Source organism: Synechocystis sp. FACHB-383, assembly GCF_014698605.1.
GTDB classification, from domain to species: Bacteria; Cyanobacteriota; Cyanobacteriia; order Cyanobacteriales; family Microcystaceae; genus Synechocystis; species Synechocystis salina.
Window position 1 is genome coordinate 1 of sequence record NZ_JACJTJ010000043.1, and the last position, 115,143, is coordinate 115,143.

Consider the following 115,143-nt stretch of genomic DNA (forward strand, 5'->3'; position numbering starts at 1 on the left):
GAATCTGTTGAAAAGTTAGCAGAAATTGGTGTTATGCTGAATTCTGCTACAACTAGACAGAACTATTTTACTCATTGTTGTTACTGTGCCAGCTAGATGCGGAATCCGCCGTATCCGGCACTAAGCCCTGTTCCTGCCAATCACTTAAATTTTTCTCGACAATTGCTTCTACCTTCTTTTCATTAGCTAAATCCCAAGCCGTTACCGCCGCAAAATAAGTTTCTTGAGTCGATTTTCCTAACGTTTCCTTCGTAATCCATTGAATACAATAGAGCCGTTCTTGAAAAATATCATCAGGACGGGGTTTAAAATCTGACTTTTCCCATTGCCTTAACTGATTACGGTTAACTTTATCCTGATCCTTATAATCTCCCCGTAGGGTTTTAATCGAAGTTTGATAGGGTTTTCCCTCTAATTCATAAACCAAATTTCCATCCTGTACTGTCCCCTTTGTCGCCTCTTCCATTTCTGCCTGACTTGCCCCCGTAATAATCTCAATCTCAAACCGTTTTTCTTGGGGATTAGGAATCAATTTAGCGTAAACATTGCGAGTCCTAGAAATCACCCAACTGGGAGCCAGGGGAACCATCCAACCCGTTTCAGGACAACGAGTTTCCAAACAATATAGATAAGCCTTAGCCCTGTCCCCCTGTTCATTGTGTTCAATGCCCAACGCCACAATTTCCCGATCCACCGCTTCGGCCACTTCCTTCTGCGCCTGTTCAATTTCCGCCCGCCGTTCAGCACTCGCCCCGATAATATTCAACGCTCCCCAGGTCAACATACAAGCCACAGGGTTCAAATCGGACGCATAAACATCACAGCCCAACCGCGCCGCCTCAAAGGGAATCGACCCCCCGCCACAAAACGTATACCCCACCTTCGGACGATGGCCAAACCGCAAAATCCCCAACTGTTCCACCAATTCCTCATGGGACTCTGCCTTAATGCCAAAGCGACCTAAATGGGCATTCACCCCGGGCCAAATCGGGCCATACAATTCTGTCGGATCAAGCTCCTCCGGTCTCTTACAGAGATTCACCTTTTCCTCATAGGTCATCCCCGCCAACGCCAAACCATAGATTTTTTGCTTCTCCGCTTCCGGCAACCCCCGCTTCCACCGCACCTTAAGCGGCATTTCTAGCGGAAAAGTTAAATTGGCGATCGTCTCCCCGTCCATCCCTTTTGGTAGGGTGTAATCAAAAAAATCCCAGGGATTCTCCAACCGAATCTGCCCTGCCAACTCCGTCACTTTTAACTTGGGTTCTCGGCGGGTAAAGGCCTCATCATTAATGGCCATCAACTGCTCAAAAATCCGTAAATCTGCTTCCAAATCTTCCGTCGCTGGCAACAAACAACCCAATACAATGGCCCGCACCATGATCAACGGCTTGCGACCCTTCCAGTAGGAACCCAACGCCGTTAAAGTTTGTCCCGCCCCTGCCTTCCGTTCCTTCTGGGCCTCCGCCGAAATCTTCTGAGCCGGAAAAATTCGCTCAATTAGGGCCGGGGAATCTTGGAGAGCAAAGGGAGTTAGATCGGGCATAAACACAGACAATTAAGCTAGCTTTAGTTCCCCCATTATCCGTCAGAATGAAAAGTACCCGATATTTTCAAGAATTTGCCCGTCAAAAGCACCCAGAAATCGAGGAGTCGTGGATCGAGAGAATCCTAGCAAACCCCTTAATAACCGAACACCAGGCCAATGGACGCATTGCCTATTGGGGTAACATCAAAGAAGCTGAAGGACGTGTGATTAGGGTGATCACGCTTGACGATGGAGAAACGGTACATAATGCCTTTTTTGATCGTAAATTCTACAAACGACAACAACGAGGAGAAGAACTCAAATGAAAATTCAATACTTCCCTGAAACAGATACTTTAGCCATTGAATTAACTCATAATCCAGTTTCCGCAACGGATGTTATCGCGGATGATTTAATTGTGGACTATGACGAGCAAGGTAAATTAGTGGCTATTACCATTGATAATTACTCTAAAAACGTTGATGAAATTGATCTAAAATCCTTCGCTTTGCCCCTAGCGGTCGCTTAAAAAATCATCATAGACTAGCTCATTACAAAAAAATGAACAATAAAGATAAGTTACTTCAGGTCATTGATCAATCCTCTGATCACTTCATCGAAGAACTCCTCAATTTTGCACTCTCATTAAGCGAACAATACGATTCAGAGGAATTAACAGAGGCAGAAAATAAAGATGATTATGGAAGCTGAGCAAGCCTATCAATCAGGAGACTATATCCCCTTGGAAGAGTACGAAGAAAGTCTTGTTATGAGGCTATTTCTCGATTTCCTTATGAAAACAGCGATTAACCAAACTGAGACCTTGGTGCCCTACAGCAAAACCATGAGCGCAGAAATAGATCAATTATTAGCAGGCGTGACAGTGGAATGAGTGCCATTATTGACAGAATTTTTGGGTTACATTAACAAAAATTAATCCGTGTTAAAATTGCAAAAATTAATTCACTGAAGAGAGACTATGAATTATCAAAATATCATCACGATTGAGCCTGGAAAACGTAGCGGTAAGCCCTGTATTCGGGGAATGAGAATCACTGTGTATGACATCTTAGAGTATTTAGCAGGTGGTATGACTGAGGTAGAAATACTGGAAGATTTTTCTGAACTGACTCAGGAAGATATCAAAGCTTGTCTTGCGTTTGCCGCTGATCGGGAGAAAAAGTTATTTTTGGCACCTCTGTGAAACTGCTTTTAGACGAAAATTTATCTGACCGGATTATTCAGAAAATCATCGATTTATTCCCAGATTCTGAACACGTTAAGACCTTGGGACTAATCAATACTGATGATTTAATTATTTGGGAATATGCAAAGGTTAATGGCTTTGTGATAGTTTCAAAAGATTCGGATTTTCATCAACGTAGTTTGCTTTATGGTCATCCGCCTAAATTTATTTATCTTCGAGTTGGTAACTGCCCAACATCAGCAATTACTCAGATTTTAAGAGACAATTTGGACACTATTATTCAGTTCGCAAGTAGCCAAACGGAAAGTGTTTTAATACTTTTATAGTTTGATGTTTGAGGAATAATAAAAAGAATACTTGGAAAGTGGAAGGTTCTGATACGGGGGAAATAAATTTAAGAGTCTTGATGAATTTGCCAAAAATGTTCACTCAGTAAGGGTTCTAACTCCGTCGAGAAAGTCCACTGGTCAGGAAAAGATACCGTTAAATACCCATCCCTCACATCGGCGATCGCCAATTCCCAGGCTTGAATAAATATCTTTGACCAAATCATTTTCAGACTGGGGGCATCTTTCAATAAAATGCGAATTTGCTTACGTTGTTCGCGGATAGTGCGTTCCCAGCCATTGTAATCATCGGGCAAATTAACATAAAGCTGTTTGAGCAAATGTTCTAGCAGAGTTGTCAGCCGACTTAATAGTTCTCTCCTTTGCGAAATCCCCAAAGACTCTACCTCTTCAATCAAATTTTCGAGATCCAAGTTAGCAAAATCTTGGGCCTTGAGTTTAGCGACCGTATCTTCGACCCAGAGTAGAATATCTTGATCGTAAAGTGATTTTGCCTCTGCAACCCTAGTCATTGGAAAAGCCCCCAGAACTATCAACACTGATATAGCTTAGCCAATGGAGCATCAAGATTGAAACAACGGCAAGGTTTCAAAAATATTTGTTTCCACCGGTTTCTTCGCCCGTCGTATCGGTAGCCGTCCTAATTGGGGCGTATCTCCCAACGCATAACGCAACGCCATACGCCAGCCCTTGCCCTGATCCTTGGCTAAACCCACCGTCGTTGCTGTCATCCCAAACAACCACCAGCGTTCTTCCGGGCGCAACGCCAACCAATTACCCACCGCGTTCCCGACCTTTTCCGGCGCTAGTCCCTCCACCGTCCAGGCCAGCACACAGAGTTCTTTCCCCAAGAGGCGATCGATTAAGTTATCCCCTATTTTCCATTGTCCGGCTTTGAGGTTGTGGCTTTTCAGGCGTTGATTGAAGTGCCGTTTGACAGGCCCAGAAATCTCTGTCCACAAAGGCCGGTCTAAAATAGCTCGCTCTAGGGGTTCCATGGTGTCCCCTTCAGACATCATCCCTAAATTTTCAATGATGTGGACAGGCTGATAGTTACCCCGAGGGATTTTCACCACAAAATGATGGGGGTCAAGGGTTGTCGGTACGCCAAAGCCAAGGGTGGGATGGGATGGAGCTTGGGAAGTGGAACGGGATTTAGACGACCGGGGCATGGGATTCTCAACGTGGTTGTTAACAGCCAAGGGGTTACTGTTCCACCTTATCGGGGGTGAGGTTGATCCCGGTGATTTCGGCAAATTGTTTTAAATCAAAGCCTTTGTCAAAGTCGGCCCCGTCTCGAATTTTGACGGTGATCAGGGCATCGGGTTCTTCCAAATTTTCCCGCAGGGATTTGATCACTTTCTCCAACATACTAGGGGTCACCGGGCGATCGTGAAATCGAACCTGAACCGCTCTTTCTCCTTCCCCCACTTCTAAAATGACCCCGTGAAAGGCAATTCCCTGCCGTTCCTTAAACTGCTCAATGACCTTAAAGACTTTGTAAGTAGAGTCAATGTTGGTTTTTTCCTGAACTAATTTGGCAGGCTTGTTTTCATCAATGACAACTCGTTTATCTCCCCTTGCCGGGATAGTAAAGGTTTCTAGACAAGTGGCTTCTCCAGCTTGAGCGTAAACCTGTAACGTGACTTTATCGTCGGCAATGGCAAAGGGTTCTGTATAAACTTGTCCCTCACGGGGATTGGTGCCATCCACCACATACCGCATGTTCGCAAGGGGAAAGACTGCTAAGGTCACTAAACGGGAATCTGGGTGATCATCAACTTGATAGCGAACCTTGAGTTTCGCCACCCAACGGGTCGGTTCTCCAGTGGCATGTTCCCCGGTGCTGTCCACTGCCAAGAAATAGAGGGTGGGGGCACTGGTGCGAAACGTATCTAAGTCCGTCACTAAGGAGTCAGTTTCGGATACAGCAACGGTGGGGGCGTAATGTACCCTCGGCTGTTGTCCAGCATTTTGAGGCGTTAAGGATAAAACAATTTCTCCGGTTTGGGGGTCTTTGCCTTGATCGATGATATTGATTGAGGTTTTTTCCTTGGGAAAGGGGCCTTTTTCCAAATAGCCGTCTGCGCCTTCTCGCCAACGACCTTGGTTAAGGGCCTGCACTTTCAAATTTTCTAGCCCCTTTAAGCCCGGTAGCCAGGGCCAAGCCGGATTACTTTTCGCCCGCATTAACACATCTCGCCAGGGAGTACGACGATTACCCTCGGGCCATAAATCCTCTTCCGCCATGGCGAAGTAAGGCGTTGGATCTGTTTCCGCATCCTTGGCTAATTTGTTATCACAATTCATCCCCGCCAATAAGTCGTCGATTTGGGCTTCGACAGTGGTTTCCAAACTTTCCCCAAACTTCAAGCCATTGGCGATCGTCACGGTTCGTAAGCCATCCTCACTAGGGAAGAAAAGGCGGTTATAGGTTCCCTGTAATGTTTGTAGAAAAGCTCGTTCTGCTTCTTCTTGAGCGTCTATGGCTTGGGTATGCAAATTATCCCCTGGCCTCAAGCTCTTTAAAATATTGGTAATGGCGTAAAGCTCCCGTAGGGACTCCTCTACTCGGCTAGCCATATAGGTATCATTACCCGAAAGCACCAATAAATGATTTTTCTCGGTCACAGAGCGATAAAACCGTTGAATTTCTTCCGGGGGAACACTGTTATCCGGCGCAACCACCACTAAGACCCGATGACTATTGAGGTTAATCTCATTAATTTCCGGCATTACTGAGACGGACTGATAGGCTTTTCGGGATTGGGGTTGCAACATTCCTGTCAGTCGATTCCGTAGGGCATTATCAATTTTGGCTTTGGGAACCCCTTGGGCTTCCCTCTGAATCCGTTTGGTCAAATTTTCCGTATCGGAGAAGTAAAAGAGTTCACCATTGGCGTGGAGGTACCAGGCTCGTTTACGGAGTAAATCAAAGGCTTGGGAAAATTCATCGGGTTTGCGGTTGGGGGCCACTAAATATTCAATAATTTCCTCCCGTCTTAGTCCCACATGACCTTTCACTGCCAAAGAGAGGGAAGCAGAGAGAATCATCGCCGCCACCTGACTGCCGGCATCACTATTTAAATTGGCATCTACTTCTTCCGCATGGGAATTGCCTGTATCCGCAACATCCTTGGTTACCGCTGGACGCAATGCCCGATTGATATCCGAGACTTCCTCCATCACCTGACTATCATTCAAGCTAAGATGCTGTGTTCCAATCAAATAGACATCATTTTGTTCTCGTCGCCATGCAGAACGGACAACGCGGGCAGAAAATTGCAGTAGTCCCCGTGTTTCTCGAAAATTAGGATTGTCTTTAAACAGCGCAATTAAATGCTTGAAAGATGGGTGAAACGGATAAGTTTCTCTAATTTCATCGGCGACTTGTTCTAAACTCCGGGCCGTCAGATAACCGCTATCTTCTGCTAATTTAATTTGCTCGGCGTAGGCTTCCGCAATTTCGTCGATCTCTTGTTCCGATGGCAAGGCTTGAAAGAGTCGTTTGCGGAGAATGGAATAAATCTCACTACCCTCCAAGAAAACAGGGGTAATTACCTTGGCTTGTCGGGATGCTTCGCGCTGTACGTCGGACACAATGCGACGCACTTCTTTAATTTGTTCTTGGTAACTATCGGCAAGATTTGCTAGTACTACACAACAGCGGGGTAATTCTAGAGCTGCGGCAAAAAGATTAGACAGCGCCCGCGTTAGAACATCTACCAGGGTTCCCTTGCCGACGGTCACAGTCTTCGCTTCTAAAAAATAGGGGGGTAACTCATCAAATAGGATAAGTGTCGGTTTGTCCCCAATCATGGCCTTCCAATGTTCTTTCCCTGGGGCTTTCGGCCCGTTCTGCCAAAATGATTTAAATTGCCCCTCTGCTCCCAACTGTGCAGCGATTGCCCCCCAAACATAATGCTCCGGACTTTCACGCCCATCAAACACCGCTACACGGGCGCTGATATTATCCAGACGATTAAATACCTCAGCCGGCAAAATTTGAGCCCGGAGAGATGGATTTTTCGCTAAAAATCCCAGGGCAGTCATTAGGTGAGTTTTGCCGCCCCCCATGGCCTGGGCTAACTCAAACAAGGCCTGATCAGTTTGTCCAGATAGTCTTAACAATCCCTCACAGAGCAACTCCTCCATCCCTCGTGTGAGATAACTCTTCTCAAAAAATTCTTGTCCCCCATTCTGACTGTTAAGTACCCGAGCAAGGCTTTCCACCCCGCTAGTCACTTGATAATTTAAGGTTGAGGAAAAAATTTCACAGGCGTCTTTAACCGTTCTGAGCATAGGGGTAGGGCCAACTTCTTAAGTAGTTGAAAGGTTCCAAAGTTTTCACAACTTGTTTGATTTTAGATCAAAATGTTTCAGCCGGGACATGGGGTATTCCAGTTGAATACTAATTTTTTGACAAAAGTTAATGGCAACCAAGTTTTTAGAATATCATAGTTTTTATGAACTTTATTTTCCAGGGTTTAGAAAGCGTGCTTAACAATCTGGGTTACCCTAAAAAACAATTAACCAATGACATTTCCTGATCGAAGTTCCGCAAATTTCCCCCACCCTATGCTTTATCGACGTTTTGGCCGCACTGCATTGTCCATGCCGGTTTTTTCCTGTGGAGGCATGCGCTATCAGTTCCAATGGCAGGATGCGCCCTTCGCTCAGGTTCCGCAGGATAACCAGCACAATTTGCAAGCCACCATTGACCGTTCCCTGGAGTTGGGCATTAACCACATTGAAACTGCTAGGGGTTATGGCACTTCGGAAATGCAGTTGGGAAAAATTTTGCCCCAATTACCCAGGGAAAAATTGATTGTGCAGACAAAGGTTAGTCCTAAGGATGACCCTAAGGACTTTCGCCGGGAGTTTGATAAATCTTTGGGTTACTTAAATCTGGAATACGTCGATCTGTTGGGCATCCACGGCATTAACAATCGGGAAACCCTGGAGCAAAGTTTACGTCCTGGCGGTTGTTTAGCCGTTTGTCGGCAATTACAACGGGAAGGCCTAGTAAGGTTTGTTGGTTTTTCTACCCATGGCCCCACCGCAATCATTACCGAATCGATTAATTCCGGGGAATTTGATTACGTCAACCTCCACTGGTACTACATTTTCCAAGACAATTGGCCGGCGATCGCCGCCGCCACGGCCCAGGATATGGGGGTCTTTATTATTAGCCCATCCGATAAGGGAGGACAACTTTATAACCCGCCCCAAAAGCTGGTGAATTTATGCCAACCCCTCAGCCCGATGGTATTTAACAATCTGTTTTGCTTATCCCATTCCCAAGTCCACACCCTCAGTATTGGTGCATCCCGGCCAACGGATTTTGATGAGCATATAAAAACCCTGCCCTATCTAGCATCGGAGCAGGAGACTGAAAAAGTTTTACAACCGATTTTGGCGAACCTCCATAGCGCCATGGTGGAAGCTTTAGGGGAAGATTGGGTCAATGGTTGGCGCATCGGTTTACCCAGCCCGGAAAATACCCCTGGGGAAATTAATATTCCCAAAATTCTCTGGCTTTATAATCTTTGCCAAAGCTTTGACTTGGTGGAATACAGCAAAATGCGCTACAACCTGTTGGGCAACGGCGGCCATTGGTTCCCCGGTCAACCGGCCAGCAACTTTGATGAGCAAAAACTCCGGCAATGTTTAGCCCAGAGTCCCCACCGACAGAGGGTGTTAGAAATTTTGCGGGAAACGGATCGGATGCTTAGAGGGGAAACGGTGCAAAGATTGTCCCGTCAGGAGGTGGCCAAAACTAGTTAATTATTCTGGGGAGAATTGCTAATGTTTTGCTGTGCTGACCCAGACAAAGTACGGCGATCGCCATGGCCTCCAGTTCGATTTGATAGGTTGACTCATTTTTGCCCTGCTACCCAACGACCACCATGAATACCCCTTCCCCGCCCCGTGAGTCCCCCCCACGTTTGCCCAGTTGGTTAAAACGCCCCATTGGTAGAGCTAGTGAGTTGTCCACAGTTCAACAAATTATTAAACAGCGCCAAATTCACACCATTTGCGAAGAGGGTCGTTGTCCTAATCGGGGGGAATGTTACGCCAACCAAACAGCTACTTTTTTATTAATGGGTCAAATTTGTACCAGAGCCTGCGGTTTTTGTCAGGTGGAAAAGGGCCAAGCTCCCATGACATTGGATCAGGATGAACCGAAAAAAGTAGCAGAAGCGGTGCAATTATTGGGGCTTAAATATGTGGTATTAACTTCCGTCGCTAGGGATGATTTGGCCGATGGTGGCGCTGGTTGGTTTGTGCACGTGATGGAGCGCATTCGTCAGGAAAATTTTGCTACCGACATAGAAGTTTTAACACCGGATTTTTGGGGTGGTATTGGTCGAGAAATCAGCCAAAAAGAGCGGGTGTTGACGGTGGCCAAGGCTAAACCTATTTGCTATAACCATAACCTAGAAACAGTGGCTAGATTGCAGGGCAAAGTACGACGGGGAGCAAAATATCAACGTTCTCTGAATGTGTTGCGCTGGGTGAAAGAATTTGATCCCAGCATTTTTACCAAGTCTGGGTTGATGTTGGGGCATGGAGAAACGGTGAATGAAATTGTCGAAACCCTCAAGGACTTGCGTTCCGTGGGTTGCGATCGCCTGACGTTAGGACAATATATGCAACCGTCTTTAGAGCATCTAACCGTGCAAAAATATTGGACTCCAGAGGAGTTTGAACAGTTGGGCCAAATTGCCAGGGAATTGGGCTTTAGCCATGTGCAATCGGGGCCCTTGGTGCGGAGTTCTTACCATGCTGGAGAAAATTGATAAAAACAAAAAAGCATGATTTATCCCCAAAAATTACCAGGGAATTGCGAGGAAATAAAGGGTGAAAATTAATGTTGACTATGCCATTGCCCAATATGCCCAAGGTCTGTTTTTAATGGCCGATGACCGCCATGGACTGGGTTGGTATTCCAGCGATCGCCATGCCTTAATTCCCTTAGACAATCAATTTCGTTATCCCAAATCTTTGCAACGGGTGCTCAATCAAAATCGTTTCCAAGTTAAAATTAATCAAGCTTTCACCGCTGTTTGTGAAGGATGTGCCGCCCGCCCTGAAACCTGGATTTCCCAAGAATTAATTGAGGTTTACCATACCTTTCACGTTGCCGGTTGGGCCCACAGCTTTGAAACTTGGTACGGCGATCGCCTAGCGGGGGGAATTTTGGGCATTGCTATCCGGGGGGCTTTCATTGGGGAATCGATGTTTTACAATGTCCCTGAAGCCTCTAAAGTTGCCATGGTTAAATTAGTGCAGCATTTGCGACAACGGGGCTACAAGTTATTCGATGCCCAGCTACAAAATCCGCATTTGGAAAGGTTTGGGGCCTACGAAGTGGAAGAAAAAGATTATAAAAAGCAGTTAGAGAAAGCCCTTAGTTATCGTTGCCAGTTTACTTCCGAGCCTGATTTTTATGATTATGTAATTAATTTAACTGATTGACCTTTTCTCTTTCATAAAGAGAAAATTATCCCTTCTGTTTATGACCGATTTAACACTAGTCCTAACCTGACGAATAAGAATTAATTGCTGAGATTTAAATCGATTACTTCTAGGTTTTATCCCTAGCAATTTTTCGTTCTGGACGATGGAGAAATTATTCCCATAACCAGTCAATTTCTAAAATAAAGTTCAGTAAAATGTTCTCCCCTAATAATTGATTTGATTTGACTAAAGCCTCTTTGGGTTGATTACTGCGATAAACTTCTACCTGTTGATTCTGGGGATCAATTAACCATCCTAGGCGTAATCCAGAAGCCAAATACTCTTCCATTTTCGTTTGGGTTGCAGTTAAGGTTTCACTAGGAGAAAGCAGTTCCAACACAAAATCTGGGCAAATGGGTGGAAATTTTGCTCTTTCTTCGGTAGATAAATCTAGCCAATGTTCTTTTTTGATCCAAGCTATATCAGGCGATCGCCGTCCCCCTTGGGGAAGCTGAAAACAAGTGGAAGAGTCAAAGACAAAACCCAATTTATGTTTGCGGTTCCAGATAATAAAATCAGCTATTAGTTCTGCATTCTTGCGGCCAGTCTCGCCACCAGTGGGAGACATAATTAGCAATTCTCCTTGGGCATTTTCTTCAATGATCAATTCGGGATTTTGTTGGCAGATTTGGAAAAATTTATCTGAATCAATGGCGATCGCTGGCTGTAGCTTAAGGGTAGTTGTCATATTCTCTCCTGAGCAAAAAGGTGACGATTATAATTGTTCCAGCTCCTCTTTTAAAAGTATATTGGCAATATTTCTTTCAGTTTGTCTCCTAAATCGACCTAGTAAGGCGATTGCAGTTCTGGAGGAATTTTCTCTAGTTTTTCCCAGGCATGGGGTACCAAGGGGGCTTTTAAAGTATTCTCTGGCTGGAGTGTCTTTACATCAAATGTAGCTTCCATTTTTTGAGGCATAGTTTCCTGACATCCCAGTTAAACTCTAGCCCATTGTCAGCAAACCACTTCTCCGAAAATGGTGAAAAATCAAAAATGTCCGTTACCATGCCCATAGGGTTTGTCCCTTACCTGGGCTAATGGCTCAGGAATTATGAATTTTTTGCATTAGATGGGATTTTTACCATGACCGCCGATCAACTGTTGATGTTAGTTGTCCTCCTCGTCCCTGGTATTTTGCTATCGGCCCTAGTGATGGGTAGTTTTGCTAAAGGGGGTTAACCAAACACAAAAAAGTTACCGGGGTGGAGATTGATCCCGGTAAATCTAGCTAGGCTAATTGGGACAACCTAACAAACATCAAACCTAAACCAGGCCGTCTTTGCTCGCCATGGTCAACATTAAATCAATGACTCGACAGGAATAGCCCCATTCGTTGTCGTACCAAGAAACCACTTTAAAAAAGTTGCTGTTCAAGCCAATGCCGGCCCCGGCGTCGAAAATACTGGAACGGGGATCGGTGCGAAAGTCCATGGACACCACATCATCCTCTGTGTAACCCAAAATGCCCTTGAGTTCCCCCTCGGAAGCGGTTTTCATGGCGACGCAAATTTCCTCGTAACTGGTGGCTTTTGCCGTTTTAAAGGTTAGATCCACCACCGATACGTTGGGGGTCGGTACCCGAAAGGCCATGCCGGTCAATTTACCCTTTAGCTGTGGTAGTACTAAAGCCGCTGCCTTGGCCGCTCCAGTGGATGAGGGAATAATATTTTGGGCGGCTCCTCTACCCCCCCGGAAATCCTTTTTGCTCGGGCCATCGACGGTGGGTTGGGTGGCGGTCATGGCGTGGACTGTGGTCATCAATCCTTCCACAATGCCGAAATTGTCGTCTAATACTTTGGCGATCGGGGCCAGGCAATTGGTGGTGCAACTGGCATTGGAAACAATCTTGTCGGTGTCAGCGTTGTAGTCGAGATGATTTACCCCCACCACAAAGGTAGGAATTTTTTCAGGATCCTTACTAGGTGCGGAAATAACCACCCGTTTAGCGCCGGCTTTGAGATGATTTTCAGCGGTGACATAGGTAGTAAATAGGCCCGTAGACTCCACTACATAATCTGCCCCTAGCTCTCCCCAGGGTAATTGGGCGGGGTCCCGCTGGGAAAAACAAGGAATAAATTGGTCGTCAATGACAATGCCATCTTCTTTGGCCACTACAGTGCCACCGTAGGAACCATGGGTGGAATCGTATTTAAACAGATAGGCTAAGTTGGACGCTGGTACAAGGTCGTTGATGCCCACTAGGGTAACTTGGGGGTTGGCCATGGCGATGCGGGCCACAAGACGGCCAATGCGGCCAAAGCCGTTGATGCCGATTTTTAACATTAAAAAACTCCTGGGGAATAAATAGCAAAAAGATGACCCGGTCACACCAGGACATCCGACTTGCCCTAACGTTAACCCAGCTCTTCGGCAGGGAGATTAGCAAGAATACGAAAAAATGCTTAAATCTTTGCTTGGCGATCGCCGTGGTTGCCTGGGGAATAATTGGCAACAATGGTCGGATTTGGGCACAATGGGTAAATAGGACCGAATAAGGCCGGGCAAAAAAATTCTGACCACTGGGTTATGGGCTGGTCTATGTCCAGATTCTTTGACTGTTCTTAATTTTTTTCGAGACTGCAGAGCTTTGCCCGCCGATGGATTGCCACTGTAAATCGTTAGGTTTTTGACTGAATATTTTGCCATGAACACCTCTTTGGCCTCCCCGAAAGCATTAGCTGGTTACACTACTCGCACCTATAATCGGGCCCAAAGGGCTTTCCAGTGTTGTCCCTTTTATCTGGACTTGTTTCGAGCCATGGCCCAGGCCAGTGTGCCCCTACCCACGATCGCCGGAGCCGGGGGAGTTAAGCAAGGTTTTTGTGGGCAAGCATTGACGGAAAATCGAGTGGAGCGGGAGTTGATGTGGCTCATTCAGGTGGGACTATTGCGACGGGAAGTGGACGGCCAAGGTATTACCGACAGTTTTCGCCTCACACCGTTGGCTAAGCAAATCTTGGATCAATATCCTGGAGAGCAAAGGCAATTTCCTACCCCTTCCCCGTGGAATCGTTTACAAAATCGGCTAGCCTGCTGGCTGGCTCCCCTGGACACCCTATTAGGTCGTGGGTAATTTGAGTTCGTTAATATTTATCTTGAGGCAAAATTAAACAGGCAAAGAGCATGGCCCCAACTTACCCGTTGCTAACGGCAATGGCGATCGGGTGGAGAGAAGATCTGGAGTTTTAAAATTGGGGAGCAGAGTCGTGCTCTGGAGTCGGTTCCTTGAGCCATTGGTCAATATCCATACCCACTTGGATAGTTAAATCCGATCCTAGGTCGCCAACGGAGGAAGCTTCCACTACGCCGCCCCCCAGAGTTTGCCGTAGATAATGGGCACCATCCAAGTCCCCCCTCTGAACCAAAATTTTCGTCTCTGCTAATAGTTCTGGCGATTCCGATGTTTCATAGAAATTGCGGAAGTCCTTGGCAAGTAAATATTCCTTCATCCGTTCCAAGGCCTGGGGATCGTCAGTGGCATTTTGCAGAGCAATGCGTAAACTTTCTGGCGATCGCCCGGGGGTCTCAGCCCAGGTGGGGACTTCTTCAATCACATCAAAATAGTTCCTGAGCACCTGCCGTTTGCCGGCATCAGACATCACCCAATAACTACGGCTATCAAATTCCGTGGGCTGGCTAAACCGCCCCGGTAACATCACCATTTGTACTTCCTGGCGATCGAGCTGACGCCCAAAATTGACCAAGGCCAAAATTTCCTCCATGGTCAAATTGGTGTCCACAGTTTTTTGCATAATACCGATCGCCTTAGGAATCCGGGTAATCATGCTGGGGTGGCTAAGGCGATTTTGTAGGGCTTTGAGCAGGGTTTCTTGGCGTTGCACCCGGCCAATATCCCCATTGGCGTCGTAGCGGAAACGAACAAATTGCTCTGCCTGGGCACCATTTAAGGTTTGCAGTCCAGCGGGCAAATCAATTAATAACTGCTGGGTTTTATCTTCGTAAAACATGGGGCGGGGCACAAACACTTCCACTCCCCCCACTAAATCCACCAATTCCTGTAACGCGTCGGTGGTGACCCGGACGTAACGGTCAATGGGCACTTCCCCCAAGTTGCGATTAATCACCCTCGCTGCCAACTGGGGGCCGCCATAGGCATTGGCATCATTGATTTTCGTATAGCCCACATCGGGGATGAAAACCCTGGTATCCCGGGGAATGGAGAGTAATTTCAAGCTATTTTCCCTGGGGTCGAACCGCACCAATAACATGGTGTCACTACGCCCACCAAACTCATCCACATTGGGTTCAGTTTCCGTCGGCTCCACCCGGTCAATGCCCATAACCAAAATATTGACGGGACGACTGATGTGGTAGGGAAATAAATCTCCCTGACCCGCTTCCACTCCGGTGGATTGACCCGGTATAACTTGCTGAACCAATCCCCTCGGCCCAGGAGTAAAAAAGCCGATACCCACTCCGGCGATCGCCGCTACGGTGGCGGTTAGGGTGACCAAACTCCCCCAAACTAAACCCTTACCTAGGGGGGGAAGGGCCCTTTTGGATCGCGGGACGCCCTGGTCAGATTCAGGGGCAGTATGGGGTCGGTAATGGGAACGAACTTTGACGGTGCTGGAGGACTGCAACGGAGCAGACTCGGTACTATTCGCCATACAACCTCAACACCACACTGATTTTGGTAAACAAGCGGAAACTTAACCTATACAGATAACACCAAAGAGTCGATTGTTCCACCGATCTGTGCCGGATGGCAACGACCCCAGGACATATTATTGAGTATTTTTGCTTAACGTAACAGTGGGGAAAGTTACCGTTTTTACCCATTCTTCTCCACTGGCGATCGCCTTGGTGCCCTGGTTTGACCTGGAGCCGGAGCATAGGGGCTAATCGAAACATTGTCACAAAAATTTGTGTTTTTTCACCGAAAAAGCAGTATAATGCCTTCGCTTGATAAAACCCTTTATAAAAAACAATTCCATGACCAAATCTGCCGTTCTTGCCAAACCCGCTGGCGATCGCCAAAAACAGGTTTACGAAACTCCCCAACAGGTGCAATACCTATACCTAGAAGCAGAAATAGACGTATTGCTGCGCCAACTCCAGACTTGCGGCCAAAAGGACAAATAAGGTCAACAGGGCCGGCAACGGGGGCAGATCAACGCAGACGGGAAGATTGCACCAACAAAGCGATGCCCGCAATCAACCCCAGTAAATTGGGAAACCAAGCAGCGGTGAAGGGATCCAGGGCGCCCCAAATGCCCATGGACTCGCTCAAAAAAGAAAGTAGGTAATAGAAGAAAATTAAGCCCACACAGATCCCAAAGCTAGTGGCTTTGTTGGTATTCTGCGGCCGTACTCCGATCGCCGCCCCGATGAGGCCAAACACAAAACAGACAAAGGGCAGGGCATACTTCTTCTGGATGCGGACTTCTAGTTTACGTACCTTTTTGTCGTCCCCACTTAACCGCAGTACTTCTAGATAGCGGCGGGACTGGGCAATGGTCATTTCACCATCCTTCCGTTCCTGGCTAGCTAAATCCAAGGGTGCCCGGGGCAATGCCAATTGTTGATGACGAAAGCGGACAATATTCCGGTAAGAACCGTCGGGGGCAATGAGGTACACCGTGCCATCGTAGAAATCCCAAGTATTTTCAGAAATATTCCAACTGGCCCTTTCCGCTGTGAGCACTTGGTTAACCCCGCTCTGGGTACGGTCAAGAATGGTCAGCCCCTTCATTTCGCTGCCGTTGAATTCTTCGGCGTAGAAGAGGCGCTTCAAAATATTTTTCTCGTTGCCGTCCGGTTGCCGCACTGGGCCGTATTCCGGATAAATAATATTTTGTTCTTGCCGGGGGGGGCGGTCTTGGTGTACAGCCCGGTCTAGGGTAGCTAACGCTTCATAACTGGCGGCCGGGGTAATACGGTCATTGAAAACAAAGGCAATGCCCGTTACCACCATGCCAAACAAGAGAGCCGGCACTACTAGACGGTAAATGCTCACCCCAATGCTACGGAGGGCAATCAGTTCGCTGTCGCTGGAAAGACGGCTATAGGCCATTAAACTAGCCAAAAGCATGGACATGGGAAAGGCCAGCACCACAAATTCCGGCATTTTTAAGAAGAGAATCTTCACCGCAATGTCCATGGGCAAGCCTGATTCCGTCACCCGTCGCACCAGGTCAAAAAGAGTCCCAATGGAAAGGGCCAGGGAGGTGAACATGCCCATGCCAAAAATGAACGGCAAGAACAGTTCCACAAACAGGTACCGGTCCATGACAGACAAACGGGGCCAACGGAATTGAAATCTACTTTGTTTGAAGGTGCCAACGGCCATAGTCGAGAAATAGTAGGAAAATAGGGCGGTGAAGCTAACTTAACTGCAATTTTTCGGATTAATGAGTTTAATGTAGGCAGTTCCGCTAATTAGAGTATTTTGGGCATTGTACCGGCAACAACCCATGGTCAATTGGTCATAGTCCATGGCAATGGTATCCCCACCGGACTTTTACCATACCAACAATCCTGAATTAATAATGGCGATCACGCTCCAGGTCAAAAATTGCCTTTTCCCAATACCAGTGCTCCGGGCGATCGGGATGTTTGGCCCGTAGGTTGCTCACCAACCTTTCCGCCACCTGGGCATTACCGGCAATGCGAATTAGATCCCGCCGCAACTTTCCGGGTACCCTGACTGATGTTGGGCGGGAAGCTTGGATGGCTTGCTTGAAACCAGATGAATTACGGCGGCCCCTACCCCGGGCAATTTTCCGACCGGATCGGCGCCTAGCCCACCAGATCAAGGCCCACAACAGGGCGATCGCCAAAATTAGGGGCAACATTACCTTGCTCTCCCAGGATTAGTCCCTTCTGTTCTGTCTGAGCCTAACATTATCTTCCCATCGCTTTTTCATCACAGACTTGCCATGGGCGCAATACTCTGTTACATTTATTTACATAGACAACCCTCCCAGCTCGTAACTACATTCTTAACCATGAACAACGAAAACACTAAATTTGGATTCACTGCCTTCGCCGAAAACTGGAATGGTCGCTTGGCCATGATCGGTTTCTCCTCTGCCCTGATCCTCGAGCTCGTCTCTGGGCAAGGTGTACTTCACTTCTTCGGCATTCTGTAATTTTTCGATTTACCCTAACTTTTTTAGGTTTTCTCGCCTAGGGCATCTGTAGTAAAGTGCCCCGGCAACCTCCGTTAATCTCAAGACTTGATTGGGCTACTGTTTTAGCAGTAGTCTTTTTTTTCTTTTTGTAGCTGAAGTGAGCCTTTCTGCGGTGAGTATTCCCGAAAACCCCCTGTTATCCAACCTACCTTCCCCCTGTTTTGTGTTGGAAGAGGAATTGTTACAACAAAATTTGGCGATTTTCGAGCGGTTGCAGCAATCCGCCCCCATCAAGGTAATGTTAGCCCTGAAGGGTTTTGCCCTCTTTCCCTGTTTTCCTTGGTTGCGGTCGGGGTTGGGGGGGGCTTCGGCCAGTTCCCTCTGGGAGGCACGGCTGGCGGCGGAGGAATTTGGCAAAGAAGTGCATGTTTATGCGCCCACCTACCGCCCCGATGATCTGCCGGCCATTATCCCTTTGGCTAGCCACATCACCTTCAATTCTCTGGGACAATGGCACCGTTATCGGGAATTGTTGAAAAATACAACGGTAAAGGCAGGGTTACGCATTAATCCAGAATATTCCCCCGTGCAGACCGATCTTTATAATCCCTGTGTGCCCGGTTCCCGCCTGGGAGTACAAGCGGCAATGTTGGAGGGTAATTTGCCGCTAGGTATTACGGGCTTCCTCTCCCACAACCTTTGTGAAAGTGATCATTTGGCGTTGGCAAAAACCCTGGAGCAAATTGAAAAGTTATTTGGTCAGCATTTACCCCAAATTGAATGGTTAAACTTAGGAGGGGGGCATTTAATGACCAGCCAAGGCTACGACGTGGACTATGCCATTGCAGTAATTCGGGAATTTCACCAACGCCATCCCCATCTGCGGTTGCTTATGGAACCGGGATCGGCGATCGCCTGGCGGACAGGATTTTTAATTAGTACGGTGGAGGATCTGATCGAAACACCGGAATTTACCCATGCCATGCTGGATGTTTCCTTCACTGCCCATATGCCTGATTGTTTAGAAATGCCCTATCGGCCGGAGGTGCGGGGGGCCAGGGTACCGACAACCGGAGATCGGGTTTATCGCTTGGGGGGTTCTAGTTGCTTAGCGGGGGACTTTTTGGGGGATTATGCCTTTGATCAACCTCTCCAGGTCGGCGATCGCCTGATTTTTGAAGATATGATGCACTACACCATGGTCAAAACCACCACCTTTAATGGGGTCCACCATCCCGCCATTGGTTGTCTACGGCGATCGGGGGAATTTGAACTGTGGCGTACCTTTGGCTATGAAGATTACCGCAACCGTTTGGGTTAACCAAGTACTGGGTTAGGAAAAATCAACCTATGGCCAATTTAGGATTAACAGCTCCTGGTTTGCCCCAAATAACCGTTTCCTGTTGATAAATGACCATGCCTGGCTTACTGCCCTTGGGTTTGAAAACATATTTGGGCTGGGTATAGACCACGGGTACCTGTTCTTCCCCCCGGCCCCGGCTGTAATAGGCCGCCCAGTCCGCCGCTGATTGTAAATCTTGCTCGTCGGCGATCGCCCCTGGGGGTAACCGGAGTAAGACATGGCTGCCGGCGATTTCCTGGGCATGGAACCAAAGGTCATACTCAGTGGCAACCCGAAAACTGAGGTAATCATTTTGGCGATTGTTGCGGCCAATCCAGAGGGGAAAACCAGAAGGGGTCAGGCCTTGGTGGGGTTCAAAGGTTTCCGCTTCTTTACGGCGGGGACGGCCATGGCTAAGGGTTAAATAATTTTGCTCCACCAGTTCATCGCGAATTTCCGTTAACGTTTGCCAATCGGCCGGAGCATCAAATTCCGTCAACGCCTGCACACTGGTTTCCACCTGGGTGAGGTAGGCTAGCTCCTGTTCCACTGCCCCCAGCAAAGGGAGAATGGCCGCCTCTGCTCGATTTAGCTTTTGTTGTTGTTTATAAAGTCGTTGGGCGTTTTGAATGAGAGTTTTATCCGGTTGCAGGGGAATGGTAACGGGAGCTTGGTCATCAAAATCCGGCAGAGTAATGGCACTTAAGCCCGGTTGCCCTTGGTGGAGATAGGCCATCAACAGATCAGCCTGCCGTTGATATTGCTGGGCATTGGCCGCCGCTGCTAGCCTTTGTTGAAACGTCTGGGCCTTCTGTTGCAATTTACCAATCAAAGTTGCCAACTTTTGTTGAATTTGGTGCTTTAACTGCTGGAAATTTTCCCGTCCTAACTCCCTCCGGTAATATGCACTTATCATCTCATTAATGGCAAGCAAAGGGCGATCGCCTTTTTCCTTAGTTGGCTTAACACCATTAAGATCACTACTTTCTGCCAAAACTGTGTAGCCCTGGGGCAACCTTTTGCCCACAAAATCTGCTTTTTCTAGTCGTTGTAGCCAAATCTGCCAGGCAGAGAAAAGATTTTCCCATTGGTTGGGGGTTAAAGCTTGATTATTAATCTGGTCATCAATACCAGCCTGGGCAAGCAAACTTTTCACCACCATGGGACTGACCCCCCGATAACTTTTGAGTAACTGCTTGCTCAATAAACCCGGAATTAACTGCACCCTTTCGCGCCAGTCATTCAAACTTTCTGTTAACAAGGGAAGCGTAGCCAACAGGGGCGGTGGTGGTTGGTAGGGTTGCCCCGTTTGCACTGTCCTCACCCGGGATTGTTGGGCGCTTACCTGGTGGGCGACGGTGATAATTTGCCGTTGGGCATCGGTCAAAATCAGGTTGCTATACTTGCCCATGACCTCCAAAAAAAGATGGTATAGAGGTTCATCCCCCGGCCGTTTGGCGATCGCCAGGTCAATGACCCGTTCCCAGGGCTGCAGGGGTGCCAAGGAAATTAGGGCTAGTCCCTTCAACTGGTGACGCAGTTGGTCGCTCAAGGTAAACGTATCCGGTTCCTGGGGTGGGGGAATGTCTAAACAAAGCCTTGCTCCCTGGGGATGCCACGCTAGGGTTAACCAACCCCGTTTTTCTAAAGTTCGTAAAGCGAGGGATAAACCATGGCGATCATGCTGGTAAACCTGTTCGATGCGAGCCGGTAACCAGTCATCTTGTAATTCAGCACAAATGGCCATTAGGGTGGTGTAATCAACAGCCTGCATAATGATTTCCTGCCCTGGTATCGAAAATTTGAACTGTTACAAGCTATCCATGGGGTGGGAAAAGGTTTAATATCTAACCTCCGCCCCAACTGCCTAATCTCCCGTTTCTAGGGTGGCGCGGTAGTCTCCAGCGGTCATTAATCCTTCCTTAGCATCCTCCACATCATCCAAGCGCACCTTGATTAACCAACCCTCTTCGCCGTAGGGATCCTGGTTCAGTAATTCCGGTTGTTGTTCGAGGACAGTATTTTTTTCGATTACAGTGCCCGTAACTGGGGAATAGAGATCCGATGCAGCCTTGACCGATTCCACCGCCCCCATGGATTGCTCAAATTCTACCTTATCCCCTTCTTCCGGCAATTCCACAAAGACAATATCGCCCAACTCATCCACGGCAAAGGCACTCAGGCCAACGGTGGCCGTTTCCCCATCAAAGCGGACATATTCGTGGGAATCCAAATAATAGAGATCGTCGGGATGTTCCAGTTCCATGGCAAAACCGCTAAAGGCAACAGCGTTGTTAGTTTACCAAAAATATGGCGAAGACAGAGGTTATCCCTGGGGCTAGGGGAGACTAAAAATCCCTTAACTATTGGCGGGGTAAATGCAACTTCGGATCCTGGGCCGCCCAACCAACGGGGGATTGGACCCTTACCTCGAAATGGAGATGGGATGGGGCAATATCTGGCCGGCCAGTACTGCCGACGTAGCCAATGACCTTGCCAGCGGGGACTTTTTCCCCAGGGCCCACTGCAAAGCGACTGAGATGGGCATAGCGGGTTTGGCGGCCGTTGCCATGGTCAATGACCACTAGGAAACCATAGGCCCCTTCCTGGCTAACTAAAATTACCTCCCCAGCGGTGGCGGCCATAACGGGGGTGTCCAGGGGAGCTAGCAAATCTACCCCACTGTGAAAAAAGGCATCTTCCCCGGCTCCTTGGTTTTGCCAGCCGTAATCTAGGCCAATCTGGACGGGGGATTGGATGGGCCATTGGGCCAAACCCGTGTAATTATCCACCGCAGGGCTGGGCCGATTGCCCCAACTGATGCCGGGAATAAATGCCCGACCGGGTTTTTCTGTGCAACCGTTGATTTCAAATAAAATGTCCGCCCGTAAACCATAGGCCGCCGCCAGATCCCGCCAGGTGGCCCCCGCTGGCACGGTAACAAAACGACCGTTAAAGGGAGGAATTAGAATGGTTTGCCCTGGGGTGATAGAGCCGCTGGATAACTGACTGTTAACACTGATCAGGGTTTCCGCCACCAGTTGATATTGTTGAGCGATGCTATCGATGGTTTCCCCGGCTTTGACTACATGGGGAGTCATCCTCTTGGCGATCGGTTCGGGGCAAAGGTCAGTGAGGGGGGCAGTTTGGCCCTGGGCAAGGATGGGTGGAGTCGAAAATGACCCCAAGAGCAGAAAGGCCCCAACCATAGAGATTGTGGTCTTTGGCGATCGCCGTTGCCGTTTTGGTTGCACCTTCAAATTCAAAATATTGCTGGCAAAATGTATGACTGACCAATTACTAATCAACGATAGCTAATATTCTGGGGGGCGTTGGTGAGGGGAAGCCAGAAATTTTTGCGGCAGGGGAATGCACCCAGGCAACGATTATAGAACGCCGCCCAGGCTGATGGCCAGGGACAGGCAAAAATCTGTTTTTTAATTGACACAACTTACAGATCCGGTTGGCGATCGTGCCATGCTGTAGCCTGCTCATAGGCATAGCCCACCCGGAACAGCATTTCTTCCCCTAACACATTGCCCACCAGTTGCAGGCCAATGGGTAAATTATTATCGTCAAAACCACAGGGCACACTCATGGCTGGTAACCCCGCCAAGTTCACCGGGATGGTCATCAAGTCGGAGAGATACATGCTGAGGGGGTCATCAGTTTTTTCCCCCGCTTTGAAGGCCGTGGTGGGGGCGGTGGGGCAAACCAACACGTCCACTTTGGTAAATGCCTGGTCAAAGTCCTGTTTAATTAGGGTTCTTACCTTTTGAGCCTTGAGGTAATAGGCGTCATAGTAACCAGCGGACAGGGCATAGGTGCCGAGCATAATGCGCCGTTTGACTTCCGCCCCAAATCCCTTAGCCCTGGTGTGGGTGTACATATCCATTAAATTGTCCGCCTCCGTCCGGAGGCCATAGCGCACCGCATCGTAACGGGCTAGGTTAGCTGACGCTTCGGAAGGGGCAATGACATAATAGGCCGCAATGCCAGAGCGGAATCGAGGACAGTTGATTTCCGTAATGCTAGCCCCCAATTCCTGCAGTTTGGCGATCGCTGTTTGCACTGCTTGGTTAACGCTATCGTCCAGACCATCCCCAAAGGCATCCATAATTACCCCCACTTTCACTCCTTTGAGATCAGGCTTAAGGGCTTGGGTGTAATCGGGAATGGGCACATCTAAACTGGTGGAATCCCTAGGATCATGGCCGGCGATCGCCTGGAGCAGAATAGCCGCATCCTCCACCCGCCGGGCAAAGGGGCCAATTTGGTCCAAGGAAGAGGCATAGGCCACCAAGCCAAAACGGGAGACTAAACCATAGGTCGGTTTCATGCCCACCACCCCACAGAGGGAGGCCGGTTGGCGAATGGATCCCCCCGTGTCGGAGCCCAAAGCAATCAAACATTCATCCGCTGCTACGGCCGCTGCCGATCCCCCGGAAGACCCCCCCGGCACCCTGGTCAAATCCCAAGGATTAGCGGTGACTTGATAGCCAGAATTTTCCGTGGAACTGCCCATGGCAAATTCGTCCAAATTGGTTTTCCCCACCATCACCGCCCCGGCCTTTTGCAACTTCTCCGTCACCGTGGACTCGTAGGGGGGCACAAAACCTTGCAAAATTTTGGAAGCACAGGTGGTGACAATGCCCTTGGTGCATAGATTATCCTTAATGCCAATGGGAATGCCTGCCAGTAAGCCAATGGGTTCCCCCGCTGCAATTTTGGCGTCTACTTGTTCCGCCTGGGCGATCGCCTGGGGTGCCGTCACCTGCAAAAAGCTTTTCAATCTGTCGTCCACCGCTTCAATCCGCGCCAAACTCGCCTGGGCAACGGCAACGGCGGAAATTTCTTGATCTATTAATTTTTGGTGCAGGGCACGAATAAGCGACATAGGGAAAGAGCCAGATTTACCTCCCCCAGTCTATCAGTAAGCCTGCCTAGCAAAAAAGGAAAGATGACTCAGACACCTTCCCTTCCACAACGAATGAAATCTTAAATTTAGATAATTCAGCAAAAGTTTAACGAGGGGTTCTCGGTCTTGCTTTATTAACTTTGAGATCCCGCCCCATCCATTCGGCTCCATCCAGAGCTTCAATGGCGGCCGCTTCTTCCGTTTCGGAAGACATTTCAACAAAACCGAAGCCCCGCATGCGACCAGTTTCCCGATCAGTGGGGAGTTGAACCCGCTTAACAGTGCCGTATTCGGAGAAGACAGTCAAAACGTCATCTTCGGTGGCTTGATAAGAAAGGTTCCCGACATAAATGGACATAAATTAGCTCCAAAACCAGAGAAAAGAAAGAGAGTGGGTTTCGGAGAGAAGCCTGCTAAGCGTAACCATAAACAATGCACTAACACTCATAACAAGTGCGTCTACCGATCCTTAATCTCACTGGCTGATCATAGCACCAACCGCCAGAATTTGATGGCTAATTTGTCTAGATGTCTTCACAAGGGAGAATTTTCACCAAAACCCTCCCCAGCCCTCGGTCAACTGACCCTAGGATTTGCCCAAAAGGGGCTTCCATTTGTCCGGTTCAAAGCCTTCTCCTTTGAGCATACGATTCCAATACAACCAGGGCAAAACATGACGTTTTACTAGCCACATGCTCCAACGCTCCTGGGTGGGGTCAAAGGGAAAGCTGGATTTGGGCTGGCCGTCGTAGTCAAATTCCGCCATGATGGTTTTGCCGTAGCCAGTGACCAAGGGACAACAGGTGTAACCGCCATATTGTTCCGTGGGTTGTTTGCTGTTTAACAAGCCCAAAAGGTTGGTGGCCACGACGGGGGCCTGTTTCCGTACCGCCGCCGCTGTGCGGGATGTGGGCAGGGAAGAGGCATCCCCCAAACTAAATACATTGCTGTAGCGATTATGTTGCAGGGTGAATTTATCTACATCAACCCAACCACCGGTTGCCGCTGCCAGGGGACTGTTTTTAATAAAATCCGGGGCGGCCATGGGGGGCGCCACATGGATGATGTCGTAGGGCAGGGTGACTTCCGTTTCCCCATTGACAGTAAAGGTAGCTTCTTTGGTATCGGGATTAATGGCTTTGAGGTTATGGTGGTAGCGCACATCAATATCCTTACTGGCTGCTACTTTTTCTAGGGACTCGCAGTAACCGGGGATGCCAAAGATTTTTCCCACCGCCACCCCATAGGTAATGGTGGTTTTATCTCGCACACCATTTTTACGGAAGGTTTCGTCCGCTAGATACATAATTTTTTGCGGTGCGCCAGCACATTTAATCGGTGTGGCCGGAAAGGTAAAGAGGGCATTGCCTCCTTTGAAATTTTGCAACAGTTCCCAGGTGTAGGGGGCATAGCGGCGATCGTAGTTGCTGGTGACGCCATTTTTACCGAGGGATTCCTGGAGCCCCGGAATCAGGTGCCAATTGATTTGAATGCCGGGACAAACCACCAGATATTCGTAGCTGAGACAACGGCCATCCTGGAGGGTGAGGGAATTATTGTCCGGGTCGAAACTGGCGACGCTGGCTTTGATCCATTTGGCCCCACTGGGAATGCAATCCTGCTCTGCTTTGATTGTGTCTTCCATGGCGAAGGCTCCCCCCCCCACTAAAGTCCAGGCTGGCTGGTAGTAGTGCTTATCGCAGGGTTCGACGATCGCCAGGTCGAGTTTGGGTTGCTGTTTTAATAACTGGGCGGCAACGGTGATACCTGCGGCTCCCCCTCCAACAACGATAATTTGATGGTTCAATGCAGTCATGGTGTTTGGCTAAAATCCGATAATCTCTTTTGCTTCAGACTGTTGTCGTACAGTGTGATCTTTATTCTGCCCTAGGGCCTGGCTCCCGGAAAAAATTTAATCCTTTTTCTGGCGATCGCCCTTGGTCTAGCCCGATCCTAGGAGTGACCCTTGATCCATCAACCATCGATGTTTTTGGCATTTTTTCACCATGGACAATTCCCTGATTAGTGAAGTGTGGCGGCAAAGTTTGGCCTTCCCCTGGCTTACCGGTATTGTGCTCAATAGTTTGCTGTTGGCCTTTGCGGCGATCGCCCCGAAGAAGCTTTTAACCGCTGCGGGTTACGGCCATGCCTGGGTGCTGGGGGTAATCATTTGGGCCGCCCTGGGCTGGCAAGGGTACCTGGTGGTTTTAGCCTATTTTTTGGTGGGTTCTGCGGTCACCCGCATTGGCCAAGCGGAAAAGGAAGCCGCTGGCATTGCCGAAAAAAGATCCGGCCAACGGGGCCCGGAAAATGTCTGGGGTTCTGCCTTGACTGCTGCTTTCTGTGCCCTGGCGATCGCCTTTGGTCCGCAGGAGTGGCAACCCTGGTTAGCGTTGGGTTACGTCGCTAGTTTTAGCACCAAGTTATCGGACACCACCGCCAGCGAAGTGGGCAAAGCCTACGGTAAAAGCACTTTTTTAATTACCACCCTGCAACCAGTACCGAGGGGAACAGAGGGAGCCGTGAGTGTGGAAGGCACCGTGGCGGGATTTGTGGCCGGGTCAGCTCTGGCATTTTTAGGTTACGGCTTGGGATTGATCACCCTAGGGGGCGTTATGTTCTCCACCCTGGCCGCCTTTGGGGCCACCAACCTAGAGAGCGTGATTGGGGCAACGTTGCAAAACAAATGGCCCTGGCTAACCAATGAGGTAGTTAACGGCATTAACACTTTCCTCGGCGCGGCGATCGCCATCGGCATGGCAGCTACGGCCCAGTTGATTTAAAAGCAAACTAGTATGATTCAGTTTCTCCACGGCCAAGTTATTACAGTCACAAAAAATATTCAGAACCGTTGGTTTTTAATTTTGTCCGTTAATGGGGTGGGCTATGAGTTGCAGGTGCCCCATTCTTTAGCCCAACAATGGACTCCGCCGCCCCCGGAACCCCAACAGGTTTTTACCCACCTCTTGGTACGTCAGGACCAGATGGCCCTATTTGGTTTTGGCCGCCTGGCGGAAAGGGATTTATTTGGTCAATTGATGGGGGTAACCGGCATCGGGGCCCAGTTGGCGATCGCCTTAATTGAAACGCTGGGTTTTGAAGGTTTGGTGCAGGCAGTGGTGACGGGCAATATCAAACAATTATGTCAAACGCCGGGGGTAGGGAAAAAGGGAGCGGAACGGTTAGCCCTGGAGCTGAAAAGTAAGTTATCCCAATGGCACAAGCTACAAATGGGGGCTGGGGAAATTGACTCTGCCCTGCCCCAGACTGCCCTGCTGGAAGACCTAGAAATGACCCTATTGGCCTTGGGTTACAGTCAGACGGAAATCCAGCAGGCGATGGCCATGGTCAGCCAATTTCCAGAGGTGGCCCAGAGCGACGATCCTGAAATTTGGATCCGCCAGGCGATCGGTTGGTTAAGTGATCATTGAGGGGGAGATTGCTGACTTTCTAAAGTAGTAATTAAACGATTAATGGAATCGGTTAAATTAGTTTGGGCTTCTAGCATCGGATCTGGCTGCACTTCCGCCACAATTTCTTCCTCCACTGCTTTTTTACGTTGCATTTTTTCGATGGCTTTAATGATGAGGAAAATCACAAAAGCAATAATAATAAAGTTCACCACTGCAATCACTAATTCCCCTAAACCTAAGGGTAAATCCTGTAATTGACTGACACCAGCTTGATCCAGCACTGGTTGGAGCAAAATTGCCATTAACCAAGCTACAAATGCATTAACAATGTTGGTAAAAGCACCACCAATTACTACGGCTACGGCCAGATCTACCACGTTACCCCGCAGGATAAAATCCTTAAAGTCCCGCCAGAATCCACCGGCCCCTTGTCGTCCACTTTTAGCCATGGGTTTAACTCCTCTTTTGTACTAAAATATTGTTAATTATTCAGTGGTATCATAGCAGTTTTCAGCGCTACCATTAAATCGGTTGGGCAGACGCTCAGCACTTAATTACCGAGACCATATTTGTCGATGAAACCAACTGGTTGGAACCAATTTTTACTAGACATTACCCACGACTACAACCTACGGGGCAAGCTTAAGGAGGTATTTTTAGCTCGCTTTGCCTACGAACATTGGCGCAAGTCCGACCTGGAGGTGTGGGAGATTGCTGAGGCCGCTAGCCATGAAACTTACAAAAAACAAATGACCCAAATTTACGGGGTTTTTGCCAATGATAAGCCAGGGGGTTGCCCAGAATTGGATGCCAGCAGTCGCGGACCAGGCAAGTTCCAACTGTTGCGAGATTGGTTTAAGGAGGTCAAATATCCCCAATGGCAGAGTGAGCAATTGGCCGGCGGCATTAATGGTCTTACCCCAGCATTAACCGTTGGCCGGGGCAGTCCCCTGGGAGATAACGTCATCTATGTTCTACGGCTGCCCACAGAGCAACAATGTCTTGAGGAACTGACCAGGGGGGGAGCCCTATTGCGCATTAAAGCTCCGGAAAAAATGGGCAAGACATCCCTATTACAATTTTTGCTAGGGGAAGTGGAGGCAACGGGCGATCGCCATATTTATCTCAATCTCCAAACGGCGGAAAGTGCCATGTTTAGTAACCTAGATAAATTTTTACGGTGGTTCTGTGCCAACCTCAGTCGGGAATTGGGTATTAAACCCAACTTAGATGACTATTGGGACGAAGAATTGTTTGGCAGTTTAGTTAGTTGTAAAACCTACGTACAAGATTATTTACTTGGTCAAACTGACCGGGCCTTAGTGCTGGCTATTGATAACCTAGACCGCTTATTTGAGTTTCCTGTCATTGCCCAGGATTTCCTGCCCATGTTGCGCTATTGGCATGAAGAAAGTAATAACCTGGCCCAATGGCAAAAACTTCGTTTAATCATTGCCAATTCCACCGAAGCCTATGTCAAACTAGACGCCAACCAATCCCCCTTTAATGTGGGGCGTCAGTGGAAATTAACTGGCTTCACCAAAGAGCAAATTCTCCAACTGAAAACCGCCTATGGTTTTGATGAAAATCAAATTGAAGAAGAAAATTTATTGAATTTAGGCGAACTGGTGGGGGGCCATCCCTATCTGATTCGTTTGGCGTTGGATGCGGTACAAAAAACCAGTGTAGATCTACCAACCATTTTGGTCAATGCGGTTACCCAGAGCGGTATTTATAGCAATCATCTCCGCCGTCTTTGGGGCTTACTGACGGGGACGCCGGATTTGGCCGCCAGCATGAAGCAGGTGGTTAACAGTGACAGTCCGGTGCAGTTAGACCCCCCCATCGCCTACCGCTTGGAAAGCATGGGGCTCGTGACCCTTAGTGGCGATCGGTGCAGTGCTAGCTGTCCTTTGTACCAGCGTTATTTCCATGAACAGTTGTAAGGCGGTTAGCTGGGTTACTGTGGTATGGGTTCGATTTTGCCCTGGGTTGATGCCCTAAAATGCCAGGGGGAGCTTTTCCCAGTTGGGTAATGGTGGAGAAATGGGGCAAAAACTCGGTTAATAAGGCCGTTGTGACCCGAAAAATTTGCAAACCCTACCTAATTTGACCAATTTGTTCTAACAGTTCGCCCTAGACCACTTTCTCCGCTAAAACAGAAACTAACCATCCCTGGCGGCGGTCTAGTCCATTTAGACCCCATGGTCAGTGAGTCGTGAACTGAGTTGATTTTGCCAAGTACCCATGAGCAACAATCCTTCCCCTCACAGTGCGGGGGCGATCGCCAAATTGAGACGTTGGCTAACTAGACCCAGCACCCTGATCACCCTGGGGGGTCTGGCGGTGGTGGGTACGGGCCTGTATCTGGGAGGGCAACACCTGGCCTACCGGGAAGCATCACCATTTTTAGAGTCGGAATTATCCAGATTGTTGGGGCGGCCGGTGGACATTGGCCCGGTGGAGGATTTTCGTTTACTGGGGGTAAGGCTGGGCAATTCCTCCCTACCACGGACGGTCGATGATGCGACGGCGATCGCCATTGAAGCCATTGAAGTGGATGTCAATCCCCTACCTTTTTTGGTGGGCAGGCCGGTGGAGGTTAGGGCCACCATTGTTAATCCCCAGGTGACCCTGGAGCAACAGCCTACAGGGCAATGGACCACCATCACGTTACCGGAGGGGGACAAACCCTTTTCCCTCCCCCTGGATTTAACGGTGGGGGTGACGCTGGAAAATGCGCAACTGCAACTGTTACCCCAGGGTTTTCAGCAAGCAGTGGAAATTATCGCCGCCGGCCAAGGAGGTTACCAATATCGGCGTCAGGATGATGGCCCCCAACAAACCGTTAGTTATGACCTGGGGGTGCAATTAGCTGGCAGTGATCTCCAGGCCCAGGGGCAAACGGTCCTCAATACGGGGGAAAGTCAAACCGATGTCACTATTAACCGCCTCGATTTACCTGCTTTAGCCAGTCTTTTACCCCCTTTACCCGTGACAGTGGAAAAAGGCCAGGTGTCCGGACAGGTGCAGGGTACCCTACCCAGTTGGCAACAGTGGTCCGCTTTGCAAACCGTGGGCGATGTTAAGTTGGCGCAACTCCAAGCCCGCATCGATAAGGTCAAGGCCCCTTTGCAAGTCGGTTTAGACCTGGGATTGACTGGGCAAAAGTTGCAGATTAACCAGGGCACCATTAACCTCGGCCCCCTCAATGCTGTGCTCCAGGGCACCATTGACTGGCGATCGGGCTACGATGTCCAGTTCAGTACCAAGGCCATTGACACCGCCGCTTTCCTGGATACCATTGCTGTCCCCCTACCATTACCGATCACAGGGGAAGTCCAGGTCCAGGGAAAGTTAGAGGGGACCCTCACCGACCCCCAACTCCAGGGCCAGTTGACCAATGTGGCCACGGTAACCCTGGATCGAGTTCCTCTGAATCGCTTGGGGATTAATTTCCGGGCCGATTTAGACCAAGTTACCTTGGCTGATGTCAGTTTACGACCTGTCAGTGGAGGGGAAATCCAAGCTCGGGTACAGTCCCCCTGGAAACTACGGCAATTACTAACCCCCGAAGCGGCCCAGTGGCGGTGGCAGGCCATTCCCGTGACAGGCCGGATCAGTGGGGCGATCGCCACCATGGCCTTGTTGGATACCTACGACTTGAATTTGCAACAGGTGGAGATTGGCAACCTGGGTTTTTCCGGCCAGGCTGGGGGCACCTTGGGAAATCCCCGTTTAAATTTGCAATGGCAAACCAGCGACGGCGATCGCCAGGGCCGTCTTAACCTAGGCACTAGGGGGGAAGCTAATTTAGTGGGGCCCCAATTAACCCTCACCCAAGCGGAAGTAAGCACCAACCAGGGTTCCTTGACAGTGCAGGGCCAGGCCAATTTTGCCCAGGACCGTTGGCAAGCCCGTTGGAACACGGCCCAATTTCCCCTGCAACCCCTTTTGCAAAGCCTGTGTGGGCTAGAAAAAAGTAACTTTTGCTCCCCCCAACTGACAGCGCAACCCCTCACCCTCACCAGGGGCCAGGGCAATGTGAGCGGGGAAATTTTTGCCTTTGACCCCAACGTTTGGCAGGGCAATGCCGAGATTCAACTCGCCAGTCAGCAACAAACCGCCGCCATTAGTGCCAATTTGACCAGGGGGCAAGTCCAAGCAGAGGTAGAAGCCCGCAACATTGCCGTCAATCAATATGTGCCTGCTTTAGCCGCGCCGGTGGCCCTCTCCCTCGTCAGCGCCCAAAGCCAATTCCCCTTGGCCCCTCTATTGGCAGGGCAGTTACCCCTGGGACAAATACAGGCCCGCAGTCAATTTACGGCCCTGGTGGACGATCGCCAAATCACTGGCAATGCCCAATTGCAGGCAGGTACAGTACAAACCAATGCCACCCTGGGGGCGATCGCCCTTAATCCCTTTTTACCTGGGTTGCCGGTGGCAGCTAGGTTAAACACAGGAGAAATCCAGGGCAGTGCCTTTGTGGGGGACATTAATACCTGGGCAGGTGTGCGCAACTTTGACCTCAACCGTCTCCAGGGGGAGGGCCAGTTAAAACTCACCGTTGCCAATGGCCCCGTATCGGTAAACGGTACTCTGCTCAATGGCAACCTAGGGGCGATCGCCAATGTGGGGGCCATTCCCCTCAACGCCCTCGCTCCAGAAATTCCTGTCCCTGCCCAAGTGCAGAGAGGACGTATCTCCCTGGGGGCAAATCTGGCCGACCTGGTGCAAGCCCAACCGGATTTGAGTCAGGTAGCGGCGATCGCCAATGTGGATTTGGAGGTGGCGGGGGGAACTGTAACCAGTGTGAGTGCCCTGAAAAATCTCACCTGGCAAAGTCGACTCACTGCTAGGGAAATCAACCTCAATCCCCTACTAGCCAAATATGGTGGCACCGATGGTTCCGCCCTGGCCCCGGTGGAGGGGGAAGTTCGACTAACGGGCAACTTAGCTAATTTATTTACGACCGCTAATAATGCGGGCACCATCCCCGTCACAGTGCAACGGGCCGCTTTCCGTAGTGGACCCCAGAACCTCAATGCCGACGGCAAGATTACCATTGGCAACTTCCGCCAACGCCCAGCCCTGACCAATGTTAATCTCAATGTCCGCAATGGCCTCAGTTTTGCGCCCCTGCCCATCGATGTCCTACTGACCCTACTGCCCCTGGCCCCGGAATTTCGCCCCCAAGCTTTGGCCATGGAGGGCACCAGTCAATTTACCGGGCAGTTAACGGGGCGTAACGTCACTGGCTTGGCAGATTTAAAATTAGCGGGCAATCTGGAGATCAATAACTTAGCCGTGAATGGTTTTGGCTTTGAGCCCCAATTGCGGGGCCCCCTGTCGGTCCAGTTAAACCAAAATGTTCTAGTGGATCTCCGGGGGCAAGTGGATCGCCTGGCGGTGAATTTCAAACCCTGCCGGGGCAATTGCCTGTTTCCCTACCTTCCCAACAGTTTTAACCTGCGTCAGGCCTATGGTCGGGAGCAACCCATCCTCGCCCAGGGCAAACTCAACGGCGATCGCCTCGCCATGGAAGTGAAAGATTTTCCCCTCGCCATTTTAGAACTGCGGCCGGGGCTACGTTACCAAATTGCCGGGCAACTGGATGGCAACCTCAATGCCGACCTTGTAGTTAACCTCCGTAACGGTAACGGCCAGGGTAATTTGGCCATTGATGCTGTCAGCCTTGGCTCCTCGGCGATCGGTGAAGTGACAGCGGCCCTGGGCTATCAAAATCAAACCCTACAACTCAAACAAGGCCAGGTTAAAACCCCCATCGGTCAATATCAAGCCCAGGGTTCTCTCAACTTCAGAACTGAAGCCATCCAAGCTAATGTAAACGTCAACGGTGGGGAAATTGCGCCCCTGTTGACGGCGGCCAATATTTCCGATGTGGGTTCCCTACTGCGGCTTACGGGTTTAGAGTCCGTCCCCAAGGAATCTGCCGATATCGTTGGTCCCCTCAGTTTAGGCAACCCCGATGGGTCGTTGGAGAATCAGCTTAATCTCCTCTACGTCATTGACCAGCGCATTATTGCCCTCGCCCAGCAGTACGAACGGGGGGGGGTACCGACCCAGTTAAACGTCCAGGGAAATTTTGATGCGGCGCTTAATTTGAATGGCACCCTACGGGATCCGGCCCTCGCCCTCAAAGTACAGGGCAGAAATTGGAGTTGGTACCCCCAGGGGCCCTTTCCCAACATTGTGCCCCCCATTGGGCTAGTGATGAATGAAACCCGCTTCCTGCCCATTGAACAGTTTCAACTGGAAGCTAAATTTGCTGACGGTCGTCTGGCCCTACTACCCTCTTTTGTGCAAATTCGAGAATCTCGCCTGGGGGCAGAGGGAATTTTCTCCCTAGAAAAAACCCAATTGCAATGGTCAATTAAGGATTTTAATCTGAACAATTTGGACTCCTTTGTGGAAATGTCCTCCGCCTTTGGTGCCCGTCTCAACGCCGAAGGAAGTGTGGCCCTGACCGCCGCCGGCCCTGCCCTATCGGGAAAATTCAACTTTGACCAGATCACCCTCAATGCTAGGCCGGTGCCGGAAGAAGTGGGGGGACAATTCGATTACCAAAATAATTTATTACAATTAGTCACTTCGGAAGCTTCTCCCCTCTACTTGCGGGCTGATGTGCCCTTTTATTGGAATCCCCAGGAAGCGAAGGCCGCAGAGGGGCCAAGTACCTTTAGGGCTGAATTCAAAATTCCCCCCAATTCCTTGGAGTTGTTAGACGTGGTCAGTCAAGAACAATTGGTCTGGCTCGGCGGGGAAGGACAAGCGGATTTAAAGGTAGAAGGGGAAATTGACCAACATAACGGCATTGGCATTGCCGATCTTAGAGCCCTGGGTAAGGTCAGTCTCAATGGAGCACAAATTAGGAGTGCCGCCCTACCAACCCCGGTGCAGGTGGATGGGGAAATTCTGTTTAACAACACAACGATCGCCATTGAACAGTTAACGGGGCAACTGGACCAAAGTCGGATCGAAGTGGCCGGTGTACTGCCCCTATTTGATGCCCAGCCGGGCTTGGAAAATCCCCTCCAGGTCAGCATTAAACCGACCAATATCGCCATTCCCAATCTTTACCAAGGTAATTTAGCGGGGTTAGTGACCGTCGAAGGTTCTGCCTTGGCGCCAAAACTCACCGGAGACGTGGCCTTAGCCAATGGCAGGGTATTTGTGCCGGATCGGAGCTTGGACAGTCAACCAAGCCGCATTGCGGAATTACGCACCAGACTGGGTTGGTTCAAGGGCACAAGGCGATCGCCTTTGGTGGAACCCCAGTTGAACGACCTACGCATCACCCTGGACAATCTTCATATCGAGCAGGAGCCTCTTTATGTGTTTACCTTTGGTGGTGGATTAACGGTCAATGGCCCCCTGACTGACTTTAACGATCTGCGGGCCGATGGCACCATTAGCCTCGACCGGGGTCGGGTCAGCTTTTTTGATACCCGCTTTTTGCTCGATCGCCGGGCCCCCAACACAATTACGTTTTATTCAGATGAAGACCTAATTAACCCCAGCTTGAACATCGCCATGCGCACCATTGTGTCCGATCTGCCCCAGTCGGCCCGGATGCGTTCCCAGGAAACCAATGAATATCCCGACGACAGTCTGAATCAAATTGAGCGGATTGATGTGCGCCTCACCATTGACGGCAGTCTGAGCCAAATTTTGCCCAATATTAACCCCCGCTACAGCGCCGTTTGTGACCCCACTGTCACCTTCCGGCCGCTCACAGGGGTGGGGAGTTTTGATGAATTTCAACTTGATCGCCTTTCCCGCTGCCTACAAATTCTGGCCGCCCAGGGGGTAGAGAACGAACAAATTTTTAGCAATCCGGCCCTAAACCTGACCAGCAGTCCTCCCCGTACCGAAGGGGAAATTGTTCGCCTCTTGGGAGAACAGGTGATTGTTTTGGTGGATGCGCTCCAGGGCAAAAACTCCAGCCAGTTACTACAGGTGGGCATTACCCAACTGGCGATCCCGATGATTTTCCAGGGATTGGTCTACGACGTGGAAACGGCTATCAGCGACAAAATCAAGAGCACGGACTTCCGGGTGGTGCCTTTCCTCGAAGCTATCTATGAGGTGGAGGACAAGGGCTATATGCGTTTCACCTACGATTACAATTTCAGTCAGTTCATCATTCGCTATGAGAAACAGTTCTAAAACTGGCACCCTGGAAGCTGAAGCTAGTTTTTTGTTAAGGTGGGGCAAATTTCAGCTTTTGCGGTCCGGCGGCTTCCCCTCAGAATGGGGTGCTCTAGTTCCCAGCTAACGGGGAGTCACCAAGTCCCAATTGCTCGCCCCTACTTCTATAGATTGTGTTAGGAGAATTAGTCCCATGTGTGTTGGTTGCTTTGTTGTTTCTGCTTTTACCTTATTTATGCCCCCCACGGAGGCCCCTGTGCCCAATGGTTTGAACTTTGATGGGGCTCCCCCCGCCATGGAACAAAGCCAGGCGATCGCCAGACCCACGGCCGAGCAAGCAGAACTGGAACAATTGCAGGTGGCCATTGGGGAGATGGTGGCTTCTTTTCCAGATAACGCAGAAGGGCAGATGTTGAAAAATAAGTTTGGTGAATTAGAGCGGCAACTCCAAGCCACCGATGACTTGGCAGAAGCTAACAATATTTTGGATGAGGGTTTTGAGGAGATTAAGCAAAAGATCCTCGCTTCCCCCCATGCCGATGATTTGATCAGCCTCATGTACGAAATTCGGGAAGCCCAGTTTGAACTACTGCAGGTTTTTGCCCCCACCATCCCCAGCAACAAAAATGGCTGGTTGAGCTAACTTCATTGATTGGCTAATTTTTACCCTTCATTGCCCCGGCGATCGCCATAAAGGGCATGAATGATCGAAACCAAGCCACTTTCCAAAAAGCGAAAAACTCTAGTCGGGACACAGCGGAGACTGACATTGAAAGAATCAAGGCCACCATGGTCAGTTCTCCTGCGCCCCGTTATATGATGGCTTAGCAACTGTGGTTCCAGCGGCATGGAACAAAATGAAACTTGGGATAAACTCCAACCGACGAAAATGTCCACCCCAGCCTTTCGAGGAATAACCAGTTGGCAGGAACGGGAAGTTTCACAATCGCCCTAGAAAGAAACTAGTCTGAGCAAAGGTCAATTCTTGGGTATGGTTTATGGGCTATGTTCTATTTTCGCTGCCCAAATAGCCCCCTTCTGACCAAGGCGATCGCCAGAGAAAAACACAAAGACGTTCAATCAAAGATTGTTAAGCACGGGCAACAGTAAAACAACAAAATAATAAACTAGGGGAGCCGTAAAGACATAGCTGTCGGTGCGGTCTAAAATGCCTCCGTGCCCCGGAATTAATTGACCAGAATCCTTCACCCCCGCATCCCGTTTCATCATTGATTCCGTTAAGTCCCCCAGCAGACTGACTATGCCAATTAATAGGCCCAGTAAAGCGCCGGTGATTTCCCAATAGGGCCATTGTAAATACCACGCCCCCAATACCCCCACTAATAAACTACCTCCCACTCCCCAGAGGGAACCCTCCACGGTTTTTTTCGGGCTAATGTCCGACAAACGAGTACGCCCCAACCACTTACCCATAATGTAGGCGCCAATGTCCGCCGCCCAGATACAGGCAAAGGCGAGGATGGTCACCAGCAGGCCGGTGGGAAAATTTTCTGGATGGGCCCAGGACTCTGGCCAAAAGCCATTCAGGGGTAAGTGCAGTCCCATGGGGTTAACGGCTCCGTCCCCCAACCGTAGTCGGACCCAATAGCTTGGTAAATAGCCGCCATAAAACAAGCCCAGTAACGAGGTGGAAATATCGGCAATGGTGGCCATTTTGGGTTGAAACAGCAAATAAAAGCAGATCAACGCTCCGGTTAAAGGAAAAAACGCGTCGGTTAAGTGGGGGGTCACCGTGGCCGACAGTAGCAACATCAATGACAACACCATGGTGGTCTTAGCGGCTGGCGCAATGCCCTTAGCCCTGACCATTTGGAAATATTCCCGCAACCCCAGATAAATCACTAAGGCGATCGCCGCGCTAAAGTACCAACCCCCCAAAATTAACAGGGAAAACGCCAAGGCAATGCCGATGACCGCACTAATAATTCTCTGGGTGGGCATGGTAAAGGTAAAAAAGACCAAAAATAAGGGAAAGTGTCAACCCGGCACTGAACAAAATTCACTGTTTGTTAACCTTTTCTTAGTTTTTATTTTAGAACAGAAGCAAACCCCTAGGCCTTCTTCCCTATTTCCCCGACTAGGACAATTTTTCTCCCGCCAAAATAAAAGTGGGGTCCACTGCGGCAAAAACCTGTTGTAAGCCCCGTTTTTCCAGACGATTTACCCCCGCTTGCACCACCTCTACATTGCGGACCTGTAAGGCCGACAAAGTTTCAGAAATGCCATAAAGACTTTCCAAATTACTCGCCGTTGCCACCAAACGACCCCCAGGAGCTAAATGGGCCCAAGTTTCCTGCAAAATTTGCTTAATGGGCCGGCCTCCTTCAATGCAGATATGGGTGGGGTGGGCAATTAGCTGGGGTAAACAATCCGGGGCACTACCCTCATGGACAGTCACATTGCTCACTTCAAACCGTTCACAGTTACGGCGAATTAAGCCCGCTACTTCCTCATCCCTTTCCACTGCCACAATGCGACTACGGGGACACAATAAGCCCAGTTCCACCGGAATGGTGCCAGTGCCGGCCCCAATGTCCCAAATGATGGACTCCTCCTTCAACTGCAAAGCGGAAATAATCAGCAGGCGCACCTCCCTTTTGCTGAGGGGAATGCCCGGTAATCGTTCAAATAGGCCATCTGTAATTCCTGGGGTCTTATAGGGCCAGAGCATGGGCTTAGTTTCTCCGCTGACAGTTAAGCCACCATTGTCCCCCCATTGTTCTGGAAGGGGAAATGATGGCCGATACAATCCTAGTTTTGTCTGGGCCAATGGGGTCAGCCAGACTGTCGATTTATTTCTTTAGAGTTTAAAGACTAATCAATAATCAACATATTCAGGGTGATATTCATTCAAGGAAATTTTCACCGGAGGCACATTCCAAATTTCCTGACAATATTCCCGAATGGTGCGGTCAGAAGAAAATTTACCCATGCGGGCCGAGTTGAGAATAGACATCTTTGTCCATTTTTCCTGATCTTCATAGGTGTTGCTCACCTGGTCTTGACAATCCACATAGGCTTGGAAGTCCGCTAGCAACATATAGGGATCGTGGTGGAGCAGGGAATCAACAATGGGGCGGAACAGGTCGGGATTACCGGGGGAAAAATAGCCGTGGGCAATGCGGTCAATAACAGCCTGGAGTTCCGGATTGTTGTGGTAATAATCCTGGGGATTGTAACCCCCTGCTTTCATGGCATAAACTTCTTCCGCGGTGAGGCCAAATAGGAAAAAGTTTTCTGGCCCGGCTTCTTCGCGAATTTCAATGTTGGCCCCGTCCAACGTACCAATGGTTAAGGCTCCATTCATGGCAAATTTCATATTGCCCGTACCGGAGGCTTCCTTACCTGCGGTGGAAATTTGTTCGGAAAGGTCAGCGGCGGGATAAATCCTTTGCCCCAGGGAGACGTTGAAGTTGGAAACAAAGACCACCTTTAACCGGCCCCGCACATCGGGATCATTGTTAACCACTTCCCCAACGGCATTGATCAACTTGATGATTAGTTTGGCCATGAAATAACCAGGGGCCGCCTTACCACCAAAAATGAAGGTGCGAGGCACCATCACCCGTTCAGGATTTTGTTTAATGCGGTTGTAGAGATGGATGATTTCTAGGGCCGCAAGATGTTGACGTTTGTATTCGTGGATCCGTTTAACCTGGACATCAAATAAGGAATTAACATCAATTTCCACGTTGCGGTACTTGAGCAGGTAGGCCGCTAAACTGCGTTTATTATTCTGCTTGATTTCCCGCCAGCGACGACAGAATTCGGGATCATCGATAAATTTTTCGATTTGCCGCATTTCGTCCAAATTTTTTAGCCAACCATCACCAATTTTTTCCGTTACTAAGGCGGAAAGTTCAGGATTGCTGAGCAAAATCCAGCGGCGGGGGGTGACACCGTTGGTTTTATTGAAGAATTTTTGTGGCCACAGCTTGGCAAAGTCCTTGAGGGTATCCTTTTTCAACAATTCCGTGTGCAGGGCGGCAACACCGTTGATGGCGTGGCTTCCCACACAGGCTAGGTTGGCCATGCGGATTTTTTTGCCATGGTTTTCTTCAATGAGGGAAAGACTGCTCACTAGGGCTTCATCGTTGGGGAACCAGGTTTGTAATCCCGTCAGGAAGCGGTGGTTAATTTCGTAAATAATTTCCAAATGACGGGGCAGTAGTTGGGCAAACAAGTCCACCGACCAGCGTTCTAGGGCCTCTGGCATCAGGGTGTGGTTGGTGTAGGCAAAGGTTTTTTGGGTGATCTCCCAGGCCTTATCCCAGTCATAGTCATAACGATCCACAAACAGCCGCATCAATTCGGCGATCGCCACGGCGGGGTGGGTATCGTTGAGCTGGATGGCGGTTAACTCGTAAAAAGTATCAAGATTTTCGTGGGTGCGGAGGTGGATGCGAATTAAATCCTGCAGGGAAGCGGACACAAAGAAATATTGTTGGGCGAGGCGCAATTCCCGGCCAGCGGGGGTATTGTCATTGGGATACAGCACCTTGGAAATGGTTTCTGCGTCCATTTTTTCCGCCACGGCCCGGTCATATAAGCCAGAATTAAAGGCTTCAAAGTTGAATTCTTCACTGGCTTCCGCCTTCCAGAGCCGGAGGGGATTGACCGTATTGGTTTGGTAACCGGGCACCGGGGTGTCGTAGGGAATGGCGAGAATAGTCCTTTCGGGAATCCAGACTACTTTGGGTTGATTCTTTTCGTTGTGGATGATTTCCGTGTGGCCCCCCAGCTTCACTTCCACCGATTCATCGGCCCGGGGAATTTCCCAGGGGTTACCGAACCGCAACCAGTTATCGGGCACTTCCACCTGCCAACCGTCCTGAATACGTTGGTGAAAAATGCCAAACTCGTAGCGGATGCCATAGCCGATCGCCGGCACTTCTAGGGAAGCGAGGGAATCGAGGAAACAGGCCGCCAAACGCCCCAAGCCACCGTTGCCCAAACCGGGGTCCGGCTCCTGCTCAATAATTTCGTTTAAGTCCAGGTCAAATTCCTTCATTACCTGGTCAACTTTTTCGTAGAGTCCCAGGTTGATCAGGTTATTGCCCAAATGCCTTCCCATGAGGAATTCCGCCGACAGGTAACAGACCACCTTCACTTTGTCCTGCTTATAGGTGGCTACGGTCTTGATGAAACGATGCAACAGGCGATCGCGGATGGTATAGGCCAGGGCAACATAGTAGTCGTAGAGGGTTGCCTGGGAACGATCAATCCCCTGTAGATAGAAAAGGTTATCCAAAAAAGCCCGCTTCAGGGTGGCCACACTCATGCCAGTGCGGTCATCTTCAATTTTGATAGTGGGTTGGGGGGAAGTGTTTAGGGTAGATTGATCAATCATTGATTGTTCCTGATGAAAAAGTCGGGGTGACATCACCCAGGCTAGCCAACGCTAACTCAAAGTACAGAGGCTTGATCGCCGCCCATAACCGCAATGGTTACTCAGGCAATCCAGGCTTGCAACAGCGATGCTAACTTTAGAGTAGTGTAAGGTCTCTGCCAAGACTCTACACCCACCCCACCGAGCATTGTTAGGGACAGTTGACACAGGGGCGAGAAAAACTAACTTGCCCCCAGGTACCAATCTGAAATCATCGCAGTGAAGAAATTGTCTAGGGCAGCCGATGGCGATCTCCGGCCCTGGTTTTAATCTCAGCTTCTAGGGTTGACTGGAGAAAAGGAGGGGGGTAAAGGATGTCAGACTTTGGTGATATTCCCCTGGACTTTCCCCTGGGTGAACTGAGACCAGTCATTATAATGGAGACGTGCGATACCGATATCCATTGGAAGTGGTCTGCACCGCCCTGCTTCCCCTTAGACCTTTGCCTGTTTAGGGATATTAGCGGTTTTAGCCCTATGAACACCCAGTTTTTTGAAGAATACCAAACCCAGTTGCTGGACTGGCAGAAAAAGTTTTTTAGTACTTGGATGGAAAGCTTGCCCAAAGGCACCGCTGAAATTAAATTGACCGATACCTTTGAAACCAGTTTGAAATTACAAGAGGAAATGGTCAAAAGCTACCTGGAAGCCCAGGAGAAATCCGCCACGATGATGATCGATGCCCAAAAACAATTTTGGGATAATTATTTTCAAGCCCTACGACAACAGCCCGTACCGGCTAACTAGTTGCTGAACTGATTAAAATCTAAGAAATTTAAATCTGAAAAATGCCTCCAGGGAACCTCCGGGTTCTGTGGGGGTTAATTTTTTGGGGAAAATTTATGCAGTGGTTATTTTGAATTTGTTACTGGGCCGGGTGTTTAGTCTTTCCGAACTTTACCTTGACCCCAATTTTTTGCGTAATCTCGTAATCATAATAAATTCTTTTCAAACAATTCATCTAAATCAAACTAGAAATAAACCACCTGTTGGTCAAACTAGAAACAAAGCATCTGTTGATCAAGCTTGAAATGCATATTGGTAAAACTAGTTATTGATATGGCTTGACTTAGATTGCCGAAACAGCACATCTAAATTAATTTAAAAAAACCATGGCTACTTTCAATCTAAAGATTACCAACGACAATTTCACGGGTGACATTAATGACGACATTTTTAATGGAATCTATGATGCTGCGGTTACAGATACGTTTAATTCTGGTGATACTCTCGATGGTGGTTTAGGTATTGATACCTTGCATATTGACCATCTGTTAGATGTTGCAATTACACCGCCCGATGCTCTCTGGTCTAATCTGAAGAATATTGAAAAAGTCGTCATCAATACGACGGGCGATGGCGCCCAAACGATTACGACAGGGGTGGATTTTGAGGCTGCGTTTGCGCCCCTGGGCGTAGAACTAACAACGACAACGACTGGGGCAGGAGCGATTAATCTCACTACAGCTTCATTTACGGGAGAAGCAACCTTTAACACCACCTCCATCGCAGGTGCTCAAACGATTTTAACGGGGTCAGGGGCAACCACTGTCAATGCAAAATCCGATGCGGGTGCCTTGAATATTAAAGGTGTCGGTCTTAATACAGTCTTTGCAAACACGACGGGAGCAGGAGCACAGGTAATTGGTGACAACAGTGGCAATGGTACCAACCTTACATTTGTCGATGCAACATCAGTTGGAGGCGCACAGACTATTACCAGTACAAGTACAAATGCCGTTGTTGTGAATGCAACCTCTGCTGCTGGTATGCAAATTATTAACACGGGGTCAGGGGCCGACATCATCAAAGCCTCAACTACTAGCCCTGGCAATACCATTAATACTGGAGCAGGCGACGATCTCATTACCATTGTGGAAACGGCTTCGGGGGGCTACGCAGTGGATGGGGGCGAAGGAAATGACAATATGACTGGAGGTGCAGGAAATGACCTTTTAATCGGAGGTCTTGGTAACGATACCCTGAATGGAGGAGGTGGAATTAATACCCTTGTCGGCGGCACCGGCAACGACATTTATGTGGTGGATAGTACAACTGACACGATTACTGAGAATTCAGGAGAAGGGACAGACACGATTATATCTTCTGTCAGCTTTGATCTGGGAACGAGCGCTAATGTTGAGAATCTAACCTTAACGGGAAAAGGTGACATTAACGGCACAGGCAATGGGCTTGATAATGTCATCTTGGGAAATACCGGCAACAACTCCCTCAACGGTGGTGCTGGCAGTGACACCATCACCGGGGGAGGCGGCAATGACACCATTGATGGTGGCGATCAGGCTGATACCCTAAAATATTCTGGCGATCGGAGCGATTACACCATTACATTAAGCGGCAGTACATATACGATTGTCGATGAAAGGGGTGGTTCTCCAGACGGAACTGACACCATTACCAATGTTGAAAATTTCCAATTTGCTGATGGCCCTTTTACAGCTGTCAATCTAATTGAAACAACTGCCCCCAGTGTTACAGATGTAACTTCTTTGACTCCCAATGGAATCTACAACGCCGGAGACGTAATTAGCATTCAAGTTGCTTTTAGCGAAGTGGTTAATGTCACAGGAACTCCTCAACTAACCCTTGAAACTGGAACCACAGATCGAACCATCGACTACCTTACTGGTTCAGGAACAAATACATTAGAATTTAGCTACATAGTGCAGACAGGAGATACGAGTACAGATCTCGACTATATTAATGCCTTAGCCTTATCGCTTAATAGTGGGACAATTCGAGACTCTTCAAACAACGATGCCGTCCTGACTTTGTCGGCTCCAGGAACTACCAATTCCCTGGGTAGTAACAAAAACTTGGTAATCGACACAACAGCTCCGATAGTTGTAAGCATCAATGATGGTGACGCAGATAATGTAGTTACCGTTGGTGACACCCTGACCTACACGGTTACCTTCAGTGAAGACATAAATGCCAGCACAGTCAGCGCCTCTGACTTTAACAATGCCGGCACAGCGATTATTGGCATTGGGACAATTACGGAAACTTCAGCGGGAGTATTTACCGTTCAAGTAACTCCTAGCACCACAGGTACTATTGCTCTCCGTATTCCAAGCGGTGCTGTAATTGAGGATGTGGCAGGAAATGCTTTAATTGTTCCTGTCCAAGATAATGACACCGTCACGGTTAATGCTGTCCCTGACACAACAGCTCCGATAGTTATAAATATTAACGATGGAGATGCAGATAATGTAGTTACTGTTGGTGACACCCTGACCTACACGGTCACTTTTAGTGAAGACATCAATGCCGCCACAGTCAGCGCCTCTGACTTTAACAATGCCGGCACAGCAACTATTGGCATTGGGACAATTACGGAAACTTCAGCGGGAGTATTTACCGTTCAAGTAACTCCTAGCACCACAGGTACTATTGCTCTCCGTATTCCAAGCGGTGCTGTAATTGAGGATGTGGCAGGAAATGCTTTAATTGTTCCTGTCCAAGATAATGACACCGTCACGGTTAATGCTGTCCCTGACACAACAGCTCCGATAGTTGTAAGCATCAATGATGGTGACGCAGATAATGTGGTTACCGTTGGTGACACCCTGACCTACACGGTTACCTTCAATAAAGACATCAATGCCAGCACAGTTAGTGGTACCGACTTTAACAATGCCGGCACGGCAATTATTGAGATTGGGACAATTACGGAAACTTCAGCGGGAGTGTTTACCGTTCAAGTCACCCCCACCTCCACGGGTACTATTGCTCTTCGTATTCCAAGCGGTGCTGTAATTGAGGATTTAGCAGGAAATGCTTTAACTGTTCCTGTCCAAGATAATGACACCGTCACGGTTAATGCTGTCCCTGACACAACAGCTCCGATAGTTGTAAGCATCAATGATGGTGACGCAGATAATGTGGTTACCGTTGGTGACACCCTGACCTACACGGTTACCTTCAATAAAGACATCAATGCCAGCACAGTTAGTGGTACCGACTTTAACAATGCCGGCACGGCAATTATTGAGATTGGGACAATTACGGAAACTTCAGCGGGAGTGTTTACCGTTCAAGTCACCCCCACCTCCACGGGTACTATTGCTCTCCGTATTCCAGTAGGTGCTGTAATTGAGGATTTAGCAGGAAATGCATTAACTGTTCCTGTCCAAGATAATGACATCGTCACGGTTAATGCTGTCCCTGACACAACAGCTCCGATAGTTATAAATATTAACGATGGAGATGCAGATAATTTAGTCACCGTTGGTGACACCCTGACCTACACGGTTACCTTCAGTGAAGACATCAATGCCAGCACAGTTAGTGGTACCGACTTTAACAATGCCGGCACAGCGATTATTGAGATTGGGACAATTACGGAAACTTCAGCGGGAGTGTTTACCGTTCAAGTCACCCCCACCTCCACGGGTACTATTGCTCTTCTTATTCCGAGCGGTGCTGTGATTGAGGATGTGGCAGGAAATACTTTAACTGTTCCTGTTCAAGATAATGACACCGTCACGGTTAATGCTGTTCCTGACACAACAGCTCCCAGTATTAGCCTCGCGGTTAGTCCCGACAGCGTCACTGAAGATGGTGCCGCCAACTTGGTTTACACCTTCACCCGCAACGGAACGCCCACCAGTGCCCTGACTGTTAACTACAGCATTTGCGGCACCGCTAACTCAGCCGACTACACCGGTGCCACCCCAGGAACGGGGAAAACCATTACCTTTGCTGCTGGGTCAAACACCACCATCCTCACCATTGATCCCACCGCCGATACTATCGTCGAAACGGACAACACAGTGGTCTTGACCTTGAATAGTGGCACTGGCTATACCATCGACAGCACTGGCTCCGTCATCGGTACTATCATCAATGATGATTTTCCAAACGTACCCGATAATGATGTCGGTATTGTAGCCAGGAATGATTTATTTTTCGTTCAGTTGGCCAACGGCGATGAAATCAATCTTTTATACGACAATGAACCATTTGTCAGTGGAACTTTTGGTAATTGGCAAGCTATCGAGGCAGAAACCGTTAACGGTATTAATCAAGTGCTTTGGCAAAATGGTGATACTGGCGAAATTGGTCTTTGGGACACCGATAGTAACTGGAACTGGGTTTCATCGGACGTCTGGCCCACTGAGTCCCTTAAAACCCTTGAAGCAGAGGTTACGTTCCAGACTGACATCAATAATGACGACCTTTTAGGTGATAGCTATTCTATTGTTGAAAATCAAGGTTGTACCACTGTTTTCGTACAAGGAATATTTGACTATTATCATGTCCAAACAGCCGATGATCTTACCCACCCCATTAAGTATTTGGGTGAGGCCTTTGTTACCGGAAGTTTTGGTGATTGGCAGGGGTTAGCGGCGGAAACCGTTGACGGTATTAATCAAGTCCTTTGGCAAAATGTTGGTACTGGCGAAGTTGGTCTTTGGAACACCGATAGTAACTGGAACTGGATTTCATCGGACGTTTTTGCAGTTGACTCTCCCCAGGCACAGGCCCTACAGCCAACTTTTGGGGTAAATTTCATCTGAAGCCATAATCAATAACCTATATTCCCATCAACTTATCTATTGATAGGAATATGGCTATCTTTCGTCAAAAAAATACCGATTCCCTGCCTGAACGGCGATCGCCTCTAGGATTTGGCTACTTATCTAAGTAGTAACAACCCGAATCTGAGGCGATTTCATCGTGGGAATGAAGTTGAAACTCTAAATTCGGGAATACTTCCAAAACCCGGAGATCGGGCATAAATCATGATTGTTCTCGCAGGACACGGGAAGTAGATCCAGTTTGACCTTAGATTTAGATGGGGAATAAAAAGTATTCTACGATGCTATTCCCCCTGGCTTTTCCCGAAATACTGGGGAAGTTTGTTAACTGTCTCCCTTAGTCGTTAAAAATTTAAACGAAAGTCCGCGGAGGCTAGACCCACGGTATGAGGAATGTAGGGCATGGTGAAATTTAATCATTGGGGGAGGGCTTGGCGTTATTACCTATTGCTGGCCCTGGGGATATTTTTGGCGATCGCCATGCAGTTTACCCCGGCCTTTTCCCAGGTTTCCCGCAAAACCATCATTGTGGCCACGGAACCAACCTTTCCTCCCTTTGAAATGACCGACGAAGCCACGGGGCAATTAACCGGTTTTGACGTTGATTTGATTAAGGCGATCGGAGAGGCTGCCCAGGTCACCATCGACATCCAAGGTTATCCCTTTGACGGTATTATTCCCGCCCTGCAATCCAACACAGTGGGGGCGGCCATCAGTGCCATTACCATTACCCCAGAGCGGGCCCAGTCGGTAGCTTTTTCTAGCCCCTATTTCAAGTCAGTGCTGTCGATCGCCGTGCAGGATGGCAACGACACCATCAAAAGTCTGAAGGATCTGGAAGGGAAAAGATTAGCCGTGGCGATCGGGACCACCGGGGCCATGGTGGCCACCAAAGTACCTGGGGCCAATGTGACCAATTTTGATTCCATCACTTCCGCCTTGCAGGAATTAGTGAACGGTAACGCCGATGCGGTGATCAACGACCGACCAGTGTTACTCTACGCCATCAAAGATGCGGGTCTCAAGAACGTCAAAATTGGGGCCAATGTGGGCAGTGAAGATTATTACGGCATTGCCATGCCCCTAGCACCCGCGGGGGAAATTAATCAAACCAGGGAAGCGCTCAACCAGGGTTTATTCCAAATCATTGAAAATGGCACCTATAACGCCATCTATGAAAAATGGTTTGGCGAAAAGAATCCGCCTTTTCTACCCCTAGTGGCTCCCTCTCTGGTGGGTAAAGTGGGTACGGCCCAGACCCTGACCGAACGCAGTCAAGCTAGCCCCAACGACAATTTTCTCATCACCCTGTTCCGCAATCTCTTTAAGGGTTCCATTCTCACCGTTTTGCTCACGGCTTTCTCAGTGTTCTTTGGCTTAATCGGTGGCACCGGGGTGGCGATCGCCTTAATTTCCGACATTAAACCCCTGCAACTGCTCTTTCGCATCTATGTGGAGTTTTTCCGGGGCACTCCCATGCTGGTGCAACTGTTTATCATTTATTTCGGTTTACCAGCCCTATTCAAGGAAATTGGCTTGGGCATCACCATTGACCGTTTTCCCGCGGCCATCATTGCCCTCAGTCTGAACGTGGCCGCCTATTTAGCAGAAATTATCCGGGGGGGCATTCAATCCATTGACCGGGGTCAGTGGGAAGCCTGTGAATCCCTGGGTATGTCCCCTTGGCAGACCATGAAAGAGGTAATTTTCCCCCAGGCTTTCCGCCGCATTTTGCCGCCCCTGGGCAACGAGTTTATCACCCTGATTAAGGACACCAGTTTAACCGCTGTGATTGGCTTCCAGGAGCTCTTCCGGGAAGGGCAATTGATTGTGGCCACCACCTATCGGGCTTTCGAAGTTTATATTGCCGTTGCTTTAGTTTATTTACTCCTCACTACCATTTCTTCCTTCGTCTTCAAATGGCTAGAAAATTACATGGACCCCGTTGGTCGGGCGAAGAAAAATGCAAAGGCAGTGACGGCTTAGCTTGGTTTCTGCTGCGGCTGTAATGCTTGTTCTATGCAGGTAGCCGATAATCTTCTCCACCTATCAAGTCAGTTTCATTAACCCCTTTGTTAATTTCCTGTAGCTGACCAATCTCCCCACCATCTATTTTTTATTTGCATCTAGTGTCTGACTTTTTCATTAACTAAATCAATTAAAAAATGAACTTCACCAAACAGTTTGCTTGCCTATCTTCCCTGGGGATCACTGTATTAGCCACGGTCATTGTGGGGGGAAGAAATACGGAGCCCATTTTCGCCCAGTCCTTGGATAATTTAGACAATTTATCTGCACAGAATAATTTTCCCCAGCGGCGACGCTTGGGACGAACTTTTACCGTCGATAATAATGCCCAAACGTCCGTTAGTAGTTTGCAAACTACCATGGGGCAAGTGACCAGTGTTGATCAATTGCGGGATGTGCAACCCACTGCCTGGGCCTATGAAGCTCTACAAAGCCTCGTGGATCGCTATGGCTGTATTGTGGGCTATCCCGACCGTACTTTCCGGGGCGATCGGGCGTTGAGTCGCTGGGAATTTGCCGCTGGCTTAAATGCTTGCATGAACGTAATGGAGCGTTTAATACAAGAAAATGTGGCAGTTTTACGGGAGGATATTGATAAACTCAAACTTTTAGCCCAACAATTTCAACAGGAATTGAATGCCTACGGTGCCCGCATTGATAACTTAGAAACTCGCATTGCTTACCTAGAGGATCACCAGTTTTCTGTCACCACTAAGTTAACGGGGGATTCCATTTGGGTTTTGTCTGGAGTTGGAGGCAGTGAACAGGCCGATGGTCCGCCGGATCAACCGGTACAAAATGGCGAAGTTACCGTTAACTTTCGTCAAAGAATTAATTTTAATACTAGCTTTTCTGGGGAAGACAATCTGTTGGTGCGCTTACAATCGGGCAATTTTTTCTTGGCCCGGGGCGGTAGTAATTTAACTGATTTTAACTTTGCCGCCACCGAAGAACAGGGCAATTTAAATGTTAATAAAGTTCAGTACAATTTCCCCGTTGGCGATCGGGCTCGCATTTGGCTAGCGGGTAATCGCATCACCATGGACGACATCATGGACCCCCTCGCTCCCTACACCAATTCCTTCACCGATGGGGCGGTGTCTTTCTTCGGGGCGATCGCCCCTATTTATTTACCCAACGACAATTCTGGTCCCGGGGCGGGTTTTTCCTACAGCTTCACCGATGACCTCAGTTTGGGAGGCTTTTATTCCGCCGGTAAGGGCTTTTCCCCCAATCAAAGTGAAGGACTATTTAACGGTCAATTTGGGGTGGGGGCCCAGTTGAATTATGTCCCCGCCGCCAACACTGGAGTGGCTTTTTCCTATCTCCATAACTACATCCCCCAGGGGCAATACGACAGCTTTTCTGCTTTGGGCTTCACCGGTTTGGCCAACACTGATAACCCTTTTGATGACGCCGCCAGTAGCACTAACCATTACGCCGTTATTTGGACCTGGCAGTTGGCCGATTGGTTTAGCCTGGAAGGTTGGGGCATGTATAGCGATGCAACGGCCAAAAGTGGCGATCGCCAAGGGGATACGGCAGACATTTGGAACTGGAAAGTTAGCTTAGCTTTTCCCGATTTGGGTAAGGAGGGCAATGTGGGCGTCGTATCAGTAGGACAACCCCCCTATGCTTCCTTTATCAGTAATAACAATAATGTGCCTGATATTACCCCCGCCACCACCGATGCTCCTTGGTTTGTGGAAACCTTTTACCTCTACCAATTCAACGATAATATTTCCCTCACCCCGGCCTTTTGGATTGGCATTAATCCCGCCAATGGCCGAGATCCCCTCTGGGTAGCCGCTTTAAGAACTAGCTTTAAGTTTTAGCTGTTCAAACAATGTCATTTTATGGCCCTGCTAATGATGTCATTACAGGCAGACGTTTTCTTTTATGCCACTTAACATTCTTATAACAGCTATATTTGGAAGTCTCATCTGTCCCCACTTCCGGAAATATAGCCTCATCGGATTTACAGCGGTTACGAAATCTTAGTGGCACAGCAAAACTCTGAAGGAAATAAGTGTTATTACTGTTTTTTATATATCAACCTGATTCAGAATTTGCTGTATCGTAGGTGTTTAAACAGTCGCCATCCTTTGATGTTCCCTTACCTTCTCAACACTCCGTGCCTTCTCCCCTCTTTTTCCAAAATTCCCCCACTCTGATGAAAAAGGGATATTTGGGCTATCAACTCACGGAGCTGGATGATCACCATTGATGCAATTCGCGCTGGTTTAGATCAGGGCGAGTTTTTCCTAGAGTATTTACCTGTTGTCAGACTTGTCGAGGGCCACTGTGTCGGTGCGGAGGCTTTGATTCGGTGGAGAAGGCCATCCGGAACGGTGATGCCGGACCAGTTCATTCCCCTGATCGAGGACACTCCCGTATCGGGGTTGCTGACCTATTGGGTAATTGAAACCATGGCAGCCGAGTTAGGCGAGTGGCTCCGGGTCCACGAAGAGGCCCATCTCAGTTTCAATGTACCGCCGGAAATTCTGGGGCGGGGCGGACTGGAGTATGCCGCAGACAAGACTGGGTTGGCGCTCCTCCGGCGACAGCTCATCCTTGAAGTAACAGAAAGGGGATTACCGGATCGGTTAGGCCTTGCTGCCCTCGAAGCTGCTACTCAGTCTGGTGTCCGAATTGCCCTTGATGACGTGATGCTAGGTGGTGCAAATCTGGCTATCTTGTCCCGTTGTCCCTTGGATATTATTAAGATCGACCGGTCCCTCGTTGCCCAGATCACTTCCGATTGCCCCTGTCCGGGGTGGCTTGGGGGGCTTTCAGCCTTGCTACAATCGACCCAATTAGAGGTCGTCGCCGAGGGGCTCGAAACCGAAATACAGGTTGTGGCTCTCCAATCTGCAGGGATTTCGATGGCCCAAGGGTATTATTATTCGAGCCCTATCCCGGCTGAGGAATTTAAAAATTACTATTGGCGTACACGGGGACAGCCGAGTCAAACTGGCAATCGCGGTTGAGCCGGGTAGTTAACCAAGCAAGCTCACAAGTTATTACCGTTGCTGGTTTAGAAGATGTTTAAAAAATTCAGAGCGATGAATTTATCGGTCTACATCGATCCACTAAATAGCCTTAGGTTTTAATCAACCTTACGGGAAGAAACGGGGAAAAAACTGGCCCAGAGTAGGGCGGCAATGCCAATGTTAATGGAAACATCGGCCAGGTTAAAAATGGGGAAATTAATCAGGCGAAAATCGAGAAAATCGATTACATGACCAAATAAAAAACGGTCAATGCCATTGCCCACTGCCCCTGCCAGAATGCAACCGTAGCCCAACTGTTCTAACTTGCGGAGGGGAACTTTGCCAGCAAAGATAATTAAGCCGACGCTTACTCCGAGGGAAAGCCATTTTAACCAGCCAGCACCGCCGCGAAAAGCACTGAATGCCGCCCCGGTATTTAGCACATAGGTGAAATGAAAAATCCCAGACCACAGCGGCCAGGTTGTACCGACGGGGTCCATGGCCTGGCTCACCCAAAGTTTACTGATCTGATCCAAAATAATGCCGGCGATCGCCACTTGCCAGAAGAGGGGGTTTTTAGCGAGGGAAAAAGACCGGGCCATCAATAAAACAAGATTCTCCGCAAAAAGTAGGCCAGCACAGCAGTCAGACAGACCAGAATAATCTGGCCGGGCAGAGCCATGAGGGAAAAAGTCAATAGGGCCTGGGGTAGGTCTGGCAGGGACAAAATGGGGGGATTACCCAGTTTCAGCAAAGCCATCATCCCTAGATAAACTATACCCGCACCGTGGATGACCCCCAAACCGGCCAGGCAACTGAGGGCCAGGGTTTCAATTTTGGTTTGGGAACGGTAAGCCAACCAACCACAGACCCAAGCTCCCGGAATGAAACCTAATAAGTAGCCAAAGGTAGGCTGTTGCCAGTAGTCCCAGCCGCCGCCATGGGCAAAAATTGGTAGCCAAGCTAGGCCCAGCATAATATAACCCAACTGGGCGATCGCCCCGGCCCTAGCCCCGCCCAAACAGGCGGTGAGTAATACGGCCCCCACCTGGTAGGTTGTGCCCAGGGGATTGGAATAAATACCATCCTCCCACCATTGCCAAGGGGGATTGGTGGCAAATACCTGCACAAAGGTACAAAAAACAGTCAACAGCAGTCCGGCGATCGCCAACAGGACTTCTGCCAGCAGGGAAGGCTTGGGGAGTTCAATCTCCTCCGTCACAAGGTCGAGGTCAGATTCAGGATTGGTATTCACCGGGGACAGGGGCCTCTCCCCCTTCGAGGCCAAGGGATGCCAATAATTGTTGATCTTGTTCGGGGGGCTGGCCCAGGGTAGTTAAATAATGGCCCACTAGCATAGCGTTAATGCCTGCCTTTAGACCCAAATCTTGTAATTCCCCCATCACCGCCTCCCGGCCGCCAGCATAACGAATAATTTGTTGGGGCAAAATAAACCGGAAAATGGAGATCGCCTTGAGGGCGTCGTAGGGATTCAACTTTTGCTGTTCCCCCAAAGGAGTGCCAGGGCGGGGATTGAGCAGATTGAGGGGCACCGATTCCACTTCCAGATCCCGCAGGGCTAACGCGAGGTCAATGCGGTCTTCCCAACTTTCCCCCATGCCCAAAATGCCGCCGGTGCAAGCTTGGATGCCCGCCGCTTTAAGATTTTTCACCGTATCTACCCGGTCTTGCCAAGTGTGGGTGGTAACAATTTTGTCGTAATAGGTGGCGGATGCTTCCAAGTTATGGTTATAGCGGGTTACCCCAGCCTCTTTTAATTGCTGGGCCTGCTCCGGGGTCACTTCCCCCAACGCGCAACAGGGCTTAATGTTGGTTTCCTGGATAATTTGCCGCACCGTGGCCAGGATTTGTTCAAATTCCCGATCCTTGGGGCTATGGTATTTGGGGCCCCGACCCTGGCTAACTAAGCAAAAACGTTTGGCCCCCGCCGCCGCCGCCGCCCTGGCCTGTGCCAGGATTTCCGCCTCGGTCTTGAGGCCATAAATAGGGGAGTTGGGGTCGGGATGGTGACTAGATTGGGAGCAAAAGCCGCAGTTTTCGGAGCAGTTACCAGATTTAACGTTGATGATGCTGCAAAGGTCCACCACATTGCCACAGCAGGCTTCTCGAATGCGATTGGCCGCTTCACAGAGCAGGAGAATAGCGTCTTCCCCCTCGATCGCCGCCAACTGTAATGCTTCTTCCCTGGTCAGGCAATCGCCGTCAATAATGCGCTGACTCAGACCTGTTAACCAAGCCTGCAGAGTCCCGTGGCGATCGGCCGGGGAATGGGAGGGGGACGGGGGACGGGAAGATGCTAGAACCACGGCAATATGGGGTTAGGGGTCTGGATCGAAATTAAAGGGCATTTTATCATGGTGGGCAAAGGTGCCAGGGGGGTTATCAATCCTTGCCCCGGCGTTTAAGCTCCATTTTCACCGCTTCCACCACCGTTTGAATTACTTGCACCCGAGCGAAATATTTATCGTTGGCGGGCACCACTGTCCAGGGAGCGGCAGGGGTGTTGGTGCGGGCAATCATCTGGTTAACGGCAACATCATAGAGGGGCCATTTTTCCCGGTTGCGCCAGTCCTCATCCGTGAGTTTGTATTGCTTGAAGGGATTGTTTTGTCGTTCTTCAAAGCGGGCTAACTGTTCTTCGGGGCTGATATGGAGGAAAAATTTCACCACCACATAGCCTTCCGCCGTCAACTCCGCCTCAAACTCATTGATTTCCCGGTAGGCCCGTAACCATTCTTTTTCCCGGGCAAACCCTTCCACCCGTTCCACCATCACCCGGCCGTACCAACTGCGGTCAAAAATACCAATTTTTCCGCCGGGGGGAATGCGACGCCAAAAACGCCAAAGGTAATGGAATTGGGCTTCTTCCTCGGTGGGGGCGGCAAAAGTGTTGACCTGGTAACTGCGGGGGTCCAAGGTGTCCGTTAAACGTTTGATGGCTCCCCCCTTGCCAGCGGCATCCCAGCCTTCAAACAGAGCAATCACTGGCACTTTTTCCTGGTAAATCTTAGCCTGTAATTTACGTAATTCAATCTGGCTATCCCGCAACCGTTGCCGATAGTCATCCTTGCTTAGTTGCGCGCTCAAATCCACTTTAGCGAGGAAATTGGGCTCGGTGGGGAGCAATTCCTTTTGGGGCGGGCTTAGTTCAATTTTGACGTTGGCCCTGGCCCGTTTTTGGTCTAGGGCTTGGACAATCACTGCCACCAGTTGGGACAGTACTTTTACCCTGGACCACCGTTCACAGTCTCCCTCCACCAGAGTCCAGGGGCCGTAGCCAGTGCTGGTGTAGGTGAGCATTTCTTCCACGAGGGCGGAGTATTCCTGGTAGCGCTTCTCCTGTTGCCAATCCTCCGGCCGCACCCGCCACATTTCTAGCTCGTCGGCCTCGTATTTTTTTAGGCGTTTTTTCAGTTCTTTTTGACTAATATGTACCCAAAATTTGGCGATCGCCGCTCCGTCCTCCACCAACTGGCGCTCAAAGGCGTTAATATCCCGCATCACTAGGGGCACGTGGACCGCGGGAATACGACTAAATAACCGCTCTTCTAGACAATTGGTGTACCAACTATGGTAGAAAAAGCCCAAACTGCCCTTGGGGGGAAGCTTTTGCCAAAAACGCCAAAGAAAAGGGTACATTCTTTCCTGTTCATTGGCCGCAAAGATAGGATTAACGGAAAACCCCCTGGGGTCCATGTAGTTAACAATTTTCTTCAGCAATGTGCCCTTACCGGCGGCGGCCCAACCCTCTAGGACGATGATCACTGGAATTTTTTCTTCCCAACAGGATTGCTGCAGACTCCGTAACTGCCGCATCAAATCCTCTAGTTGTTCTTTGTAACTTTCTTTATCCAGTTTGAGGGAAAGGTCGAGGGCATCTAGCATAGGCGATCGCCAGGGGGAAGGAAGAATGATTGTCGGCCTAAGTTTAGGCCAGAAACCCAGGAAAAGATCCCTTGGTTATAATGTGGGGGCCTCTGCTTTAACCGCCCATTCCAACGGTTTTCCATGCAAAATCTCGGTTTACAATACCCCCTTTTTGGTCCAGAAATCCAATGTCCCCACTGTCGGCAAACCATTCCAGCCTTGACCTTAACGGACACCTACCTCTGCAATCGCCATGGAGCCTTTGAAGTTAATCCCGATACGGAGGATCTAGTCCATTTGCAATCTGGAAGGCACTGGCGCTTTTGGCAGGGAGAATGGTACCGGCAACATACTCATCCCGACGGTATCCGCTTTGAAATTCATGAAGCCTTGGACCGTCTCTACACGGAAGGTTACCGGGCCACCAAGGTAATCATTGCCCACCGTTACTACGATTTGGTCAGCGTTTATCTGCAACGGCAAGGTAGCTGGCGTAACCCCGAAGACCGGGATAGTCCCCTACCCCGTCTTTACGGTCTGCCGGTGGAATTTAGCTCCCCAGGTACAGCGGATGATTGTTGGCGGGTAATTAACTTTGACCTGGAAAAGGAAAAGGGCATTCCCAAGCGCTATCCTTACTTTCGTTTATTTGATTAGTTCAGATTAAAGTGCGCTGAACCAAGTCTTTCAACTTCCATTCAATCAGCGAACAAATCCAACGGGAAATAACCATAGGTGCCCGCCAGGGCTTCATCCTCCGTTTGGCAGGAAATCAACACCCCCCGGTAACTACCTTCGTAACTGGCCACATAAAACCGCAGGGATTGGCTCTGGCACTTCAAATATACTGGCCCCTGGATAGTTTGTTCTTCCATGGCGATCGCCGGGTCGTAGTCCAGGGCCTGGAGATATTGTCCCAGGGCTGCTTCGGCACTACTTTGGTCGTCGGCACAAATACCAAAATTTTCCGTTTCGCTCTGGCTACAAACCCAGAGAATGGCCCGGCGTAGGTCATCCCGTTCTTGATCATTCTGGGGAATGCGGATTTCCAAGCGACTGTAATCCTTTAGTAGAGCCAACGAAGCAGAACCGGAACCATCCATACAAAATCCTATAAAACCTTGGAGAAAAAATTTCCCACCGCCCAGCCTACCATCGTTCGCCCCCTAATCTGGTGCAACTGAAACGGCGATCGTGGCGGATAATGAGAATATTTCCCTGGCGCCGCCTAAAATTCCACGGCCTTAACTATTATATTTAACTGCCCCTAATTTCAGCCCATTATGCAAACGTCTCCCCTTCCCCGTCGTACCAAAATTGTCGCTACCATCGGCCCCGCGACCCAAAGCAAGGAAGTGCTGAGACAATTAATCCAAGCCGGTGCCACCACTTTCCGCCTCAATTTTTCCCATGGGGACCATAGCTACCATCAACAAAGTATCCGTTTGATTCGTCAAATTGCTTTTGAATTGAACCAACCGGTGGGCATCTTGCAGGATTTACAGGGGCCCAAAATTCGGGTGGGCAAATTTTTGAATGATGCGGGCTCTGTACAACTGAAAAATGGTGACCCCTACATTCTTACCAGTCGCCCGGTGGAGTGTACTGAAATTATTAGTTCCATCAGCTATGAGCATTTAGCGGATGAAGTTCCCTCTGGCGCAAGGATTTTGCTCGACGACGGCAAACTGGAAATGCTAGTGGAGGAAATTGACCGGGTCAATCGGGATCTGCACTGTCGGGTAATTGTTGGGGGGACCCTTTCCAGCAATAAGGGGGTTAACTTCCCTGGGGTTTGTCTTTCCGTTAAGGCGATGACGGACAAGGATAAGGAAGATTTGATGTTTGGCCTTGACCAAGGGGTGGACTGGGTGGCCCTGAGCTTTGTGCGCAATCCCCAGGACATTGATGAAATTAAAGGTTTAATTGCGGCGGCGGGAAAATCAGTGCCGGTGATCGCCAAAATTGAAAAGCACGAAGCCATCAAGGATATGCAGGCGGTGCTGGAAAAATGTGATGGGGTAATGGTGGCCCGGGGGGACCTGGGGGTAGAACTGCCGGCGGAGGATGTGCCGATTTTGCAGAAAAAGCTCATTGCCACCGCTAACCGTTTGGGCATTCCCGTTATTACCGCCACCCAAATGCTGGACAGTATGGTTAACAGTCCCCGACCCACCAGGGCTGAGGTATCCGATGTGGCCAATGCCATCCTCGATGGTACCGATGCGGTGATGCTTTCCAACGAAACGGCGATCGGGAAATTTCCTGTGGAAGCGGTGGCTATTATGGCCAAAATTGCGGAGCGCATTGAGCAAGAAGATATCAACCCCTCCCAGGCGGAAGCTAGCCGCACTTCCATCCCCAATGCCATTTCCAGTGCAGTCAGCCAGATTGCGGAAACCCTCAACGCCGCGGCCATTATGTCTTTGACTAAAACCGGCTCCACTGCCCGCCATGTGTCCAAATTCCGCCCCAAAACCCCCATTCTGGCCGTTACTCCCCATGTGGACGTGTCCCGTCAGTTGCAATTGGTGTGGGGAGTTAAGCCTCTCCTAGTGTTAGATTTACCTTCCACCAGTCAAACGTTCCAAGCCGCCATTAACGTGGCCCAGGAAAACCATTTTCTCCGGGATGGGGACCTGGTGGTGATGACTGCTGGGACATTGCAGGGGGTGGCTGGCTCCACCGATTTAATTAAAGTGGAAGTGGTCAAGGCCATTCTCGGTCGGGGCGTAGGCATTGGCCAGGGGGCCGTCAGTGGTCGGGCTAGGGTAGCGGCGCATCCCCAGGCGATCGCCCAGTTTACCCAGGGAGAAATTTTAGTAGTACCTTCTACCAACGCTGATTGTGTGGAGATGATGCGGCGGGCAGCGGGCATTATCACCGAAGAAGAAAGCCTAACCAGCCATGCAGCCATCATTGGTTTGCGGCTGGGGGTGCCAGTGATTGTGGGCTTTAAGGGAGCTACCCAAAAGATTCGGGACGGAGCCATTGTCACCATTGATGCTCAAAAAGGACTGATTTATTCCGGTGCATTGCCCCCAGTGTCTAAAGGATAGGGGATGGTTCGGGGCCCAGGGACGGGACCATAAACCCACAGAGTTGCCCAGCTTGCGGCCCCTGGACCAGTAACATTTTGTTGACATCCTCTCCCAGCAATCCTAACGGGTATGCAGGGAGATTCCTTGGGTCGCCCCAAAAATTTCCTGCTTCAAAGCCAGCCAGCTAGACTGGGTGTTCCCAGCCCCCGCCGCATCGACTCCACAGGCATTTTCAATTACCCGTTGCCCACGGGTACAAATAACTTGTCCTGCCGCAATATCACGGGGTTTAATTGACCCACAATTAAGGCAGTGATGGATTCTAGTGGAGAGGTCTTTGCGAACCTCAGCCCCGCAATCAGGACATTCCTGAGAGGTTCCCCGTGCATCGACCTTGCCGTAATAGACATCCCGTTTCCAGCACACCCAGGGAAGAATTTGGTTGGTGAATTGACCTAATCCAGCATCAAGGGTGTGTTTCCCTAGCATTCCCTTGGCCATGATACGGAAGTCTAAATCTTCCACGAATATCATTCCTGCATTGTTGCAAAGATGGTGGGCTAGTTTGAAGTGCCAATCTTTTCTGGTATCGGCAATACGCTGGTGTACTCTCGCAATTTTCTTCTGGAGCCTTAGCCAGTTAGACGACCCTTTTTGCTTGGTTTTGAGCCTACGTTGCAGTAACTTCAACTTGCGGTGTAGCTCACTAAAAAAGCGGGGCCGCTTGACCTGTTCGCCATCGGAAGTGGAGAGAAAATACTCAAGCCCTACGTCAATCCCCATTGGATGTCCATGGGGTATCGTATCAGGAACACTCACATCGGCTTGAAGGCTTAACACCACAAAATAGCCCGATGCCTTACGAACAATTCTAGCTTGTTTGACTTCAAATATTTGAGGTATTTCCCGTGACCAGCGAACTTTCACCAACCCTAGTTGAGGCAACTTAATTCCGTCAGGGGTGATACAGTTTTTAAGCATTTGTGGAAATACGAATGACCGCATTCTTCTTTGCTTTTTAAACCGAGGTAATCCTGAACGCTTCAGTCGCCACGATTCCCAAGCATTCTCTAACTTCCGAAGAACTTGTTGAAGTACCTGGGCATTAACGGTTTTGAGCCTAGGAAACTTGTCCTTGGCTGAAGTTAACGCCTTGCACTGTAGAGCATAGACGGGAAATGGTGCATCTACTGGCAAGATAAACTCATGCCTAATTGAACACGCATTAACCGGGCACTTCTTGGAATTTAGCCAGTCTTTCCGTTCCCGCAGGGCAAAATTCCAGACATTGCGACACACGTCCAACGTATGCTCAATTTCCGAAACCTGCTCTGCAGTCGGCTCTAACTTAAATTCCCATGCAAGATTTAACATGGCTTTATTGTAACCTACAAAATGACACTGCATTTTGTAATAGCTGTTTTTTCTTCGCTTCACCACTCCCCAAACCTATCGGTTATGGGCGGAGTACTGCGAAGATTTTTGGTAGAATCAACGGGGTTATTTCCCCGATGTAATTTAGTCCTTTGCAGAAAAAATCTTCCCTCAAGTCCCGTTACTGGCTATTAATCCCCTATATTCGTCCCCATCGGCGTACCATTGGGCTGGCTTTTCTTTGTACTCTGCTATTCACCGTTTTTTGGCCTATCCTCGCCTGGTTGGTGGGGCGCATGGCCAAATACATCGGCGAGGGGGATGTGCGCTCCATTTTGATTATGGCAGGGGTGGCAGCGGTCATTTTTCTGGTGCGAGGTATGGCCCAGTACGGGCAGGACACCCTCATGGCCAAGGCTGCCCTCAATATGGCATTGACCCTGCGGGAAAAAACCTACGCCCATCTGCAACGGCTAAGCCTGAGCTATTTTGAGGAGGCAAAAACGGGAGACCTATCCTATCGACTCACCGAGGACATTGACCGCATTGGTGAGGTGGTGAATAAGTTATTTCACGATTTTGTTCCTTCGGCATTGCAATTGGTGGTGGTGTTCGGTTACATGTTTTATCTCAACTGGGCCCTCACCTGTGCGGTGTTGGTCATTGCCCCCCTTATGGCAGTGTTAATTGGCTTTTTTGGGGAACAGTTGTTGAAGTTTAGCCGCCGTAGTCAAACCCGCATTTCCAATTTGTCCTCCCTGTTGACGGAAACCTTGGGGGCCATCCGTCTAGTCAAAGCCTTTGCCGCCGAAGATTACCAATTGGATTTGTTCCGGGAAGAGGCTCAGCAACATCGGCGATCGCAGTTTTTGGCCGAACGCATGAAGGCATTGCAGTTTGTGGTGGTGGGATTTTTGGAAGCCATGGGGGTAGTGGTGTTATTTTGCCTGGCGGCTTGGCAAATTTCCCTCGGCAATTTAACCGGCATTGAATTTATTAGCTACGTCACTGGGGTGGCCATGCTCATTGACCCCATTAGCCACATCACCAGCAATTACAATTTGTTCAAACAGGGGGAAGCCTCCGTTGACCGCATTTTTGAAATTTTTGCCCTGCAACCTTCGGTGGAAGATAGTCCCACCGCCGTGGCCATTGATCACCTCCAGGGGGCGGTGCATTATGAGAACGTCGATTTTGCTTACCTAGAAAATAAACCGGTTTTGAGTAGGATTAATTTACAGGCCGAGCCGGGGGAAATGATCGCCTTGGTGGGAGCTTCCGGGGCCGGTAAGAGCAGCTTGGTGAACTTATTGATGCGGCTCCATGACGTCACCGGCGGCTGTTTACGCATTGATGGCCACGCCATTGATAGCATTACTTTGAAAAGTTTGCGGGAGCAAATCGCCATTGTACCCCAAGAAAATATCCTTTTTTCTGGCACGATCGCCCAGAATATTGCCTTTGGCAAAACGGACTTAGACCTAAAGGCCATTGAGGAAGCAGCTTGCATTGCCAATGCCCACCAGTTCATTACGGAGTTGAGCCAGGGATATTACACCTATGTGGGGGAACGGGGAGTCACCCTGTCTGGGGGCCAACGTCAGCGCATTGCCATTGCCCGGGCAATTTTACGCAATCCCAGCATTTTAATTTTAGACGAGGCCACTTCAGCGTTGGATTCGGAGTCGGAAGCGTTGGTGCAGGAAGCTTTGGAGCGCATTGTCCAGCAAAGGACCGTGTTTGTCATTGCCCATCGCTTGGCCACGGTGCGTAAGGCCACCCGCATTGTGGTGTTGGAACGGGGGGAAATTGTTGAAATGGGTAGTCATCAGGAGTTAATGGCCCACCAAGGCCGCTACGCCCGTTTCCATGCCCAACAGTTTGCTTCCTAGACCGGAAAAGGTTGCTAGTTTTTGCCCCGTTGAGTAAGAAAATGTATCTGAAGAAACTTTATTTACGGGCCTTTCGCAATTACCTCGAAGAGGAGGTGGAATTTTCTGCTCAAAAAACCATTTTGGTGGGCAATAATGCCCAGGGCAAATCTAACTTACTAGAAGCGGTAGAACTATTAGCAACCCTAAAAAGTCATCGTACTAGCCGGGACCAGGAATTAGTTTTAGATGGGGCGGCCAGTGGACAAATTAAAGCTTTACTGGAAAGGCAATACAGTGTGGCGGAGTTGGAGATTGACCTGCGGCGATCGGGCCGGCGCAATCTACGCATTAATCAAAACCAATGCCGCCGCCAGTTAGATTTTTTGGGTTGTTTAAATGCAGTGGAATTTTCCTGTTTAGATTTAGATTTGGTCAGGGGCGCACCGGACTGTCGTCGCCAGTGGCTGGATACTTTATTAACCCAACTAGAACCCCTCTATGCCCATATCTTGGCCCAATATCAACACATTGTTAAGCAGCGCAATGCTTTACTGAAAAGCCTCCGACAGCAGTGGGAAACGGGTCTAGCTTTGGGGGAAGAATTAAGCGCTTCGTTGGAACTCTGGGACCAACAGTTGGTGGAAATGGGCACTAGGATGGCTCGCCGTCGGGCGAGGGGCTTGGCCCGGCTGGCTCCCCTGGCCCAAGAGTGGCATGGACGCATTAGCGGCGGCAATGAAACCCTCACTGTGACCTATCAGCCCAATGTGATCTGGGAAGGGGATGATCCTGATGTAGTACACGAGGCCTTTTTGGCAAGATTGGCCCAACGGCGATCGGCAGAATTGCATCTGGGGGCAACGGTGGTGGGGCCCCATCGGGACGAAGTGGGGTTTGTCATTGATGAAACCCCGGCCAGAACCTATGGCTCCCAGGGACAACAACGCACCCTGGTGCTGGCATTGAAATTGGCTGAATTAAGTTTAATTGAAACGGTAATTGGGGAGCCGCCTCTGTTGCTATTGGACGATGTCTTGGCCGAGTTAGACCTCGATCGCCAGGGGCAATTGTTGATGGCCATTGAAGACCGTTTTCAAACCCTAATCACCACTACTCACTTAAATCGTTTTGATGACCGTTGGCGGCGATCGGCTCAAATTCTGCAGGTGAACGGGGGTCAACTAGATGAACGATGGCCATCGGAGATTGATTGATATTTGATGAACTGAGCCAAACTTATTGAATATCGACAGAAAACTCAAACTACAGAAAAAATGACTGATGTACGATCTCCTCATCGACAAAGTACGCATTAACCATCCGCTTTAATGCCCCTATCGTCAGAAAATGGTGTAGTAACTATTGCCAAAAACTTCGCAAAACGCTAAGATTTAATCGTGGTTAACCCCATAGTCGAGGAAAGCAGATGATGGCTGTCAACCCCATCTTGAGCAACGTTGCCTATGCACATCATCTCGAAAACTGCCCTGAAGCAATTCTGGGAAAAGCATCCAAATGCCAAAGCGAGCTTAACGATTTGGTACAAAATCACCAGCCATAGCCACTGGGAGCATTTAGATGATGTTCGTCAAACCTTTCCCCATGCCGATCCAGTTGGGCAACTAACTGTATTTAACATTGGTGGAAAAAATTATAGGCTCATCACCAAAATTGTCTTTCCCACCAAAGAAAGCAATAGTGGCCGAGTTTATATCAGAGCCGTGTTAACCCACGCAGACTATAGCAAAGGTAATTGGAAAAAGGATTCATGGTTCAAATCATAAATCTAATTTCCTAAAAGATTAAGGAATAGCTAACTTAGAAAAAATCCTAAAATCATCTTGCTTTCCTCTTTAAACACATAATTTTTCAGATTAATCTTTGTCAAAAATAAATTACCCTACTTGCCATAAAAATATTGCTATGAGCGTTACATACTTAAACTTGATTCAATCTTTTCCCCCCCGACCCATTCGCTCCGCCCAAGACTTTGAGGCAACTCAAGCAGTGGTTAATAATCTGCTCGATACAGAGGCGTTAACCGCTGACGAAGAAGATTACTTGGAAGTTCTTGGCACCTTAATCTACGAATACGAACAACAGCAAGGGGATATTATTCCTGATATCCATGGTGTAGAACTTCTGCAAGTTTTGATAGAAGAAAATGAATTAAAGCAAAAAGATCTAGTGCCAATTTTCAAAACAGAATCGATTGTTTCTGCGGTGTTGAATGGCAAGCGACAACTCACAACCCGCCATATCCAAGAATTGGCCGCATTTTTCCATGTCTCACCGGCTGTATTTTTCCCTGCGAATTCTTCTGGGGATTTTCTTATCGCCTAGATTAACCTCTGGGAATATAAAATTAAGTCCTGAATATCTTCATTTTGGAAAGCCAATCCAACAAGTGATGCAAATATTCGTAGGGGCATTGGCGTGAGTTGCCAACAGTTTGTTGCAGAAACAAAATTGCTGCGCCATCACAACAACAATTGACTCACCCCAAAAGTTATCGCTCTCCTATCAGAAAAGGGAAGATAGAAAAGCGATAGTTGCAATCTCCTGATTTTGGCTCGATCAGCTGTATGTAGAACTTTCACGGACAGATTACCAGGGCAAAATACTGCCATCCCAACTATAAAACGTGCCACTATTTTCTGATTTTACCTGCAACAAAATCGCCATTAATTGCCCCACAGTGCGCTCCACAGTAAATAACTTTTCTGGGGGAACATTTTTCTGAAATGGCTGAGACAAAGAGGTATCAGTGGTACCAGGATGGAGCAAAATTACTGCACATTGGGGCGCAACTCGACGGTATTCGATCGCCGTATTTTTGAGCAACATATTCAGCGCCGCTTTAGAAGCTCGGTAACCGTACCAGCCGCCCAACTGGTTATCGCCAATGCTCCCCACTTTAGCGGAAATAGTGGCAAAAACACTGGGGGAAGCATGGCGGAAATGGGGCAAAAAATGTTTGGCTAACAACACCGGGCCAATGCTATTAACGGCGAAATATTGCTGTAACTGTGATGGCTGTAAATGGCGCAAACTTTTTTCTGGTGGGTTGTCATCCACATGGAGAATGCCCACACAATTGATCAGCCAATTAACTTCGGTTTTACCCAATTGCTGACTAAATTGTGCAATCTGACTTTCTGAAGTAATATCCAACGACACTAGAGTTAAACGGTCAGGATTTTCCTTGGCTAAATGATCCAACTCGGCGATCGCCTGGCGGTAGGTGGCCCAAATTTTGACCGGAAAGGGAACTTGGGTAAGGAAATAACGCACAAAACCTAAACCAATGCCCCCGGATGCCCCCACTATGACCACCGTTTGGGGATGATTGTAGACTGGAAAATTCTGGTTTGCCATGGATTCAACCAACCAAAAAATGGTTAAGGATTAAGGAGATGGAAGGTAAAGGGCAAGCGGGCATAAATACCTTGGGGATCATTGAATTGGGCCAACTCTGTCAATTCCCGCTCTAACTGTTGCCAATTGCTTTGCAGAAATGGTGGTAGGACAAAGGAATTAGCCTGGGTGAAACTATGGCTGAGATTGCCCCACAGGAGGGAATTTAGCCCCCTTGGGGTGGGATATTCCTTTACTTGCCATTGCTCTCCCAACTCTGCTTGGGCCGCCGCTAAGGTCAAAGCCGTTTGCAGTCCCCCCAGTTGATCCACTAGCCCAACTTTTTGAGCTTCCACCCCAGTCCAAACTCTCCCCTGGGCCACGGAATCCAAGGCGGCGGGGGGTAAATTGCGGGCACTGCCTACCTTGTCTAAAAAAACATCGTAAACTCTATCCACCGCCCGTTGGAAAATAGCTAACTCCAACTCGGTTTTGGGTTTAATGCTGGAACCCACATTGGCCAACTCTCCAGTGGCCACTTCGTCCCAGTTTAGCCCCAGGCGATCGCCTAAATTTTCCACGTTAAAGAGAATGCTAAAAACCCCAATGGAACCGGTGACGGTGTTGGGTTGGGCGACAATTTTTTCCCCAGCGGTGGCAATCCAGTAACCACCGGAGGCTGCCACATTGCCCATGGAAATAATCACTGGTTTCTGGGCCTGCAAAAGCTCCACTTCCCGCCAGATAATATCCGCTGCACTGGCGCTACCACCGGGACTATTAATTCTGAGTACCACCGCTTTAATGTCATTATCCTGGCGAATAGTCCGCAATAGTTCCCCATAGCGATCGCCGCCGATATTTTCCCAGGTGCCCCTACCATTAACAATGGAACCTTCTAGGTAAACAATGGCTACTTTGGGGCCTTGGTCGTGGCTTTCGGCTTCCCATGTTTGTAGCCGATGGTACTCAGCCAAACTAATTTTTCTAAACTCCTGTTCTTCTTCTTCATCCGCTTTATCGGAGTCATTAATCCAAACCCCTGACTGTTTTAACTCCGCCAAAGCTTCATCCCAATAGGTCACTTTGTCCACCAAATTTTCCCTTAGGGCTATGTCGGCAAAGAGTAAACCTTCTTCATTGGCGATCGCCTGGAGTTGGGGCACTGTTAATGAACGATTATCAGCAACACTGGTTAAATAAATTTGCCAAATTTGCTCTAGCAGGAGCTGTTGTTGCTGGCGATTTTCTGGACTCAGGTTTTCCCTGGTGTAAGGTTCAATGGCCCCTTTGTAGCTACCCACCCGCAGGGTCTGGACCCCAATGCCAGCCTTGGCCAACGCTCCAGTAAAAAAAATTGGCTGGGTTCCCAAGCCGTTCATTTCCACCCCACCCATGGGATTAATTAAAACGGAGTCGGCAGTGGAAGCCAAATAATAGCCTAGTTCACTATAGTTAAGGCCGTAGGCAATAATCTTTTTGCCCGATTGTTTGAATTTAGCTAGGGCCTGTTGCACCTCACTCAAGTTGGCATAACCTTCCACTTGGTTACTGCGACGACCATCAATTAATAGGGCCACAATGCGGTCATCTCCGGCGGCCTTTTCAATGGCATTAACCACCGTTCGCAGGGGTAAAATTTCCTCCCGATTGCCCAGTAAACCCTGCTGTAAATTGAGGGTGGGGCTGGTGTCCCGAATGGGGGTAGCTAGATCGAGAATGAGGGCAGTTTTTTCCTCCAGTACGGGGTCTGCCTCAGCCGCAATCAGTACGAACAACAACACCAAACTGCTGGCCCCAAGGCTAAGCAAAACCACAATGGCTGCCAAGGTTCCGAGGAAACTAGCCACCATTTGCTGGAAAAAATTCTTCATGCCGGCTGACTGCGTGCTAATTCCTGGAGGGCTTTACGGTCAAGTTTAATCTCAATTTGATCGTTTTCCTTGGTGCCTAGGGTGCGGTAGGCGGAGCCTAGATAGAGGGGTTTAGTCAGGCCGGGCTGGGGATGGACCAAAGTTCGGGCCCGAATGACCATTTGTTCATTGCCATCGGTGGAAATGCGGCCGAGGGAAAAGTAATTATTGGCGGCCTGTTTGAGAGTGGCTTCCACTTCCGTGGGGGATACGGTCACCGGCACACTAATGACAAGTTGATTGGCGCCATTGTCATACACCCGATTGAAGCGCACCGACCCTTCCACCGCCGGGCGGTCAAACATGCCCAAACCGAGGCCAAAAATACCCACTGTTAAAACCGTCATGAAGCTCGTCACCCCCACCAGGCGAAAGCGGAATCCCCAACGGAAGATAAAGGCCAGCACCATGAAAATAAAACTGGCGATCGTAGCGTAGGCGGACCAACGAAGATAAATGGTAACGTCCATAGGTAGGGAGAGAATTACGTCAACAAATCTAACAGAAAATGCAGTTAGTTAATCTTCATCCCCCCGATCGCCAACGGCCCAGCTTGCTTTATTTGCCTGGGTTGGATGGCACGGGTAAATTGTTTTATCGACAACGGCCAGAGTTGGTGGATTACTTTAACCTGCTGGCTCTGCGCCTGACTCCGGGGCCTCTCCCAGACGATTGGTCGGCGATCGCCAACGTCTTACACCAATTAATCCAGCAACAGGAGGGGTTAACGTTGCCCCTCTACCTCTGTGGGGAATCCTTTGGGGGCTGCTTGGCCCTGGCCTATAGCTGTTTATATCCCCGGGAAGTGGCCAAGTTAATTTTGGTCAATCCTGCCACCGCCTTTGACCGTCGCCCTTGGTTACAGTGGGGCATTCCTTTCCATCAGTGGTTACCCAGCGCCCTACAAACGGTCACTACCCTCACCGGGCTACCCTTTTTAGCCGCCGTAGAACGTTTACAACCCCGGGATCGTCGCCAATTGCTCAATGCCATGCGCTCCATTCCTCCGGCGATCGTGGCCCAACGGTTGGCCCTATTGCAAAATTTCAACCAACAGGGATTAGACCTAGGAAAAATCAGCGCCCCCAGCTTAATTTTGGCCAGTGGCCGGGATTTACTACTGCCTTCCGTAGAAGAAGCCCACAAGTTACAGGCCCATCTTCCCAAGGCCATGGTGAAAATATTGCCCCACAGCGGCCACGCCTGTTTGCTGGAAAAAGAATTATCCCTACAAAAGATTTTGCAAACTTCCCAATGGTTACCGGAGCTAGTTTTACTTAACAAAAATTCATGAGCCCCGGCGGTATTGACCCTTGATTGTGGTCTGCCATTCGGACTACATTGCAAAGATTAGAGAAACTTGTTTAACAAAAAACGTCGTAATTTTTGCGACCACCACCTTATTAGAGAATCCTTTAGGAGAACCCATGAATATTGCCGTTGTGGGACTGAGCCATAAGACAGCCCCGGTGGAAATTCGCGAAAAACTCAGCATCCAAGAAGCTAAGTTGGAGGAAGCGTTAACCCATCTGCGGAGTTATCCCCACATCGAAGAAGTCACTGTCATTAGCACCTGCAACCGCCTGGAAATTTACGCGGTGGTGACGGACACGGAAAAGGGGGTGGTGGAAATTACCCAATTCCTTTCCGAAATTGGCAATATTCCCCTGGCAACCCTACGCCGTTATTTGTTTACCCTCCTCCACGAAGATGCGGTGCGCCATTTGATGCGGGTGGCGGCTGGCCTGGAAAGTTTGGTGCTGGGGGAAGGGCAAATTCTCGCCCAAGTGCGTACTACCCATAAGTTGGGACAGAAATATAAAGGGGTGGGTCGTCTGCTCGATCGCCTCTTTAAACAAGCCATTACCGCCGGTCGTCGGGTCAGAACAGAAACGGACATTGGTACGGGGGCTGTGTCCATTAGTTCCGCCGCGGTGGAGTTGGTTCATCGTCAGGTGGATTTATCGAGCCAAAAAACCGTCATTATCGGGGCCGGTAAAATGGCTTGCCTGCTGGTAAAACATTTGTTGGCCAAGGGAGCTACGGACATTACCATTGTCAACCGTTCCCAACGCCGTTCCCAGGATTTAGCCAACCAATTCCCCCAAGCCCAACTGACCCTCTGTCCCCTCACCGATATGTTTACGGCGATCGCCGCTGGGGATATTGTCTTCACCAGCACTGGGGCGACGGAACCGATTTTGGATTGCCAGAACTTGACTGGCTGTGTGGTTAACCGCAAGAGCTTAATGCTAGTGGATATTTCCGTGCCCCGTAACGTGGCCGCCGATGTCCACGCCATGGAACAAGTGCGGGCTTTCAACGTGGATGACCTTAAGGAAGTGGTGGCTCAAAACCAAGCCAGCCGTCGGCAGATGGCCCGGCAAGCAGAGGCTTTACTAGAAGAAGAAATTGCCGCCTTTGACCTCTGGTGGCGATCGCTGGAAACGGTGCCCACCATCAGTTCCCTCCGCAGTAAGGTGGAAGATATTCGGGAACAGGAATTGGAAAAAGCCCTTTCCCGTCTGGGCAGCGAGTTTGCCGAAAAACATCAAGAAGTAATCGAAGCCCTCACCAGGGGCATCGTCAACAAAATTCTCCATGAACCCATGGTGCAACTGCGGGCCCAACAGGACATTGAAGCCCGTAAGCAATGCCTGCGCTCCCTCAAAATGCTGTTTGATTTGGAAGTGGAAGAACAGTTCGGTTAGAACTTATTGTGAACTACTCCTTTCTGTTAAAGCGAGACAGGGGAATTTCCGCTTCTAAAGGTTGAAGGACCCCCTACCCGTTAGTTATGGGGGGGTTAACCCTAATTTTTTCCGTTTCCAAGTTGTTAAGAACTCAAAAATCGGCTCCCTGTTCTCCCGTGGAGTCGTTTTCCCTTTTGGTCCCCGTCCCCAAAGCCTAGCCAAACTCCTAAGCTAGAATTATCGAGGAAGACATTAGCGCCGAGGACAACTAGGCCATGGCATTGGTCCACAGCGGGGTAATTGAGAACTATATCCAACGGGTGACCGAGTTAAGTCAATCCACCCAGCGCATTCCTACCAGCACGGAACTAGAGGCGATCGCCGGGGAACTGGGCATTGAGCCGGAGGAAATCAAGGCCGCCCAAAAACAGGCAACCGACCATTTCACCAGAGCCCAGGGCTATATGCGTTTGGGTTATTGGGATGATGCCATTGCGGAGCTGGACGATGCCATCGCCTTTAATCCTGGAGAATCAAAGTTTTTGCTTTGTTCCGCTGAAGCCCACCTCGGTAAGTGGAAACACCATCACCGTGCCCAGGATGCAGATCAAATGCATTTGCGGGTGCGCCAATGTCTATCCTTAGACCCTGGTTGTGAAGCAGCTTTAAATTTGCTGGGGGAATTTCGACGGCGGCAGAGGAGCTATTTCCGCACTTTAATGGGGGGTCTGATCTTTGCGGGGGCTGTGCTCTGTGGAGGGGGAATTTACTATTTTCTCCAGGGGGGACTACCGTTTGTAATTGAAGAAAAGGCCCGTTTGGAAGATTTGCAAAACACCATCAGGAGTCAAAACGATACCATTGCCCAACTGATTGGGGAACAGAAAGCCCTACGGCGGGAGTTTGAAGCTGCCCTAAATCAGCAACTGCAAGAAAATCGTCAGAGCGGCGATCGCCTCAATAAACTGTATGCCCGCTTTAAATATCTAGAGGATAAGGTCAAAGAATATCAAAATCCTCCCATTGTGGTGCCGACCCCAGCCCCTACTCCCCCCCCGGCCCAGGGGAATTCATCACCGCCGTTGGTGGATGGTCGCAAAAACTAATGGAAGGCAAATTCCAGAACGCTCCCCCTAGGGCAGAATACTCAATGCCGCAGAAGCGATTGCGCACCGCCGAGAGGGAATAGGGACTCACCAGATAAATAAAGGGCAAATATTCCTGCACCTCCATCTGCATTTGGTCGTAAACCAGACTTCGTTCCTGTTGGGGAATAATTTGGGACGCTTTTAGGGCCAAATTGGCGATGTTCTGCTCCCAGGGAGCCACCGTTTGTCCCTGTAAAGGTTGGGCGCCGGCCTGGGGGTGCTGATTAAACATATGTAAATTGCCCTTAACATACCAAACATTAGGTATATGGGGATCGTTGCCGCCGGTCAGTCCTAAAACCACCGCATCCCACTCTAAGCTATTGCTTAACTTGTCCACTAACACGCCAAAACTGATGGGGCTAAAGTCCACTTGCATGCCCAATTTACCTAGATCTTCTTGAATTTGAGTACCCAAAGCTTCCCGCACTTTATTGCCGGCATTGGTGTTGAGCACAAAGCGGACACGGTTACCCCGATCATCCAATAATTGTTGTTGATTGTTATAGGTAAAGCCCCCTGCTTTTAGTAATGCTTGCGCTTTTTCTGGGTCATAGCTATAGACTTTGACATCGGGATTAAAAAAGGGAGATTGCACGGGGATAAAGGAATTTTGCTTTTCCCCCAGCCCTCGATAAATGTTATTAACCATTCTTTCCCGGTCAATGCCATAGGCGATCGCCTGACGGAAATTGAGATTATTAAACCAGCGAGATTTAATTGGGTCCACTAAGGGTTTGCCCTGGCGCTTACCTTGGTTGAGATTAAAGGTTAAATAGGTGCTAGCGTAGGTGGGGCCACCGTTATAGATGACAAAATTACCCCGTTCCTCCTCCTGTTTGAGCAGGGAAAAGGATTCCGGCGGCACTCCCAGGGAATCTAAACTGCCAGAACGAAATTGCAGCAGGGATGTATCGGTGCTTTCCACAATGGCCCACACCACCCGGGGAATATAGGGCAGGGATTCACCGTTGGGGCCCTTTTCCCAGTAGTAGGGATTCTTACTAAAAATTACCCGTTGGCTGGTGACGTAGCGGGCTAATTTATAGGGACCATTGACCACAATTTGATCCGGGGGAGTGTTGGTGCCCCAGGTGCTTAAAAATAAGGGATTACCATTTTCATCGGTCTTTTCCACCGTTTCCCGCAGAATATGGGCGGGCAAAATCGGAAATTGGGCCGTGTCTAAAAAGGGGGCAAAGGGTTCTGGGATGTTAAAAGCCACCTGGCGATCGCCTACTTTTGTGATCTTCGGTTCGGCCTGACTTTCTCCCACCTTCAAACCGTCCCGGTAATTATTGGGAATTTTGGGGTTTAAATAAAGATCATTGTAGGAAAATAGTACATCATCGACAGTGAGGGGTTCTCCGTCCGACCAGCGTAGACCTCCCCTGAGGGTAAAAGTGATGGTCAAATTATCCGGCGAAATTTCCCAACTTTCCGCCAAAGCTGGTGTTCTTTCCCCAGTGAGGGGATTTTCCCTGATTAGCCCTTCGTAGATATAACCAAAAACGTTGGGGGATTCCTGGGACAGAACGGCATTAAAAGTTTTGGGATCGCTCAACACGGAAAAAACCACCTGGTCTTTTAGTTCCGGAGAAAAACAACCTCCTAAGGAAAAAGTCAGCATGAGGCAACACAACACCATACTGACTAATTTTCGTCCCCAACTCCGACCCAGTGGATAATTTTGCTGGCCTAACTTTTCTACCTTGGCGATCGCCGTCTTCCTTTTTTCTACCACCCTATTCATTGCTACTTTGTTTCCCCAATGCGTAAACTGCCCCTGTGAAGACCGTCAATATGGCCAAGCTGATGGACCAACTCCCTCCTAAGCCCCATTTCAAGCCCCAATTACAAAGGGCTCCCATGACGAGGAAGGGCAAAATACTCATCACCGAAGCATAGAAAGCATTCTGGGCTTCCCGAGCCTCCCTGGTGCGTTCATATTCTTCTACAGAAGTGTAGAGGGAACGTTCGGCAAAATTAAACCACCGTTGCAACTGTTCAATTAGCCAATTGCGCCCACTGCCCCAAGTTAGGTACAGCCCCAATGCCCATAGGGTTGCGCCGGCAATCATCGCCGTATTAATGGGAATTTCGAAAGGAATCCAGTCCATGAGCATGGGGAGCGCCATTTGCAGTTTTTAGAATCTTAACAAACCCCCTGCCCCCACCACGGCGATCGCCCCTGGCCGCCGATAACGAAAAATTTAAATTTAGCCTAAATCCAGCCATGAATATCCGTCTCTAAAGTACAGATAAACACGAAAAAGAAAGCCGCCACTGAAGCAATGGGCGACCTCTAGCAATCGGAGGGTGATATTGACTTTATGTCTTATCTTTAGGTTAAGGCCGGAACGGCGGGCTTTATGTAGCCTATTTGACGAAAGTTCCCGTAACTAAGCTTTCCCCGTATAGATATGTAAGGGTTCCTTGACAAAGCGAATGTAAAAATGTTTGAACGTGGAGCGCAATACCCTGGGCAGGCCAAAATCAATGGGCATCAACACTTCCGGTAGTTTCCAATTATCTACCACCAACTCCCGGGGATGGGCCAGAGGAAAGGTCAATTCAGCGGGGGTGGGATTGAGTCCTAGCCGTTCTTGGGCCGCCATGGTGGGAATAGTAGCGGGGTCTAGTTGCAAAATATCGGTGATGACAAAATCTAGAGCAAACACATCGGGGCCAGCGGCCAATAACCCCACTTCCCTGGGGTCACCGTGCATCGGGCCATTGCCTTCATGGGCCATAATGCCATCCAAAATGGTTAAATCCGGGGCGATCGCCTTGGCAGTTTCCACCAACATTTCCCCAAAGCGATTGGCATCCTTGCCGGCTTCCATGTGCCACCAAGCTTTCATTTTGCCGGGGACGCAACCGAATAAATTTTTTACCCCCATGGTCATGGTCAATTGGGAATGGGATTTAAGCTTGGGTAAATTAATCACCACGTCTGCATCCATGGCCTCCTTGGACAGGCGCAAATGATTAAAATTATCGCTATCAGTGGCATAGCGCCCCCCCCGGAATTCCACAATGGGAATATTCAATGCCTGCAACAGAGGCAAATAGCCGTTATTCTCTGCCACCCCCCGGGCTGAACCAAACGCAGGACTATCCCCCATAAACGGTTTACCGCCTGCTTCCTGCACCAGCTGGGCCACGGCGGCTACCATTTCAGGGCGGGTAATACATTCCCTGCCGGGCCGGTTACCAGTCAACAAATTGGGCTTGAGCAAAACCCGATCACCTGGTTTGACAAAGTTGCCCATGCCGCCGAGGGGTTCAATTAAAGTTCTCAGGGAAGCCAGTAAACTTACTGCTTCGTAGGATTGGGCACGGAGCAAGCTAACGGGTTTGACCATGGTAGCGGCGAGTGATTGTAAACAAATGTGAATATAAACCTATTTCCGATTCTAGTCACATCAGACCCAAGATGCCAATTTGGGAGGACAATTTCTGCCAGTGTCCAAGATCGGAACGGAGAAAGTCACAGACCCTTAATTATCACCAACAATCCCGTCTATAATCGATTCATTGATTGGGGTGAAAAGTATGGTTGTAGAACTCACCGAAAGCAAAACTTTGTATGACACCGACTATAACCTCTGGGTGTTGGATATGGCGGCAAAACTTAAAAGGCAAGAATTTTCTGCCCTAGACTTAGAAAATTTAATTGAGGAGATAGAAGATTTGGGCCGGCGAGATAAGCGAAAACTTGAAAGTCTGCTCATGAAATTAATTGAACACCTCCTAATTTTGCAATATTGGCAGGCAGAAAAGTACAGAAATAGGGGGCATTGGGAACGGGAAATCTTTAATTATCGTAAACAAATTAACCGTCTTTTAGCAGACAGTCCTAGTCTTAATAATTATCTGGACAATAAATTTCATTCTTGTTACTTAGATGGAAAAAAAATGGCAAGCAAACATTCTCAACTTCCCCTCAGCACTTTCCCAGAAGCTCCCATCACGACCCTGGAAGATTTACTAGATGAGGATTGGTTACCGGAATAGACGAAAACTAGAATTAAGTTTATAACTAATTACGAGGTAAATACTATGGTTGCTGAACTCCGCAAAACTAATACAAATCTTTATAATGCCGATTACAATCTTTGGGTCTTGGAGACCATCGCCAAATTAAAAAATAAAGACCTAGAAAGTCTAGATTGGGAAAATTTAATTGAGGAGATAGAAGACTTGAGTCGGCACGATAAACATAAACTACAAAGTCTTCTCAATCATATTTTTGAACATCTCCTTTTGATTGTTTACTGGCAAGCAGAACTTGTTCGGAATCAAGAGCGTTGGGAAAGGAAAATTTTAAATTTCCGCTTACAATTTATTCAGGTATTAGAGGATAGTCCGAGTTTACGTAACTATGCAAGGGATTATTTAACTGAGGGGTATAAAAGAGGCAGAAAATTAGCGGCCAAACACTCTCAACTTCCACTCAGTAAGTTTCCCGAATATCCTATTGCTACTCTTGAACAGGTAATTGATGAAGATTGGTTACCCTAGGCGATCGCTACATGACTCATTTGGGTGTATAGATGTTATCCCCATTGATTGAGTGGAAGTTAAAATAAGATTTATAACTAATTACGAGGTAAATACTATGGTTGCTGAACTCCGCAAAACCAATACAAATCTTTATGATACCGATTACAATTTATGGATTTTAGACACCGTACAAAAGTTGCAATGCAAAGATTTAGACAGTCTGGATTGGGAAAATTTAATTGAAGAGGTATTAGGTTTAGGGCGCAGTGACAAAAGAAAGCTCGAAAGCTTAATGACAGGGTTAATAGAGCATCTTCTCAAATTAGGCTATTGGCAATCTGAAAGAAATTATAATCAAAATCACTGGCGCAGAGAAATTCGTAATTTTCGCAAACAAATTAAACGAGAATTAAAGGCTAGTCCTAGTTTGAAAAATTACCTTGTCCAAATATTTGACGAATTATATCAAGATGCAAGGGAATTATTAGCTGATGATTCCGGGTTACCCATTGATATATTTCCCGAGCAACCCATTGCTAGTATCGAGCAGTTACTGGATGAAGATTGGTTGCCCTAGGCGATCGCCTTGATGGAGATGATGCTACACCGTGAGTTATGGGAACACTATCTGGTTTGGTTAAGTTTTTTGAAGAGGCGATCGTCGTTGGGTTTTTGGGGTAGGTTGAAGATTGTAGATTTCCAGAAGCCAGTATTTAATGAATGATGCCAGTAACGCCGTTAAGGTCTATTCAAATTATCTAAGTAACATTTGCCCGGATATTAACCCTGGTATCGTGTCAGGTGTTGTTGCTTGTCTGGAGAATACGCAATGGGAAAATCCCCAATCCGTTGATGATTTTAACCAGATTGCAGTGATTGCGTTGATCGAGGCGGAATATTGCGATGATTTGACGGTTAGACAGCTTTATGTAGAAATGGCGTTGGAGGCGTTGAATAATAGTCTATCGATTGAGAAAAGCTGTATTGCCTTAGCCCATTTATCGTTTTTGATGTCGATGATTGGCGATAGATCCCAAGCGGTGAATTTAGCTTGGGATGGTTGGTTGACGTTAACGACGCAGAATTTGGAGGTTAATCATAAAGGCGCTCTGGTTTATCTGCCTGTTGTCAAGAGTGGATTAGAAAGGTATCGCGCTAGGGTGTTAATTTATATTCTAAGCAAGGCTTCTTTAAAGCAAAGATTGTTGCTTTTGCTAAGTGAGGCGCTATGTTTTTCTTCATTGGTCTTTTACAATCAGACGGGATTGCGTTGGTTACAATTGGCGCGGGGGGTTAATCCAAATTCGTCGGGGTTAAACCTAAAGCTAGGGGCGGCGATGTGTACGGCGAAGCAGTGGGAGGGGATTTATTATTTATGTCATGTCCATGACGTAGCACCAGATGATCATCAGTTAATGCAGGCACTTTATTTGGCTTGTCGGGATGTGGGGAAAGTAGCAGAGGCCCAAAGGTGGTTAGCGTTAGCCTATGAGTCAAAATCAGTTCCGGGGGATCAATCAAAAAAATGGACGGATTTGGCAGTAGATAGTCCATTTACATATGTTGTTTTTGATGATGATATTGTTCTGGCGGTGGAGGCGAGTTTTAAAAGTTTGGTGACCAGCGTATTGATAGCAGAAGGAGATTGGTTTGAGGATGAGATGGAATTTTGGCGGGATTGGATTAAACCGGGGATGACGGTTATTGACGTAGGAGCTAATGTGGGGGTTTATACGTTTAGTTCGGCAAAGCAGGTGGGGGAAACGGGTAGGGTTTTGGCGGTGGAGCCGTTTTTGGGCTGTGTTCGTTGTTTGCAGGAAACTTGTCAAATTAATGGCTTTGATTGGGTGACGGTCTGTCCTGGAGCAGCAAGTAATCGCCAATGTACGGCTCGTTTATCGTTAAATTCAGCTAGTGAGTTAAATGAATTGATTATGGATGATCGAGAAGGGGGAGTGGTTGAAGTAGTAGAATGTTTTACATTGGATTATTTGTTTGAGCAAGATGGGTTGGAACGAGTTGATATTATTAAGATCGATGCAGAGGGCCATGAGTTAGCGGTGTTGGCGGGTAGTGAAAGGGTTTTATCGAAATTTTCGCCGGTTATTTTGTATGAAAACATTGCGGGGAGTCATGGCAGCAATCAGGCAGTGGCGGAATATTTAGTTTCGATTGGTTATCAACTGCTTCGTTATCAACCCTATGTACGGCAACTAATTCCTATTGAGTCCGTTGCTCAAGTTGGGGGAAGTCTCAATATTATTGCGATTAGAAACCATTAAATTAACCCTATAATTATTTTAGCTAAAAAGTATTATGTCAGTGTTTTTAGAAGCTCTCAAACGTCATGGTCATTTAACTAATTTACACATGACAGTCTGTAATGTCGGGTCGCGCAAGTTAGGTCAACATGATGATTATGGCAGTAGTGATTGGGGTATTTTTGCGCCGAATCTTACAATTTATGGCTTTGATGCTGATGCGGACGCTTGTGATGCGGCCAATACTGATTTAGAAAATAGACAAGTTAATTGGAATGAAGAACATATTCCCATTGCTTTGAGTGATAAGGTCGGAGAAAGAACGTTATATGTTACCCAAAACCCAATGTGTAGTTCTTTGTATCCACCGAATGAGCCCTATTTAGCTCGTTTTCAGGGATTGCCGGAGTTAGTGAATCTTGATTTTTCTATTGGATTGGAAACTACCACGTTAGACGAATTTTGTCGAGAAGCAAGGATTAATCAAATAGATTTTTTGCAGGTGGATGTACAGGGAGCAGATTTATCTGTACTGGAAGGGGGACAGGAGATTCTCAAAACAATTTTTGCCGTTCAAATTGAAGTGGAATTTTCCCATTTGTATGAAGGCCAACCTTTATTTGCAGATGTTGATGTTTATCTTCGTAAAAGAGATTTTACCTTATTTGATTTAGCTACTTCCTATGGTGTTCGTTCACGTTCTCCCATTGCATCGAGAATTCGTCCAGGTCAATTGTTGTGGGCAGATGCGTTTTATTTTCGAGATTTGTTGCAAAAAACTAAAAATGACCCTCAGAAATTATTAAAGTTAACTTTCATTGCTGATATTTTAAATTTTCCTGATTATGCACTAGAAATTATGGAATATTTAACCCTCAATTATGGGTCTGACCCTCGTTATAATTTGGCAGATGTCATTTTGGATGGACTATCTCAATTTCCTGATTTAGTTCAGCAAGATTTGGGTTCCCTGGAGATTATCCAGCGTGTTTTTGATTAGGAAATTCAGCTTGAATGTTATCATCCTCAACACTTGAAAAATTGGCAAGTAAGCATTCTCAACTGCCTTCGGGCGGATTCCTTGAAGATTCCCTTGTCAAACTCGAAAAGTTACTGAATGAAGATTGGTTATCGAAATAGAGAGGAACTGCTAAGTTTTTTGAAGAAGTGAGCTATTTTAGAAAATCTGTGGGTAGACTGGTGACATGACTTCATCAATAAAATAGTATAGCAAAAGAGTTAAGACTACTCACGGTTTTTGGGTCCTAAGAGGTGATGCACTGTTGCGAGATGGTAATGAAAATAGTATTTTTTGACTTAATTGGATTTGATTACTCAGTGGGTACAGTATTTGAGGCTCCATTGGGGGGATCACAATCGGCATTGTGTTATCTAACAATGAATCTAGCCAATCTGGGGCATGAGATATTCATAGTCAATCAGGTATCAGCACCAACTATCTCTTATGGAGTTACTTGTTTACCTATTAATTGTGTGACTAATAAGCTTTGGCAAATGTTTGATTTTGTCATTTGTTTTAATGGTGCGAATAGTGGCGAGGTGTTAAGAGAGATTTGTGGAGAAGCAACAAATATTATTCTTTGGAATCAACACGCGCATGACCAACCGGCAGTACAGAATTTACATAAACAAAAAGAGAGAGAAGCCTATGATGCTTTTTTCTTTATTAGTGATTGGCAGGCAAAATGTTTTATTGAAAAATTTGATATAGAAAGGGAGAAAATTACTATTGTCAGAAATGCGATTAGTTTTGCTTTTGAAGATTTATTTAAGAACCAAACTTCGATTTTGACTACTAAATCCAAGCCTATTACTCTCGCTTATACAAGTACTCCTTTTCGAGGACTGGATCTTTTAGTAGATATTTTTCCAAAAATACGAGAGAAATTTCCTAGCGCTGAATTAAAAATATTCTCTAGTATGAAAGTTTATCAAATGCCGGATGAACAGGACAGTAAAGATTTTGGCAGTTTATATGAAGCTCTAAATGCTATTGAGGGCGTAGATTATGTGGGGTCTTTATCACAGCCAGAGTTGGCAAAAGCTCTAAAGGGAGTCTCGATTTTATCCTATCCAAACACATTTTCCGAGACATCTTGTATTGCTGTGATGGAGGCACTGGCTAGTGGTTGTCATGTCATTACTAGCGACCTAGGGGCATTACCAGAGACAACAGCAGGATTTGCAACTTTAGTGACGTTTAATCCGGATTTGGAAATTTATAAACGGGATTTTGTTGAAGCAATTATTGAATACATTACTAAGTTAAAAACAACAGATGCTAATAGAGTGGAAGAACAATTACAAAGTCAAGTTGATTATTGTCAACAGAATTATGTTTGGAAAGAACGTGCTCAAGAATGGCTCGAAAAACTTTATGAAATTAGAGGTTATAAGTTTTTCTGTCTTGAAGATTATCAATCAGCTATTACTCTGTATGAAGAGGCTATTTCAGTTTATCCTGATAATGTATTTTACTATTGTTATCTAGTCTTGTCTTTGGTAATACTAGGTGAGCAAGAAGCTGCTATTTCTATCCTTTTATTGTGTGTTTCAAATAACAAGACAAGTGAATCATCAGATTTGCACGGCATCTTTGAAAAGATTGTGGAATTAGAAATACAAAGATTAACAGAAAATAATAATCGAAATTCCATAAATGCGATCCACGAGTTCATTTCTCTACTAGAATAGTTGTCAGCACCATCTTAAATTCATCTAGAGTAAAGTTTATGAACCAAAGTCCTGAGCAGCTAATGGAAACCGAATACTTGGCTGATAACCATGAAAAAATTGATAGTTACTTTGGCACATTTTTTGACTTCATGAGAAGTTCCCTTGCCTCCGGTGGTTCAGAACTAGGGTTAGGAATGACACTATTCTCACTGGTAGTTAGTACGAAGTCTACAAGGATTCTTGAAATAGGTCGTTTTAAAGGGTTTTCTACCTTATGTCTAGCAAATGCTCTAAAATTTTTGTCTATTGGCTGGCAAGAACCACAACAACATAAACAAAGACCAGAAATTAATTATTCTGAATTTGACAAACCTATTAAAGGTAAGCTTTATTCTATTGATCCTTGCCCTACGGTTGAATCGCAGAATTTGATTACACTAGCAAAGTTGGAAGAATATGTTGAATTTATTAATGCCCGCTCTGACGAAGTTACATTTCAAGAAGAGTTTGACTTTATTTTCATTGATGGAGACCATAGCTATGCAGGGTGCAAGGCAGATGTTCTTAACTATATACCTTGGTATTTAAGATCTGGCGGATATTTTGTCCTTCATGACTACTATGGCTGGTACACTCCAGACAGGCAAAACAACTCCCCTGTCAAGATGGTGATCGACGAGATTATAGAAGAGGGATTATGTGAACAGATACTTATTGATACTGGTTATATGTCTTTTGTTGTTTTTAGGAAATGGTGATGAGCTATGTTTCATTACCTACAATCCTTAACCGGTTACAATGGAGACATTGATTGCATTTATCACTGAAATACTGAGTGCTTCTTTTATGACCTCTAGGTAATTCTCTTGAACCTTAAACTCACTGTCATGCTGAAGATATTGAAAATTGATCTCATTTTCCCATAAATAATAAGTGTTCCAATGCAGTCCTCCCTGATTTAAAAGTTCGATGATGTATTCATCCTCTTCCCCAAAGTCAAGATATTCTATGACCGGATATTTTGGTAGAAATGTTAGCATATCTCCGTCGTCTACCCAAACCAGGTAGCGGTGATGGATATATCCTCTCCAGAATGGACTTCCTCCATCAACGCCTCGACAACATTCTGAAATGGGAGAAGGGGTCTCAATGTATCCAGCTTTTGCCACCCGAGACATTTCTTGACAAACCCAGGCCGGATTATAAATGTCTTCAAGAACATGACGGCAGTAAATAAAATCAACACTTTTGTCGTCATAGGGTAATAATTCTGTATTTATGTCCATGACATGAACTTTCTTTCCTTTGAGACGGGGAGACAGTTGCCAGTCAATAAATTCTGTAGCTAACTCAAAAGGGATATGGCCTGGCCCAATTTCCACAATTAGTGACTCAGGATTAAGCAAGGATAAGACTTTTGTTTGGATTGGAGCGTAGGGATCCCAATAATGGTTTATAATTTTCTTATGGATACTATGTTGCATAAGCTTTAAACTATGTGAATAAGCCATACAATAAATTGTACGATATTCTATTGCCATTGAGGCCAACGTCGAAGTCAAGATACCAAAGTCTCATCTGGGAAAATGATTAAGTTTTTTTAAGCTATGTTTGGTTTTTGGTGTGGTTAGGGCAACATTCTAACCATAAGTGTTAAAAAAATGACTGATTGCTATGACTTTGGATATAGAGCAGATTAATGGTTTGATTGACGCTGAAGACTATGAAAGGGTGATCGCCATTTTAGAGAAGCAAATTGACGAAGACCCGACAAATCTTGAGTTGTATTGGTATTTGGGACTTGTTTATTTACTACAGGAAAGCGAAGAATTAGCTCAGGAAATTTGGTTGTCAATATTGTTACAGGGGACCATAGAAGAAGTCGAACAGTGGACCATTGAGCTAATAAATTTTCTGGAAATTAAAGTCAAAGAAAATATTACGATAAAAAAAATAGGTTATGCAAAAATTATATATGAAAATATTCTGGTTATTCAGCCTGAATATGAAAACGCTGAACTTTTATCTGATTTAATGAATTTCTTATACAAATTAGGTACAAGCTACGGGCTTCAGCAAGAATACGAAAAAGCAATTATTGTTTATTCCGATATACTAAATTTAAATTCTAGCCATAATCATACCTGGCATTCTGTCGCTCTATGTTTTTACCATTTAGAAAACTATCCAGAAGCCGAAAGTGCAATACTCAAGGCTTTAGAAAAAGATGCTTCTTCCGATAATTATTATGGTCTAGGTCTAATTTTAGACAAACAGCAGAATTACTCTAATGCCATTGATGCTTACAATAAAGTCATTAATCTTGATCCCAACTTTTTAAATGCTTACATTGCGTTAGGAAATCTATATTATCAACAAGAAGATTTTGAAAATGCTCTGGACTGTTATCATCGCCTCCTAAAAAAATCCCATAAATTGGGACAACCTCATATTAAAAATAATGTAAAAGAAATTTTTAAAATCAAAAAATATCCCAAGGCAACTCTTTATTTGGGTTATATTAACTATGCCTCTGATAATTATGATAAAGCTATTGATTATTTTGAAGAATATCTAATAGATGCAAAACTTGATATTGAACTATGTCTCAGCTTAGGCCAATCCTATGTTAGGACTAATCAGACGGTAAGAGCCATTGAGTTTATAGAACAATCTTTGACCGTATTTCCAGAAGATCTTGCTCTTCGAACTTTTAATCAATCAATTCTGCCTGTGGTTTTTGAAAATGATGAAGATATTCAATTCTACCGCAATCGCTATAGTTCACTATTGACTGAGTTATTGGATCAATATTTGCCATCAACTTTAGATAAAGCAAACGAAGCATTTGTTGGCATAAATAAAAACAATAGCTTTTATCTAGCTTATCAAGGACAAAATGATTTAACTATCCAGAAAAAATATTCAACTTATCTTCACTCAATTCTTAAAGTGGCTTACCCTCAATTTTGTCAAAACAAAATTCTAAGCTCTGACATTAATCAACGTAAAATACGTGTTGGTTTCGTTTCGCAACACTTAGATGGATTAGGGCAACTTTATATTGGATGGCTTAAATATTCTGATAAGGAAAAATTTGATTTTTATATCTACGATCTTTCTCGAATTGAACCAGAAAAATCTGAACCAACGCGAGATAAATTTAAGCAATATAGCCATCAAATGTGGTACTTAGATAAAGATGATAATTTAATTGATTTATGTCGGAAAATTGAGTTCGACCAACTCGATATTTTAATTATGCCTGAAATTGCTGTTTCTGCTAGAGTTGGTCCTCTATCCTGCCTACGCTTAGCCCCTGTTCAATGTACTACTTGGGCGCATCCAGTTACATCAGGAAGTCCATGTGTTGATTATTTTTTGTCCAGTGATTTAATGGAGCCAGAAGATGGAGATCAGCACTATTCTGAGAAATTGATTCGCCTTCCTAATCTAGCTTTTCCTATTAGTAAGCGAAAATATCCTCGACTAGAAAAAAGACGTAGTGATTACGAAATTGGAGAAGAAAAAATTGTTTATTGGTGTTGTCAAAGTTTATTTAAATATCTTCCCCAACATGATTACATTTTCGCATCCATAGCTCAATACAGCGACAAGTTTCTATTTGTTTTTATTGAGTCTGATCATAGTCCTATTGTGACTAATACTTTTAGGAATCGTCTTAAATTAGCATTTTCAAAATTTAATTTAAACTATAAATCATACTGCCATTTTTTGCCAAGATTGAATAAGTCAGATTTTAGTAGAGTGACGCAATTGGTAGATATTTTTCTTGATTGCTTAAGCTGGTCGGGTGGATTTACTACAATGGAAGCAATTTCTAACGAACTACCTATTGTTACTTTACCAGACAAGCTAATGCGAGCACGTCATTCCTATGCCATCTTAAAAATGTTAGATTTGACCGTGACTATTGCTTCTAATGAAAATGAATACATTAACATTGCTGTGCGACTTGGATTAGATGCTTCCTGGAGACAGTCAATAAAAGATAGGATTAAAGTCAATAAATATCGTATTTTTGAAGATAGAGAATGTATTGTTGGTTTAGAACAGTTCTTTCTTGAAGCAACCAACAAAGAACATAATATTATCCCAATATTATCCCAGTAAGTTAATTATCCTTTTGTGGCATTTTTATCTGAATAACTCCATCCTCTAAAACTTCAACTTTTCCACCTAAAGCAGCAATTTCTTCTGTGACTCGTCTGATAGTTTTCTGGTCTGGGTTATTACTCAAGATGTTCATCCAGGCAGTAATGCGAGCAAATTCACTATCAGGATTGCTTTTTAAAAACTCAATTGATCTTTTGCTAATTTCTACAATGCGCCTACTGTCTTCTGTATTGTAAGCCTGAGCAGATTTAATGGACTTAAGATAAGATTCTTTGGCTGCATCCGTATCTCCAAGAAATAGGAGCTCGTTATTACCCTTAGCTCGCCATAAATAATAGGTAGGAACGGATGATTTAAATGTTATAGGTTGCCTTTTTAATGTGTCTGCTAGAAGATTAACACTTTCCTGTGGTTCCCCAGCGAATAAGGACAATGCTACGTCTAACCTAGAAATAGCATTGTTAAACAAAGGATCTTTATTAATAATTTGCTCAAAATAGTCTGCAATCAATGAGTAACCGGATTTTTCTCTAGCTTCATTATCTCCAAAGTATTGAATGAATTGTAAATACAACCAGTCAGCCATCAAATTACTAAAACCAAGAGATGGGGTCTTGCCCAATGTGGTTATTTTTAGTTTTTTATTTTCTACCTGAAGGCTACGGTCTTGCGATCTTGCAGAGTCTTTTATATTAATAATGCTTAAAGACTGAAGATGGATAACACACGAAAGACTAACCGTCACAAGTAAGATACTGAACAGTAAACTTTTGTGGCTCATGGGAAAAAAATATAGGTCTATTCAACAAAGGGCACATCTACTGAATGTTAACACCGCCGTTGCTGCAAATACCACTAGAAGAGGCAGGTGCTTGACTGACCACAGCGCCATAGGGACTTTGACAAAGTTTCATGCTAAAGACTCCCGGTCCCTGATCATAATACACCCCCATCGAATAGGCTCGATAAGGATCATTGCCCAAATTCTTTGGAACGGCATTACTAACCGCTGTAGACTGACTAGAACTCACAACAGAAAAATCATAGTAATTTTGGCTGAGCGCTATGCCCATTTCGGGGTAACTACTAGAGAAAACCCTGTTCTCAAAATGATAACCCTGCTGAGCAAACCCGATAACGCTCAAGCCTTCCTTTGCTTCAACCTCCCGAGCTTTACCAACAAACCTAAAAAGACTGGGCAAAGCTATGGCTGTCAGCACCCCGGTTACCATTACAACGACCAAGAGTTCCAGCAAAGTGAACCCCCGACCTAAGGCTTCACCATTTTTGCTTTGAACAGATCTCTTCCTACCGTATAACCTGTTTAACATGTTTACGTTGCTAAGTTTTTAGTACTTAACGATGCCAAACACCATGCTCAAAAGACTCCTCAAAACGGCGCACTAAACAGGGCTGAAAAGAATTGTGTCAACTTGTTTCAGCCCCACCCTTTATTGTTCTAAATACCCAACTATTATCTACCAGTTTCCAGACTTAGATGGAGTTACAGAACCATTAGTCAAGGTAAAAGTTCCGTCTGCAGGCGTGTAGGTAATTGCAGTTGTGATTGTAGTTGTATTATCTCCGTCTGGGGCGAGAGCAGTGGCGGTATTTGTTACAGCGGTACTACCGGCACCGCTAGCGGCAAACGAGAAATATTTTCCGCTTGCAGGAACCTTAGTATCAAGGCTCGTTATGGCTGATGCAAACACAGGGTTTTCGGTGCGGTATACTTGCTGACCACGATTTATAGCCCCAAGAGTGGTCTTACCCTCTGACATACGAGCTTTACCAACTTGGTTGAGCAGGTTAGGCAGGGCGATAGCAGCAAGTACACCAATGATGATTACTACAACCAACAGTTCAATTAAGGTGAAACCTTTTTCTTCCTTTTTCTGGGTTAGGTGGGAGAGCAATTTGAATTTAAAATTACTGGCCATGATTGACTTCTTCCTTTTGTAGGGGGAATTAAAATAACTGGTCGGAACCCTTCTAGCTGTAACCTACCCATGATTCTCCATTGACCTATCACCCCCCTCAATTATTTTTTTGTAGGCCGCCTCCATCTCCCGCGTAAAGGCTTCCCCTTGCCATAGAGGAGATGTTTGCTTGGCTTCGAGTAACGTTTGTCGGATTTGTTGGCGTAGTGGGTTATCATTTCCCAACCGAATTGCCCATTCCACATACTCATCTGCATTATGGGCAATGCCAGCGGTCAGGCCTACCTGGCGCATAAAGGCATAACTATTACGGGCTGAAAATTGTTTCCCCACCCAGGTGACCAATGGAATCCCCATCCACAAAGTTTCCAGTGTTGTTGTTGCTCCACTGTAGGGGTACGTATCCAAAATGATATCGGCAATGGACAAATTAGCCCTATGGGTAGATTCATCGGCATCCCCATCGAGAAAAATCAGTCGCTCTAGATCAATTTTCATGTTCATAGCCAAATTTTGTACCATTTGACGTAACCTAGAGTTACGATTGCGATCCTTAATCAATAAGATACTTTCTGGAACGGACTGTAGAATTCCCAAGTGCAATTGCGCCATGGACGGTGTGTATTTTGTGCTGTGCTGTACAGCTAGATATATCACTGCGTTCTCTTTAATGCCCAGTGTTTGTCGAGTTACTGTTGGTATTCCCACCTCAAATCCATCCACTGCAATATAGGTATTTGGTAAATACCATAGCTGTTCCCGATAATATCGCTGATTGTCCCGAGGTAAAACCAACTCATCTACGAAATAATAATCGATTGTAGGCAAGCCGGAAGCATCTGACCCCAGCCAAGTGACTTGAATAGGAGCTGGTTTGAGCGCTAATACCTGGGCTACTGTGTTATTGGTCAGCCCATCAAGATCAATCAGTAAATCCAGTTGATCTGCTTCTATTGCTGTTGCAATTTCCCTTGAGTCCCGCCCAAAACTGGCAACTTTGTCAGCATTCGGTAACATCCATTGCTCGGTTAGTTCATCATTATTTTGAGCGACTAAATACAAGTAAACTTCAAACTGGTTATGATCATGATAATGAAACAACCAACGACTCAGCCAACCGACGGAGTGTTTTCTAAAGGTATGACCAATATAGCCAATTTTTAACCTCCTCTTTATAAATTTAGAAGTCGATGAAATTAGAGAGGATTGAGACTTTTGTTTTTGTTGTGGTTCTGCGTAGGCTGTTTGAAACATGGCCGCTGTCGAATTTAGGTAACGCCGATTTATCGCGGGATCATCCTGGAGATATAACAAAGGAAAACCTATTGCCCAGAAACGAGGTGCAATAAAACTGTCTATAACAACGCATTCCACTTGACATAACTTATTCAGACTCAGGCATAACTTTTTAAACAACTGTTTTTGCTCAATCTCCACCCAATTGCTATGTTGCATTAGCAACAATAATACTCGAGAATATATAAAACAATTCAAGTCAATCCGATGCTCCTTTATATCTCTACATTCATATAGAAGCTCTGAGAACTCAGCCAGTTTAGTTTCATTGCCTAACAACTTATAATAATCCGTAAAATAGCAAATAGTCGACAAGTTGTGTGGGCAAGATTGCCAGCATATTTGCGCAATATCACTGGCATACGTAAAGTAATATTTTTTCGTAGCCATCTTCTCGCCGACTTCCATGACTGGCACCAGCCAATCTAACCCATTCAATAGCGGTATACTTGCTTCTAAAAAATTAATTGATAGAACAATAGGATAACTTAAAATTATCAATACAGTCTCTAGCAATAATTCTTTATCAACAGCTTCACTATCTGCTTGAGTTAATCCCTCCACCATATCCCATTCTGCCAAGCATTCCGGAGTCAATTTTCCTAATAGATGAGACAATTTAATTAATTTTAAATTATTTTTCCAATCTTCGGGATTGAGACTTAGTAACTGATTGCGTAATAACCAAGCCTTATGATTATTTTTTTCTCTTTCTTGTTGTTTGAGCTCATTCAATAAATAATTAGTCAATTGCCCCACACCGTTTTTTATCCCCATTTCCCAAGTTTTAGTTATTCCAGACAACCATATTTGTTCTGCTTGTTCAGTTTTTCCTTGCCAAAGATATACCAAGCCTAAATCCCAGTAAGCCCATAGTTGATTTTCATTTTTCTCTAGTGATTGCTCAAGCAATCTAACTAGCTCATCATAAGACTCAAAGCTCAATAAATGTTGAGCGAGTTTTTGTATATTACTTTTCATTTTTTAAAGATAACTACCAAATGTTTAAATATGTCACTAGATTACAAAAAATAACATTCTCTTTCTATGAAACTTAAATTTTAGTGCTGGCCACGATTGATATGGTTGTAGGAAATTAATAACAATGATCACCACGATCAAATAAGTCCTCGACCTATTTAAACAAGTTGTCCAACCCCAGTAGGAGACTGAGCCTAAATTCCAGGAAGGCGATCGCCTATTGCGGGAACAGGCCATAGACGGCGATCAACTTCAGCCCAAAAACTTGTAATGGCCTAACTATTAGGCCAAAAATCTGAATCCAGAATTTCGGCAACAGTAAATGGACAACTATCTGGAAACTGCTCATCAGGCAGATCAGTCTCCGCAATGGCCAAATCCCTCGCTTCCTGCCAGCTTTCCGCCATAGCCTCCTCCAAACGAGTTTTTAACCCAGGATTGCGCCTGAGTAATTTTGCTAGGGATGTTCTCTGAACACGGATAGTTGCCCGCCAGCTATTACCGCGCTTCCAATATTGAATCTGCCATTTCAAAAGATGGGCAGTCAAAACCATCAAGCGAGATTCAAGTTGGTCGTAGTGACGATTCCCCAAATCTTGAATCTCCTCTATCAAATGTTCTAAATCTAGTTGATCAAAACGCTTGACGGATAAAAGTTCTGCCTGTTGCTGAGTCCAGGTAAAAAAATCTTGACTATAGAGAGTATCAGCCACGTTCCATATCTCCTAGCCACTTTTCAACATCAGCCATAGAGTCGAAATCCAACAACGCCTCCCCCAGATTCTCTAACTGGACAGTATCTAACTGTCGAATTTGCTGGGCTACTACTTGGGGCAATATCCCAAACCGCCGGGTTAACTGTCGCAAGATCAGGGTTGCCTCCCCTAGTTGTTCCCCTTGTTGAAGTCCCTGTTGAAGTCCCTGCTGAAGCCCCTGTTGAAGTCCTAACTGCAGTCCCCGTTCCAGGCCTTGTTGTTCGCCTTTCTGCATCGACTCCGCCACAATACTTTGGTAAACCACTGATTCCCGCATAACTTCCTCCCTGAGGTATAGATTAATCAAAGACTTTTCAAAATTAATCCCAGCTAATAACTGAAGACAGGCGGCCACATTATTGCGTTCAGCCCTGTCCTCGATTATATCTACCCGCCTTGCCACATTGGCCAGTAAACCTTCAGGCTCCGAACTTTTTGCCAACACCGCCAACGGTAATAAAAACGGCTGATGGAGAAATGACGACGCTTCCACTTCCCACAACCGAATTACCCGAAAAGAATGGACGGTTCGCTCAAACTGAAAACAGTCTTCAAACGCTAATGGTGATTGGGTTCGTTTCAAATAAATCACCACCTGCTCAATGCCACAGCCATACTGACGGTGGAGCCGTACCCAATAGTCCAACATCCGCAAAGGCATTGCCGGTTTAGACTGGGGCTCTGTTTGGAACTCCAAATGCAGAATGCGCCCCCGACCCTGCAAAAAAAACACCGTATCTGCCCGAATCGGCTCCAGCTTTAACTCCGTATTCAACAGTTCCCAGGAATTATCCCCAGAATTTGGCAGTAGCCAATCCACAAACGCCTGTGGATCTGCCTCCACCATAAACTTCAGCACATTGTCAAAACCCATATTAATATCCTTCCACTTTTGAAACCTATGCCTCAATCATTATCAATCCCCATGCCTCCTGCTCTGCAATCATTCCCATGATCAAATCCTGTGCTTCTTCTGGTTGGACAGGGGTTAAATCCCCTGGATAATAAGGGCGAACTTGTAGGTATCTAGACACTAGACTTTCAAGGGTTTGGGGAGAGTCCAGCAAAGGTGCATAAAAAGCGGTGAGTAAAGTCCTATCCAACCAGGAATCCTGACCAATGAAGGAAAAGCAATGGGATAAGTTCAGAGGCATGAGCTTTCCTTGGTCAAGAATTGCTTGACGGAAAGGGGCAAAATTTTTAACACAGGGATGCAGGTGGACGACGATGTTCTCCGGTGACTGTTCCAGCCAATACTTGCTGAAGTCTTTTTTTGATGGGAGAGGATGGCTACACCAAAAATCTAGCAATCTTTTATCTGGCTGGACCAGCTCATAAAAACATAATTGCTCCTCTCGATCAGCATTTTCCAAGCCCATGGCTAGGTAGGCTGGTAGATTATCTGGTTCCTTGAATAATTTGCGCCAGTCCCATTTTTGCCAGTCCACCATATCTACCAGTGTCAGGTCTGATTGCGCCAGGGCATCAAATAGCTCCGGTAATTTATAACCCTTATCATTTTGGAACAAATGATTCATTAAAATCCACTGATCATTATCTATTTTTCCCTGGTCAGAAGACCAAGTGGTGGCCTTCAAATTAACTTCATCTCTGAGGGCCGCATAAAACTCTCTGGCAATCCCCAACTCAGCTTCTTCGGGGTTATCCTCCATTAACCCCATTCTTTGAAATAAAGTTTGGGCCCGATAATAATTAAATCTTTGATAATAACTATGTAGATTCCCCCGGATAATGCCATTGGGTTTTAACACTTGTCCCAATTGCTTGAAAGTCAAGGTTAAATCTGGAAGCAAGTACAGCACATCACTAGCATTGATCAGGTCAAACTTTTGACCCAGTTTGTCCAAGTCGGCGATCGCCAACACATGGAACTCACTATTTTCAAAACCGTGGTATCTCAGCCGCTTTTCTGCAATTTTAACCGACTCTGGTGAAATATCTACCCCGACGATCTTGGCTCCTGGGTTAGCCCAAGCTAGCTGTAGAGTAGTAGCTCCGGTACCACAGGCCACATCTAAGATGGCGCAATTTTCCAGATCTGTAATAATTTTTTTGTCCCAGCGATAACGAGCGGTAACCAGGCTACTTTTATAAAGTTGCTCTACATCCTTATTCAGTGGTTCTTCAATGGGAATATCTGGATAGGGATAACTCTCAAACTGTTGTAGAGTTTTTTCCAGGTAATCTCGGTCAATATTGCTGGCCATACACACTCCAAGATTTTGCTAGCCTAGGATCAAGATCAAAGAAAGGCATAGTTCTCAGCCTACCCAATAATCTGCCCAGCCGAATCAATTAGTCCTGATCGTCCGGGAAAATTTGTCCCAGTTCTAAACGGCGCATTCCCAAAACTAACTCTGACCCACTCTTCCGATAACTTAAGATGATTAGAGAGTTGATTTGATTTTTCCCCCTCTCAAAATTTATGGAAGCCAAGGAATTAGTCCAGCGCTATCGCAACGGCGAAACTTTGTTCACGGGGCTAAAATTGCCGGGGATTAATCTAGAAGCGGCCGATTTAATCGGTATTGTGCTCAACGAAGCGGATTTACGAGGGGCTAACCTGCTTTTTTGTTACCTCAACCGGGCTAATCTAGGTCAGGCTAATTTGGTGGCGGCCAACCTCAGTGGAGCGAGTTTAAACCAAGCTGATCTGGCTGGGGCCGATCTACGCAGTGCCAATTTCCACGGGGCCCTACTCCAGGGGGCAATCCTGCGGGACAGTGACATGACCCTGGCCACTCTCCAAGATACCAATTTGATTGGGGTAGATCTACGGGGGGCCGATTTAAGTGGTGCCACCCTCACTGGAGCCTGCCTGCGGGGGGCTAACATGCGTCAGGAAAAAAAGGGCTATTACACCAATCTCCAGGCGGCCATCCTCGGTCGGGCCGATCTCCAGGGGGCCAATATGAAGGGAGTGGATTTAAGCCGGGCAGATTTAAGCTATGCCAATCTGAAGGAGGCCAATCTACGGGATGCGGATCTACGCAAAGCTAACCTGAGCCACGCCAACTTAAAAGGAGCTTTACTGACCGATGCTAAATTGTCAGGGGCAAAGTTAAATGGCGCCAATTTACAAAATGCCAATTTGATGAGAGCCCAGATTTCTGAAGCAGAAATGGTGGAAGTCGATTGCGAGGGGGCCATCATGACCCATGTTAATTTAAATCGGACTAATCTCACGGGGGCCAATTTAAGTTTTACCCGCATGAACAGTGCTGACCTCAGTCGAGCTAACTTGACCAAAGCTAACCTACAGGAAACGGAGCTGATTGAAGCATTTTTTGCCAGGGCCAATTTGACGGAGGCCAGCTTCATCAACGCCAACCTGGTGCGGGCGGACTTGATGAGTGCCAATATGGTGGGGGCAGATTTCCAAGGGGCGACTATGCCCGACGGCCAGGTGCGTCACCACTAGCAATATTCTGCTATTTATAGCCAACCTTTGAGGCGGCGGGCCACCTGGGGACGGCGGAGTTTTCGCATGGCTTTACTTTGGATTTGTCTCACCCTTTCCCGGGAAAGATTAAACATATTGCCCACTTCTTCGAGGGTGTAGCTTTGGTGGCTGGCAATGCCGTAGCGGAGACAAATCACTTCCATTTCCCGTTCCGTTAGTACTTCTGCCAATACTTCGACAATTTCCCGCCGCAGCATGGATTCATTCATCAAGTCCTCCGGCAACTGCAGTTGTTGATCTTCCAACAAATCCACCAATTCTGTATCCTCCCCTTTGCCTACCCGGTGGTTGAGGGAGAGGGATTGACGACGTAGTTGCAGTAATTGCCTTAGTTGGGTGGGGGTAATGTCCAAGGCGGCGGCCAATTCTCCTTCGTTGGGATTGCGCTTCAATTCTTGCTTGAGACTACGCTGGGCTTTCTTAATTTTGTTGAGCTTTTCCACCACATGGATGGGCAAACGAATGGTGCGGGCGTCATTGGCAATGGTGCGGGTGATGGCCTGGCGGATCCACCAGTAGGCATAGGTGGAAAATTTATAACCTTTGTCGGGATCAAACTTTTCTGCGGCCCGGTTCAGACCGATCGCCCCTTCTTGGATCAGATCGAGGAAAGGGACACCCCGGTTGAGGTAACGCTTGGCAATGGAGACTACTAGGCGGAGATTGGAGCGGATCATGCGCCGTTTGGCGGCCCGCAGTTGGTAGAGCCAAATTTCAAATTGTCTGACCTGGGTAAATTCTAGGGCCTGGCCCCACTCCTGGAGGGAAGGCGTTCGTTCCAATTGTTGGGTGAGTTGTTGTCTAATATCCTCTGCGTTGACCAAAAGTCGGATTTGCCTAGCCAATTCCACCTCTTCGGTGGCACTCAGGAGGGGATAGCGGGCCATTTCTTTGAAAAAAGCCCCCACGGTGTCTTCACTGACCGCTTTATTAAAACTCCCTTGCTGGCTTTCCCCTAAGGTGACCTCAATGGCAGGAGAGCCATCGTTGGCGATCGCCTGGCCGTCAACGAGGTTATCCAAAGCTTCAACTTGGTCAACGGCACTGGTGTCGGGGGTGGAAAGGGAAGACATATCGCTCATAGGTTGGAAAAAACTAAACGGAAACAATCAAGAATGAGAAACGGATGGCAACAACTAAGCCACCGAAGGAAACAGAAAACAACCAGAAATTATCTAATCGGCTAGAGCATTATTCGGGCAGGCCCCCCATCGGTTAAGGTTCTCCACTTTTAGCTATGCGCACTGCGGTAGTGGTGTTCCAGAACCAAATACCAGTCCCCGTGGCTAGATTGTGTCATTAATTTTCCAAAAATGGCAAAACTTTAGTTTTTTTTAATATCTATCTGTCCAAAATATCGCCAAATTTTAACGACAGTGTAATTCGTGATACAAAGTTGATTCGATCACCATTTTTGTCAGCTTTCCCTAATTTCAAGGCGATCGGCGTTAAAATTGCGCAAAAAATCCGCCCTGGTGGAACCACAGCGGACAATTTCCTAAAAGGAACGATTAATGAAAATTAGTGGGAAAAATACGGCAATTAACTAATTAAATCCAATCAAATCAGTCAGTAACCTTAGTTTTCTGCCAGGATCTACACCAAAACCTGTTGCCATTCCAAGCGTTCCAAAGTGCGGGAGCGCTCCAGAGCCCGCTCAAAGCTATCCAGGTTAGCATCGATGGTGAGGGGCTCCCCTACGTGGCTTTGCACCGCTTCTTGGGTTTTTAAGCCATTACCGGTGATATAGACCACCGTAGTTTCTTCGGGATCAATTTTGCCCGCTTCCACTAGCTTTTTCAGCACTGCCACCGTAGTGCCACCGGCAGTTTCCGTGAAGATGCCTTCCGTTTCTGCCAACAGTTTGATCCCTTCAATAATTTCCGCATCGTTGACGCTTTCAATGTTGCCGTTGGTTTTACGGGCAATGTCTAGAGCGTAAACTCCGTCAGCGGGGTTGCCGATGGCAATGGATTTGGCAATGGTGTTGGGCTTAACTGGCTTAACAAAGTCCCGGCCCTCTTGGAAAGCGGTAGCAATGGGGGAACAACCCTCCGCTTGGGCACCACTGAAGCGCACTGGCTTATCGTCCACCAAACCAACTTTGACAAATTCCTGGAAGCCCTTGTGGATTTTGGTGAACAGGGAACCGGAAGCTAGGGGGGCGACAATGTGGTCCGGCAACTTCCAACCCAATTGTTCTGCCACTTCAAAGCCCAGGGTTTTGGAACCTTCGGAGTAGTAGGGGCGCAGGTTGATGTTCACAAAGCCCCAACCGTAGCTGTTGCCCACTTCACAGCACAGACGATTGACCTGGTCGTAGTTGCCTTTCACCGCCATCAGGGTGGGATTGTAAATCAACGTTCCCAAAACCTTGCCCGCTTCCAAATCCGCCGGGATAAATACACAGCAGTCCAAACCGGCATGGGCGGCGATCGCCGCAGTGGAGTTGGCCAAATTGCCTGTGCTAGCACAGGAAACGGTGGTAAAGCCCAATTCCCGGGCCCTGGTGAGGGCAACGGAAACCACCCGGTCCTTGAAGCTCAAGGTGGGCATGTTGACTGCGTCGTTTTTAATGTAAAGATTTTTCAACCCCAGGCGACGGGCTAAACGATGGGACTTAACCAAAGGGGTCATGCCAGTGCCCACATCAATCACATCTTTGCCGGTGACGGGCAGAAAGGCACGGTAACGCCAGATGGAATTGGGGCCAGCTTCAATGGTTTCCCGGGTAACGTGGCGGCGAATCAAATCATAGTCGTAGGCCACTTCCAGGGGAGCAAAGGTTTCTTCACAGATATGTAGCGCTTTGAGGGGATATTCGGTGTTCCCTTCCTTAGAAACCAGTTTGGTGCAGGCGGAAATAAATTCTGGGGCCGTGGTAGTGGCGGTGGTCATGGGGCAAAGTCCTAATTTCATTAATCTTTCGGCATACTAACACGGGGCAAAATGGGCGTCAATTAATCCCGACTATTTTTGTCGGGTTTAGTTTTTTTGGACCAAGATGAGCCTTCTTTACCCCGCATTGATGGGGAGATTGGGTAGGGAGCGGGCTAAAATAGGTCGGTTTTTCTCCCATGGAGTTAAGCCCTGTAACCTTGGTTGGCCCCTAGACAACTGTTTGTAAAGTTTGAGTTTTACTCTCCACTTACCCATCGGAAAATTCCGGTAAGGCTGGACAATGTTGAGCCAAATCCTGCCCGCCCCGAGGCGAAGAGCTTTGCAAACCCCCTCTAAAAACCCAGAGAAATTAATGAAACTAACTTGGTTGAATTCCCAGCGTCGGTTTATCTCGGTGATTATTTACCTAACAATTTTCATTCGGGTTTTGACCCTTGGCCTCTACGCTGTGGCAGACAGAACCGAAGCCCGCTACGCAGAAATTGGCCGCAAAATGGTAGAAACCGGCGACTGGATTACGCCCCAGATCGACTATGGCGTACCCTTTTGGGGCAAACCGCCCCTGTCTACCTGGTTGACGGCGGCATCATTCAAAGTTTTTAGTGTTAACGAATTTGCGGCGAGGCTATCTTCTTTTCTGCCAATTTTATTGGCCAGTTACTTAGTTTATTTATTGGCAAAAAATAAGGGAATTAACTACGCTTTAGTTAGCACGATGATTCTGATTACCACCCTGGGCTTTTTTGTCAGTAGTGGGGCAGTAATGACAGATCCAGCTTTAGTGTTGGGAACCACCCTATCTATGGTGGGTTTTTGGCAAGCTTACCGGTCTGAATCTAATGCGGTTCGCCTGTGGGGATATCTATTTTTTGTGGGGCTGGCGATCGGTTTATTAGCCAAGGGGCCCATCGGGGTTGTGTTAGTTTTTCTACCCCTAACTATTTGGACAATTTGGCAGAGAAATTTACCTAGGGTTTGGGCCCAATTACCTTGGATTGAAGGCATTTTATTAACAGCATTGATAGCGGTGCCTTGGTATTTGTTGGCGGAAGCTAAAACCCCTGGCTTTTTGGATTATTTCATTGTGGGGGAACATTGGAAAAGATTTGTGGAAAAAGGTTGGGAGGGAGATCTATACGGCAGTGGCCACGCCCATCCCTACGGCATGATCTGGGTGTATTGGCTGCTAGCCGCATTCCCCTGGTCATTGCTAACGTTGGGATTAGTAGGCAAAATGATCTGGCAAGTTAAAGTCAAACAAACTAAGCTGACTTTACCGACCTCAGACCGGGAATGGCTTAGCTATCTGCTGTTGTGGGCTCTGGCTCCGATGGTTTTCTTTACTCCTTCGGCCAATATTTTATGGACCTACGTTTTACCAGGTTTACCGGCATTCGCTTTGCTATTGGCGGAATTATTATTGATATTTTGGCAGGATCAACCCGTTAATAAATATGTCATTGCTCCTGGCCTATTAATTCCTTTACTATTTCTCTTTGCTTTGCCAATAGTGGTTAATGTAGCTAATCAAAATTCCCAAAAATATATTGTCAGTCGCTATCAACAATCCTGTGCAGAATGGGGGCAGGGATCAAACTGTCAATTGTTTTATGTTTTTAATCGACCCTACTCAGCGGAATTTTACTCTTCAGGCCAGGCAAAACAGGTGGAAATACACGACATAGCTCCGCTACTCGAAAAAAGTAGCCACAATTATTTCGTTATCAGAACTGACGATATTAAAGCTTTTCCGCCGGAAATTGCTTCCCAACTTAACCGGGTGGATCAATATAGTGCCTATACGCTTTTTGCCCAGTTTAACTAATAAGAAAATCTAAAAAAATTAGTCGGCCATGATGACCCGATTGCGGCCGGCATCCTTGGCTTGGTAGAGGGCCCTATCTGCGGCTTGAATGATGTTGGCCATGGTTTGTCCGTGGTCAGGATAACAGGCTACCCCCAGGGAAACGGTCAATGTGCCCAGTTGTCTGCCTTTGTAATCTACTGCCATGGTGGCGATCGCCAAACGGAGGGATTCCGCTTTAACTAGGGTATCTTCCATGGAGGTTTGGGGCAAAACAATGGTCATCTCCTCCCCACCGTATCGACAGGCAATGTCAGAACCACGAATGTTACTTTGCAGAATGCGCCCAATAACTTTCAGCACATGATCTCCGGCATCGTGTCCTAGTTGGTCATTGAACTGTTTGAAATGGTCAATGTCCCCCATAATCACCCCGATGGAATAGTTATAGCGCCGAGCCCGGCCAATCTCCTGCAGAAAAAACTGTTCTAGGTAACGGCGGTTAAATAGCCCCGTGAGTGGATCTCGTATGCTCTGATTTTCTAGCCTTTCCCGCAATTTGATATTGGCGATCGCCAGACTAACCTGTTCGGCGATGGTTTTAGCTAACTGTTGTTGTTCCAGGTTAATTGTCCCGGCTTGCTGACTACAGAGATTCAGTAAACCAAGGGTTTCCCCCTGGGCAACCAGAGGAATGCAGAGACTTTCCTGGGTGGAATATTGGTCATCGAGATGATTACAAAACAAATCGTGTTGGTCTTGCCCCACCCAATGAACCTGACCCCGCCGCAGAGCCCAACAGTCAACGCTATTAAACACCGGCTGGGAACAGGGGAAAGCTCCCCAGGTTTTGGCCAGTTCAAAATAATTGGCCGTGGAATCAAAAATGAAAATTGCTCCGGCAACATCTGGGAAAAGTGGTTTAGCCAGGGCAGCCACACTGGCACAGGCATCTTCCACTACTACACAGGACTGTAAATACTCATTCAGGGTGGAAAGCAATTCCATTTCTTGATTGCGGCGCTTAAGCTCCTCCAGTCGTTCCTGCAATTGTTCATTGACTTGGTAGAGTTTTTCTTCGCTTTTGGCCAAGGCTTGGGTTCTTTCCATCACCCTCTGCTCCAGTTCAACATTGAGCTTTTCCAATTCCGCTTCTACCCTTTCCCGCTGGCGGAGAGCTTGTTTTTGTTGCTTTATGTCCACCACCACACAAATAGTCAAATCAGTATTCCCCTCAAAGGGAGCTGCCCCCACCAAAACCGGGACAGTGTGGCCATCCTTGTGATAGTACTCCTTTTCCCAGGGCTTAGTGAGGCCGTATTTTTGCAAATTTTCTACCGCTTCCATATCTTTAGCCCGGTGTTCTGCTGGAGTAAGGGCATCCCAGCGGATTAAACCCGCTTCTAGTTCCTTGCGGCTGTAGCCCAGCATATTCAATAGACAATTGTTAGCCTCGGCCACTTCACCGCTGAGACTGGCAAACATGATGCCGACAATGTCCGACTCAAACACTTTCCGAAAACGAGACTCACTATTTTGTAGGGCAATTTCTGCTTCTTTTTGCTTGGTAATATCCATGGCAACGCCCTGGAGCCCAATTACCTCTCCCGTTAGGTTAAATAAAGCTTCGGTTTTTGCCCAAATCCAGCCCTGACTGCCATCGGTCCGGCAAAAACGATAGGCTGACTCCTGGGTTTGCCCAGTTTGTAAGACATACTGCACTATTTCCCCATGGCGTTGGCGATCGTCGGGGTGGATGAGTTGTTCTAGCTCTTGATAGCTGGGAGCACCCTGTTGGGGATCGCGCCCGAACATTTGAAAAATTTCCTCTGACCAATTAATTTTGCCGGAACGTAAATCGAATTTCCAGCGACCTAATTTAGCTAATTTTTGGGTTTCTATAAGTTCTGTTTCCCGTTGCCGCAATTGATCTTCGGCTAATTTCCGGTCTGTAATATCTATTCCCGAGGTTACGAATTCAATCAGATTGCCTTCTTTGTCAAAAATAGGCTTATTGGTCCAGGCTATCCAGGCCCGATCGCCATTTTTTTTAATATTTTCATTTTCGGTGGATTGATACTTTTCGGGATTTTGGATGATATCTGCGATGTAGGCCTCTAAATCATGCCCAGAGCTACTGACTAGGGGCACAATGGTCTCGAAAACTGACTTCCCGACCATTTCTTCGGCGCTAAAACCAAAAAAGTCCTGGGCATATTGGTTGGCAAAAGTAATTGTCCCTGCCGGTGACCAACGACCCACAATGGTATTGAGGGACTCCACTAGGGTGCGATATTTTTCTTCGCTTGCTTCTAATACACGGCGAGCTTCTTGGCGGTCATTAATGTCAATGCAATAACCCATATAGCCGAGAAATTTTCCATCTGGGGCAAAACGGGGCACTCCATTCTCCAACAACCAATGGTATTCTCCCTGTCGGTTCCGCAGACGATACTCCATGGTGTAGGGCTGCCGAGCGTCAAAGGCTTTGACGTAGGTTTGTAGGCAGTGGTCAAAATCTTCGGGATGTATCCCCTCTGTCCAGCCATTACCCTGTTCCTGCTGGAGGGTGCGGCCGGTGAAGTCGAGCCAAGATTGATTGAAATACAAACAGCCTTTGTCCAAACCAGCGATACAAATTAGCACGGGGGCGTTATCCACCAAGCTGAGAAATTGTTCTTCACTCTCTTGGAGGATGGCCGCTAAGGACTGGTCTGGGTCAGAGCGGCCATCGTCATTGACTGCCATCGTCGGTTGGTTGGGGTGAAAAAAAGTTTTCAACACCTGCTGGGACTTAAGGGCAGCTAATTCCGCCCTCAAAGTCTGCAACTCCGCCATTAACGAACCTACATCTGGACTGTCATCAGCCATATAATTCCATGATTTCTAGGCGATCGCCATTTTCTGCCGTTGCTACTATCGGTTACTGTCCGCCGTTAATCTGGGCAAATGGGGCAAATGGAATAAGTAGTCATGCACCCCAGTCTAATCAGCAGTCCCAACCCTTTCAGAATAACAGAAACTTATGAAGTTGTTTGAAAGCCCTCTGTCCTCCAAGTTTGGCGGCAAATTAGCGGAAAGTCCCCCTTATTAGAGAATTTAGGCGATAAATTAAAACTTTGCCCCCAGCCTCTTGGTGGCTTGCCGGGACGGGAGTACGTCTCCTGGCGGCAGTTGGGTTAGAATCGGGGGAATTGTCTGTTGAGGGGAATTAACCCCTAGTATTTCCCATTTGAGAAAGTTATGTCAGTTTTAGCGGCGTTGGCGGCGATCGGAGTACTTGCATTATTAATTGCGGTGCATGAGTTGGGGCACTTTGCGGCCGCCCGTTTACAGGGCATCCATGTAACTCGATTTGCCTTGGGATTTGGGCCACCGCTGTTGAAATATCAGGGTGCTGAAACGGAATATTCCATCCGAGCCATTCCCCTGGGGGGCTACGTGGCCTTTCCTGATGATGATCCAGACAGTGAAATTCCCGCCGACGATCCCGATTTGCTGAAAAACCGCCCTATCCTTGACCGGGCTATTGTGATCAGTGCCGGGGTAATTGCCAATTTGGTTTTTGCTTACTTTCTCCTCATTGGTCAGGTGAGTACCATTGGTTTTCAGAATATTCAACCTGGTTTGGTCATTCCCCAGGTGGACAGCGCCTCAGCGGCCCAGACGGCCGGGGTGGAGCCGGGGGACATTGTGCTTTCCCTCCAGGGCAACGCTTTACCGGGTTTTCCCGATGCCACTACCCAGTTTATTGACATTGTGCGGCGATCGCCGTCGGTGCCTATCACAGTGGAAGTGCAACGGGGAGAGGAGACTAAAACCCTAACCATTACCCCCAGTCAAGATGCTGAAGGTCACGGTAAAATTGGTGTCGCTTTGTTGCCCAATGTGGAAACCAAACGCGCCGCTAATCCCATGGAAGCTTTAACCTATAGCGCTGAAGCCTTTGAACGGATTGTGAAGTTGACCGGCCAGGGCTTTTGGCAGTTGGCCAGTAACTTTGCCGACAATGCTTCCCAGGTGGCGGGGCCAGTGAAAATTGTTGAGTATGGCGCTAACATTGCCCGTTCCGATGCTAGTAACCTATTTCAATTTGGGGCGCTAATCAGCATTAACCTGGCTGTAATCAATATTCTGCCCCTGCCCGCTTTGGATGGTGGTCAACTGGTGTTTTTGTTGATTGAAGGACTCCTGGGTAAACCCCTACCGGAAAAGTTCCAGATGGGAGTGATGCAAACGGGATTGGTGCTTCTGCTGAGCTTGGGGGTGTTTTTAATTGTGCGGGATACTCTGAATTTGACCTTTGTGCAGGAGTTTTTGCCTTCTTTTACGGGCTATGAGTAGTTTGTTACGAAAAATGGCCAGTAAAAAACAACGGGCAACGGAAATTCTGCTCATTCTCAAACGGCTCTACCCCGGTGCCACCTGTAGCTTGGATTATCAAACTCCAGTACAACTTTTGGTGGCCACCATCCTTTCGGCCCAATGCACCGATGAACGGGTCAATAAGGTTACCCCGGCCCTGTTTCGGCGTTATCCCGACGCAGCGGCCCTGGCCTACGGCGATCGCCAGGAGATTGAAGAATTAATCCATTCCACCGGCTTTTTCCGCAATAAAGCTAAAAATATCCAGGGATCTTGCCGCAAAATTGTCGAGGAATTTGACGGGGAAGTACCCCAACGGATGGAAGAGTTATTGACCCTGCCCGGGGTGGCCCGCAAAACGGCCAATGTGGTGTTAGCCCACGCCTTCGGTATCCTCGCTGGGGTAACGGTGGACACCCACGTTAAACGCCTGAGTCAACGGTTGGGGTTAACCAAAGCAACCGATCCCATTCGCATTGAGCGGGATTTAATGAAACTGATTCCCCAGCCAGATTGGGAAAATTTTTCTATCCACATCATCTACCATGGTCGGGCGGTGTGTGCTGCCCGCAAGCCCCTCTGTGGGGAGTGTCAGTTAGCCCATCTTTGTCCTAGTGTTCAAGCAGGCTAAAATCTACGACGGTTCAGGGTAGAAGTTGAAATCTGTTTGCCAAGTCTTCCCCCAACTTTTCCATAGGGGCATTATCACTTTTCTGATAGAAGAGTGATATACCATCAAAATATACTTTGCCGAGCCCGTTGTTTATATCGTTAAACGCTCATTGCTAGTCCCACATAACTGACTTGAAATTCTAAACTTTCAGAGGGGGCGTTCCATAATCCAAGTTGTGCCGATAGCATTACCCACTGGATAGGGCACTTCTCCTTTTTTTTGAAATTGCCAACGCTGGTAAAAGGCGATCGCCGAAGTATTGTGATCCCACACTTTTAGCCAAACACTGGCAAAAGTTTGAGCTTGGGCTAAATCCAAACAGGCCTGCATCAATTGATTGCCTAACCCTTGATGTTGCCACGTCGTCAGTAAATAAAGACGAACTAACTCGACTGTGGGGGTTGCCAATTCAGTCTCCATAGTAGGTGCTGAATGATCAAACAGATGGACATATCCAACTAATTCCCCTTGAGATTCTGCTACTAACAACCATTGCCGATCATCTGCTAGGATTTCTTGCTCTTTTTCAGGATTAAAGGTTTGGGCTAGATAGGCTTCCAAATCAGCGGAAGCGGTGGCTTTACCATAGGTATCTTGAAACGTCGTTGCCGCTAATTGAGCCAAGCTTGTTGCATCATCAATGGTCGCTGGTCGAATCATTAAGGTCATAAATTTGGCAAAGATTTTTGTTAGGAGTTGACTGACAATTGGGTATTTAAATTAGATACAACCCAGCGTCTAAATCGTGACTAGGTAGGATTTCTTTGCTACTTTTAACGCATTTGGGGCAACCCCTACCAATCCCGAGACGGCGTTGCCCAACTCATTGAGCAAATTCCTTGCCCTGTCTAATTTTGCTTCCACATCCATATCCATCATGCGCTCACCTGTGAGGGCTTGACCCAGATTCAACCGAATTTGCTGATCAGGATAAATCAGGTTTTAAGGAAAAACATCTTTGGTACATATTTTTTGTGAAGTTCGGCGATCGCCTTCTCGCCCTGGAGACTCCGTTGGGGCACATATAATTTACAATTGTTACAATTGTGGCTGTTTCAAATAGGCCTCTCCTTTGGCCTGTCGTTGTGGCATAAAGTCTAGCTAAGGCCCAGAACCCCGACCGGCAAACAACACGACCCCATAACCTATACATCCAACCGCCCCTTTGTTTGCTGTTGGCTAAATTTACACGTAAATTCCTATGGAAAAAGATCTCACTCGTTACCGCAATATTGGTATTTTCGCCCACGTAGATGCGGGTAAAACCACCACCACCGAACGGATTTTGAAGTTAACCGGGAGAATCCACAAGCTCGGCGAGGTACACGAAGGCGAATCCACCATGGACTTCATGGATCAGGAAGCGGAGCGGGGTATCACTATCCAATCGGCGGCCACTAGTTGCTTTTGGAAAGAACACCAATTAAATATTATCGACACCCCTGGTCACGTAGACTTCACCATCGAAGTGTACCGCTCCCTCAAAGTGCTGGATGGCGGTGTGGGGGTATTCTGTGGTTCCGGCGGTGTGGAGCCCCAATCGGAAACCAACTGGCGTTATGCGAACGATTCTAAAGTTTCCCGTTTAATCTACATCAACAAGCTTGACCGCACCGGGGCAGATTTCTACCGGGTAGTTAAGCAGGTGGAAAACGTACTGGGGGCCAAACCCCTAGTGATGACCCTCCCCATCGGTACGGAAAATGATTTCGTCGGCGTGGTAGATATCCTGACGGAAAAAGCCTACATTTGGGATGACTCAGGCGATCCAGAAAAATATGAAATCACCGATGTGCCTGCCGATATGGTGGATGATGTGGCCACCTACCGGGAAATGATGATCGAAACGGCGGTGGAACAGGACGATGACTTGATGGAAAAATACCTGGAAGGGGAAGAAATCAGCATCGACGACATCAAGCGTTGCATTCGTTCAGGCACCCGTAAGCTAGACTTTTTCCCTACCTATGGTGGTTCCTCCTTCAAAAATAAGGGGGTACAACTGGTGCTAGATGCGGTGGTGGACTATCTGCCCAACCCGAAGGAAGTACCTCCCCAACCGGAAGTGGATCTAGAAGGGGAAGAAACCGGCAGTTTTGCCATTGTTGACCCCGAAGCTCCCCTGCGGGCCTTGGCGTTCAAAATTATGGATGACCGTTTCGGCGCTCTTACCTTCACCCGGATCTATTCCGGCACCCTGAGCAAAGGGGACACCGTGCTCAACACCGCCACCGGCAAAACAGAACGCATTGGCCGCTTGGTGGAAATGCACGCCGATTCCCGGGAAGAAATTGAGTCTGCCCAGGCCGGGGACATTGTGGCGATCGTGGGTATGAAAAACGTGCAAACAGGCCACACCCTCTGTGACCCCAAAAATCCAGCGACGTTGGAACCCATGGTCTTCCCCGACCCCGTAATCTCCATTGCCATTAAACCCAAGAAAAAAGGCATGGACGAAAAATTGGGCATGGCCCTGAGCAAAATGGTGCAGGAAGACCCCTCCTTCCAGGTGGAAACCGACGAAGAAAGCGGTGAAACCATCATTAAGGGGATGGGGGAATTGCACTTGGATATCAAAATGGATATTCTTAAGCGCACCCACGGCGTCGAAGTGGAAATGGGTAAACCCCAGGTGGCCTATCGGGAATCCATCACCCAAACTGTTTCCGACAGCTACGTCCACAAGAAACAGTCCGGTGGTTCTGGTCAGTACGCCAAAATTGACTACATCGTGGAGCCTGGGGAACCCGGTTCTGGCTTCCAGTTCGAGTCCAAAGTGACTGGTGGTAACGTGCCCCGGGAATACTGGCCGGCGGTGCAAAAAGGCTTTGACCAGAGTGTGGTTAAAGGGGTATTGGCGGGCTATCCCGTGGTGGACCTGAAAGTTACCCTCACCGATGGTGGCTTCCACCCTGTAGACTCTTCGGCGATCGCCTTTGAAATCGCAGCCAAAGCTGGTTATCGTCAGAGCTTACCCAAAGCTAAACCCCAAATTTTGGAACCGATCATGGCGGTGGATGTATTCACCCCAGAAGATCATATGGGGGATGTCATCGGTGATTTAAACCGTCGTCGGGGCATGATCAAATCCCAAGAAACCGGCGTGATGGGGGTACGGGTAAAAGCTGATGTGCCTTTGAGTGAAATGTTCGGCTACATTGGCGACCTACGCACCATGACTTCCGGTCGGGGTCAATTCTCCATGGTGTTTGATCATTACGCTCCCTGTCCCACCAACGTGGCCGAGGAAGTGATCAAAGAAGCTAAGGAACGGCAAGCCGCCGCCTAGTCCAATATGTGACTTTGACTGTCCTAAAATATTTTGCCCCCATTTTCGGGGGCTTTTTTTGTGCAATTTTTGCTTTCCCTACCATCGTGTACCATGGCCAAAGAGCCAAAGGCCTTTTGCAAGGGGGCAAAGACTGAATTCCCTGGAGCAAAATGCTGCTACTGGTTGCTTAATTTCAACTTTTTTCGATGAACGTAATTTTCCCCACGGTGTATGGTCCAGTAGTTTCCTGGCGCTATGGCCGTTCCCTCGGCATCGATCCCATTGGGGCAATCTCCACCTGTTCCTTTAACTGCGTTTACTGTCAACTGGGGGAAATTGAACATCTCAGCGGCGATCGCCAGATTTTTGTTGACACTGCCGACATTTTGGTGGAACTGGATAAATTTGCGCCTTGGCAAGTGGATGTAGTTACCCTGAGTGGGAGTGGAGAGCCAACCCTTGCCAAAAACTTGGGTGAAATTATCCAGGGCATTAAAACCCTAACTGGTAGACCAACCCTGGTACTTACCAATGCCACATTGTTAAATGATGCCCAGGTAAGGAAGGAACTATCCCTAGCAGATAAGGTTTCCGTCAAGCTAGATGCACTGTGGCCAACCCAGTTGCAAAAAATTAACCGACCGATCGCCGACGTTAGCCTAGAAGGAATTTTGACCGGCATTAAAGCCTTTCAACAGCAATTTACGGGGGAATTGTCGGTGCAAACCATGGTGCTACAACCCTGGGACCAGGTCACTGAACATCGTTACTTAGAACTATTGTCCGTAATTAAACCCCGGGAGCTACAACTCAATACCCCCACTAGACCCAAACCCCTCCAACGGGAACTGGAAGGCCGGGGCAATCACACTGGTAATCCCTACGGCGATCGGCCTGTGACCCAAATCAAATGTGTTGATGGTCAGACCCTACAAAACTTGGCCCAAAAAATAAGTGGGGCCACCGGCATTCCCGTCCGTTGCGCCCCCCTAAAGGTTTTCTAGATATTCAGAACAATCTTTCAGTAAATGGAGCCGAGCAGAATTGAACTGCTGTCCAAACTGGGTATTAACTTTCCGTTCATTCACAGGTTTAGTCCTTCTAGCCCTTGGACGGGGACCATCGATTATCCCTGATGGTGGGATGCTCTAGTCTAAGTCTTGGTTGTTTAGCTAACTAGAGAAGAGCCAAACAAAGCATCCGTTGGGGTTAACCTCTAATCCTTAACGGAGTCAGAAAAGAAGTAAACGGTCTTTGACAAGAAAATGTAGCTTTTACAGACTAGGCTGCTACGGCTACCCGTTTGAAGCTGACGATGTTATTCGCAGTTACTTTTTTTTGAGCCTTTGATTTACGAGAGGAGACTCACTCTCGACCTGCATCACGGGCAAGCTTTCGCCAACCTGTCGAAACCATTGCGGCCCCTTGTTGTGCGTCTTTGATTATAAACCATTCTTCGGGGAAACTGCAAAAAGGAGCAGGGCCAGCTTCAGCCTCTGCCCCAATTATGGCTAACAAAGATGCTTCCTTCCCCAAACTGATTAGATCATTGTTTAGTTCGGGAAGATGGAACTTAGCCATCAAAAGTCAGGACTGCATAAACCCCGACGATGACCTTTCAACCTTTCTTAGAGGACTTGCTCAACTTCAGAAATTTCCGGAATCATTTCCCTTAATTTGCGCTCAATGCCCATTTTTAGGGTCATGGTGGAACTGGGGCAAGCTCCACAGGCTCCCTGTAAACGCACTTTGACGATGGGGCCATCTAGCTCCACCACTTCAACGTTCCCACCGTCGGCCATCAGATAGGGACGGAGTTCATCCAATACCGTTTCCACATTATTTAGGGTGAGTTCCATCGCTTGTTAACCTCAGCTAAAAATTTTTGACTACCACTAATATCCTAACGTTAACCCCGGGGCCAAGGCTGGCAAAAATCCCGGGGCTGAGGATAGAGAAAAGCAATTAGCGGTCTTTTAACCAACTGAACATAGCCCGTAGGTCTTTGCCCACTTCTTCGATCAGTTCTTCCGATTCTCGACGACGCATGGCGGTGAAACCTGGTTTACCAGCTTGGTTTTCCAAGACAAATTCCCGGGCAAACTGACCCGATTGGATTTCGTCGAGAATTTGCCGCATTTCTGCCTTGGTTTCTTCGGTGACAATGCGGGGTCCCCTGGTCAAATCACCATACTCAGCGGTGTTAGAAATGCTGTCTCGCATTTTGGCCAAGCCACCTTCTACGATTAAATCGACAATCAATTTAACTTCGTGGAGACATTCAAAATAGGCCAATTCTGGCTGATAACCAGCTTCCACCAGGGTGTCAAATCCCGCTTTGATCAAAGCAGTCAGACCGCCGCAGAGCACCACTTGTTCGCCAAAAAGATCGGTTTCGGTTTCTTCCCGGAAAGTGGTTTCTAAAATACCAGCCCTGGTGCCCCCAATGCCCTTAGCGTAGGCCATGGCATAGTCCCGAGCTTGGCCACTGGCATCTTGGTACACGGCAAACAGAGCCGGAACTCCCTGGCCTTGTTCGTAGGTACGACGCACTAAATGACCGGGGCCTTTGGGAGCGGCCATGACCACATCCACATCGGCGGGGGGGACAATCTGGGCAAAGTTAATGTTGAAGCCGTGGGCAAACAGGAGCACGTTGCCAGCAACGAGGTTAGGGGCGATTTCTGCTTCGTAAACGGATTTTTGCACTTCATCGGGCAGGAGAATCATAATTAGATCTGCCGCTTTGGCCGCTTCAGCCACAGATAAAACTTTTAGTCCGGCCCCTTCTGCTTTGGCAACGGATTTACTGCCACCGTATAGCCCGACGACCACGTTAACGCCACTATCTTTGAGGTTGAGCGCATGGGCGTGACCTTGGGAGCCATAGCCGATAATAGCCACGGTTTTTCCGGCTAAGAGGTCAAGATTGGCATCTTGATCGTAATACATACGAGCCATGTAACTATCTCCTTGCTGCGATTGAATGGTGCTCTGCAAACTTTTAATCATAGCAAATGCTGGTCTGCTTACTGTGCTCGGGAAGCAGCGGAAGTGGTGTAGGATCGAAACCTGTGCCTTTTAATTTGCTTTATGCTCTATGCCTGCTCTAATCAACACTGTTAAGTCCATTGATGATCAACTTTCCCGACGCCACATTGACTTAGACCCGGCTGGGTATTGGTTGGTCATGGTAGAGCGGGAAGCCGCGGTGTTGAAGGTGGAACACTACAGTAATGATATTAATGACCAGGGTTTGGCGGTGGATCCAGAAACGGGGGAAGTAATTGCCTGTCAGGGGGGAAAGAAAAGACTGCCCACTCTGACTTTAACGGGGCACACTGCCAAGGAGTTGTGCGTGAAAATTTTTGAGGAGTTAGACCCCTGTCCAGTGACTATGCTTAACCATGCTGCCTACTTAGGGCGGGAGTTAATGCGGGCGGAACTGGCCCTGGTTGGGGGCGCGGAGTACGTCCAAGATTAGTTAAAGTCAATGGTCTTGTGCCCTGTTATCCCATTGGCCAAGGGAACAGAGACTAATGAAAAGTCTACAAAATAGGAGGTTAAAGTGATGGAAATTCTACCGGCGATCGATCTGCTAGGGGGCAAATGCGTGCGCCTCTATCAAGGGGATTATGACCAATCCCAGGTGTATCACGAAGATCCGGTGGCAGTGGCTAGGCAGTGGCAGGCCCAGGGGGCAAGTCGTTTACATTTGGTGGATCTGGATGGGGCAAAGGAAGGTCAACCGGTTAACCTAACGGCGATCGCCAAAATCGTGGAAAGCCTAAATATCCCCGTACAGGTGGGGGGCGGCCTGCGGGACCGGGCTAGGGTAAAGCAGTTGCTGGATTTAGGGGTAAACCGAGTCATTCTAGGCACGATCGCCGTGGAAAATCCCGATTTAGTGGGGGAATTATGTACGGAATTTCCTGGGCAAATTGTGGTGGGTATTGATGCCCGTAACGGCAAAGTGGCCACTAGGGGCTGGCTGGAAACTTCTACGGTGGAAGCGGGGGAATTGGCCCAGCGCATGGAAAAACTAGGAGCGGCGGCCATCATCTACACCGATATCCACCGAGACGGCACCATGGCGGGCCCTAACCTGGAAGCCTTGAAGCAACTAGCTGGTCAATTAACCATTCCTGTCATTGCATCGGGGGGAGTCAGCCAAGTACAAGACCTCTTGAATCTACTCAGCCTGGAAAGTCTGGGGGTAAACGGAGTCATCATTGGCAAAGCTCTTTATACTGGCGATATTCAATTGGAAACAGCAATCCGGGCGGTGGGTAACGGCCGCTGGCAAGATGTGCCGCCGTCGGACTTTCCCCGTTTGGGCTAGTTTTTGTTGATCATTTACATTCCATTGACGCTGACTTGATTTTGCCTGGGCTGGAGGAAAACTTTAACGCCTTCGATGGCAGTGTGGCTTTGCCATTCTTTTTTGGTATCAGGATAATCCACACGGTAATGGCCTCCCCGACTTTCCTGGCGAAAAAGAGCACTGGTCAAAATCAATTGGGCTATATCCAGCAAATTATGGGTTTCGGCCCACAACTGTACAAATTCCTCTAACCCAGGGCCGCTTAAGCTGATTTTTTGATCCTCTGGTAGGTGGGCTAAAAGTTTGCTACTGCTGAGTTGTTGCCATTGTTCTTGCCATTCTTCTAATTTGGCGATCGCCATTGCTAAGCTATCTGCTTTCCGACAAATACCAGCGGTTTGCCACATCAAGCGAGGTAATTCACTACGCCAATGGTTGAGAAGGATTAGGTCATTGACGGTGTCTAGCTGAATTTCCGTCGCTGTTGATTGACTAACAGGGGGAGCACTGGAGGAAACGGGCGGTAGGCTCAAATTTCTTAATTGACTAGCAAAAACAATGCATTCCAGCAGAGAATTACTGGCCAGACGATTAGCTCCATGGACTCCGGTGCTAGCGGTTTCCCCCAATGCATACAAGCCTGGAATGGTGGTTTGACAATTGATATCGGTGGTAATGCCCCCCATCCAATAATGGGCCGCTGGGGCAACGGGAATCGGTTCTTGGAAAATGTCCACCCCCCACTGGCGGCAACGGCGAATAATGTTGGGGAACCGTCGCTGGATGCGTTCCGGTTCAATGGGACTCAGATCCAAAAAAACGGTGGCCTGGGTAGGATCTTTTTCTGTGTTGGCTAAGTGTTGAAAAATTGCCCGGCTAACCACGTCCCTGGGAGCTAGTTCCCCCCGGGGATGGTAATCAAAAGTAAATCTTTTCCCCTGGCGATCGAGCAAATGGGCCCCTTCCCCCCGCACCGCTTCACTGATCAAAAAATGGGGCACACCCGGTTTAGTTAAAGCTGTGGGATGGAATTGAAAAAATTCCAAATCCCGCACCTGGGCCCCCGATCGCCAAGCGAGGGCAATGCCATCACCGGTACTAACTTTTGGGTTGGTGGTTTGGGCAAAAACCTGGCCGCCCCCCCCCGTGGCCAATAACACCGCTCGGCAATGGAAAGTTGCAATGGTTTGATGAACGAAAACCTGAATACCCCGACAATGGCCCGTTATTGGATCAATATTTAAAGACAAGGCGATCGCCTGGGAAAAAATTTCCACATTGGACCGGGCTTGCACCTGTTCCATCAACGTCGACACAATCGCCCGGCCGGTGGTATCCGCCGCATGGAGTACCCTGGGTTGGGAATGGGCCGCCTCCAACGTTAAAGCCAGATCCTGGCCATGGCGGTCAAAACTAACACCGAACTGCACCAACTCGGCGATCGCCTGGGGGGCATGGTTCACCAAAAAATCCACCGCTTCCCCATCACACAAACCAGCTCCAGCAGCCAGGGTATCTTCATAATGGGCCTGGGGAGAATCCGTCGGAGCAATGGCGGCCGCAATGCCCCCTTGGGCCCAATCACTGGCTCCCGTTTTCAGTTCCGCCTTGGTCACCAGAGCTACACGGTAATGGCTTGGCAAACAAAGACAGGCATATAGCCCCGCCGCTCCAGAGCCCACCACCACCACATCGAACTGATTTACCCCCATATCCCCAACTCCCAAAAGATTGTCTTCCCAGATTAGCGGTTTCAGTCCAGCTTAGGGGCCTTAAGCGAGACGAATGTTAGCGGGTCAAAACTCCCCATGGTTATCTCACATTAATATTCCAGTCCCGCCGCAAATCCCGTTGGAATTCATCCAAAACCCGCTTTAAGGTTTGCTCCACCGCATCGCCATCGTTGTACTCATAGATCCGACACTGATTGGTGGTGTAGGTGTCAGTGCGATCCGGCACCACATTTTGCTGACCGCCGTAGGTTCTGCCGTAATAACCATCCTCAAATCCCAGGGCAAATTCTCCCCCAGCAGAACGGGGTTCAAAGGGTTTTTTCTCCCTGGCCGCCGCCGCTCCCTCCCGGTAGCCATCGTCATAGGCTTGGGGATGACTGCCAGGATCCCGTAAAGTCCGGCTTTTTTCCACCGGATAACAATACTGGATCCGACCAGCGGCCGCAGGGGCGATCGCCACTAGGGGAACAAGCAAAATCCCAGTGAGGCAAGCTGATAAAAAACGGCAGTGACCCATGGCTAATGTTCAAACTCTAGAAAAAATTTTGGCAAAGCCCCGGTAAAACACCATGGTCAATGCCTCCACGCAAAATATTGATGCTTGATTTTTTTCTAAAGAATGCCACTGCTGGCCAGACCCAACACCATACCGGCTCCCAGAATGTGACCAAAACTCATGGTAGCCAGCAACTCCGGCAACCCAAAGGTTTTCTTCGATGCCAATTGAGGCAGGGCCAGATCCTTACCCTTACCGGTTTTTTGAATCGCAAAGTAACCAATCACAAAAGCAAACACATTACAAAGGCACATGATAATGCCCACTGAAAGACTCCAACCAGCGGTGGTGGGACTAGCCTGGGCTAAAAGTAAAGCGGTATTAAACATTGATAAAGGTTCTCCAAAGATAATTTCAAAGACTTGATTTTCTTTGAGGTATTCTAGCCGATCAGGTGCAATCCCCCTCCCTGACTGCCCCCATTACCTGGCGATCGCCGTCATCGACCCCGTTAATTTTTTGGCGATCAATATCTCCCCACTCCACTAAAGTCCACTAATTAGTAATGAAAGCTTGACTAGGCAAAATTCTCCACACCAATTGCAAAAAAAAATCAAAAAAGCGACTATCATGCAGAAAATTCCGTTGAGGCAGAAGCCCCAACCCTTTTTAGGTCAATCATCGGCAATGATTTTTAACCTTCTTGCCCCCGCTAACAAGCAATGGGAAAAAAAGTTGTGGTCAGACCACAATTGAGTCCCATTTTTTTGTTATCGAGGCTACAATCAATGAAGTCTTTTTTCACTGATTCATCAAGCTCTACCGCTGACTAGCCTTCTCTAACACTCTTACGCCTGAATCCTTGCATTCTGTTTTTCCCCAAGAAGAAGTTAGAGAACCCTGAATCAATAGACTGACCGAGCGCACATCATCTAGCAACGCCTAGGGGTGGCCTCAACTTTGACTGACCATCTAATTTTGTACACGACTTAGGAGTTAACGAGGAAAACGGCATGACCCAGACGAAAGAGCCACTCACCAAAGCTGAATCCCCTGAACTAGACCAAGAAATAGAACTAAGCCAATACATTAACACTGATGATATTGACGACGATGATGTTGACGTAGAGGATTTAGAACAGGAAGTTGCCGCTACCGAAGGGAAGGAGAAAAAAGTCCGCAAAATTCGTAAGGACGCGGTTAAAAAGAAACCCTATACCGAAGACTCCATCCGCATCTACCTCCAGGAAATTGGCCGCATTCGTCTGCTCAGAGCCGAAGAAGAAATTGAACTAGCTCGCCAAATTGCTGACCTCCTCGAACTTGAGCTAATTCGGGACAGCCTCACCCTCCAACTAGAACGCCAGCCCTCGGAACTGGAATGGGGTAAACAGGTTTGGAAGTTGGAAGCCGCTAAGCAACGGCTAGTCGCCGACAAGAAAAAAGAACCGAAAAAGAAAGATATAGATAGTTATCTTGCCAATCCAGACAACGAACTGAGTCTGGAAAACGAATGGAGCCAACAGCCCAACAAAAATTTTGCCGCCTTCCGTCGTCGCCTCTTTCTCGATCGCCGGGCCAAGGACAAAATGGTGCAATCCAACCTACGGCTGGTGGTGTCCATTGCCAAAAAATATATGAACCGGGGTCTATCATTCCAAGATCTAATTCAGGAAGGTTCCCTAGGATTAATCCGAGCCGCTGAAAAATTTGACCACGAAAAGGGTTACAAATTCTCTACCTATGCCACCTGGTGGATCCGCCAAGCTATCACCCGGGCGATCGCCGACCAATCCCGTACCATCCGTCTCCCGGTCCACCTCTACGAGACCATCTCCCGCATCAAAAAAACCACCAAACTCCTCTCCCAGGAAATGCGACGTAAACCCACCGAGGAAGAAATCGCCGAAAAAATGGAGATGACCATCGAAAAACTCCGCTTCATCGCCAAATCAGCCCAACTGCCCATCTCCCTGGAAACCCCCATTGGGAAAGAAGAAGACTCCCGCCTAGGGGACTTCATCGAAGCTGACGGCGAAACCCCCGAAGATGAAGTATCCAAAAATCTTCTCCGGGAAGACCTCGAAAACGTCCTGGATACCCTCAGCCCCCGGGAGCGGGACGTATTGCGCCTGCGCTACGGCCTCGATGACGGCCGCATGAAAACCCTAGAAGAAATTGGGCAAATCTTTAACGTCACCAGGGAGCGCATTCGTCAAATCGAAGCCAAAGCCCTACGGAAACTGCGTCATCCCAACCGCAACAGCATCCTCAAGGAATATATTCGTTAATCCTTTTTATCTAGTGATATAACCCCAGCGTTGTCTTGACCCCATCAGGACAGCGCTTTTTGCTTTCTGAGTAAGGGACAGTTCCACCTCCATTGATCACACCGACCCAGTGTCGCAGTCTCGCGAATCCACTACACAACAACCGATGAGCAGCGGGAGTAAACCCAAATCGCTAAGAAGGAAGAGTTGTAGGGAAGTTTTAGAAGCCCAAAGGCAGATGAGGAGGGGAATTGAGCGAATGTGGAAAAAATATTTGAGAAAAGGTGTTGACTTTTCTTGTGGAGGTGAGTATATTGATAAATGCGCGGTTGAGAGCGAAAGCGACTCGAAAGCGCCCCGAACCTAGACAAAGAAATAGTTTGAGAGACAGAAACCAGACCCTTGTTAATTCAATT

98 protein-coding genes and 1 other RNA gene are annotated in these 115,143 nt (G+C 47.8%); 50 read left to right on the forward strand and 49 right to left on the reverse strand.

Going from position 1 to position 115,143, the window contains the following annotated elements; translation table 11 throughout:
- Positions 1 to 67: 67 nt before the first annotated feature.
- The gene (locus H6G45_RS19590; protein ID WP_190598803.1) at positions 68 to 1,546 is read right to left on the reverse strand and encodes a DUF1156 domain-containing protein; all 1,479 of its coding nucleotides are present in this window, start codon (positions 1,544 to 1,546) and stop codon (positions 68 to 70) included.
- Between the two features lie 47 nt (positions 1,547 to 1,593).
- Between H6G45_RS19590 and H6G45_RS12785 the strand changes: the two genes are divergently transcribed.
- From H6G45_RS12785 to H6G45_RS12810, 6 genes are all read left to right on the forward strand, one after another.
- The gene (locus H6G45_RS12785; protein ID WP_190598804.1) at positions 1,594 to 1,854 is read left to right on the forward strand and encodes a hypothetical protein; all 261 of its coding nucleotides are present in this window, start codon (positions 1,594 to 1,596) and stop codon (positions 1,852 to 1,854) included.
- Entirely contained in the window at positions 1,851 to 2,057 is a 207-nt protein-coding gene (locus tag H6G45_RS12790; protein ID WP_190598805.1) for a DUF2283 domain-containing protein, read from the forward strand. Before H6G45_RS12785 ends, H6G45_RS12790 begins: the two co-directional genes overlap by 4 nt.
- Before the next feature lie 32 nt (positions 2,058 to 2,089).
- Positions 2,090 to 2,239, forward strand: a complete 150-nt coding sequence (locus H6G45_RS12795) for a hypothetical protein (protein WP_190598806.1) — start codon at positions 2,090 to 2,092, stop codon at positions 2,237 to 2,239.
- A complete protein-coding gene (locus tag H6G45_RS12800) occupies positions 2,229 to 2,420 on the forward strand; it encodes a hypothetical protein (RefSeq protein ID WP_190598807.1) in 192 nt (63 codons plus the stop codon). The genes H6G45_RS12795 and H6G45_RS12800 overlap by 11 nt, the downstream gene beginning before the upstream one ends.
- A gap of 87 nt (positions 2,421 to 2,507) precedes the next feature.
- The gene (locus H6G45_RS12805; RefSeq protein WP_190598808.1) at positions 2,508 to 2,732 is read left to right on the forward strand and encodes a DUF433 domain-containing protein; all 225 of its coding nucleotides are present in this window, start codon (positions 2,508 to 2,510) and stop codon (positions 2,730 to 2,732) included.
- A complete protein-coding gene (locus tag H6G45_RS12810) occupies positions 2,729 to 3,061 on the forward strand; it encodes a DUF5615 family PIN-like protein (RefSeq protein ID WP_190598809.1) in 333 nt (110 codons plus the stop codon). Before H6G45_RS12805 ends, H6G45_RS12810 begins: the two co-directional genes overlap by 4 nt.
- A gap of 68 nt (positions 3,062 to 3,129) precedes the next feature.
- Here H6G45_RS12810 and H6G45_RS12815 read toward each other — a convergent pair whose 3' ends face one another.
- The 3 genes from H6G45_RS12815 to H6G45_RS12825 are packed head-to-tail and all read right to left on the reverse strand — an operon-like array spanning position 3,130 to position 7,384.
- The gene (locus tag H6G45_RS12815) at positions 3,130 to 3,594 is read right to left on the reverse strand and encodes a DUF29 domain-containing protein (protein WP_190598810.1); all 465 of its coding nucleotides are present in this window, start codon (positions 3,592 to 3,594) and stop codon (positions 3,130 to 3,132) included.
- A gap of 51 nt (positions 3,595 to 3,645) precedes the next feature.
- A complete protein-coding gene (locus H6G45_RS12820; RefSeq protein WP_190598811.1) occupies positions 3,646 to 4,254 on the reverse strand; it encodes an anti-phage-associated DUF3780 domain-containing protein in 609 nt (202 codons plus the stop codon).
- A 34-nt stretch (positions 4,255 to 4,288) separates the two neighbouring features.
- Entirely contained in the window at positions 4,289 to 7,384 is a 3,096-nt protein-coding gene (locus H6G45_RS12825; RefSeq protein WP_190598812.1) for an anti-phage-associated DUF499 domain-containing protein, read from the reverse strand.
- A gap of 276 nt (positions 7,385 to 7,660) precedes the next feature.
- Here H6G45_RS12825 and H6G45_RS12830 point away from each other — a divergent pair, with 276 nt between their 5' ends.
- From H6G45_RS12830 to aat, 3 genes are all read left to right on the forward strand, one after another.
- Positions 7,661 to 8,869, forward strand: coding sequence for an aldo/keto reductase (locus tag H6G45_RS12830; RefSeq protein ID WP_190598813.1), 1,209 nt, complete (start codon positions 7,661 to 7,663; stop codon positions 8,867 to 8,869).
- Between the two features lie 122 nt (positions 8,870 to 8,991).
- Entirely contained in the window at positions 8,992 to 9,885 is an 894-nt protein-coding gene (lipA, locus tag H6G45_RS12835; protein ID WP_190598814.1) for a lipoyl synthase, read from the forward strand.
- Between the two features lie 61 nt (positions 9,886 to 9,946).
- Entirely contained in the window at positions 9,947 to 10,564 is a 618-nt protein-coding gene (gene aat / locus H6G45_RS12840; protein ID WP_190598815.1) for a leucyl/phenylalanyl-tRNA--protein transferase, read from the forward strand.
- A gap of 154 nt (positions 10,565 to 10,718) precedes the next feature.
- On the opposite strand, the gene H6G45_RS12845 is transcribed toward aat, so the two are convergent.
- Positions 10,719 to 11,294: a Uma2 family endonuclease gene (locus H6G45_RS12845; protein WP_190598816.1), complete on the reverse strand. Its 576-nt coding sequence runs from the start codon at positions 11,292 to 11,294 to the stop codon at positions 10,719 to 10,721.
- Between the two features lie 575 nt (positions 11,295 to 11,869).
- A complete protein-coding gene (gene gap / locus H6G45_RS12850; protein WP_190598817.1) occupies positions 11,870 to 12,889 on the reverse strand; it encodes a type I glyceraldehyde-3-phosphate dehydrogenase in 1,020 nt (339 codons plus the stop codon).
- Positions 12,890 to 13,250: 361 nt separating this feature from the next.
- On the opposite strand from gap, the gene H6G45_RS12855 reads away from it, so the two are divergent.
- The gene (locus tag H6G45_RS12855; protein WP_190598818.1) at positions 13,251 to 13,679 is read left to right on the forward strand and encodes an Npun_F0494 family protein; all 429 of its coding nucleotides are present in this window, start codon (positions 13,251 to 13,253) and stop codon (positions 13,677 to 13,679) included.
- 112 nt (positions 13,680 to 13,791) lie between these two features.
- On the opposite strand, the gene H6G45_RS12860 is transcribed toward H6G45_RS12855, so the two are convergent.
- Entirely contained in the window at positions 13,792 to 15,237 is a 1,446-nt protein-coding gene (locus tag H6G45_RS12860; RefSeq protein WP_190598819.1) for an LCP family protein, read from the reverse strand.
- 325 nt (positions 15,238 to 15,562) lie between these two features.
- Between H6G45_RS12860 and H6G45_RS12865 the strand changes: the two genes are divergently transcribed.
- Positions 15,563 to 15,712: a hypothetical protein gene (locus H6G45_RS12865; protein ID WP_190598820.1), complete on the forward strand. Its 150-nt coding sequence runs from the start codon at positions 15,563 to 15,565 to the stop codon at positions 15,710 to 15,712.
- Between the two features lie 28 nt (positions 15,713 to 15,740).
- Here the strand turns inward: H6G45_RS12865 and H6G45_RS12870 are convergent, their stop codons facing one another.
- Positions 15,741 to 16,919, reverse strand: a complete 1,179-nt coding sequence (locus tag H6G45_RS12870) for an LptF/LptG family permease (RefSeq protein WP_190598821.1) — start codon at positions 16,917 to 16,919, stop codon at positions 15,741 to 15,743.
- A gap of 193 nt (positions 16,920 to 17,112) precedes the next feature.
- Positions 17,113 to 17,424 (reverse strand): hypothetical protein, encoded by a 312-nt coding sequence (locus H6G45_RS12875; protein WP_190598822.1) that lies wholly within the window; start codon positions 17,422 to 17,424, stop codon positions 17,113 to 17,115.
- Positions 17,425 to 17,508: 84 nt separating this feature from the next.
- On the opposite strand from H6G45_RS12875, the gene H6G45_RS12880 reads away from it, so the two are divergent.
- Positions 17,509 to 17,721 (forward strand): high light inducible protein, encoded by a 213-nt coding sequence (locus H6G45_RS12880; protein WP_199309756.1) that lies wholly within the window; start codon positions 17,509 to 17,511, stop codon positions 17,719 to 17,721.
- Between the two features lie 139 nt (positions 17,722 to 17,860).
- Positions 17,861 to 19,024: a carboxynorspermidine decarboxylase gene (nspC, locus tag H6G45_RS12885; RefSeq protein ID WP_190598824.1), complete on the forward strand. Its 1,164-nt coding sequence runs from the start codon at positions 17,861 to 17,863 to the stop codon at positions 19,022 to 19,024.
- A gap of 22 nt (positions 19,025 to 19,046) precedes the next feature.
- On the opposite strand, the gene H6G45_RS12890 is transcribed toward nspC, so the two are convergent.
- The 6 genes from H6G45_RS12890 to H6G45_RS12915 form a co-directional block, all read right to left on the reverse strand.
- Positions 19,047 to 20,819 (reverse strand): NFACT family protein, encoded by a 1,773-nt coding sequence (locus H6G45_RS12890; protein ID WP_190598825.1) that lies wholly within the window; start codon positions 20,817 to 20,819, stop codon positions 19,047 to 19,049.
- Positions 20,820 to 20,912: 93 nt separating this feature from the next.
- Positions 20,913 to 21,311: a glycine cleavage system protein GcvH gene (gcvH, locus tag H6G45_RS12895; protein ID WP_190598826.1), complete on the reverse strand. Its 399-nt coding sequence runs from the start codon at positions 21,309 to 21,311 to the stop codon at positions 20,913 to 20,915.
- Between the two features lie 97 nt (positions 21,312 to 21,408).
- Entirely contained in the window at positions 21,409 to 22,299 is an 891-nt protein-coding gene (locus H6G45_RS12900) for a M23 family metallopeptidase (RefSeq protein WP_347338266.1), read from the reverse strand.
- 197 nt (positions 22,300 to 22,496) lie between these two features.
- On the reverse strand, positions 22,497 to 23,942 hold the full coding sequence (gene gatA, locus H6G45_RS12905; RefSeq protein ID WP_190598827.1) for an Asp-tRNA(Asn)/Glu-tRNA(Gln) amidotransferase subunit GatA: 1,446 nt from the start codon (positions 23,940 to 23,942) through the stop codon (positions 22,497 to 22,499).
- Positions 23,943 to 24,069: 127 nt separating this feature from the next.
- Positions 24,070 to 24,321, reverse strand: a complete 252-nt coding sequence (locus H6G45_RS12910; RefSeq protein ID WP_028947815.1) for an RNA-binding protein — start codon at positions 24,319 to 24,321, stop codon at positions 24,070 to 24,072.
- A 228-nt stretch (positions 24,322 to 24,549) separates the two neighbouring features.
- Positions 24,550 to 25,779: an FAD/NAD(P)-binding oxidoreductase gene (locus H6G45_RS12915; RefSeq protein ID WP_190598828.1), complete on the reverse strand. Its 1,230-nt coding sequence runs from the start codon at positions 25,777 to 25,779 to the stop codon at positions 24,550 to 24,552.
- A 190-nt stretch (positions 25,780 to 25,969) separates the two neighbouring features.
- Between H6G45_RS12915 and H6G45_RS12920 the strand changes: the two genes are divergently transcribed.
- Positions 25,970 to 26,746 (forward strand): TIGR00297 family protein, encoded by a 777-nt coding sequence (locus H6G45_RS12920; RefSeq protein WP_190598829.1) that lies wholly within the window; start codon positions 25,970 to 25,972, stop codon positions 26,744 to 26,746.
- A 12-nt stretch (positions 26,747 to 26,758) separates the two neighbouring features.
- Complete coding sequence (ruvA, locus tag H6G45_RS12925) at positions 26,759 to 27,394, forward strand: Holliday junction branch migration protein RuvA (RefSeq protein ID WP_190598830.1); 636 nt, start codon at positions 26,759 to 26,761, stop codon at positions 27,392 to 27,394.
- Here the strand turns inward: ruvA and mscL are convergent.
- The gene (gene mscL, locus H6G45_RS12930) at positions 27,388 to 27,825 is read right to left on the reverse strand and encodes a large conductance mechanosensitive channel protein MscL (protein WP_190598831.1); all 438 of its coding nucleotides are present in this window, start codon (positions 27,823 to 27,825) and stop codon (positions 27,388 to 27,390) included. The two genes, ruvA and mscL, sit on opposite strands and share 7 nt — an antisense overlap.
- 126 nt (positions 27,826 to 27,951) lie before the next feature.
- On the opposite strand from mscL, the gene H6G45_RS12935 reads away from it, so the two are divergent.
- From H6G45_RS12935 to H6G45_RS19860, 4 genes are all read left to right on the forward strand, one after another.
- Positions 27,952 to 29,322, forward strand: a complete 1,371-nt coding sequence (locus H6G45_RS12935) for an AAA-like domain-containing protein (protein ID WP_190598832.1) — start codon at positions 27,952 to 27,954, stop codon at positions 29,320 to 29,322.
- Positions 29,323 to 29,623: 301 nt separating this feature from the next.
- A complete protein-coding gene (locus H6G45_RS12940) occupies positions 29,624 to 35,566 on the forward strand; it encodes a translocation/assembly module TamB domain-containing protein (protein ID WP_190598833.1) in 5,943 nt (1,980 codons plus the stop codon).
- A gap of 175 nt (positions 35,567 to 35,741) precedes the next feature.
- Positions 35,742 to 36,191, forward strand: a complete 450-nt coding sequence (locus H6G45_RS12945) for a hypothetical protein (protein ID WP_242018164.1) — start codon at positions 35,742 to 35,744, stop codon at positions 36,189 to 36,191.
- A gap of 56 nt (positions 36,192 to 36,247) precedes the next feature.
- A complete protein-coding gene (locus H6G45_RS19860) occupies positions 36,248 to 36,376 on the forward strand; it encodes a hypothetical protein (RefSeq protein WP_255512813.1) in 129 nt (42 codons plus the stop codon).
- Positions 36,377 to 36,628: 252 nt separating this feature from the next.
- Here the strand turns inward: H6G45_RS19860 and H6G45_RS12950 are convergent, their stop codons facing one another.
- The 3 genes from H6G45_RS12950 to H6G45_RS12960 all read right to left on the reverse strand — a co-directional run bounded on the left by H6G45_RS12950 (position 36,629) and on the right by H6G45_RS12960 (position 40,919).
- On the reverse strand, positions 36,629 to 37,510 hold the full coding sequence (locus tag H6G45_RS12950; protein ID WP_010872218.1) for a phosphatidate cytidylyltransferase: 882 nt from the start codon (positions 37,508 to 37,510) through the stop codon (positions 36,629 to 36,631).
- Positions 37,511 to 37,646: 136 nt separating this feature from the next.
- Positions 37,647 to 38,240 carry a precorrin-6Y C5,15-methyltransferase subunit CbiT gene (cbiT, locus tag H6G45_RS12955; protein WP_190598890.1) on the reverse strand — a complete coding sequence of 198 codons (594 nt, stop codon included), beginning with the start codon at positions 38,238 to 38,240 and terminating at the stop codon, positions 37,647 to 37,649.
- A gap of 147 nt (positions 38,241 to 38,387) precedes the next feature.
- Entirely contained in the window at positions 38,388 to 40,919 is a 2,532-nt protein-coding gene (locus H6G45_RS12960; RefSeq protein WP_190598834.1) for a glycogen/starch/alpha-glucan phosphorylase, read from the reverse strand.
- A 515-nt stretch (positions 40,920 to 41,434) separates the two neighbouring features.
- On the opposite strand from H6G45_RS12960, the gene phaP reads away from it, so the two are divergent.
- The 5 genes from phaP (at position 41,435) to H6G45_RS12985 (ending at position 51,539) form a co-directional block, all read left to right on the forward strand.
- Entirely contained in the window at positions 41,435 to 41,704 is a 270-nt protein-coding gene (phaP, locus tag H6G45_RS12965; RefSeq protein WP_190598835.1) for a phasin PhaP, read from the forward strand.
- Between the two features lie 365 nt (positions 41,705 to 42,069).
- Positions 42,070 to 46,500, forward strand: coding sequence for a hypothetical protein (locus H6G45_RS12970; protein ID WP_190598836.1), 4,431 nt, complete (start codon positions 42,070 to 42,072; stop codon positions 46,498 to 46,500).
- 423 nt (positions 46,501 to 46,923) lie between these two features.
- The gene (locus H6G45_RS12975; RefSeq protein WP_190598837.1) at positions 46,924 to 48,507 is read left to right on the forward strand and encodes an ABC transporter permease subunit; all 1,584 of its coding nucleotides are present in this window, start codon (positions 46,924 to 46,926) and stop codon (positions 48,505 to 48,507) included.
- A 179-nt stretch (positions 48,508 to 48,686) separates the two neighbouring features.
- Positions 48,687 to 50,384, forward strand: coding sequence for an iron uptake porin (locus tag H6G45_RS12980; RefSeq protein ID WP_190598838.1), 1,698 nt, complete (start codon positions 48,687 to 48,689; stop codon positions 50,382 to 50,384).
- Positions 50,385 to 50,762: 378 nt separating this feature from the next.
- Positions 50,763 to 51,539, forward strand: a complete 777-nt coding sequence (locus H6G45_RS12985; protein WP_190598839.1) for an EAL domain-containing protein — start codon at positions 50,763 to 50,765, stop codon at positions 51,537 to 51,539.
- Positions 51,540 to 51,658: 119 nt separating this feature from the next.
- Here H6G45_RS12985 and lspA read toward each other — a convergent pair whose 3' ends face one another.
- The 4 genes from lspA to pap all read right to left on the reverse strand — a co-directional run bounded on the left by lspA (position 51,659) and on the right by pap (position 55,448).
- The gene (gene lspA, locus H6G45_RS12990; protein WP_190598840.1) at positions 51,659 to 52,144 is read right to left on the reverse strand and encodes a signal peptidase II; all 486 of its coding nucleotides are present in this window, start codon (positions 52,142 to 52,144) and stop codon (positions 51,659 to 51,661) included.
- Positions 52,144 to 52,797, reverse strand: coding sequence for a biotin transporter BioY (locus H6G45_RS12995; RefSeq protein ID WP_190598841.1), 654 nt, complete (start codon positions 52,795 to 52,797; stop codon positions 52,144 to 52,146). Before H6G45_RS12995 ends, lspA begins: the two co-directional genes overlap by 1 nt.
- Positions 52,781 to 53,869, reverse strand: coding sequence for a biotin synthase BioB (bioB, locus tag H6G45_RS13000; protein ID WP_190598842.1), 1,089 nt, complete (start codon positions 53,867 to 53,869; stop codon positions 52,781 to 52,783). Before bioB ends, H6G45_RS12995 begins: the two co-directional genes overlap by 17 nt.
- A 76-nt stretch (positions 53,870 to 53,945) precedes the next feature.
- Entirely contained in the window at positions 53,946 to 55,448 is a 1,503-nt protein-coding gene (gene pap, locus H6G45_RS13005; RefSeq protein ID WP_190598843.1) for a polyphosphate:AMP phosphotransferase, read from the reverse strand.
- 123 nt (positions 55,449 to 55,571) lie between these two features.
- On the opposite strand from pap, the gene H6G45_RS13010 reads away from it, so the two are divergent.
- The gene (locus tag H6G45_RS13010; RefSeq protein ID WP_190598844.1) at positions 55,572 to 56,087 is read left to right on the forward strand and encodes a TIGR02652 family protein; all 516 of its coding nucleotides are present in this window, start codon (positions 55,572 to 55,574) and stop codon (positions 56,085 to 56,087) included.
- A gap of 41 nt (positions 56,088 to 56,128) precedes the next feature.
- On the opposite strand, the gene H6G45_RS13015 is transcribed toward H6G45_RS13010, so the two are convergent.
- Positions 56,129 to 56,533 (reverse strand): DUF1824 family protein, encoded by a 405-nt coding sequence (locus H6G45_RS13015; RefSeq protein ID WP_190598845.1) that lies wholly within the window; start codon positions 56,531 to 56,533, stop codon positions 56,129 to 56,131.
- Positions 56,534 to 56,713: 180 nt separating this feature from the next.
- Here H6G45_RS13015 and pyk point away from each other — a divergent pair, with 180 nt between their 5' ends.
- The gene (pyk, locus tag H6G45_RS13020) at positions 56,714 to 58,489 is read left to right on the forward strand and encodes a pyruvate kinase (protein ID WP_190598846.1); all 1,776 of its coding nucleotides are present in this window, start codon (positions 56,714 to 56,716) and stop codon (positions 58,487 to 58,489) included.
- Between the two features lie 102 nt (positions 58,490 to 58,591).
- Here pyk and H6G45_RS13025 read toward each other — a convergent pair whose 3' ends face one another.
- The gene (locus H6G45_RS13025) at positions 58,592 to 59,911 is read right to left on the reverse strand and encodes a transposase (RefSeq protein ID WP_347338267.1); all 1,320 of its coding nucleotides are present in this window, start codon (positions 59,909 to 59,911) and stop codon (positions 58,592 to 58,594) included.
- Positions 59,912 to 60,075: 164 nt separating this feature from the next.
- On the opposite strand from H6G45_RS13025, the gene H6G45_RS13030 reads away from it, so the two are divergent.
- The 4 genes from H6G45_RS13030 (at position 60,076) to H6G45_RS13045 (ending at position 64,062) form a co-directional block, all read left to right on the forward strand.
- Positions 60,076 to 61,737, forward strand: coding sequence for an ABC transporter ATP-binding protein (locus tag H6G45_RS13030; RefSeq protein ID WP_242018170.1), 1,662 nt, complete (start codon positions 60,076 to 60,078; stop codon positions 61,735 to 61,737).
- A 41-nt stretch (positions 61,738 to 61,778) separates the two neighbouring features.
- Positions 61,779 to 62,933 carry a DNA replication/repair protein RecF gene (gene recF, locus H6G45_RS13035; protein ID WP_190598848.1) on the forward strand — a complete coding sequence of 385 codons (1,155 nt, stop codon included), beginning with the start codon at positions 61,779 to 61,781 and terminating at the stop codon, positions 62,931 to 62,933.
- 249 nt (positions 62,934 to 63,182) lie between these two features.
- A complete protein-coding gene (locus H6G45_RS13040) occupies positions 63,183 to 63,503 on the forward strand; it encodes a type II toxin-antitoxin system HigB family toxin (RefSeq protein ID WP_190598892.1) in 321 nt (106 codons plus the stop codon).
- Positions 63,504 to 63,642: 139 nt separating this feature from the next.
- On the forward strand, positions 63,643 to 64,062 hold the full coding sequence (locus H6G45_RS13045) for a transcriptional regulator (protein ID WP_190598849.1): 420 nt from the start codon (positions 63,643 to 63,645) through the stop codon (positions 64,060 to 64,062).
- Positions 64,063 to 64,326: 264 nt separating this feature from the next.
- Here the strand turns inward: H6G45_RS13045 and H6G45_RS13050 are convergent, their stop codons facing one another.
- Genes H6G45_RS13050 through H6G45_RS13060 form a run of 3 tightly spaced genes read right to left on the reverse strand, consistent with a single transcriptional unit; the run spans position 64,327 to position 67,459 of the window.
- Entirely contained in the window at positions 64,327 to 65,097 is a 771-nt protein-coding gene (locus H6G45_RS13050; RefSeq protein WP_190598850.1) for an SDR family NAD(P)-dependent oxidoreductase, read from the reverse strand.
- A 23-nt stretch (positions 65,098 to 65,120) separates the two neighbouring features.
- On the reverse strand, positions 65,121 to 66,950 hold the full coding sequence (sppA, locus tag H6G45_RS13055; protein WP_190598851.1) for a signal peptide peptidase SppA: 1,830 nt from the start codon (positions 66,948 to 66,950) through the stop codon (positions 65,121 to 65,123).
- Positions 66,947 to 67,459: a Ycf51 family protein gene (locus H6G45_RS13060; protein ID WP_190598852.1), complete on the reverse strand. Its 513-nt coding sequence runs from the start codon at positions 67,457 to 67,459 to the stop codon at positions 66,947 to 66,949. Before H6G45_RS13060 ends, sppA begins: the two co-directional genes overlap by 4 nt.
- A gap of 38 nt (positions 67,460 to 67,497) precedes the next feature.
- On the opposite strand from H6G45_RS13060, the gene H6G45_RS13065 reads away from it, so the two are divergent.
- The 3 genes from H6G45_RS13065 to H6G45_RS13075 all read left to right on the forward strand — a co-directional run bounded on the left by H6G45_RS13065 (position 67,498) and on the right by H6G45_RS13075 (position 70,788).
- Complete coding sequence (locus H6G45_RS13065) at positions 67,498 to 68,283, forward strand: alpha/beta hydrolase (protein WP_190598853.1); 786 nt, start codon at positions 67,498 to 67,500, stop codon at positions 68,281 to 68,283.
- A 133-nt stretch (positions 68,284 to 68,416) separates the two neighbouring features.
- Positions 68,417 to 69,700 (forward strand): glutamyl-tRNA reductase, encoded by a 1,284-nt coding sequence (gene hemA / locus H6G45_RS13070; RefSeq protein ID WP_190598854.1) that lies wholly within the window; start codon positions 68,417 to 68,419, stop codon positions 69,698 to 69,700.
- Between the two features lie 257 nt (positions 69,701 to 69,957).
- A complete protein-coding gene (locus H6G45_RS13075; protein WP_190598855.1) occupies positions 69,958 to 70,788 on the forward strand; it encodes a hypothetical protein in 831 nt (276 codons plus the stop codon).
- Here the strand turns inward: H6G45_RS13075 and H6G45_RS13080 are convergent.
- The 3 genes from H6G45_RS13080 to H6G45_RS13090 form a co-directional block, all read right to left on the reverse strand.
- The gene (locus tag H6G45_RS13080) at positions 70,727 to 72,583 is read right to left on the reverse strand and encodes an ABC transporter substrate-binding protein (RefSeq protein ID WP_199309757.1); all 1,857 of its coding nucleotides are present in this window, start codon (positions 72,581 to 72,583) and stop codon (positions 70,727 to 70,729) included. The genes H6G45_RS13075 and H6G45_RS13080 overlap by 62 nt on opposite strands.
- Positions 72,576 to 72,968 carry a hypothetical protein gene (locus H6G45_RS13085; RefSeq protein WP_228024061.1) on the reverse strand — a complete coding sequence of 131 codons (393 nt, stop codon included), beginning with the start codon at positions 72,966 to 72,968 and terminating at the stop codon, positions 72,576 to 72,578. Before H6G45_RS13085 ends, H6G45_RS13080 begins: the two co-directional genes overlap by 8 nt.
- Before the next feature lie 264 nt (positions 72,969 to 73,232).
- A complete protein-coding gene (locus H6G45_RS13090) occupies positions 73,233 to 74,198 on the reverse strand; it encodes a DUF362 domain-containing protein (protein ID WP_190598856.1) in 966 nt (321 codons plus the stop codon).
- A 190-nt stretch (positions 74,199 to 74,388) separates the two neighbouring features.
- On the opposite strand from H6G45_RS13090, the gene H6G45_RS13095 reads away from it, so the two are divergent.
- The 7 genes from H6G45_RS13095 (at position 74,389) to H6G45_RS13125 (ending at position 81,055) form a co-directional block, all read left to right on the forward strand.
- Positions 74,389 to 74,850 carry a DUF29 domain-containing protein gene (locus H6G45_RS13095; protein WP_190598857.1) on the forward strand — a complete coding sequence of 154 codons (462 nt, stop codon included), beginning with the start codon at positions 74,389 to 74,391 and terminating at the stop codon, positions 74,848 to 74,850.
- Positions 74,851 to 74,895: 45 nt separating this feature from the next.
- Complete coding sequence (locus H6G45_RS13100) at positions 74,896 to 75,357, forward strand: DUF29 domain-containing protein (protein ID WP_190598858.1); 462 nt, start codon at positions 74,896 to 74,898, stop codon at positions 75,355 to 75,357.
- A 97-nt stretch (positions 75,358 to 75,454) separates the two neighbouring features.
- On the forward strand, positions 75,455 to 75,916 hold the full coding sequence (locus H6G45_RS13105; RefSeq protein WP_190598859.1) for a DUF29 domain-containing protein: 462 nt from the start codon (positions 75,455 to 75,457) through the stop codon (positions 75,914 to 75,916).
- 139 nt (positions 75,917 to 76,055) lie between these two features.
- Entirely contained in the window at positions 76,056 to 77,621 is a 1,566-nt protein-coding gene (locus H6G45_RS13110) for an FkbM family methyltransferase (RefSeq protein ID WP_190598860.1), read from the forward strand.
- Between the two features lie 34 nt (positions 77,622 to 77,655).
- Entirely contained in the window at positions 77,656 to 78,600 is a 945-nt protein-coding gene (locus tag H6G45_RS13115) for an FkbM family methyltransferase (RefSeq protein ID WP_190598861.1), read from the forward strand.
- Positions 78,601 to 78,896: 296 nt separating this feature from the next.
- Entirely contained in the window at positions 78,897 to 80,315 is a 1,419-nt protein-coding gene (locus H6G45_RS13120) for a glycosyltransferase family 4 protein (RefSeq protein WP_190598862.1), read from the forward strand.
- 38 nt (positions 80,316 to 80,353) lie between these two features.
- Positions 80,354 to 81,055, forward strand: a complete 702-nt coding sequence (locus H6G45_RS13125) for a class I SAM-dependent methyltransferase (RefSeq protein WP_190598863.1) — start codon at positions 80,354 to 80,356, stop codon at positions 81,053 to 81,055.
- Between the two features lie 27 nt (positions 81,056 to 81,082).
- Here the strand turns inward: H6G45_RS13125 and H6G45_RS13130 are convergent, their stop codons facing one another.
- The gene (locus tag H6G45_RS13130) at positions 81,083 to 81,838 is read right to left on the reverse strand and encodes a methyltransferase domain-containing protein (RefSeq protein WP_190598864.1); all 756 of its coding nucleotides are present in this window, start codon (positions 81,836 to 81,838) and stop codon (positions 81,083 to 81,085) included.
- Positions 81,839 to 81,971: 133 nt separating this feature from the next.
- Here H6G45_RS13130 and H6G45_RS13135 point away from each other — a divergent pair, with 133 nt between their 5' ends.
- Positions 81,972 to 84,431, forward strand: a complete 2,460-nt coding sequence (locus H6G45_RS13135) for a tetratricopeptide repeat protein (protein ID WP_190598865.1) — start codon at positions 81,972 to 81,974, stop codon at positions 84,429 to 84,431.
- A 1-nt stretch (position 84,432) separates the two neighbouring features.
- On the opposite strand, the gene H6G45_RS13140 is transcribed toward H6G45_RS13135, so the two are convergent.
- From H6G45_RS13140 to H6G45_RS13170, 7 genes are all read right to left on the reverse strand, one after another.
- Positions 84,433 to 85,215, reverse strand: a complete 783-nt coding sequence (locus H6G45_RS13140; protein WP_190598866.1) for a hypothetical protein — start codon at positions 85,213 to 85,215, stop codon at positions 84,433 to 84,435.
- A gap of 37 nt (positions 85,216 to 85,252) precedes the next feature.
- The gene (locus H6G45_RS13145; protein WP_190598867.1) at positions 85,253 to 85,690 is read right to left on the reverse strand and encodes a type IV pilin-like G/H family protein; all 438 of its coding nucleotides are present in this window, start codon (positions 85,688 to 85,690) and stop codon (positions 85,253 to 85,255) included.
- 222 nt (positions 85,691 to 85,912) lie between these two features.
- Complete coding sequence (locus H6G45_RS13150) at positions 85,913 to 86,374, reverse strand: type IV pilin-like G/H family protein (protein WP_190598868.1); 462 nt, start codon at positions 86,372 to 86,374, stop codon at positions 85,913 to 85,915.
- A gap of 63 nt (positions 86,375 to 86,437) precedes the next feature.
- Positions 86,438 to 88,651, reverse strand: coding sequence for a hypothetical protein (locus H6G45_RS13155; protein WP_190598869.1), 2,214 nt, complete (start codon positions 88,649 to 88,651; stop codon positions 86,438 to 86,440).
- A 275-nt stretch (positions 88,652 to 88,926) separates the two neighbouring features.
- Complete coding sequence (locus H6G45_RS13160) at positions 88,927 to 89,364, reverse strand: DUF29 family protein (protein WP_190598870.1); 438 nt, start codon at positions 89,362 to 89,364, stop codon at positions 88,927 to 88,929.
- On the reverse strand, positions 89,357 to 90,280 hold the full coding sequence (locus H6G45_RS13165; RefSeq protein ID WP_190598871.1) for a DUF4351 domain-containing protein: 924 nt from the start codon (positions 90,278 to 90,280) through the stop codon (positions 89,357 to 89,359). The genes H6G45_RS13160 and H6G45_RS13165 overlap by 8 nt, the downstream gene beginning before the upstream one ends.
- A 25-nt stretch (positions 90,281 to 90,305) precedes the next feature.
- The gene (locus H6G45_RS13170) at positions 90,306 to 91,634 is read right to left on the reverse strand and encodes a class I SAM-dependent methyltransferase (RefSeq protein ID WP_190598872.1); all 1,329 of its coding nucleotides are present in this window, start codon (positions 91,632 to 91,634) and stop codon (positions 90,306 to 90,308) included.
- Between the two features lie 218 nt (positions 91,635 to 91,852).
- On the opposite strand from H6G45_RS13170, the gene H6G45_RS13175 reads away from it, so the two are divergent.
- Complete coding sequence (locus H6G45_RS13175; RefSeq protein WP_190598873.1) at positions 91,853 to 92,848, forward strand: pentapeptide repeat-containing protein; 996 nt, start codon at positions 91,853 to 91,855, stop codon at positions 92,846 to 92,848.
- A gap of 14 nt (positions 92,849 to 92,862) precedes the next feature.
- On the opposite strand, the gene H6G45_RS13180 is transcribed toward H6G45_RS13175, so the two are convergent.
- Together H6G45_RS13180 and thrC are read right to left on the reverse strand one after the other, a co-directional pair.
- The gene (locus H6G45_RS13180) at positions 92,863 to 93,972 is read right to left on the reverse strand and encodes an RNA polymerase sigma factor, RpoD/SigA family (protein ID WP_190598874.1); all 1,110 of its coding nucleotides are present in this window, start codon (positions 93,970 to 93,972) and stop codon (positions 92,863 to 92,865) included.
- A gap of 514 nt (positions 93,973 to 94,486) precedes the next feature.
- Positions 94,487 to 95,788, reverse strand: coding sequence for a threonine synthase (gene thrC / locus H6G45_RS13185; protein ID WP_162327993.1), 1,302 nt, complete (start codon positions 95,786 to 95,788; stop codon positions 94,487 to 94,489).
- A 355-nt stretch (positions 95,789 to 96,143) separates the two neighbouring features.
- Between thrC and H6G45_RS13190 the strand changes: the two genes are divergently transcribed.
- Entirely contained in the window at positions 96,144 to 97,616 is a 1,473-nt protein-coding gene (locus H6G45_RS13190) for a glycosyltransferase family 39 protein (protein WP_190598875.1), read from the forward strand.
- Positions 97,617 to 97,634: 18 nt separating this feature from the next.
- On the opposite strand, the gene H6G45_RS13195 is transcribed toward H6G45_RS13190, so the two are convergent.
- Complete coding sequence (locus H6G45_RS13195; protein ID WP_190598876.1) at positions 97,635 to 100,466, reverse strand: PAS domain S-box protein; 2,832 nt, start codon at positions 100,464 to 100,466, stop codon at positions 97,635 to 97,637.
- Between the two features lie 372 nt (positions 100,467 to 100,838).
- Between H6G45_RS13195 and rseP the strand changes: the two genes are divergently transcribed.
- Together rseP and nth are read left to right on the forward strand one after the other, a co-directional pair.
- Positions 100,839 to 101,939: an RIP metalloprotease RseP gene (rseP, locus tag H6G45_RS13200; RefSeq protein WP_190598877.1), complete on the forward strand. Its 1,101-nt coding sequence runs from the start codon at positions 100,839 to 100,841 to the stop codon at positions 101,937 to 101,939.
- Positions 101,932 to 102,591: an endonuclease III gene (gene nth / locus H6G45_RS13205; RefSeq protein ID WP_190598878.1), complete on the forward strand. Its 660-nt coding sequence runs from the start codon at positions 101,932 to 101,934 to the stop codon at positions 102,589 to 102,591. The genes rseP and nth overlap by 8 nt, the downstream gene beginning before the upstream one ends.
- A gap of 189 nt (positions 102,592 to 102,780) precedes the next feature.
- Here the strand turns inward: nth and H6G45_RS13210 are convergent, their stop codons facing one another.
- Entirely contained in the window at positions 102,781 to 103,302 is a 522-nt protein-coding gene (locus tag H6G45_RS13210; protein WP_190598879.1) for a GNAT family N-acetyltransferase, read from the reverse strand.
- A 532-nt stretch (positions 103,303 to 103,834) separates the two neighbouring features.
- On the opposite strand from H6G45_RS13210, the gene fusB reads away from it, so the two are divergent.
- Both fusB and H6G45_RS13220 read left to right on the forward strand, forming a co-directional pair.
- Positions 103,835 to 105,922: an elongation factor G variant FusB gene (fusB, locus tag H6G45_RS13215; RefSeq protein ID WP_190598880.1), complete on the forward strand. Its 2,088-nt coding sequence runs from the start codon at positions 103,835 to 103,837 to the stop codon at positions 105,920 to 105,922.
- Between the two features lie 188 nt (positions 105,923 to 106,110).
- Positions 106,111 to 106,908: a radical SAM protein gene (locus tag H6G45_RS13220; RefSeq protein ID WP_190598881.1), complete on the forward strand. Its 798-nt coding sequence runs from the start codon at positions 106,111 to 106,113 to the stop codon at positions 106,906 to 106,908.
- 22 nt (positions 106,909 to 106,930) lie between these two features.
- Here H6G45_RS13220 and ssrA read toward each other — a convergent pair.
- The 3 genes from ssrA to ilvC all read right to left on the reverse strand — a co-directional run bounded on the left by ssrA (position 106,931) and on the right by ilvC (position 108,916).
- Positions 106,931 to 107,329, reverse strand: a transfer-messenger RNA (tmRNA) gene (gene ssrA, locus H6G45_RS13225).
- Between the two features lie 203 nt (positions 107,330 to 107,532).
- Positions 107,533 to 107,763, reverse strand: coding sequence for a NifU family protein (locus H6G45_RS13230; protein WP_190598882.1), 231 nt, complete (start codon positions 107,761 to 107,763; stop codon positions 107,533 to 107,535).
- 106 nt (positions 107,764 to 107,869) lie between these two features.
- Positions 107,870 to 108,916, reverse strand: coding sequence for a ketol-acid reductoisomerase (gene ilvC / locus H6G45_RS13235; protein WP_190598883.1), 1,047 nt, complete (start codon positions 108,914 to 108,916; stop codon positions 107,870 to 107,872).
- Positions 108,917 to 109,004: 88 nt separating this feature from the next.
- Here ilvC and H6G45_RS13240 point away from each other — a divergent pair, with 88 nt between their 5' ends.
- Both H6G45_RS13240 and hisA read left to right on the forward strand, forming a co-directional pair.
- Positions 109,005 to 109,388 (forward strand): DUF4346 domain-containing protein, encoded by a 384-nt coding sequence (locus H6G45_RS13240; RefSeq protein WP_190598884.1) that lies wholly within the window; start codon positions 109,005 to 109,007, stop codon positions 109,386 to 109,388.
- A gap of 87 nt (positions 109,389 to 109,475) precedes the next feature.
- Positions 109,476 to 110,246 carry a 1-(5-phosphoribosyl)-5-[(5-phosphoribosylamino)methylideneamino]imidazole-4-carboxamide isomerase gene (hisA, locus tag H6G45_RS13245; RefSeq protein ID WP_190598885.1) on the forward strand — a complete coding sequence of 257 codons (771 nt, stop codon included), beginning with the start codon at positions 109,476 to 109,478 and terminating at the stop codon, positions 110,244 to 110,246.
- Positions 110,247 to 110,260: 14 nt separating this feature from the next.
- Here hisA and nadB read toward each other — a convergent pair whose 3' ends face one another.
- The 3 genes from nadB to psaK all read right to left on the reverse strand — a co-directional run bounded on the left by nadB (position 110,261) and on the right by psaK (position 112,846).
- Complete coding sequence (gene nadB, locus H6G45_RS13250; RefSeq protein WP_190598886.1) at positions 110,261 to 111,940, reverse strand: L-aspartate oxidase; 1,680 nt, start codon at positions 111,938 to 111,940, stop codon at positions 110,261 to 110,263.
- 100 nt (positions 111,941 to 112,040) lie between these two features.
- The gene (locus H6G45_RS13255) at positions 112,041 to 112,478 is read right to left on the reverse strand and encodes a hypothetical protein (protein ID WP_190598887.1); all 438 of its coding nucleotides are present in this window, start codon (positions 112,476 to 112,478) and stop codon (positions 112,041 to 112,043) included.
- Positions 112,479 to 112,573: 95 nt separating this feature from the next.
- A complete protein-coding gene (gene psaK / locus H6G45_RS13260; protein ID WP_014407161.1) occupies positions 112,574 to 112,846 on the reverse strand; it encodes a photosystem I reaction center subunit PsaK in 273 nt (90 codons plus the stop codon).
- A gap of 624 nt (positions 112,847 to 113,470) precedes the next feature.
- Here psaK and rpoD point away from each other — a divergent pair.
- Positions 113,471 to 114,748 (forward strand): RNA polymerase sigma factor RpoD, encoded by a 1,278-nt coding sequence (rpoD, locus tag H6G45_RS13265; protein ID WP_190598888.1) that lies wholly within the window; start codon positions 113,471 to 113,473, stop codon positions 114,746 to 114,748.
- The last annotated feature ends 395 nt before the right edge of the window (positions 114,749 to 115,143 follow it).

Coding starts and splice junctions, on each gene's coding strand:
- sppA (WP_190598851.1), bottom strand. CDS start 66,950: ATGAAGAATTTTTTCCAGCAAATGGTGGCTAGTTTCCTCGGAACCTTG.
- H6G45_RS13195 (WP_190598876.1), bottom strand. CDS start 100,466: ATGGCTGATGACAGTCCAGATGTAGGTTCGTTAATGGCGGAGTTGCAG.
- H6G45_RS13190 (WP_190598875.1), top strand. CDS start 96,144: ATGAAACTAACTTGGTTGAATTCCCAGCGTCGGTTTATCTCGGTGATT.
- H6G45_RS13135 (WP_190598865.1), top strand. CDS start 81,972: ATGACTTTGGATATAGAGCAGATTAATGGTTTGATTGACGCTGAAGAC.
- H6G45_RS12915 (WP_190598828.1), bottom strand. CDS start 25,779: ATGACTGCATTGAACCATCAAATTATCGTTGTTGGAGGGGGAGCCGCA.
- H6G45_RS13220 (WP_190598881.1), top strand. CDS start 106,111: ATGAACGTAATTTTCCCCACGGTGTATGGTCCAGTAGTTTCCTGGCGC.
- H6G45_RS13150 (WP_190598868.1), bottom strand. CDS start 86,374: ATGGCCAGTAATTTTAAATTCAAATTGCTCTCCCACCTAACCCAGAAA.
- thrC (WP_162327993.1), bottom strand. CDS start 95,788: ATGACCACCGCCACTACCACGGCCCCAGAATTTATTTCCGCCTGCACC.
- mscL (WP_190598831.1), bottom strand. CDS start 27,825: ATGGCTAAAAGTGGACGACAAGGGGCCGGTGGATTCTGGCGGGACTTT.
- H6G45_RS13075 (WP_190598855.1), top strand. CDS start 69,958: ATGGCATTGGTCCACAGCGGGGTAATTGAGAACTATATCCAACGGGTG.
- H6G45_RS13120 (WP_190598862.1), top strand. CDS start 78,897: ATGAAAATAGTATTTTTTGACTTAATTGGATTTGATTACTCAGTGGGT.
- H6G45_RS12980 (WP_190598838.1), top strand. CDS start 48,687: ATGAACTTCACCAAACAGTTTGCTTGCCTATCTTCCCTGGGGATCACT.
- H6G45_RS13040 (WP_190598892.1), top strand. CDS start 63,183: ATGCACATCATCTCGAAAACTGCCCTGAAGCAATTCTGGGAAAAGCAT.
- gap (WP_190598817.1), bottom strand. CDS start 12,889: ATGTTAAAAATCGGCATCAACGGCTTTGGCCGCATTGGCCGTCTTGTG.
- hisA (WP_190598885.1), top strand. CDS start 109,476: ATGGAAATTCTACCGGCGATCGATCTGCTAGGGGGCAAATGCGTGCGC.
- ilvC (WP_190598883.1), bottom strand. CDS start 108,916: ATGATTAAAAGTTTGCAGAGCACCATTCAATCGCAGCAAGGAGATAGT.
- H6G45_RS12940 (WP_190598833.1), top strand. CDS start 29,624: ATGAGCAACAATCCTTCCCCTCACAGTGCGGGGGCGATCGCCAAATTG.
- gcvH (WP_190598826.1), bottom strand. CDS start 21,311: ATGGAACTGGAACATCCCGACGATCTCTATTATTTGGATTCCCACGAA.
- rseP (WP_190598877.1), top strand. CDS start 100,839: ATGTCAGTTTTAGCGGCGTTGGCGGCGATCGGAGTACTTGCATTATTA.
- H6G45_RS12985 (WP_190598839.1), top strand. CDS start 50,763: ATGATCACCATTGATGCAATTCGCGCTGGTTTAGATCAGGGCGAGTTT.
- H6G45_RS12920 (WP_190598829.1), top strand. CDS start 25,970: ATGGACAATTCCCTGATTAGTGAAGTGTGGCGGCAAAGTTTGGCCTTC.
- H6G45_RS12890 (WP_190598825.1), bottom strand. CDS start 20,819: ATGCAGGCTGTTGATTACACCACCCTAATGGCCATTTGTGCTGAATTA.
- H6G45_RS12800 (WP_190598807.1), top strand. CDS start 2,229: ATGGAAGCTGAGCAAGCCTATCAATCAGGAGACTATATCCCCTTGGAA.
- hemA (WP_190598854.1), top strand. CDS start 68,417: ATGAATATTGCCGTTGTGGGACTGAGCCATAAGACAGCCCCGGTGGAA.
- H6G45_RS13065 (WP_190598853.1), top strand. CDS start 67,498: ATGCAGTTAGTTAATCTTCATCCCCCCGATCGCCAACGGCCCAGCTTG.
- H6G45_RS13015 (WP_190598845.1), bottom strand. CDS start 56,533: ATGGATGGTTCCGGTTCTGCTTCGTTGGCTCTACTAAAGGATTACAGT.
- H6G45_RS13175 (WP_190598873.1), top strand. CDS start 91,853: ATGGAAGCCAAGGAATTAGTCCAGCGCTATCGCAACGGCGAAACTTTG.
- H6G45_RS13090 (WP_190598856.1), bottom strand. CDS start 74,198: ATGGTCAAACCCGTTAGCTTGCTCCGTGCCCAATCCTACGAAGCAGTA.
- ruvA (WP_190598830.1), top strand. CDS start 26,759: ATGATTCAGTTTCTCCACGGCCAAGTTATTACAGTCACAAAAAATATT.
- H6G45_RS12975 (WP_190598837.1), top strand. CDS start 46,924: ATGGTGAAATTTAATCATTGGGGGAGGGCTTGGCGTTATTACCTATTG.
- H6G45_RS13210 (WP_190598879.1), bottom strand. CDS start 103,302: ATGACCTTAATGATTCGACCAGCGACCATTGATGATGCAACAAGCTTG.
- pyk (WP_190598846.1), top strand. CDS start 56,714: ATGCAAACGTCTCCCCTTCCCCGTCGTACCAAAATTGTCGCTACCATC.
- H6G45_RS12870 (WP_190598821.1), bottom strand. CDS start 16,919: ATGGCCGTTGGCACCTTCAAACAAAGTAGATTTCAATTCCGTTGGCCC.
- H6G45_RS13080 (WP_199309757.1), bottom strand. CDS start 72,583: ATGAATAGGGTGGTAGAAAAAAGGAAGACGGCGATCGCCAAGGTAGAA.
- psaK (WP_014407161.1), bottom strand. CDS start 112,846: ATGTTTAATACCGCTTTACTTTTAGCCCAGGCTAGTCCCACCACCGCT.
- H6G45_RS12960 (WP_190598834.1), bottom strand. CDS start 40,919: ATGATTGATCAATCTACCCTAAACACTTCCCCCCAACCCACTATCAAA.
- H6G45_RS13115 (WP_190598861.1), top strand. CDS start 77,656: ATGTCAGTGTTTTTAGAAGCTCTCAAACGTCATGGTCATTTAACTAAT.
- H6G45_RS13095 (WP_190598857.1), top strand. CDS start 74,389: ATGGTTGTAGAACTCACCGAAAGCAAAACTTTGTATGACACCGACTAT.
- H6G45_RS12910 (WP_028947815.1), bottom strand. CDS start 24,321: ATGTCCATTTATGTCGGGAACCTTTCTTATCAAGCCACCGAAGATGAC.
- lspA (WP_190598840.1), bottom strand. CDS start 52,144: ATGGCCCGGTCTTTTTCCCTCGCTAAAAACCCCCTCTTCTGGCAAGTG.
- H6G45_RS13010 (WP_190598844.1), top strand. CDS start 55,572: ATGCAAAATCTCGGTTTACAATACCCCCTTTTTGGTCCAGAAATCCAA.
- H6G45_RS13155 (WP_190598869.1), bottom strand. CDS start 88,651: ATGAAAAGTAATATACAAAAACTCGCTCAACATTTATTGAGCTTTGAG.
- H6G45_RS13140 (WP_190598866.1), bottom strand. CDS start 85,215: ATGAGCCACAAAAGTTTACTGTTCAGTATCTTACTTGTGACGGTTAGT.
- H6G45_RS13165 (WP_190598871.1), bottom strand. CDS start 90,280: ATGGGTTTTGACAATGTGCTGAAGTTTATGGTGGAGGCAGATCCACAG.
- nadB (WP_190598886.1), bottom strand. CDS start 111,940: ATGGGGGTAAATCAGTTCGATGTGGTGGTGGTGGGCTCTGGAGCGGCG.
- H6G45_RS12825 (WP_190598812.1), bottom strand. CDS start 7,384: ATGCTCAGAACGGTTAAAGACGCCTGTGAAATTTTTTCCTCAACCTTA.
- H6G45_RS12785 (WP_190598804.1), top strand. CDS start 1,594: ATGAAAAGTACCCGATATTTTCAAGAATTTGCCCGTCAAAAGCACCCA.
- H6G45_RS12830 (WP_190598813.1), top strand. CDS start 7,661: ATGCTTTATCGACGTTTTGGCCGCACTGCATTGTCCATGCCGGTTTTT.
- H6G45_RS12860 (WP_190598819.1), bottom strand. CDS start 15,237: ATGGCGAATAGTACCGAGTCTGCTCCGTTGCAGTCCTCCAGCACCGTC.
- pap (WP_190598843.1), bottom strand. CDS start 55,448: ATGCTAGATGCCCTCGACCTTTCCCTCAAACTGGATAAAGAAAGTTAC.
- nth (WP_190598878.1), top strand. CDS start 101,932: ATGAGTAGTTTGTTACGAAAAATGGCCAGTAAAAAACAACGGGCAACG.
- H6G45_RS13100 (WP_190598858.1), top strand. CDS start 74,896: ATGGTTGCTGAACTCCGCAAAACTAATACAAATCTTTATAATGCCGAT.
- H6G45_RS13085 (WP_228024061.1), bottom strand. CDS start 72,968: ATGGCGCTCCCCATGCTCATGGACTGGATTCCTTTCGAAATTCCCATT.
- H6G45_RS12855 (WP_190598818.1), top strand. CDS start 13,251: ATGAACACCTCTTTGGCCTCCCCGAAAGCATTAGCTGGTTACACTACT.
- lipA (WP_190598814.1), top strand. CDS start 8,992: ATGAATACCCCTTCCCCGCCCCGTGAGTCCCCCCCACGTTTGCCCAGT.
- H6G45_RS12950 (WP_010872218.1), bottom strand. CDS start 37,510: ATGCCCACCCAGAGAATTATTAGTGCGGTCATCGGCATTGCCTTGGCG.
- H6G45_RS13255 (WP_190598887.1), bottom strand. CDS start 112,478: ATGGGTCACTGCCGTTTTTTATCAGCTTGCCTCACTGGGATTTTGCTT.
- H6G45_RS12815 (WP_190598810.1), bottom strand. CDS start 3,594: ATGACTAGGGTTGCAGAGGCAAAATCACTTTACGATCAAGATATTCTA.
- phaP (WP_190598835.1), top strand. CDS start 41,435: ATGAACACCCAGTTTTTTGAAGAATACCAAACCCAGTTGCTGGACTGG.
- H6G45_RS13230 (WP_190598882.1), bottom strand. CDS start 107,763: ATGGAACTCACCCTAAATAATGTGGAAACGGTATTGGATGAACTCCGT.
- H6G45_RS12790 (WP_190598805.1), top strand. CDS start 1,851: ATGAAAATTCAATACTTCCCTGAAACAGATACTTTAGCCATTGAATTA.
- H6G45_RS12875 (WP_190598822.1), bottom strand. CDS start 17,424: ATGTTGCCCCTAATTTTGGCGATCGCCCTGTTGTGGGCCTTGATCTGG.
- H6G45_RS13125 (WP_190598863.1), top strand. CDS start 80,354: ATGAACCAAAGTCCTGAGCAGCTAATGGAAACCGAATACTTGGCTGAT.
- H6G45_RS13050 (WP_190598850.1), bottom strand. CDS start 65,097: ATGGCAAACCAGAATTTTCCAGTCTACAATCATCCCCAAACGGTGGTC.
- recF (WP_190598848.1), top strand. CDS start 61,779: ATGTATCTGAAGAAACTTTATTTACGGGCCTTTCGCAATTACCTCGAA.
- H6G45_RS12945 (WP_242018164.1), top strand. CDS start 35,742: ATGTGTGTTGGTTGCTTTGTTGTTTCTGCTTTTACCTTATTTATGCCC.
- H6G45_RS13180 (WP_190598874.1), bottom strand. CDS start 93,972: ATGAGCGATATGTCTTCCCTTTCCACCCCCGACACCAGTGCCGTTGAC.
- H6G45_RS12935 (WP_190598832.1), top strand. CDS start 27,952: ATGAAACCAACTGGTTGGAACCAATTTTTACTAGACATTACCCACGAC.
- H6G45_RS19590 (WP_190598803.1), bottom strand. CDS start 1,546: ATGCCCGATCTAACTCCCTTTGCTCTCCAAGATTCCCCGGCCCTAATT.
- H6G45_RS13060 (WP_190598852.1), bottom strand. CDS start 67,459: ATGGACGTTACCATTTATCTTCGTTGGTCCGCCTACGCTACGATCGCC.
- H6G45_RS12820 (WP_190598811.1), bottom strand. CDS start 4,254: ATGCCCCGGTCGTCTAAATCCCGTTCCACTTCCCAAGCTCCATCCCAT.
- H6G45_RS12970 (WP_190598836.1), top strand. CDS start 42,070: ATGGCTACTTTCAATCTAAAGATTACCAACGACAATTTCACGGGTGAC.
- H6G45_RS13105 (WP_190598859.1), top strand. CDS start 75,455: ATGGTTGCTGAACTCCGCAAAACCAATACAAATCTTTATGATACCGAT.
- cbiT (WP_190598890.1), bottom strand. CDS start 38,240: ATGCTCTGGCCCTATAAGACCCCAGGAATTACAGATGGCCTATTTGAA.
- H6G45_RS12805 (WP_190598808.1), top strand. CDS start 2,508: ATGAATTATCAAAATATCATCACGATTGAGCCTGGAAAACGTAGCGGT.
- H6G45_RS12795 (WP_190598806.1), top strand. CDS start 2,090: ATGAACAATAAAGATAAGTTACTTCAGGTCATTGATCAATCCTCTGAT.
- H6G45_RS19860 (WP_255512813.1), top strand. CDS start 36,248: ATGAATGATCGAAACCAAGCCACTTTCCAAAAAGCGAAAAACTCTAGT.
- rpoD (WP_190598888.1), top strand. CDS start 113,471: ATGACCCAGACGAAAGAGCCACTCACCAAAGCTGAATCCCCTGAACTA.
- H6G45_RS13170 (WP_190598872.1), bottom strand. CDS start 91,634: ATGGCCAGCAATATTGACCGAGATTACCTGGAAAAAACTCTACAACAG.
- fusB (WP_190598880.1), top strand. CDS start 103,835: ATGGAAAAAGATCTCACTCGTTACCGCAATATTGGTATTTTCGCCCAC.
- H6G45_RS13130 (WP_190598864.1), bottom strand. CDS start 81,838: ATGGCAATAGAATATCGTACAATTTATTGTATGGCTTATTCACATAGT.
- H6G45_RS13110 (WP_190598860.1), top strand. CDS start 76,056: ATGAATGATGCCAGTAACGCCGTTAAGGTCTATTCAAATTATCTAAGT.
- H6G45_RS13045 (WP_190598849.1), top strand. CDS start 63,643: ATGAGCGTTACATACTTAAACTTGATTCAATCTTTTCCCCCCCGACCC.
- H6G45_RS13240 (WP_190598884.1), top strand. CDS start 109,005: ATGCCTGCTCTAATCAACACTGTTAAGTCCATTGATGATCAACTTTCC.
- gatA (WP_190598827.1), bottom strand. CDS start 23,942: ATGTCGCTTATTCGTGCCCTGCACCAAAAATTAATAGATCAAGAAATT.
- H6G45_RS12880 (WP_199309756.1), top strand. CDS start 17,509: ATGGGCGCAATACTCTGTTACATTTATTTACATAGACAACCCTCCCAG.
- H6G45_RS12865 (WP_190598820.1), top strand. CDS start 15,563: ATGACCAAATCTGCCGTTCTTGCCAAACCCGCTGGCGATCGCCAAAAA.
- H6G45_RS12845 (WP_190598816.1), bottom strand. CDS start 11,294: ATGACAACTACCCTTAAGCTACAGCCAGCGATCGCCATTGATTCAGAT.